At 69.6% G+C, this 115343-nt stretch carries 106 protein-coding genes and 1 pseudogene (1 of these 107 running past the window's edge); 42 read left to right on the plus strand and 65 right to left on the minus strand.

From position 1 onward, the window contains the following. The 3 genes from VE326_06330 to lexA all read right to left on the minus strand — a co-directional run. Nucleotides 1-1541: PHP domain-containing protein (locus VE326_06330; protein ID HYJ32821.1), on the minus strand; the 1541-nt coding region annotated here is incomplete at its 3' end. After that, a complete protein-coding gene (locus VE326_06335; protein ID HYJ32822.1) occupies nt 1510-2706 on the minus strand; it encodes a hypothetical protein in 1197 nt (398 codons plus the stop codon). The genes VE326_06330 and VE326_06335, both read right to left, overlap by 32 nt. 34 nt (nt 2707-2740) lie before the next feature. Further along, a complete protein-coding gene (lexA, locus tag VE326_06340; protein HYJ32823.1) occupies nt 2741-3409 on the minus strand; it encodes a transcriptional repressor LexA in 669 nt (222 codons plus the stop codon). A gap of 174 nt (nt 3410-3583) precedes the next feature. On the opposite strand from lexA, the gene VE326_06345 reads away from it, so the two are divergent. After that, on the plus strand, nt 3584-4435 hold the full coding sequence (locus VE326_06345) for an SRPBCC family protein (GenBank protein ID HYJ32824.1): 852 nt from the start codon (nt 3584-3586) through the stop codon (nt 4433-4435). A 1-nt stretch (nt 4436) separates the two neighbouring features. Here VE326_06345 and VE326_06350 read toward each other — a convergent pair whose 3' ends face one another. Both VE326_06350 and VE326_06355 read right to left on the minus strand, forming a co-directional pair. Beyond that, nucleotides 4437-5447, minus strand: a complete 1011-nt coding sequence (locus VE326_06350; GenBank protein ID HYJ32825.1) for a zinc-binding dehydrogenase — start codon at nt 5445-5447, stop codon at nt 4437-4439. 7 nt (nt 5448-5454) lie between these two features. Then, the gene (locus tag VE326_06355; GenBank protein ID HYJ32826.1) at nt 5455-6165 is read right to left on the minus strand and encodes a uracil-DNA glycosylase; all 711 of its coding nucleotides are present in this window, start codon (nt 6163-6165) and stop codon (nt 5455-5457) included. Nucleotides 6166-6251: 86 nt separating this feature from the next. On the opposite strand from VE326_06355, the gene ccsA reads away from it, so the two are divergent. The 9 genes from ccsA to hemH are packed head-to-tail and all read left to right on the plus strand — an operon-like array spanning nt 6252 to nt 15910. Next, nucleotides 6252-7088, plus strand: coding sequence for a cytochrome c biogenesis protein CcsA (ccsA, locus tag VE326_06360; protein ID HYJ32827.1), 837 nt, complete (start codon nt 6252-6254; stop codon nt 7086-7088). A gap of 3 nt (nt 7089-7091) precedes the next feature. After that, complete coding sequence (gene hemA / locus VE326_06365; protein HYJ32828.1) at nt 7092-8405, plus strand: glutamyl-tRNA reductase; 1314 nt, start codon at nt 7092-7094, stop codon at nt 8403-8405. After that, nucleotides 8383-9306: a hydroxymethylbilane synthase gene (gene hemC, locus VE326_06370; GenBank protein HYJ32829.1), complete on the plus strand. Its 924-nt coding sequence runs from the start codon at nt 8383-8385 to the stop codon at nt 9304-9306. The genes hemA and hemC overlap by 23 nt, the downstream gene beginning before the upstream one ends. Next, nucleotides 9303-10088 carry a uroporphyrinogen-III synthase gene (locus VE326_06375; GenBank protein ID HYJ32830.1) on the plus strand — a complete coding sequence of 262 codons (786 nt, stop codon included), beginning with the start codon at nt 9303-9305 and terminating at the stop codon, nt 10086-10088. The genes hemC and VE326_06375 overlap by 4 nt, the downstream gene beginning before the upstream one ends. Next, entirely contained in the window at nt 10085-11068 is a 984-nt protein-coding gene (hemB, locus tag VE326_06380; protein HYJ32831.1) for a porphobilinogen synthase, read from the plus strand. The genes VE326_06375 and hemB overlap by 4 nt, the downstream gene beginning before the upstream one ends. Then, entirely contained in the window at nt 11065-12405 is a 1341-nt protein-coding gene (gene hemL / locus VE326_06385; protein HYJ32832.1) for a glutamate-1-semialdehyde 2,1-aminomutase, read from the plus strand. Before hemB ends, hemL begins: the two co-directional genes overlap by 4 nt. Beyond that, complete coding sequence (gene hemE, locus VE326_06390; protein HYJ32833.1) at nt 12402-13451, plus strand: uroporphyrinogen decarboxylase; 1050 nt, start codon at nt 12402-12404, stop codon at nt 13449-13451. Before hemL ends, hemE begins: the two co-directional genes overlap by 4 nt. Continuing rightward, nucleotides 13448-14863: an oxygen-independent coproporphyrinogen III oxidase gene (gene hemN / locus VE326_06395; protein ID HYJ32834.1), complete on the plus strand. Its 1416-nt coding sequence runs from the start codon at nt 13448-13450 to the stop codon at nt 14861-14863. The genes hemE and hemN overlap by 4 nt, the downstream gene beginning before the upstream one ends. Nucleotides 14864-14920: 57 nt before the next feature. Beyond that, the gene (hemH, locus tag VE326_06400; GenBank protein HYJ32835.1) at nt 14921-15910 is read left to right on the plus strand and encodes a ferrochelatase; all 990 of its coding nucleotides are present in this window, start codon (nt 14921-14923) and stop codon (nt 15908-15910) included. A gap of 119 nt (nt 15911-16029) precedes the next feature. Here hemH and VE326_06405 read toward each other — a convergent pair whose 3' ends face one another. Next, nucleotides 16030-17619, minus strand: coding sequence for a hypothetical protein (locus VE326_06405; GenBank protein HYJ32836.1), 1590 nt, complete (start codon nt 17617-17619; stop codon nt 16030-16032). Nucleotides 17620-17666: 47 nt separating this feature from the next. On the opposite strand from VE326_06405, the gene hemG reads away from it, so the two are divergent. Beyond that, entirely contained in the window at nt 17667-19052 is a 1386-nt protein-coding gene (hemG, locus tag VE326_06410) for a protoporphyrinogen oxidase (GenBank protein HYJ32837.1), read from the plus strand. Here hemG and VE326_06415 read toward each other — a convergent pair. The 8 genes from VE326_06415 to VE326_06450 form a co-directional block, all read right to left on the minus strand. Beyond that, the gene (locus VE326_06415; GenBank protein HYJ32838.1) at nt 19033-19248 is read right to left on the minus strand and encodes a hypothetical protein; all 216 of its coding nucleotides are present in this window, start codon (nt 19246-19248) and stop codon (nt 19033-19035) included. The two genes, hemG and VE326_06415, sit on opposite strands and share 20 nt — an antisense overlap. Next, nucleotides 19239-19841: a cytochrome c oxidase subunit 3 gene (locus tag VE326_06420; GenBank protein ID HYJ32839.1), complete on the minus strand. Its 603-nt coding sequence runs from the start codon at nt 19839-19841 to the stop codon at nt 19239-19241. The genes VE326_06415 and VE326_06420 overlap by 10 nt, the downstream gene beginning before the upstream one ends. A gap of 7 nt (nt 19842-19848) precedes the next feature. Beyond that, the gene (locus VE326_06425; protein HYJ32840.1) at nt 19849-20145 is read right to left on the minus strand and encodes a cytochrome C oxidase subunit IV family protein; all 297 of its coding nucleotides are present in this window, start codon (nt 20143-20145) and stop codon (nt 19849-19851) included. A gap of 16 nt (nt 20146-20161) precedes the next feature. Continuing rightward, the gene (locus VE326_06430; GenBank protein HYJ32841.1) at nt 20162-20758 is read right to left on the minus strand and encodes a cytochrome c oxidase subunit 3; all 597 of its coding nucleotides are present in this window, start codon (nt 20756-20758) and stop codon (nt 20162-20164) included. Beyond that, complete coding sequence (locus VE326_06435; GenBank protein HYJ32842.1) at nt 20755-22500, minus strand: cbb3-type cytochrome c oxidase subunit I; 1746 nt, start codon at nt 22498-22500, stop codon at nt 20755-20757. Before VE326_06435 ends, VE326_06430 begins: the two co-directional genes overlap by 4 nt. Continuing rightward, nucleotides 22497-23189 carry a cytochrome c oxidase subunit II gene (locus VE326_06440; GenBank protein HYJ32843.1) on the minus strand — a complete coding sequence of 231 codons (693 nt, stop codon included), beginning with the start codon at nt 23187-23189 and terminating at the stop codon, nt 22497-22499. The genes VE326_06435 and VE326_06440 overlap by 4 nt, the downstream gene beginning before the upstream one ends. Nucleotides 23190-23349: 160 nt before the next feature. Continuing rightward, on the minus strand, nt 23350-23718 hold the full coding sequence (gene queD, locus VE326_06445) for a 6-carboxytetrahydropterin synthase QueD (protein HYJ32844.1): 369 nt from the start codon (nt 23716-23718) through the stop codon (nt 23350-23352). A gap of 19 nt (nt 23719-23737) precedes the next feature. Beyond that, the gene (locus tag VE326_06450; GenBank protein HYJ32845.1) at nt 23738-24430 is read right to left on the minus strand and encodes a 7-carboxy-7-deazaguanine synthase QueE; all 693 of its coding nucleotides are present in this window, start codon (nt 24428-24430) and stop codon (nt 23738-23740) included. Between the two features lie 123 nt (nt 24431-24553). On the opposite strand from VE326_06450, the gene VE326_06455 reads away from it, so the two are divergent. The 4 genes from VE326_06455 to VE326_06470 are packed head-to-tail and all read left to right on the plus strand — an operon-like array spanning nt 24554 to nt 27762. Further along, nucleotides 24554-25207 carry a sterol desaturase family protein gene (locus tag VE326_06455; protein ID HYJ32846.1) on the plus strand — a complete coding sequence of 218 codons (654 nt, stop codon included), beginning with the start codon at nt 24554-24556 and terminating at the stop codon, nt 25205-25207. Between the two features lie 28 nt (nt 25208-25235). Beyond that, nucleotides 25236-26015, plus strand: a complete 780-nt coding sequence (locus VE326_06460) for an ABC transporter permease (protein ID HYJ32847.1) — start codon at nt 25236-25238, stop codon at nt 26013-26015. A gap of 6 nt (nt 26016-26021) precedes the next feature. Further along, on the plus strand, nt 26022-26822 hold the full coding sequence (locus VE326_06465; protein ID HYJ32848.1) for an ATP-binding cassette domain-containing protein: 801 nt from the start codon (nt 26022-26024) through the stop codon (nt 26820-26822). Between the two features lie 13 nt (nt 26823-26835). Continuing rightward, nucleotides 26836-27762: an MlaD family protein gene (locus tag VE326_06470; GenBank protein ID HYJ32849.1), complete on the plus strand. Its 927-nt coding sequence runs from the start codon at nt 26836-26838 to the stop codon at nt 27760-27762. A gap of 3 nt (nt 27763-27765) precedes the next feature. Here the strand turns inward: VE326_06470 and VE326_06475 are convergent, their stop codons facing one another. The 4 genes from VE326_06475 to VE326_06490 all read right to left on the minus strand — a co-directional run bounded on the left by VE326_06475 (nt 27766) and on the right by VE326_06490 (nt 33772). Further along, nucleotides 27766-30327, minus strand: coding sequence for a choice-of-anchor B family protein (locus tag VE326_06475; GenBank protein HYJ32850.1), 2562 nt, complete (start codon nt 30325-30327; stop codon nt 27766-27768). A 126-nt stretch (nt 30328-30453) separates the two neighbouring features. Continuing rightward, nucleotides 30454-31440 carry an NAD-dependent epimerase/dehydratase family protein gene (locus VE326_06480; GenBank protein HYJ32851.1) on the minus strand — a complete coding sequence of 329 codons (987 nt, stop codon included), beginning with the start codon at nt 31438-31440 and terminating at the stop codon, nt 30454-30456. After that, the gene (locus tag VE326_06485; protein HYJ32852.1) at nt 31437-32546 is read right to left on the minus strand and encodes a GNAT family N-acetyltransferase; all 1110 of its coding nucleotides are present in this window, start codon (nt 32544-32546) and stop codon (nt 31437-31439) included. Before VE326_06485 ends, VE326_06480 begins: the two co-directional genes overlap by 4 nt. Nucleotides 32547-32563: 17 nt before the next feature. Next, complete coding sequence (locus VE326_06490) at nt 32564-33772, minus strand: pyridoxal phosphate-dependent aminotransferase family protein (GenBank protein ID HYJ32853.1); 1209 nt, start codon at nt 33770-33772, stop codon at nt 32564-32566. A 275-nt stretch (nt 33773-34047) separates the two neighbouring features. Between VE326_06490 and VE326_06495 the strand changes: the two genes are divergently transcribed. From VE326_06495 to VE326_06510, 4 genes are all read left to right on the plus strand, one after another. Then, nucleotides 34048-35046 (plus strand): DUF1028 domain-containing protein, encoded by a 999-nt coding sequence (locus tag VE326_06495; protein ID HYJ32854.1) that lies wholly within the window; start codon nt 34048-34050, stop codon nt 35044-35046. An 86-nt stretch (nt 35047-35132) separates the two neighbouring features. Next, a complete protein-coding gene (locus tag VE326_06500; GenBank protein ID HYJ32855.1) occupies nt 35133-36308 on the plus strand; it encodes a citrate synthase in 1176 nt (391 codons plus the stop codon). A 29-nt stretch (nt 36309-36337) separates the two neighbouring features. Further along, nucleotides 36338-37168, plus strand: a complete 831-nt coding sequence (locus tag VE326_06505; protein ID HYJ32856.1) for an NRDE family protein — start codon at nt 36338-36340, stop codon at nt 37166-37168. Nucleotides 37169-37214: 46 nt separating this feature from the next. Beyond that, nucleotides 37215-37598, plus strand: a complete 384-nt coding sequence (locus tag VE326_06510) for a cupredoxin domain-containing protein (GenBank protein HYJ32857.1) — start codon at nt 37215-37217, stop codon at nt 37596-37598. A gap of 30 nt (nt 37599-37628) precedes the next feature. Here the strand turns inward: VE326_06510 and VE326_06515 are convergent, their stop codons facing one another. After that, the gene (locus VE326_06515; GenBank protein HYJ32858.1) at nt 37629-38300 is read right to left on the minus strand and encodes a DUF1579 family protein; all 672 of its coding nucleotides are present in this window, start codon (nt 38298-38300) and stop codon (nt 37629-37631) included. Nucleotides 38301-38395: 95 nt separating this feature from the next. Here VE326_06515 and VE326_06520 point away from each other — a divergent pair, with 95 nt between their 5' ends. Both VE326_06520 and VE326_06525 read left to right on the plus strand, forming a co-directional pair. After that, nucleotides 38396-39355, plus strand: coding sequence for an ABC transporter ATP-binding protein (locus tag VE326_06520; GenBank protein ID HYJ32859.1), 960 nt, complete (start codon nt 38396-38398; stop codon nt 39353-39355). Nucleotides 39356-39357: 2 nt separating this feature from the next. Beyond that, a complete protein-coding gene (locus VE326_06525; GenBank protein HYJ32860.1) occupies nt 39358-40146 on the plus strand; it encodes an ABC transporter permease in 789 nt (262 codons plus the stop codon). Between the two features lie 3 nt (nt 40147-40149). Here VE326_06525 and VE326_06530 read toward each other — a convergent pair whose 3' ends face one another. The 12 genes from VE326_06530 to VE326_06585 all read right to left on the minus strand — a co-directional run bounded on the left by VE326_06530 (nt 40150) and on the right by VE326_06585 (nt 51617). Next, nucleotides 40150-41373 (minus strand): zf-HC2 domain-containing protein, encoded by a 1224-nt coding sequence (locus tag VE326_06530; GenBank protein HYJ32861.1) that lies wholly within the window; start codon nt 41371-41373, stop codon nt 40150-40152. Then, nucleotides 41370-41966 (minus strand): RNA polymerase sigma factor, encoded by a 597-nt coding sequence (locus VE326_06535; GenBank protein ID HYJ32862.1) that lies wholly within the window; start codon nt 41964-41966, stop codon nt 41370-41372. Before VE326_06535 ends, VE326_06530 begins: the two co-directional genes overlap by 4 nt. Before the next feature lie 681 nt (nt 41967-42647). Next, entirely contained in the window at nt 42648-43574 is a 927-nt protein-coding gene (locus VE326_06540) for a type II secretion system F family protein (GenBank protein HYJ32863.1), read from the minus strand. A gap of 4 nt (nt 43575-43578) precedes the next feature. Then, entirely contained in the window at nt 43579-44550 is a 972-nt protein-coding gene (locus VE326_06545) for a type II secretion system F family protein (GenBank protein ID HYJ32864.1), read from the minus strand. Further along, entirely contained in the window at nt 44547-45938 is a 1392-nt protein-coding gene (locus tag VE326_06550; protein HYJ32865.1) for a CpaF family protein, read from the minus strand. The genes VE326_06545 and VE326_06550 overlap by 4 nt, the downstream gene beginning before the upstream one ends. Then, nucleotides 45935-47257, minus strand: coding sequence for a P-loop NTPase (locus tag VE326_06555; GenBank protein HYJ32866.1), 1323 nt, complete (start codon nt 47255-47257; stop codon nt 45935-45937). The genes VE326_06550 and VE326_06555 overlap by 4 nt, the downstream gene beginning before the upstream one ends. A gap of 34 nt (nt 47258-47291) precedes the next feature. Next, complete coding sequence (locus tag VE326_06560) at nt 47292-48341, minus strand: pilus assembly protein TadG-related protein (protein ID HYJ32867.1); 1050 nt, start codon at nt 48339-48341, stop codon at nt 47292-47294. Nucleotides 48342-48346: 5 nt separating this feature from the next. Further along, nucleotides 48347-49513 carry a pilus assembly protein N-terminal domain-containing protein gene (locus tag VE326_06565; protein ID HYJ32868.1) on the minus strand — a complete coding sequence of 389 codons (1167 nt, stop codon included), beginning with the start codon at nt 49511-49513 and terminating at the stop codon, nt 48347-48349. 23 nt (nt 49514-49536) lie between these two features. After that, nucleotides 49537-50415, minus strand: a complete 879-nt coding sequence (gene cpaB / locus VE326_06570; protein HYJ32869.1) for a Flp pilus assembly protein CpaB — start codon at nt 50413-50415, stop codon at nt 49537-49539. A gap of 11 nt (nt 50416-50426) precedes the next feature. Beyond that, nucleotides 50427-50897 carry a TadE/TadG family type IV pilus assembly protein gene (locus tag VE326_06575; protein HYJ32870.1) on the minus strand — a complete coding sequence of 157 codons (471 nt, stop codon included), beginning with the start codon at nt 50895-50897 and terminating at the stop codon, nt 50427-50429. Then, entirely contained in the window at nt 50894-51424 is a 531-nt protein-coding gene (locus tag VE326_06580; GenBank protein HYJ32871.1) for an A24 family peptidase, read from the minus strand. Before VE326_06580 ends, VE326_06575 begins: the two co-directional genes overlap by 4 nt. Before the next feature lie 19 nt (nt 51425-51443). After that, nucleotides 51444-51617, minus strand: coding sequence for a Flp family type IVb pilin (locus VE326_06585; protein HYJ32872.1), 174 nt, complete (start codon nt 51615-51617; stop codon nt 51444-51446). Between the two features lie 380 nt (nt 51618-51997). Between VE326_06585 and VE326_06590 the strand changes: the two genes are divergently transcribed. After that, on the plus strand, nt 51998-53392 hold the full coding sequence (locus tag VE326_06590) for a M20/M25/M40 family metallo-hydrolase (GenBank protein ID HYJ32873.1): 1395 nt from the start codon (nt 51998-52000) through the stop codon (nt 53390-53392). Between the two features lie 309 nt (nt 53393-53701). Here the strand turns inward: VE326_06590 and VE326_06595 are convergent, their stop codons facing one another. Continuing rightward, complete coding sequence (locus VE326_06595; protein HYJ32874.1) at nt 53702-54352, minus strand: hypothetical protein; 651 nt, start codon at nt 54350-54352, stop codon at nt 53702-53704. Beyond that, entirely contained in the window at nt 54349-55872 is a 1524-nt protein-coding gene (locus VE326_06600) for a DUF2779 domain-containing protein (protein HYJ32875.1), read from the minus strand. Before VE326_06600 ends, VE326_06595 begins: the two co-directional genes overlap by 4 nt. 157 nt (nt 55873-56029) lie before the next feature. Here VE326_06600 and pdxH point away from each other — a divergent pair, with 157 nt between their 5' ends. Genes pdxH through VE326_06615 form a run of 3 tightly spaced genes read left to right on the plus strand, consistent with a single transcriptional unit; the run spans nt 56030 to nt 58892 of the window. Continuing rightward, nucleotides 56030-56626, plus strand: coding sequence for a pyridoxamine 5'-phosphate oxidase (gene pdxH, locus VE326_06605; GenBank protein ID HYJ32876.1), 597 nt, complete (start codon nt 56030-56032; stop codon nt 56624-56626). Next, nucleotides 56599-57345: a hypothetical protein gene (locus VE326_06610; protein HYJ32877.1), complete on the plus strand. Its 747-nt coding sequence runs from the start codon at nt 56599-56601 to the stop codon at nt 57343-57345. The genes pdxH and VE326_06610 overlap by 28 nt, the downstream gene beginning before the upstream one ends. Further along, complete coding sequence (locus tag VE326_06615) at nt 57342-58892, plus strand: alpha/beta fold hydrolase (GenBank protein HYJ32878.1); 1551 nt, start codon at nt 57342-57344, stop codon at nt 58890-58892. Before VE326_06610 ends, VE326_06615 begins: the two co-directional genes overlap by 4 nt. Nucleotides 58893-58963: 71 nt before the next feature. Here the strand turns inward: VE326_06615 and VE326_06620 are convergent, their stop codons facing one another. Beyond that, nucleotides 58964-59551, minus strand: a complete 588-nt coding sequence (locus tag VE326_06620) for a hypothetical protein (protein HYJ32879.1) — start codon at nt 59549-59551, stop codon at nt 58964-58966. 309 nt (nt 59552-59860) lie between these two features. Between VE326_06620 and VE326_06625 the strand changes: the two genes are divergently transcribed. Beyond that, nucleotides 59861-60565 carry a hypothetical protein gene (locus VE326_06625; GenBank protein ID HYJ32880.1) on the plus strand — a complete coding sequence of 235 codons (705 nt, stop codon included), beginning with the start codon at nt 59861-59863 and terminating at the stop codon, nt 60563-60565. 142 nt (nt 60566-60707) lie between these two features. Then, nucleotides 60708-61886 (plus strand): PQQ-dependent sugar dehydrogenase, encoded by a 1179-nt coding sequence (locus tag VE326_06630; protein ID HYJ32881.1) that lies wholly within the window; start codon nt 60708-60710, stop codon nt 61884-61886. 3 nt (nt 61887-61889) lie between these two features. Here the strand turns inward: VE326_06630 and VE326_06635 are convergent, their stop codons facing one another. From VE326_06635 to VE326_06670, 8 genes are all read right to left on the minus strand, one after another. Further along, nucleotides 61890-62363 carry a GNAT family N-acetyltransferase gene (locus tag VE326_06635; protein HYJ32882.1) on the minus strand — a complete coding sequence of 158 codons (474 nt, stop codon included), beginning with the start codon at nt 62361-62363 and terminating at the stop codon, nt 61890-61892. A 56-nt stretch (nt 62364-62419) separates the two neighbouring features. Beyond that, entirely contained in the window at nt 62420-64420 is a 2001-nt protein-coding gene (locus tag VE326_06640) for a PAS domain S-box protein (GenBank protein HYJ32883.1), read from the minus strand. Nucleotides 64421-64469: 49 nt separating this feature from the next. Then, the gene (locus tag VE326_06645) at nt 64470-65156 is read right to left on the minus strand and encodes a response regulator transcription factor (GenBank protein HYJ32884.1); all 687 of its coding nucleotides are present in this window, start codon (nt 65154-65156) and stop codon (nt 64470-64472) included. Beyond that, nucleotides 65156-66727 (minus strand): GAF domain-containing protein, encoded by a 1572-nt coding sequence (locus VE326_06650; protein ID HYJ32885.1) that lies wholly within the window; start codon nt 66725-66727, stop codon nt 65156-65158. Before VE326_06650 ends, VE326_06645 begins: the two co-directional genes overlap by 1 nt. A gap of 29 nt (nt 66728-66756) precedes the next feature. Next, nucleotides 66757-67287 (minus strand): SgcJ/EcaC family oxidoreductase, encoded by a 531-nt coding sequence (locus VE326_06655; protein HYJ32886.1) that lies wholly within the window; start codon nt 67285-67287, stop codon nt 66757-66759. 193 nt (nt 67288-67480) lie between these two features. Next, on the minus strand, nt 67481-68842 hold the full coding sequence (locus VE326_06660) for a Phenylacetic acid catabolic protein (GenBank protein ID HYJ32887.1): 1362 nt from the start codon (nt 68840-68842) through the stop codon (nt 67481-67483). After that, on the minus strand, nt 68839-69330 hold the full coding sequence (locus tag VE326_06665; GenBank protein HYJ32888.1) for a GNAT family N-acetyltransferase: 492 nt from the start codon (nt 69328-69330) through the stop codon (nt 68839-68841). Before VE326_06665 ends, VE326_06660 begins: the two co-directional genes overlap by 4 nt. A gap of 25 nt (nt 69331-69355) precedes the next feature. Beyond that, a complete protein-coding gene (locus VE326_06670) occupies nt 69356-70897 on the minus strand; it encodes a helicase HerA-like domain-containing protein (protein HYJ32889.1) in 1542 nt (513 codons plus the stop codon). 143 nt (nt 70898-71040) lie between these two features. Between VE326_06670 and VE326_06675 the strand changes: the two genes are divergently transcribed. Next, nucleotides 71041-72489: an OmpA family protein gene (locus VE326_06675; protein ID HYJ32890.1), complete on the plus strand. Its 1449-nt coding sequence runs from the start codon at nt 71041-71043 to the stop codon at nt 72487-72489. 226 nt (nt 72490-72715) lie between these two features. Here the strand turns inward: VE326_06675 and VE326_06680 are convergent, their stop codons facing one another. After that, nucleotides 72716-74977, minus strand: a complete 2262-nt coding sequence (locus VE326_06680) for a protein kinase (protein HYJ32891.1) — start codon at nt 74975-74977, stop codon at nt 72716-72718. 406 nt (nt 74978-75383) lie between these two features. Between VE326_06680 and VE326_06685 the strand changes: the two genes are divergently transcribed. Next, on the plus strand, nt 75384-77552 hold the full coding sequence (locus VE326_06685; protein ID HYJ32892.1) for a M43 family zinc metalloprotease: 2169 nt from the start codon (nt 75384-75386) through the stop codon (nt 77550-77552). 98 nt (nt 77553-77650) lie between these two features. After that, on the plus strand, nt 77651-78469 hold the full coding sequence (locus VE326_06690) for a polyphosphate kinase 2 family protein (protein ID HYJ32893.1): 819 nt from the start codon (nt 77651-77653) through the stop codon (nt 78467-78469). Between the two features lie 27 nt (nt 78470-78496). Here the strand turns inward: VE326_06690 and VE326_06695 are convergent, their stop codons facing one another. After that, the gene (locus VE326_06695; GenBank protein HYJ32894.1) at nt 78497-79069 is read right to left on the minus strand and encodes a tetratricopeptide repeat protein; all 573 of its coding nucleotides are present in this window, start codon (nt 79067-79069) and stop codon (nt 78497-78499) included. A 110-nt stretch (nt 79070-79179) separates the two neighbouring features. Here VE326_06695 and VE326_06700 point away from each other — a divergent pair, with 110 nt between their 5' ends. Together VE326_06700 and VE326_06705 are read left to right on the plus strand one after the other, a co-directional pair. Next, on the plus strand, nt 79180-80427 hold the full coding sequence (locus tag VE326_06700; GenBank protein ID HYJ32895.1) for a cation:proton antiporter: 1248 nt from the start codon (nt 79180-79182) through the stop codon (nt 80425-80427). Nucleotides 80428-80446: 19 nt separating this feature from the next. Then, nucleotides 80447-81559, plus strand: a pseudogene (locus tag VE326_06705) (saccharopine dehydrogenase C-terminal domain-containing protein). Between the two features lie 22 nt (nt 81560-81581). On the opposite strand, the gene VE326_06710 reads toward VE326_06705, so the two are convergent. Genes VE326_06710 through VE326_06730 form a run of 5 tightly spaced genes read right to left on the minus strand, consistent with a single transcriptional unit; the run spans nt 81582 to nt 86938 of the window. Further along, the gene (locus VE326_06710) at nt 81582-82481 is read right to left on the minus strand and encodes a hydroxymethylglutaryl-CoA lyase (protein HYJ32896.1); all 900 of its coding nucleotides are present in this window, start codon (nt 82479-82481) and stop codon (nt 81582-81584) included. Then, on the minus strand, nt 82478-83002 hold the full coding sequence (locus VE326_06715; protein HYJ32897.1) for a biotin/lipoyl-containing protein: 525 nt from the start codon (nt 83000-83002) through the stop codon (nt 82478-82480). The genes VE326_06710 and VE326_06715 overlap by 4 nt, the downstream gene beginning before the upstream one ends. Further along, nucleotides 82999-84468 (minus strand): biotin carboxylase N-terminal domain-containing protein, encoded by a 1470-nt coding sequence (locus tag VE326_06720; GenBank protein HYJ32898.1) that lies wholly within the window; start codon nt 84466-84468, stop codon nt 82999-83001. The genes VE326_06715 and VE326_06720 overlap by 4 nt, the downstream gene beginning before the upstream one ends. 48 nt (nt 84469-84516) lie before the next feature. After that, a complete protein-coding gene (locus VE326_06725; protein HYJ32899.1) occupies nt 84517-85329 on the minus strand; it encodes an enoyl-CoA hydratase-related protein in 813 nt (270 codons plus the stop codon). 1 nt (nt 85330) lies between these two features. Beyond that, nucleotides 85331-86938: a carboxyl transferase domain-containing protein gene (locus VE326_06730; GenBank protein HYJ32900.1), complete on the minus strand. Its 1608-nt coding sequence runs from the start codon at nt 86936-86938 to the stop codon at nt 85331-85333. A gap of 132 nt (nt 86939-87070) precedes the next feature. Here VE326_06730 and VE326_06735 point away from each other — a divergent pair, with 132 nt between their 5' ends. Then, nucleotides 87071-88675: an ATP-binding protein gene (locus tag VE326_06735; protein ID HYJ32901.1), complete on the plus strand. Its 1605-nt coding sequence runs from the start codon at nt 87071-87073 to the stop codon at nt 88673-88675. A gap of 7 nt (nt 88676-88682) precedes the next feature. Here VE326_06735 and VE326_06740 read toward each other — a convergent pair whose 3' ends face one another. The 6 genes from VE326_06740 to VE326_06765 all read right to left on the minus strand — a co-directional run bounded on the left by VE326_06740 (nt 88683) and on the right by VE326_06765 (nt 96235). Continuing rightward, entirely contained in the window at nt 88683-89879 is a 1197-nt protein-coding gene (locus tag VE326_06740) for a site-2 protease family protein (GenBank protein HYJ32902.1), read from the minus strand. A 22-nt stretch (nt 89880-89901) separates the two neighbouring features. Continuing rightward, nucleotides 89902-91992 carry a S9 family peptidase gene (locus VE326_06745; protein HYJ32903.1) on the minus strand — a complete coding sequence of 697 codons (2091 nt, stop codon included), beginning with the start codon at nt 91990-91992 and terminating at the stop codon, nt 89902-89904. Between the two features lie 272 nt (nt 91993-92264). Further along, nucleotides 92265-94088, minus strand: coding sequence for a serine/threonine-protein kinase (locus tag VE326_06750; protein ID HYJ32904.1), 1824 nt, complete (start codon nt 94086-94088; stop codon nt 92265-92267). Beyond that, nucleotides 94085-94678, minus strand: a complete 594-nt coding sequence (locus VE326_06755) for a sigma-70 family RNA polymerase sigma factor (GenBank protein ID HYJ32905.1) — start codon at nt 94676-94678, stop codon at nt 94085-94087. The genes VE326_06750 and VE326_06755 overlap by 4 nt, the downstream gene beginning before the upstream one ends. A gap of 135 nt (nt 94679-94813) precedes the next feature. Then, entirely contained in the window at nt 94814-95989 is a 1176-nt protein-coding gene (locus VE326_06760; protein HYJ32906.1) for a hypothetical protein, read from the minus strand. A 9-nt stretch (nt 95990-95998) separates the two neighbouring features. Further along, nucleotides 95999-96235, minus strand: coding sequence for a CDGSH iron-sulfur domain-containing protein (locus VE326_06765; GenBank protein HYJ32907.1), 237 nt, complete (start codon nt 96233-96235; stop codon nt 95999-96001). Nucleotides 96236-96325: 90 nt separating this feature from the next. On the opposite strand from VE326_06765, the gene ettA reads away from it, so the two are divergent. The 4 genes from ettA (at nt 96326) to VE326_06785 (ending at nt 100083) form a co-directional block, all read left to right on the plus strand. Further along, nucleotides 96326-98005, plus strand: a complete 1680-nt coding sequence (gene ettA, locus VE326_06770) for an energy-dependent translational throttle protein EttA (GenBank protein ID HYJ32908.1) — start codon at nt 96326-96328, stop codon at nt 98003-98005. Continuing rightward, a complete protein-coding gene (locus tag VE326_06775) occupies nt 98005-98745 on the plus strand; it encodes a hypothetical protein (GenBank protein ID HYJ32909.1) in 741 nt (246 codons plus the stop codon). Before ettA ends, VE326_06775 begins: the two co-directional genes overlap by 1 nt. Before the next feature lie 272 nt (nt 98746-99017). Next, nucleotides 99018-99890 (plus strand): SPFH domain-containing protein, encoded by an 873-nt coding sequence (locus VE326_06780; protein HYJ32910.1) that lies wholly within the window; start codon nt 99018-99020, stop codon nt 99888-99890. Nucleotides 99891-99897: 7 nt separating this feature from the next. Continuing rightward, nucleotides 99898-100083, plus strand: coding sequence for a hypothetical protein (locus VE326_06785; protein ID HYJ32911.1), 186 nt, complete (start codon nt 99898-99900; stop codon nt 100081-100083). Nucleotides 100084-100200: 117 nt separating this feature from the next. Here VE326_06785 and VE326_06790 read toward each other — a convergent pair whose 3' ends face one another. From VE326_06790 to VE326_06800, 3 genes are all read right to left on the minus strand, one after another. Continuing rightward, the gene (locus VE326_06790) at nt 100201-100926 is read right to left on the minus strand and encodes a hypothetical protein (protein HYJ32912.1); all 726 of its coding nucleotides are present in this window, start codon (nt 100924-100926) and stop codon (nt 100201-100203) included. A 99-nt stretch (nt 100927-101025) separates the two neighbouring features. Further along, the gene (locus tag VE326_06795; GenBank protein ID HYJ32913.1) at nt 101026-102501 is read right to left on the minus strand and encodes a pitrilysin family protein; all 1476 of its coding nucleotides are present in this window, start codon (nt 102499-102501) and stop codon (nt 101026-101028) included. After that, nucleotides 102498-103919: a pitrilysin family protein gene (locus VE326_06800; GenBank protein HYJ32914.1), complete on the minus strand. Its 1422-nt coding sequence runs from the start codon at nt 103917-103919 to the stop codon at nt 102498-102500. The genes VE326_06795 and VE326_06800 overlap by 4 nt, the downstream gene beginning before the upstream one ends. A 130-nt stretch (nt 103920-104049) precedes the next feature. On the opposite strand from VE326_06800, the gene VE326_06805 reads away from it, so the two are divergent. After that, complete coding sequence (locus VE326_06805; protein HYJ32915.1) at nt 104050-104850, plus strand: TIGR00266 family protein; 801 nt, start codon at nt 104050-104052, stop codon at nt 104848-104850. A gap of 72 nt (nt 104851-104922) precedes the next feature. Here the strand turns inward: VE326_06805 and VE326_06810 are convergent, their stop codons facing one another. After that, nucleotides 104923-105147: a DUF2905 domain-containing protein gene (locus VE326_06810; GenBank protein HYJ32916.1), complete on the minus strand. Its 225-nt coding sequence runs from the start codon at nt 105145-105147 to the stop codon at nt 104923-104925. Nucleotides 105148-105387: 240 nt separating this feature from the next. Here VE326_06810 and VE326_06815 point away from each other — a divergent pair, with 240 nt between their 5' ends. From VE326_06815 to VE326_06825, 3 genes are read left to right on the plus strand one after another with little or no spacing between them, the layout of a single operon-like run. After that, nucleotides 105388-105942, plus strand: coding sequence for an RNA polymerase sigma factor (locus VE326_06815; GenBank protein ID HYJ32917.1), 555 nt, complete (start codon nt 105388-105390; stop codon nt 105940-105942). A gap of 27 nt (nt 105943-105969) precedes the next feature. Next, complete coding sequence (locus VE326_06820) at nt 105970-106656, plus strand: zf-HC2 domain-containing protein (GenBank protein ID HYJ32918.1); 687 nt, start codon at nt 105970-105972, stop codon at nt 106654-106656. 11 nt (nt 106657-106667) lie between these two features. Beyond that, the gene (locus VE326_06825) at nt 106668-107660 is read left to right on the plus strand and encodes a hypothetical protein (protein HYJ32919.1); all 993 of its coding nucleotides are present in this window, start codon (nt 106668-106670) and stop codon (nt 107658-107660) included. Between the two features lies 1 nt (nt 107661). Here the strand turns inward: VE326_06825 and VE326_06830 are convergent, their stop codons facing one another. The 5 genes from VE326_06830 to VE326_06850 all read right to left on the minus strand — a co-directional run bounded on the left by VE326_06830 (nt 107662) and on the right by VE326_06850 (nt 113149). Next, nucleotides 107662-108435, minus strand: coding sequence for a glucose 1-dehydrogenase (locus VE326_06830; GenBank protein HYJ32920.1), 774 nt, complete (start codon nt 108433-108435; stop codon nt 107662-107664). Next, on the minus strand, nt 108432-109508 hold the full coding sequence (gene cydB / locus VE326_06835; GenBank protein ID HYJ32921.1) for a cytochrome d ubiquinol oxidase subunit II: 1077 nt from the start codon (nt 109506-109508) through the stop codon (nt 108432-108434). The genes VE326_06830 and cydB overlap by 4 nt, the downstream gene beginning before the upstream one ends. A 1-nt stretch (nt 109509) precedes the next feature. Continuing rightward, nucleotides 109510-110871, minus strand: coding sequence for a cytochrome ubiquinol oxidase subunit I (locus VE326_06840; GenBank protein HYJ32922.1), 1362 nt, complete (start codon nt 110869-110871; stop codon nt 109510-109512). A gap of 10 nt (nt 110872-110881) precedes the next feature. Further along, nucleotides 110882-112600 (minus strand): oxaloacetate-decarboxylating malate dehydrogenase, encoded by a 1719-nt coding sequence (maeA, locus tag VE326_06845; protein HYJ32923.1) that lies wholly within the window; start codon nt 112598-112600, stop codon nt 110882-110884. A gap of 81 nt (nt 112601-112681) precedes the next feature. Further along, nucleotides 112682-113149, minus strand: coding sequence for a DinB family protein (locus VE326_06850; protein ID HYJ32924.1), 468 nt, complete (start codon nt 113147-113149; stop codon nt 112682-112684). Between the two features lie 79 nt (nt 113150-113228). Between VE326_06850 and typA the strand changes: the two genes are divergently transcribed. Further along, nucleotides 113229-115052 carry a translational GTPase TypA gene (gene typA, locus VE326_06855; protein ID HYJ32925.1) on the plus strand — a complete coding sequence of 608 codons (1824 nt, stop codon included), beginning with the start codon at nt 113229-113231 and terminating at the stop codon, nt 115050-115052. A gap of 27 nt (nt 115053-115079) precedes the next feature. Here typA and VE326_06860 read toward each other — a convergent pair whose 3' ends face one another. After that, nucleotides 115080-115343, minus strand: the end of a protein-coding gene (locus tag VE326_06860; GenBank protein HYJ32926.1) for a DUF4126 domain-containing protein. It continues 318 nt past the right edge of the window; the window shows 264 of its 582 coding nt (coding positions 319-582); the start codon falls outside the window, past its right edge — the gene reads right to left on this strand; its stop codon occupies nt 115080-115082.

Here is a 115343-nt window from a genome sequence, read left to right on the forward strand (position 1 = left end):
CCCAGGAGGTCCATCTTCACCAGGCCGAAGTCCTCGGTCTGGTCCTTCTCCCACTGCACGATCGGGACGCCCTTGGGCGCGATCTCGACCGGCACGTGGTTCGAGAGCTCGTCCGGCACGAGCACGATCCCGCCGCTGTGCACGGCGAGGTGGCGCGGGTGCCCCTCCAGCGCCTGGGCCTGCGCCAGGATCTCGGGCCAAGGGGGCTCGAAGTCCACGCCGCGGAACCGGGGGCGGCGCTGCATCCCCTCGATCGGGTCCTCGACGCCCCAGTGCCCCTGCAGGCGGCGGGTCACGTTCATGATCTCGGCCTCGGGCAGGCCGTAGACCTTGGCGATCTCGTGGATCGCCCCGCGCTGCTGGAAGCCGACGTGGTTCGCCACCATCGCCGCGCGCACGGGCGCTCCGTTTTCGGCGAGCACGTCCAGCTGGATCTGGTCGCGCTCGTCCCAGGCGAAGTCCACGTCGATGTCGGGCGGGTCCTTGCGCTCGGGCGAGAGGAAGCGCTCGAAGAACAGGTTGTGCCGCACCGGATCGACATGGGTGATGCCGAGCAGGTAGGCCACGATGCTCGCCGCCCCCGAGCCACGGCCGCAGATCCGCGGCGTGCGCGACGTGATCGCCTCGACGATCAGGAAGTAATCGGAGAAGCCCTTGTCGCGGATGATCGCCAGCTCGCGATCCAGCCGCGCGCGCACCTCCGGCGCCGGCCGCTTGCCGTAGCGGTGCACGATCCCCGCCTCGCAGCGGGCGCGCAGGATCTCGAACGCCTCCCCCTTGTCGAGCGGGTAGGAGGGAAAGACGGTGCGCCCCATCTCCCAGTCCACGGCGCACTCCTCGCCGAGCCTGGCCGCGTTCTCCAGCGCTTCGGGCGCGTGCGAAAGCCGCGCCTCCATGGCGGCGGCCGACGCGAACACGCGTCCGATCTCGGCCGTGTCGTCGGGCGGCACGCGCTCGAGCGTCGTGTTGCGGTCGATGGCGCGCACGATCTGGTGCAGGCGGCGCGACTCCGGTCTCGTGAAGTGCACGTCGTTGGTGGCCGCGCAGGGGATGCCGCGCGCGCGCGCCCAGGCGCGGAGCGGGCGGTCGCCGCGCCCGGGGACGAGCTCGGCGTAGACCGATACCGAGTCGCGAAGCGACTCCAGCAGCCCCCGGTCCTCGGAGAGCAGGACGAGATCCGCCGCGTGCCGGCGGACGTCGCGCTCGATCGAGAACTCGGGATCCAGGTGTCGCGCCGTGATCACGTGGCAGAGCGACGCGTAGCCCGAGCGGCCGCGCGCCAGGAGCACCGCCCGCCCGCGTCCTCCGGGCGCGGCGTGGGGCGCGTCCTTCTCGAGAATCTCCGCGCCGGCGATCGGGATGAGCCCGGTCTCGGCGCACATCTGGCGATAGAACACGAACCCGTAGAGCGCGTTCGTGTCGGTGAGCGCGAAGCGGTCCATGCCGTGCGCGCGGGCCGCCGTGATCAGGGCCTCGATCGGCTCGGGCCCGCGCATCATCGAGTAGTGGCTATGGACGTGCAGATGGACGAAGCGCGACACCGAGGGCCATCCACGAAGCGGGCACGAGCGCGTCCGTGCCCAGGCGGGAGCGGAGCCGGTCGAGCGCGACGTCGAACTGGGATCGGCGGTCCTGGACGGCGGAGGGCCACAGCATGAGCTGCTCCGCGCGCGCGGCGTCCTCCCACGCCGCGAGCCGGATGCGCCGCACCCGCACGCGCCGCGTGAGCGCGCCGTCGAGCAGCGCGAGCGCGGCCGCGCCGAGCGCGCGCTCGCCCGAGATCCCCTCCCGAATCACCCGCCGGGCGCGGCCGTGCCGGCCGTCAGCGTAGATCGCCCCGACCTCCAGACGGTTCGCGGCCGTGCCGCGCCGGCGGATCCCAAAGCCCACTTCCAGTGCGAGCCGCTCCATGCGCGCGGCCAGCACGCGGCGGTCGTTTGTCTCGGCCGCGAGCGTCTCCTCGGCGACGGCCGTCGGCGGCCGCGCGGCCCGCTCGGGCGCGCCGTCCAGGCCGCGCGCCTCCCGCCAGAGCGAGAAGGCGGCGGCGCGCCCCACGGCCGCCTCGAGCTGTCCCACCGCCAGCGCCTGCACGTCCCGCACGTGCCGCACGGCGAGCAGGTCCAGCCGCTCCGACGCGAATGCCCCACGCGCGGAGGGGAGAACCCGCACCGCCAGCGGCCCGAGGAACGCAGCCTCGCTTCCCGTGGGAACGTCGAGCAGCTCGCCGTCCGGCGCCAGCACGCCCGCGGCCACCGCGCTCACGAGGCGGGTCGAGGCGACCCCGAGCGTGGGGTGGAGGCCGAACCATCGCTCGACTTCCCTGCCCGCGCGCGAGGCGCGGTCGCAGGCGTCGCGGTGCGTGCGCGCGAGACCGGTCAGGTCGAGGACGAAGCGTCCCGGCCTGGGCGCCCCGCCGAGCGGCGCCAACGGCAGGAGGCGGTCGCGGATCGAATCGGAGACGCCCGCGTAGAGGTCGGCGTCGGGCGGGATCGGCACCAGATCGCGACAGACGCGCCGCGCCGCCAGGAGCGGCATGCCCGGATAGACCCCCTGCGCCGCCGCCTCGCGCGACGCCAAGAGCACGCGCGGCCGCGACGAGTCGGGCGGGGCGAGCGCCACCGGGCGCCCCACGAGCTTGGGGCAGCGGCGCCGCTCGGCCTGGATGGCGAAGGAGTCGATGGCGAGATGGACGAGGATGTGTTCCATATTTATGTACCGGCGCGCCGCAGCGCGCCGGAACCTAGTGGTATTGGCGAACCAGCCCGACCAGCACGCCGCGGATCTCCAAGCGATCAGCGGCGACCCGCAGCGGCTTCATCGCCGCATTCGCGGGCCGAAGCTCCACCCAGCGTCCAGCCGAGCCCGGCCCATGAAACCGCTTGAGCGTGGCCTCGCCGTCCACGATCGCGACGATCGTCTGCCCGTTCTCGGCGCGCCGCGCGCTCCGCACGACGACCACGTCGCCGTCCTGGATGCCGTCGTCCACCATGGAGTCGCCGCGCACGCGGAGCGCGTAGCGCTCCCCCGCCCCAAGGAGCGAGGCCGGCACCTCGATCTCTTCCGGGATTTCGATCGCCTCGATCGGCCGTCCCGCCGCGATCGTCCCGAGAAGCGGCAGCGTGGCGGCTTCGGGGCGGGTCGAGCGCCGGATGCGCGTCTCGAGAGGCGGCGCCGTCCTGTCCGCCGCCCATTCCCGCCCCGGAGCCGCCGCCGCGAGCCAGCGCTTGGCGTTCGGCGGGGCCGCGACCAGGTAGCCGCGCCGCCGGAGCTGCGCGATCAGCTTGGACACGGCGTTCAGCGAGGCCAGGCCCAGGTGCCGCCGGATCTCGTCGTACGAGGGCGCGTAGCCGTTCCGCCGCGAGAAGCGGATCACGAAGTCGTAGGCGGCGCGCTGCCGTGGCGTGAGCATCTGTTCCCTTCTCCGCGCGAGCGGCGGTTTCCTGCGGGCCCCCGAGGCGGCCGCGTGGCGCCCTGTAAGCAGCCGTCCGGGACCCGCTCCCCCAGGCGGTAGGAAGACGCCCGAAGGGACATGAATGAAGATAGGTGAACAAAAGGTGAAAGTCAAGCGTGCTAGGATGCCCGCATGCCCCCGACCGACGTGGCCGTGTTCCGGTCCTTCCGGGACCCGGTGCTCGCCGTTTGGCCGTATTGGTCGCGCCCCGAATTGCTGGAGCGCTGGCTGGGCGCGGCCGAGGTCGACTTGGAAGCGGGTGGGTCCTTCCAGGCGACGCTGTGGAACGGGGACGTGGTGCGCGCGACGATCCTGGCCGCGGCCCCGCCCAGTCGACTGGATCTCGCCTGGCGCGGCGAGGGTCCCGATGCGGCGATGACGGTCCGCGTCCGGCTCGAGCACCAGGGCCCGGGATGCCGGATCGCGGTCGAGGAGGAGGATCCCGGAAGCGACGTGGAGCGCGCGCACGCCTGCGCGTGGTGGCATGCCGCCCTGGACGCGCTTCGATCGGCGATCGACGGGAATCCCGACGCCCATCACTGGGGCGATCGGCTGCCGATCGTGCTCCGGACTCCCCTGGCGCGCGGGGCATCCGACATCTGGCCGCTTCTCTCCACCGCATCGGGCCTGGCGAAGTGGCTCGCGACCGCCGAGCGCTTCGATCCGGTGCCGGGAGGGGCCTTCCGCTTCGTGTCGCAATTCAAGGGGAGCGAGATCGTCGAGGAGGGACGCGTGGAGGCGGTCGAGCCGGACCGGCTGGTCGCGCTCTCGTGGGAGTGGATGGGCCAGGGGTGGCAGGCGGCCACGCGCGTGGAGCTGCGGCTGGAGCCCGATCCCACGGGAACGGCGCTCGTGATCCATCACTCGGGATTCGACGCCCTCGAGCCGGAGCAGCGCCTGGTCGCGCGCGTGAACTACGCGGCGGCATGGCGGGACGTGATGCACGACCTGAAGCGGCTGGTGGCGCCCGGCCCGACCGGCTGACTTACATCCGCAGCACGATCTTCCCCACGTTGGCCCGCGACTGGAGGAGGCGGTGCGCCTCGCCCGCTTCGGCCAGCCCCATCACGCGTCCCGGCTGCGGCGTGATCTCGCCCAGGTCGGCCAGCGAGACCAGCTCTTCCAGCACCTTCCGCATCAGCGCGCGGTTTCGGATCAGCTCGCGCAGGTTGACGCCGTGGAGGCCCAGGCTGGGCCGGAGCAGGTCGATGAACGTGAACCGCGGCGCGCGCAGCAGGTAGCTCAAGGCGCCCAGCACGCCCTTTCCCGAAAGACCGCTCACCCCCAGCGACACCACCCGTCCGCCGGGCCGAAGCGACTTGAGCCCGTCGCGGATCGTCGGGCCGCCCACGGAGTCGAGCACGATGTCGTAGGCGCGTCCCCCGTAGATCCGCTGCCCCAGACGCGCGATGTGCAGATGGCGCGACTGCACCACGTGCTTCACCCCTTCCGACAGGAGCCGCGCGCGCTTGAAGTGCGTTCCCGCCGCACCCGTCATCTCGAGGCCGGCGCGGCGCGCGAGATCCACCGCCGCCATCCCCACGCCGCCCGCCGCCGCGTGGATGAAGATGCGCATCCCCGGCTCCACGGGCCCGGTGCGATAGAGCGCGACGTAGGCCGTGCCGTAGTTCAAGGGAAGGGTCGCCGCGCACTGGTAGGCGAGCGAGTCGGGAATCGCGATCACCTGCTCGGCGGGAACGGCGATCCGCTCGGCGTAGCCGCCCGTCAGGTGGTACGCGAGCACCCGCTGTCCCACGCGGAACCGGTCGACCCCCTCGCCGAGCGCGATCACGTCGCCGCTCGTCTCGTGCCCCAGGACGAAGGGGCGCGGCGGCGCCTCGGGGTTCAATCCCTGCCGCGACAGCACGTCGGTGAAGTTGACGCCGGCGGCCTGGACCTGGATCAGGACCTCGCCGGGGCCGGGATGCGGCTCGGGGGCCTCCTCGACGCGGAGCGTTGCGGGAGGGCCGGCTCTTCGAAGGGTGACGGCGCGCATCGCGGCACTATACCCGATCGCGCAGCCTCGCCGCCGTGTCGAACACCTCCTGCCACATCGCGCGCGTGAGCACGCCGGTGCTCGTGTTTTGCTGGCTGGGGTGATAGGAGCAGAGGAGCCATCCGCCTTCGGGCAGCGGATGGGCGACGCCGTGGCCGAACGCGGGCTTCTTCGGCCCCAGGTCGTCGCGACCCAGCGCGCGACGCGCGCGCAAGAACGCCTCGAACCCGATCCTTCCCAGGACCAGCCGGACGCGCACGCGCGCGAGCGCCCGCATCTCGCGGACGAGGTACTCGCGGCAGCGCTCGGCCTCGACCGGAAGCGGCCGGTTTCCGGGAGGCGCGCAGCGGAGGGCGGCCGTGACGTAGGCCCCGCTCAACCGCATCCCGTCGTCCCGGGAGACCGATTCCGCCTGACTGGCCAGCCCCTGCCGGAACAGCTCGCCGTAGAGCCACTCCCCCGACTTGTCCCCGGTGAAGACCCGGCCGGTGCGATTCCCGCCATGGGCCGCCGGCGCCAGGCCGATCACCAGGAGCCAGGCTTCGGAGTCGCCGAAGCCCGGAACCGGCCTTCCCCAATAGACCTGGTCCCGAAACGCCGCCCGCCGGGTCCGGGCCACCTCCTCGCAGTAGCGCCGGAGCCGGGGGCAGCGCTCGCAGCCGACCACGTCCGCGGCGATCCCTGCCAAGTTGTCTGGCGAGGCGTCCCTAGGGCTCATTCCCGCATCATACCAACGGCACCTTGATCCTCCCCTCCCCTACGGGAGACAATGCACGCAGGGGTCGAGGAGGCCCCTAACCAATCATGCAGCCGCTACTTCCGTTACTCACGACGTTGCTGCCGGTGCTGTACGGCCTGAGCGCGGCGGGCTATGCGCGCGTCTACATCGCCGAGCCGGGGGTGTTCGAGGGAACCCGCGGGCAGAGCGGCGGCCCGCTCCTCCTGCGCGCCGCCGTCTTCGTGCACATCCTCTATCTCGCCGCGCGCGGCCTGATGGAGGGGCACCTGCCGCTCGCGTCGGTCTATGACTTTCTGTCAGCCACCGGCTTCTCGCTCGCCGTGGTCTATCTGTACGTGGAGATGCGCGTGCGGATCCGCACGACCGGCATCTTCGTCGTCCCGCTCGTCTTCATGCTGCAGATCCTCGCCTCGGCCTACGGCGTCGCCTCGCCCGCGATCAAGCCGCCGATCAAGCCGATCTGGTTCGAGCTGCACACGCTGGCGGCGGTGCTCGGCTACAGCGCGTTCGTGGTCTCGGCGATCTACGGGATCCTCTTTCTCATCCTCTATCGCGACATCAAGGCGAACCGCGTCTCCCTCTTCTACAGCCGCATGCCTCCCCTGGAGACGCTGGGCCGCATGAACGCCAGCGCCGCGGGGGCGGGGCTCGTGCTCCTGGCGATGGCGATCGGTATGGGCATGGGCTGGGCGCGGCTGGCCGGCGTGGCCTTCCTCTCCGATCCCAAGACGTGGCTCACGATCGTGGCCTGGGTCATCCTGGCCTTCGCCGTGCTGGCCTACCACCGCCTGGGATGGCGGGGGCCGCGCGCGGTCTACGCCTCGCTGGCCGGGTTCACGACGCTTGTCCTCTCGCGCTTCGCGGTGGACCTCTTCTTCCACTCGTTCCACACGTTCCGGTAGGCGATGGCCGCCAACTCCCGCACGCTCGACCTCTTCTGCGTCGGATTGAACCACGAGACCTCACCGCTCGAGGTGCGCGACGCGCTCGTCATGAACGACGAGGAGGTGGAGCGCGCGATCCAGGCGCTGCGGGAGCGCGGCGGAGCGAGCGAAGCGCTGGTCCTCTCCACCTGCAACCGGACCGAGGTCTACGCGCGCGGCGCGACGATCGAGGATCCGTCCGCGTTCGTCACGGCCCTGCTCCACGAGATCAAGGGGATGGACCTCTCCGGCAAGGAGGGCCGCTTCCTCTACACCTATCGCGAGCCCGAATCGGTGCGGCATCTCTTCCGCGTCGCCTGCGGGCTCGACTCGCAGATCCTGGGCGAGCCGCAGATCACGGGCCAGGTGAAGGACGCTCTCTCGCTCGCGGCCCGCTCCGGCGGATCGGGCCCCGTCATCGACCGGCTGCTCGACGCCGCGCTCCGCGCCGCCAAGCGCGCCCGGACCGAGACCGGAATCGGCCGCGGACCGGTGTCCAGCGCCTACGCCGCGGTGAGCCTCGCGACCAAGGTGCTCGGCGGCCTGGGCGACAAGCGCGTCCTCCTGATCGGCGCCGGAGAGATGGCGGCGCTGGCGGCGGCCCATTTCCGCGACGCGGGGGTGGCGCAATTCATGGTCGCCAACCGTAGCCGCGAGCGCGCGGACGCCTTCGCCGTCGCCTACTGCGCGCGCGTCGTCTCGCTCGAGGCGCTCCCCGTCGTGCTCCCCGGCGCCGACATCGTCGTCAGCGCGACCTCGGCGCCCGACGCGGTCGTGCGCGAGGACATGGTGCGAAACGCCATGAAGATCCGGAAGAACCGCTCGATCCTCTTCTTCGACCTCGCCGTCCCGCGCGACGTCGAAGCCTCGGTCGCGCGGCTTCCGAACGTCTTCTTGAACGACCTCGACGCCCTGGGCGGGATCGTGGCGCAGAGCCTGGCGCATCGCCGGGGCGAGATCCCCAAGGTGGAAGCGATCGTCGAAGAGGAGCTGTCGCGCTTCCTGCGCTGGCACCGCTCGCTGGCCGTGGTTCCCACGGTCACCGCGTTCCGGAATCAGGTCGAGACGATCGCCCGGCAGGAGCTGGAGCGGCACAAGGGGAAGTTCCGAGCCGAGGACCACGCCGCGCTGGACGCCCTGGTCCACGGCATCGTGCAGAAGATGCTCCACCGTCCCACGACCAAGCTCACGAGGGCCGACGAAAAGGCCCCCGAGGGGATCGCCCGGATCGACGCCATCCGCGATCTGTTCGGAATCGAGGAGGAGGATTCCGATGCGGATCGGAACCCGCGGTAGCGCGCTCGCCCTGGCCCAGAGCGGCCACGTGCGCGAGCGCCTGGCGAACGGCGCTCCCGACGACATCCCGCTCGAGGTGATCGAGACCTCCGGCGACCGCAATCCGATGGCCTCCCTCCGCCGCTTCGGCGGCAAGGGGATCTTCACCAAGGAGATCGAGGAGGCGCTGCTGCTGGGCCGCGTGGACCTCGCGGTCCATTCGCTCAAGGACCTGCCGACCGAGATGACGGCCGGGCTCATGATCGGCGCGATGCTCCCCCGCGAGGACCCCCGCGACGCGGTGATCGCGCGCGGAGGAACGCCGCTCGAGAAGCTCCCTGCCGGCGCCACGGTGGGCACCTCTTCGCTCCGGCGAAAGGCGCAGCTCCTGGCGAAGCGGCCCGATCTGAACGTCGTGGACCTGCGGGGGAACGTGCCCACCCGGATCGCGAGGCTCGAAGAGGGGCGTTTCGACGCGATCGTCGTGGCGGCCGCGGGGCTCCGCCGGCTGAACCTGATCGACCGCGCCACCGAGCTCCTGGACGACGCCTTCATGCTCCCCGCGCCCGGGCAGGGCGTGGTGGCGATCCAGATCCGCGAGGGGGATCCGGAGACGGCGGCGGCGGTGGGCAAGCTGCACGATCCCGGCGCCGCCGCGGAGGCCGCGGCCGAGCGGTCGCTCCTCTCCGCGCTGGGCGGCGGCTGCCTGGTCCCGATCGGCGCACGCGCGAAGATCGAGGACGGCACCGTCACGCTCGCGGGCTTCGTCGGCGATCCCTCGGGACGGCCGGCGCTGCGGCGCACGGCGCGCGGTCCCGCCTCCGACCCGGAAGCGGTGGGGCGCGAGCTGGCGCGGATGCTCCTCCACGAGGGCGCGCGCGCGATCCTGGACCGGGCCCGTGGCGACGAGGTCTTTCCGTGAGCGAGCCGCGTCCCCTCCTGGTCGTGGCGCGGAGCGAGCCCTCCGACGACGAACTGATCCGCGCCGCCGAAAGCCAGGGATTCGACGTGGCGCGGCTCGAGCTGTTCGAGACGCGCCCCGGCGGGCAGGTGGACGCGCTGGCGGAACGCTTGCAGCGCGTCGAGCCGGGCACCGCCGTGGCATGGACCAGCCGCCGCGCGGCGGTGGTGCTGGCGCAGACGGCGCTCCCCAAGCGGCGCGAGGCGCTCCAGGCGATGCCGCTCTACGCGGTCGGGGAGGAGAGCGCTGCGCCGATCCGCGGCGAGGGGCTGGAGGTCTTGGTGCCCGGCAGCGGTCTGGGCGCGGGACATCTGGCCGCCTACCTGGTCGAGCACGCGCAGGGACTGGGCGTGAAACGCGTCCTCTTCCTGCATGGGGATCGCGCGCTGGCCGATTTTCCGGACGCGCTCACGCGCGCCGGGATTCACGTGGAGAAATACGAGCTCTATCGCACGGTCTACCTGCCGGCCGACCCCGCGCCGGTGGTGCGGGCCCTCGACGCGCGGCGTCCTTGCGTCATCGCCTACTACAGTCCCTCGGGCATCGCGGGGCTGGAGCGGCTGCTCGACCCCGCGACCGGCGAGGTGCTCCATTCGGAAGCGATCGCGATCGCGCGGGGGGAAACGACCTACCAGGCGCTCCTGCGCTGGGGGTACGCGCATGCCGTGCGCCCCACGGGCGCCCGGCGGCATGACGCCTTCGTTCTCGACGCGATACAATCGGTATCGAGGAGCCCTCATTGACCTTCCCGACCACACGACTCCGCCGCCTGCGCGCGACCCCCGCGCTCCGCGCCATGACGCGGGAGACCACGCTCGACGCCGCCGACCTGGTGGCGCCGCTCTTCGTCGCGCACGGCGACACGGCGCGCCGCGAGATCGGCTCGATGCCCGGACACGCCCAGCTCTCGGTGAAGGAAGCGGTGCGCGAGGCGAAGACGCTCGCGGAATTGGGCGTGGGCGGCGTGATCCTCTTCGGCATCCCGAGAGCCAAGGACGCCGAGGGGAGCGAGGCGTACGCCGAGGACGGCATCGTCCCGCGCGCGCTCCGCGCCATCAAGGAGGCGGTCCCGGAGCTGCTCCTCTGGGCCGACGTCTGTCTCTGCGAATACACCGACCACGGGCACTGCGGCCTGATCCGGGACGGGCGCGTGGACAACGACCGCACCCTCCCGCTCTTGGCGCGCGCCTCGGTCGCCTACGCGCGCGCGGGCGCCGACCTGATCGCCCCGAGCGACATGATGGACGGACGCGTGGGCTCCATCCGCCGCGCGCTGGACGAGGCGGGGCTGGACGACACGCCGATCGTGGCCTACTCCGCCAAGTACGCGAGCGCGTTCTACGGGCCCTTCCGCGAAGCCGCCGAGTCGGCGCCGCAATTCGGCGACCGGCGCGGCTACCAGATGGACCCGGCGAACGGGGATGAGGCGGTGCGCGAGGTGGCGCTGGACATCGAGGAAGGGGCCGACATGGTGATGGTGAAGCCGGCGCTCCCCTACCTCGACGTGATCCGCCGCGTGAAGGAGCGCTTCGGCATGCCGGTCGCCGCGTACAACGTGTCCGGGGAGTACTCGATGATCAAGGCCGCCGCCGAGCGCGGCTGGCTGGACGGAGAGCGCGCCGCCCTCGAGGTGCTCACCTCGATCCGCCGCGCGGGCGCCGACGTGATCCTGACCTACTTCGCGAAAGAGGTCGCTCCCCTCCTGGGAAGGAGCGCGCGATGAGCGGCCCCCGACCCGGAGAGCGGCCGGTGACCACCGCGGGAGTCCCGGCGCGCACCCGCGAAAGCGAGATCCTCGCGCGACGCGCCGAGGGACTGCTGCCCGGCGGCGTGGATTCTCCGGTGCGCGCCTTCAAGGGCGTGGGCGGGACGCCGCGCTTCATAGCCTCGGCGAAGGGCGCCGTCATGACCGACGCCGACGGCAACCGTCTCCTCGACTACGTGCTGGGCTGGGGACCGCTCCTCCTGGGGCACGCGCATCCCAAGGTCGTGGAAGCGGTGAAGCGCCAGGCCGACCAGGGCACCCTCTACGGGGCCAGCACGCGACTCGAGGTGGAGCTGGCCGAGCGGGTGCGCCGCTTCGTTCCGGCGGCGGAACGGATCCGATTCGTCTCCACCGGCACCGAGGCGACGATGAGCGCCCTGCGCGTGGCGCGGGCCGCCACCGGACGGAGCGCCTACGTGAAGCTGGACGGCTGCTACCACGGCCACGCCGATTCGTTCCTGATCCAGGCGGGCTCGGGCGTCGCGACGCTCGGGATCCCCGACTCGCCGGGCGTGCCGGAGAGCACCGCCCGGGAGGCGCGCATCGCCTCGTACAACGACCTCGACTCCGTGGCCGCGCTCTTCGAGCGCGAGCCCCAGGGAATCGGGGCCGTCATCGTGGAGCCGGTGATCGGCAACTACGGGGTGCTCACGCCCGAGCCGGGCTTCCTTCCGGGGCTTCGCTCGCTCTGCGACCGCCACGGCGCGGTCCTCATCTTCGACGAGGTGATGACCGGCTTTCGGGTGGCGCGCGGCGGCGCGGCCGAGCGCTACGGCGTCCGCCCCGACCTGGTCACGCTGGGCAAGGTGATCGGCGGGGGCCTTCCGCTCGCGGCCTTCGCCGGCCGCGCCGACCTGATGGAGCGCGTCGCGCCGCAGGGGCCCGTCTACCAGGCCGGCACCTATTCCGGAAACCCGCTCTCGATGGCCGCCGGCAACGCCGCCCTCGAGACGCTCGAGCAGGACCCCGATCTCTTCCGCCGGGTGGAGGCGCGCACCACGCTGCTCGCCGCGGGCTTCCGCGAGATCCTCACGCGCCGGCGGATCCCCGGGACGGTGAACGCGGTGGGCTCGATGTGGACGATCTTCTTCGGCCCCGCCCGCGTGACCTCGATGAAGGACGTGCGCTCGGCCGACAAGCCGCGGTTCGCCCGTTTCTTCCACGGCATGCTGGAGCGCGGCATCTACCTTCCGCCCTCCGCGTTCGAGAGCGCATTCCTTTCCGACGCGCACACCGATGAGGATATCGACAGGACCCTGGAAGCCGCCGACGAAGCGATGGAGGGGCTCACGTGACCCAGCTCGCGCCCGCTTACCCGTTCCTCCGCGCCTGCCGCGGCGAGCCCAGCGCGGAGACGCCGATCTGGATCATGCGCCAGGCCGGACGCTACCTGCCCGAGTACCGCGCGCTTCGCGAGAAGCACGGGTTCCTCGAGTTCTGCACCGTGCCCGAGTTGTGCGCCGAGGTCACGGCGCAGCCGATCGACCGCTTCGGCTTCGACGCGGCGATCCTTTTCTCGGACATCCTGATTCCGGTGATCGGGCTGGGCGTGCCGATCGCCTTCAATCCGGGCCCCGTGCTCGACTTCCACATCGAGCGCCGCGAGGACGTCGCCCGGCTCCACTGGAAGGGAGCCGCCGAATCGACGCCCCACGTGCGGCCGGTGATCCGCGCCGTGCGCGAGCGGCTCGCGGGACGCGTGCCGCTGATCGGCTTCGGCGGCGCCCCCTTCACGCTGGCGTCCTACCTGGTCGAGGACGGCCGCGCGAAGGACCTGACCAAGACGCGCTCGTTCCTCTCGCGCGATCCGGAATGGTTCGCGCGGCTCCTGGACATCATCGTCGAAGCCACGATCGACTACCTGAAAGCGCAGATCGCGGCGGGCGTGGACGCCATCATGCTGTTCGACACGCAGGCAGGAGCGCTTCCGCCGGCGGAGTTCGCGCGCACCGCGGCGGCTTCGGCCGCGCGCGTGCTCGCGGCCCTCCCCAAGAGCACGCCGACGATCTACTTCGCGCTGGCTCCGGCGGTGGGACACCTGGAGGCGCTCCGCTCCATCCGCGCCGACGTCTATGGCCTGGACTACCGCGTGTCGGTCAGCCAGGCGCGCGCCATCCTGGGGCAGAGCCACGGGGTGCAGGGCAATCTCGATCCCGCGGTGCTCCTCGGGCCGCCGGAGGAGATCGTGGTGCAGGCCGAGTCGATCCTGCGAGAAAACGCGGGGCGGCCGGGGTTCATCTTCAACCTGGGGCATGGCATCTGGCCGGAGACGCCGGTCGAGAGCGTGTCCCTGCTCGTCCAGACCGTCCGGCGCTTCCGCGCTCCCGCGGGGATCCCATGAGCGACGCTTCGAATTCCAAGCCCGCGCCCGCCTCGGTCACGGCCGACTTGCTCGCCAAGTACGACCGCCCGGGGCCGCGCTACACCTCGTATCCCACCGCGGTCGAGTTCCACGAAGGGTTCGACGCGAAGCGCTACATCGCCAAGCTGGAGGAGGCGGCGCGGAAGCCCGAAGAGCCGCTCTCGCTCTACGTCCACCTCCCCTTCTGCCGGGAGCGGTGCAGCTTCTGCGGGTGCAACGTGATCATCACGCAGAAGCCGGGCGTGGCGGACGCCTACCTGGACGACCTGGAGCGCGAGGTGAATCTCGTGGCCGACCGGCTCGGGAAGCGGACGCGCCTGGTGCAGTACCACTGGGGCGGCGGCACGCCGACCTATCTCTCGCTGGAGCAGATGCGGCGCGTCTGGAACATGATCGCCAAGCGATTCACCTTCGCGGACGACGCCGAGATCGCGATCGAGGTGGACCCGCGCGTCACGACGCGCCGCCAGGCGGAGCTGCTCCGCGAGCTGGGCTTCAACCGGATCTCGATGGGCGTCCAGGATTTCGATTCCGACGTCCAGGAGGCGGTGAACCGCTACCAGACCTTCAACCAGACGCGCGACCTGCACCTGTACATGCGGGAGCTGGGCTTCGAATCGATCAACTTCGACTTCATCTACGGGCTGCCCCACCAGACGCAGGCGACCTTCCGGAAGACGATCGAGCTGGCGCTGGAGCTGCGCCCCGACCGCGTGGCCGTCTACTCCTACGCGTTCGTGCCCTGGATCAAGGCGCACCAGAAAGCGATCCGCCCCGAGGACCTGCCCCCGCGCGACGTGAAGCTGCAGCTCTTCGGCATCGCGCACGAGCTGTTCCTGGGCGCGGGCTACCAGCAGATCGGCATGGACCACTTCGCGCTGCCGACCGACTCGCTGGCCGTGTCGGCGCGAAACCGGGCCCTCTTCCGGAATTTCATGGGCTACACGACGCACCCCGCGCGCGACTACATCGGCTTCGGGGTCTCCTCGATCGGAGACCTGGGCGGCGCGTTCGCGCAGAACACGAAGAAGCTGAACCGGTACAAGGACGCGCTGGACCAGGGCCTTCCCCCGATCGAGCGCGGCTTCGAGCGCAGCCGGGACGACGAGATCCGCCGGGACGTGATCCAGGAGCTGATGTGCAACTTCCACCTGGACATCCCGCTGATCGAGAAGCGCTACGGGATCCGCTTCGCCGAGTACTTCGCCGACGCCCTCCGCGAGCTGGACGAGAGCGGTCCGGTGCAGCACGGCTTCGTGCGCCGGAACGAGAAGGAGATCGAGGTGACCGAGGCGGGACGGCTCTTCGTGCGGAACGTCTGCATGGCGTTCGACGCCTATCAGAAGAAGAACGAGGCCGAGAAGAAGCCGATCTTCTCCCGGACAGTCTAGCGGGCCGGGCTTGCCCGGCCCGTCTGAGCCACTACCCTTCGCACGAGAAACAACTGCATGAAAACAGGGATCCTGCTCCTCAACCTCGGCGGCCCCGACACGCTGGACGCGGTGCGCCCCTTCCTGGTGCGGCTCTTCAGCGACCGCGAGATCATCCGGCTCCCCGGCGGCCCGGTGGGCCAGTGGTTCATCGGGCGGATGATCGCGGTCAAGCGCACCAAGGAAGTGCAGGAGAACTATCACAAGATCGGCGGGGGCTCTCCGATCGTCTGCTGGAGCACCCTCCAGGGCGAGGGGATGGTCCAGCGCCTGCGCGCGCGCGGACACGACGTGGAGTACGCGCTCGCCATGCGCTACTGGAATCCCGACACCGACGCCGCTTTGGATCGGCTGGAATCGCTGGGCTGCGACCGGCTGGTGGCGCTCACGATGTATCCGCACTACTCGGTGGCGACGACTGGTTCGTCCATGGCGGAATTGCTGCGCGTGATGAAGCGCCGGAAGACCCGGCTTCCCCTCACGCGAATCGAGACCTGGTACGACCATCCGGGATATCTCGACGCCCTGGCCGCGCGCGTGCGCGCCAGCCTCGACACCTTCCCGCCGGGCTCGCGCCCGATGCTCCTCTTCTCCGCGCACGGACTGCCCAAGCACTTCATCGACGACGGCGACCCCTACTGCGAGCACATCCGGGTCACGCTGGACGGCGTGCGCGCCAGGCTCCCCGAGCTGCCCTGGACGATCGGCTACCAGAGCCGCGTGGGTCCGGTGGAGTGGATCGGCCCGAGCACCGACCAGGTGATCGACCGGCTGGGACGCGAAGGGGTGAAGGACGTGCTCGCGGTGCCGATCTCGTTCGTCTCCGACCACATCGAGACGCTCTACGAAGTCGACATGCTCTACGGAGATCAGGCGAAGAAGGTGGGCATCGTCAACTTCCGCCGCCCCGAGGGGCTGAACGACTTCCCCCCATTCCTGGACGCGCTCGCGTCGGTGGTGGAGCCGGCACTCGCGCAAACCGGCGAGCCGGTGCTGGCTGCGGGGTAGATAGCTGGCCTGTCGGCCGCGAACGTCAATCATGCACAACATGCGTAAACGAGATTCACCGCCGCTAGCGGCGGTAAAAAGTTGTCCGGTATTCTGACGTTCCGAAGGGTGAGCTAGTCCTACGGCTTCACACCCGCCGTGGCCTGCGGCAGGGTTCTTCCTCGTAACGTCACCAACGAATCCAGCTCGACCCGCGTGAGCATCGCAGGATTTCCCCGCATCGGCCACGACTGCACGATGCGGTCGGCCGCGAGCCCCTCGTCATCCAGTGCCTTCAGGAAGCGCTCGGCGCGGCGGCTGGCGCGCGTCTTCCCGTCCACCGTGACCCAACCCTGCTCCGTCTCGAACAGCATCCGCTGCTTTGGAAACCAGAAGACCACGAACTCGTTCGTGTGGTCGGAGCGCGGCCCGATGTTCACGGCGACCAGCCGATTGGTGGAGTCGGCCAGGTCGAAGCGCTTGGCGAAGGTCTGCATGGAGAGGGGCCGTTTGGCGCGCGCCAGCCGGTCGGGGTGCAGCGTGAAAGCCAGGTCCGACATCTGCCGCACGAAGTGCTCGTTCCCCGGCGTCGTGACGACCGTCGCGCCCTCCGCCACGAACGCGCGGAGACCCCCCGCGTAGTGCGGGTGGTAGTGGCTGAACAGGAAATAGCGGATCGGCTTGTTCGGGAACTGCCGCTTCGCGGCGTCCGCGATCCGCTCGCCGTTCTCGCTTCCGACGGCCGCTTCGAGGACCGCGAGCTTGTCCGCGAACTCCACCACCAAGGTCCTCGTGTCGAGGTCGTCCAGGTCCGCCGACCAGAGCCCCGGTGCCAGGGGCGCGAGCTTCACTTCGGCCCGCATCGAGTCGGCGGGCTCGGGTGGGTCGTAGCCTGGGGGCGACGCCAAAGAGTCGGGAGCGTCCGTCCGGAACGAGACACGGCGCTCGGCCATCGACCACTGCATGTCGCGCTCGTGGACGATCTGGCGCATCTCGGTGGGAACGAGGCCCGGTTCCCCGTAGGCGTAGAGGACGCCGTCCCGCACATCGCCCAGTCGGGGATGCGGCCTCGTCGTCATGTACGAGATCACGGCGCCGTCGATGGGCCGCAGCGTGAGCGCTCCGGACCCGGGTCGGTTATCGCTCAGGAACCAGACGCCTCCCGGTCCGCCGCCGGTCACGCGCGCGCGCGCGGTCGCCGCGCTCGCTCCGGCCGCTCGCGCCACCTCCCAGGGGAACCCTGCCGTGACCTGGGCCAGGGCCTGCTCGCGCCGCTCCGCACCGATCTCGCGCCACGGGCTGCCCGGGGCGGAGCGGTAGAGGAGCGTCCCGCCGGCGCCGGCCGGCAAGAGCATCCAGCTTTCCGGCCCGCCGGCCGAATCCCCCTGGATCCACGTGGTCCAGTCCAGACGCACCGCCCCTTGGCCGTTCGACAGGAAGCGCTGCCGCGATCGATACGGCTGCTTCTCGCCCGGGGTGCGGAAGTGCCCTTCCAGCTCCAGGACTCCCTCGTACTGGATCTCGATGCACTTCCCCGGCGCGGGAGCCGGAGAACCGGAGATCGCGGCCTTGAGCTGGGCGGCGAGCAGGGCCGCCGGGGTCGACCTTCCGGGCGGCGGCGAAGGCTTCCCGGGCGGCGTGCTCCTTCCGGACGGCGGCGACGGCGCGAGAAACGCCGCACACAGGGCGAGTGCGGCGGCGCGGCGAAGGGACCAGCGGGTCAGAGGCATGCCTCAGAACACTAGGGCCTTCCGGCGCGGAACGCTAGTATCCGCGCATGCGCGTCGTCATCATCGGCGGAGGAATCGCGGGTCTCTCCGCGGCGTGGGCCATTCGCGCCGAAGCGGCGCGCCGCGCCGAGTCGCTCGAGCTGACCGTGCTGGAGGCGGGGCCGCGCGCGGGCGGGCGGATCCGCTCGACGCGCGAAGACGGCTACCTGGTCGAGTGGGCGGCCAACGCCGTCCAGGGAACGCACAACGCGGCGTGGCGGCTGGCCGAATCGGTGGGCCTCGCCGACCAGCGGGTGCTGGGCAGCACCGACGCGGCCCGCCGCTACATCTGGCGCGGCGGCCGCCTCCACCGCCTTCCGCTGAACCCGGCCGCCTTCTTCGGCTTCACCGGCCTCTCCCCCGCTTCGCGGCTGCGCGTCGCGATGGAGCCCTTCTTCGCCAATCGCGTGAAGAAGGAGGAGAGCGTCCACGACTACGCCGTGCGGCACATCGGCGAGGAGGCGGCGAGCGTCCTGATCGGCGCCGTGGTGCGCGGCGTCTTCGCCGGAAATTCGAAGCGGCTCTCGGTGGACGCCGCCTTCCCCGTGATGCGCGAGATGGAGCGGAGCCACCGTTCGCTGGTGGTGGCGATGATGGCGCGGTCCAAAAAGGGAGGCGCCGGGGGCGCCGGCCGCGCCGCGGGGCCGGGGGGACGCGCCCTCTGGAGCTTCACGCGCGGCCTCGAATCGCTGACCGACGCCCTGGCGGCACGGCTGGGCGATGCGGTTCGGCTCGCCACGCCGGCGCTGGCGCTGGAACGGAACGGGACGGGCTACGTCGTGCGGATGGCGAGCGGCGACCGGCTCGAGGCCGATTCGGTCGTGCTCGCGATCTCCGCGCGGGCGGCGGCGGCGCTCCTGCGCCCGCTCGACGCCGAGCTCGCCAAGCTCCTCGGGACGATCGAGCCCGCGGGGGTGGCCGTGGTCGGGCTCGCCTTCCGGAACGACCGCTTCCGCACGCCGCCGGACGGCTACGGCTACCTGGTCGTGCCCGGCGAGGATCTGCCGATCCTGGGCGCACTCTTCGAGTCGAACCTGTTTCCCGGACGCGCGCCCGAGGGGCAGACGATGGTGCGGGTCATCATGGGCGGCGCGGACCGGCCCGATCTCCTCACGCGGAGCGACGCCGATCTCGCGGGGCTTGCGATGGGGGCGCTGGACAAGACGCACGGGCTGGCGAGCGGCCCCGAGCGGACCTGGGTGATCCGGCAGGACGCCTCCATTCCCCAATACGCGGTCGGACACATGGCGCTCCTGGCCGACCTGGACCGCCGCCTGGCGGCGAACCGGGGACTGCTCCTCGCGGGAAACGGCTATCGGGGGGTGTCGGTCGCCTCGCTGACGGAGGACGCGGAGCGGATCGCGGCGCGCGTCGTCAGCGCGCCCGGCGGATGAGCCAGACGATCAGCGCAGAGAGCATTCCCACGGGGAGGCCCAGCAGAAGCAGCGTCGTCCCGATGTAGGCGGCCTTGTTGGTCGAGGACGACGAGGCACAGAAAGCGCAAGCCGCGGGAAGCAGCCGGAAGAACGACGCGTGCGCCACCGCGAGCGCCGCCTTCGCCAGCATCGCCAGCACTGCCGTCAACGCCACGGCTCGTACACCACGGCGTAGAGCACCGGCCAGACCCCCACCACGAAGAGCCAGAACATGCGGGAGAGCGTGAACGCGACCCGGGCATCGTCGGGACGTCCCTCGCGCGCGGCCCGCGCCATCTTCCGGGACGCGACGAGCAGCACGATCAGCGCCGCGAGCACGTGGATCGCGTGCGCCACGACCAGGGCGTAGAAGGTCGCCCCGTAAATCCCCGACGTCGTCGTCAGGCCGAAGGCGGTGAGGCGCGCCCACTCCAGTCCCTGCACGGCGAGGAAGACCACGCCCAGGGCCGCGCCGGCGCCGATCGCGCGCGTCGCCGCACCCATCCGGTCGGGGAACGAGGCGCTCGCGCGGATCACCGAAGCACCGCTCAAGAGAAGGACCACCGTGTTCGCCAGCGTGAGGCCCATCGGCAGCCGCGGCTGTCCCGCCGGGGGCCAGGAGGGCTGCCCGGCGCGGAGCACCACGTGGGCGCTGACCAGCGCGGCGAAGAACATCGCCTCCGTGAAGAGGAACAGGGTCATGCCGATGACCCCGGTCTCGACCGCGCGGTCGACGGGGGTCAGCGTGCGCGTGGCGCCGCGAGCCATGGAAGCGCTAGCCGCCGTAGACACGGACGATGTCCGGGAAGAGGCCGAAGAAGAGGATGGCGAGCGCGAGCACCCCCGCGACCAGGATCGCCACGACGTGCGCGGGCTCGAACTTGAGGTGCATGTAGAAGGCGATCACGAGCGAGGCCTTCACGATCGCGACGAGCCAGATGAGGAGCGCCGCGAGCTGGGCGTGGCGGAGGTAGGCGAGGAGCAGCGACAGGATCAAAGCACCCATCAGCACGCCCCAGATCGCCACGTAGTTGGGGTGGCGCCGCTCCGGCGCCGGAATCGTATGGGTCATCGCGCGGGCGCTCTCCTCAGTTGGCCAGGTACAACAGCGGGAACAGGAAGATCCAGACCACGTCCACGAAGTGCCAGTAGATGCCGACCAATTCCACGCGGTGCGTGTCGCTCCGGCGTGCCACCATCTGCCGTATCGCCAGGATCGCGAAGAGCCCGCCCGTGACATGCAGGGCGTGGAGCCCCGTGAGCGCGTAGTAGAAGGACCAGAAGAGGCCGCTCACCGGGGTGAAGCCCATAGACATCTCGTGGCCGTATTCGAAGGCTTTCACGCCCAGGAACACCCCGCCGAGAGCGATCGTCCCGAGCATGTGCCGCGAGGCCCGCTTGAGATCGCCGTGCTCCACCGCCGCGTGCGCGAGGACCATGAACAGGCTGGAGGTGAGGAGCACCAGCGTGTTGAACGCGCCGGCGGGCCTGACCGTGTGGCGCGCCAGGGCGCCCCACTCCGGGTGGCGCAGGCGGAAGAGCACGTAGCAGACGATCAGCCCGCCGAAGATCACGACCTCCGATCCGAGGAACCACCAGATCGCCAGCCGTCCCGTCGAGATTCCGGTCGACCGGATGAGGTCGTGGCGCCGCGGCGCGGCGGCGTGCGCGGCGGCCCGGCTCACAGCGGTCTCCCCGGCGCGACGTCTTGCGGGAACCAGTCGGCGTCGCGCCCCGGGGCGCTGTACTCGTAGGGGCCGCGGTAGACGACCGGCGTCCCCTCGAAATTGCCGTGCCCCGGCGGCGACGGCACGGTCCACTCGAGCGTGTTCGCGCGCCAGGGGTTTTTCCCCGCGACCGCGCCGAAGCGCAGGCTCCCGAAAAAGTTGAGCACGAACGGGATCTGGAAGAGGAGGAGCCCGATCGTGCCGAGGGTCGCGGCCAGCTGGAGCGGGTGCAGGTCTCCGAGGTGCGCGAAGACGCGCGGATCGAACGTGCGGCGCGGATAGCCGCGCAGCCCCAGGCCGAACATCGGCATGAAGGTGACGTTCACGAAGAGGAAGGTCCCCCAGAAGTGGATCTTCCCCAGCGTCTCGTTCAGCATCCGGCCGAACATCTTCGGGTACCAGTAGTAGATCCCGGCAAACAGGGAGAAGAAGACCGGCGGGATCAGGGCGTAGTGGAAATGGGCCACCACGAAGTAGGTGTCGTGCACGTAGATGTCGGCGGCCGCCGAGCCGTTGATGATCCCGGTCACCCCGCCCCAGAAGAAGACGCCGACCATCCCGATCGCGAAGAGCATCGCCGCCTTGAGCTCGATCGCTCCTCTCCAGAGGGTCGCGACGAAGGCGAACATCGTGATCGCCACGGGGACCGAGATCAGGATCGTCGTGATGCTGAACGCGCTCGCCAGGCGCGGGTCGATCCCGCTCACGAACTGATGGTGCGCCCACACGATGAACGAGAGAACGCCCGTGGCGAGCGTGGCGTACACCACCATCCGGTAGCCGAAGAGCGGCTTCCGCGCAAAGACGGGGAGGATCTCCGCGACGATGCCGAGTCCCGGGAGGAGGATGACGTAGACCTCGGGATGGCCGAAGAACCAGAAGAGGTGCTGGTAGAGCAGCGGATCGCCGCCGGCGCCGGGGTTGTAGAAGCCGGTGCCCGCAACGCGGTCCAGCAGGAGCAGCACCGCGCCCGCCACGAGCGGCCCCACCGAGAAGAGGAAGATCACGCTCGCGACCAGCTGCATCCAGACCATCATCGGCAGGTCGAACATCTTCATCCCCGGAGCGCGCAGGTTGATCGCGGTGGTGATGAAGTTGATCCCGCCCATGAGAAAGGCGACGAACTCGAGCGCGACCGCGGCGATCCAGAGCGGCACGCCCCACGCGGCGCCGGAATAGGCCACGTTGGCCGAGAGCGGCGGATAGGCGGTCCATCCCGCCGGCGAGGCGCCTCCCGGGACGAAGAAGGAGCCGAGCAGGATCAGGCAGCTCACGAGGAAGGTCCAGTAGGACATCATGTTCAGCCGCGGAAACGCCATGTCGCGCGCGCCGATCATCAGCGGGATCAGGAAATTGCCGAAGCCGCCCAGCAGCACCGGCATCGCCACGAAGAAGATCATGATCGTGCCGTGCATCGTGATCAGCGCGTTGTAGGTGCCGGCGGGCACCTCGCCGAATCCGGGCACCGCGCGATCCGGAAACGCGAGGTGCATCCGCATCACGTGCGCGAGCAGCCCTCCGATCACCGCCATGCAGAGGCCGGTGAGCAGGTACTGCTTGGCGATGTGCTTGTGATCGGTCGAGAAGAAGTAGGTGCTCCAGAACCCGTGCGGCGCGTCGTCGTGCGCCCCGGCATGCGCCGCCGGAGGCGCGGCCCGGGGCGGATCGAGAGGCGGCTCGAGGATCGTGGCCTCGCTCACGACTTCCCTCCCGTCTTCGGCGCCGGCTGGGGAGCCGGCGTGGGAGCTGCCTGGAATGCCGCCGCCTGGGAGGCCGGCTGGGCGGCTATCCGGGAGTCGAGCCACCGCTCGTAGTCCGCTTCGGTGTCGACGTAGAGCGTGCCGCGCATGAGCCCGTGCGCCACGCCGCACAGCTCCGCGCAGAGGACGCCGTAGCTGCCGGGACGCGTCGCGCGGAACCAGCCCTGGATATGGCGCCCCGGCACCGCGTCCTGCTTCAGGCGGAGCTCGGGAACCCAGAAGGAGTGGAGGCAGTCGGCCGCGCCGAGGGTGAACGCGACGTTCTCGCCCACCGGCACGTGGATCTCGTTGGGGATGACGATGTCGTCGGGCGAGCCGAGGATGCCGTCCTTCCCGGGATGCGTGAACGTCCACGCCCACTGGCGCCCCTCGACGCCGATCTGCAGCTGCGCCGGCGGAACCTTCTCCTTGATCGTCTTCCAGACGCGCTCGCCGAAGGCATCGATGGCCAGATCGCACACGAGAATGGCGACGCAGGGGATCAGGATCCACCCGGTCTGGCGGAAGCTCTTGCCCGGCACGTAGGCCGCGCGCACGCCGTCCTTCTTGCGGTACCGGAACGTGAACCAGAGGAGGATCCCCTCGGCCGCGACGAACCAGACCCCCACGATGAGGGTGATGACCCACATCACGCGGTCGATATCGCCCGCGTAACTTGATGCAGCAACAGGCATTAGGTGCATGCGCGGCGAGCCCTCGGGTGCGAATGTTAATGGGGATTAACTCGAGGGAGGATGGGGGATGCCGACCGGAGTCGCTATGGAGCCGAGGGATACCTGCGAATGGTACTCAGGTATACCTGCCCTCGTACTCGCAGCGCGCTTCGCAGGTCTCGTGAACCGTGATGCGCGCGAGCGACGGAAGCGAGTGCTTGAGTCGTTCCCAGAGCCAGCCCGCGAGATGTTCCGACGTGGGATTGTCGAGGCCCGGGATCTCGTTCAGGTAGTAATGGTCGAGCTGCTTCCGCAGAGGCTCCACGGCATCCCGGATCACCGCATAGTCGAGGAACCAGCCGGTGCGCGGATCCACCTCTCCCTCTACGGTGACCTCGATGCGAAACGAATGGCCGTGGAGGCGGCGGCACTTGTGCCCGTCGGGCGCGTTCGGCAGCAGGTGCGCGGCTTCGAACGTGAAGTCCCGGGTCAGCCGGACTCTCATCGCGTCCTCTCCCTCATGCTCATCGCAGCCCCACCGCCTTGTGCGTCTGCGGAATGATTCGCGCTTCGGGGTAGCGGTCCCAGGGCCACCACTCGAACACGGCGCGGCCGTCGCCACTTCCGTGCTCGGGCTGCAGCACGACGGCGCCGCGGTACTCCAGGGCGTCCAGGAAGCGCACCGCGTCGTTCACGTCCCCCTCCGACTGGATCACGAACTTGAGCTGCCGGCGCTCCTCGGGGAGCGCCATCAACTCGCGCAGCGTGGGAAGCTGCGCCTCCACGGGATCCCCCTCGAACGTCCGCGCGCTCTCCCCCTTGGGCGAGATCGTCCAGAAGTCGATCAGGGCCATCAGCGGCTCCACGACGCGCGAGCCGCTGGTCTCGACCGAAATCCACCAGCCCCGCTCCCGCAGCGAGCCCAGGAGCCACCCGAGCGATTCGGCGGGGGCGATCAACGGTTCCCCTCCCGTGAGGCACAGCCGCCGAACGGACGGATGATGCAGGATGCGATCGAGCACCGCATCGGGCGACATCGTCTCGAAACGCCCGATCCCGCTGGTCGCCAGCGCCTCCGGCTGATCGCACCAGACGCATCGGAGCGGGCAGCCGTAGAGTCTAAGAAAAACGGTCCGCTCGCCGACGTGGACCCCCTCCCCCTGGACGGAGAGGAAGATCTCGTTCACGCGAAGGGGTTTCAGATCGGGTGCGGGCATCGGACGATTCTACCGGTTTCCCCGGGGATTGACCTGCTCCGTGGCCGTTCGTACAATCCCCGGCAATCGACACCGGGCCGTCGGAAATGCCCGGCCGCCAACAGGAACGGAGGTTGGACGACCATGGCCAAGGCGAACTACGGGGATCTGCCGATCAACCACAGCGACGAGCCGATCCGGTTGTTCAAGTCCGACTTCCTCGAGTTCTTCACCCACATCCACCCGGTCGTGGTGCTCGTGCTGTACGTGCCGGTGGTTCTCTTCTTCCTGGCGCGGGCGTTCCGGGAGCAGGGGGGCGGGGCCATCGGGCCGGTGTTCGGCATGTACGCGGTGGGCCTTCTGGTCTGGACCTTCTCCGAGTACATCCTGCATCGCTACCTGTTCCACTGGGACCCGCAGCATCCGTTCCTGAAGCGGGCGTGGTACCTGGTGCATGGCGTCCATCACGAGCAGCCGCAGTGCAAGACGCGCCTGGTCATGCCGCCGATCCTGAGCATTCCGCTGGCGGTCCTCTTCTTCCTCTTCTTCAAGACCCTGATCGGCACGATCCTCGGGCTCCCGCTCTGGGTGGCGCCGCTCTTCGCCGGCTTCGTGACCGGCTACATCGCCTACGACATGATGCACTATGCGGAGCACCACCTCTCGATGACGTGGGGCTTCCTCAAGTTCGTGAAGCGCTACCACCTGCTGCACCACTACAAGACCCCCGAGCATCGGTTCGGGGTCAGCTCCCCTCTCTGGGACTACATCTTCGGCACCAAACCGAAGGGCCGCTGACGCCTCCGCGGCGAGCCGGCAGGACGCCGTGAATCTGATCGCGGCGATTGTCGAGCGGCTGCGCCGCATGGTGGAGGTCGTCCAGGACTTCGTGCTGTTTGCCTGGGAGGCGATCCGGGCGACCTTCACGCCTCCGTACTACGGGCGCGAGTTCTTGAGCCAGCTCCACTTCGCCCTGGTCGGCTCGCTCCTGATCGTGGTCGTGTCCGCCGCGGTGGCGGGCCAGGCGCTGGCGATCCAGCTGGTGCGCGAGCTGGCGAACACGGGAGCCAAGTCGCAGCTCGGGCACTTCATGGTGATCTCGGTGGTGCGCGCGCTGGGACCGGTGCTCACGGGGATGGTGGTAGCCTCGCGCATGTCGGCCGGGATCACCGCGGAGCTCGGGGCGATGCGATCCAGCGACCAGCTCGATGCGCTGATCGCGTTCGGCTCGAATCCGATGAAGCGGCTGGTCGTGCCTCGTGTGGCGGCGCTCCTGATCGCGCTCCCCGTGCTCGTGATCATCGGGGACGCGCTGGCGGTGGTGGGCGGCGGGTTCGTGGGACTCCAGTACCACCTGCCCGTCGAGTCGTATTATTCGGGGGTGCTCAAGTACCTGACGCCCAAGAACGTGATGGTCGGCATGATCAAGCCGTTCGTCTTCGCCGTGATGATCGCGACGGTGGCCTGCTGGCGCGGGTTCCGGTCGGCGGGGGGCGCCAAGGGCGTGGGCGTCTCGACCACCGAGTCGGTCGTGATCTCCTCGGTGGGGATTCTGGTCGCCGACGGCGTCTGCACGCGGCTCGTGTTTCGAATCCTGGGTTGGTGAGTTCTGATGATCTCGTTCCAGCATGTCGACTACTCGATCGATGGACGGCCGATTCTCCGGGACATCACCTTCGATGTGCCCCAGGGGGCGACGACCGTCATCCTGGGCCCGTCCGGCTCGGGGAAGAGCACGACGCTCCGGCTGCTGCTGGGGCTGGCGCGGCCCGACGCGGGAGAAATTCGGATCGACAACGAGGACATCACGCGGATGAGCGAGAAGCGGCTCCGCCAGGTCCGCCAGCGCGTGGGAATGGTGTTTCAGCAGGGGGCGCTTTTCGACTCGATGACCGTGGGTGAGAACGTGGCGTTTTCCCTGATCGAGCACGACAAAGTCCCGGATGAGGAGCTGGAAGGGACGGTTCGGTCGCACCTCCAGCTGGTGGGGCTCGATCCGGACCTGATCGACCGGATGCCCGATCAGCTCTCGGGCGGAATGCAGCGGCGTGTGGCGATCGCGCGGGCGCTCGCGGCCCGCGATCCGAATATCCTCCTCTACGACGAGCCGACAACCGGGCTCGATCCGCAGAGCGCGGAGCGGATCACCGACCTGATCGTGGAGCTGCGCGACCGCATGAAGAAGACGTCGATCATGGTGACCCACGACATCGCCGATGCCTTCAAGGTGGCGAACACCATGGCGGTGTTGAACGAGGGGCGGCTCGTGTTCGAGGGCACCCCGTCCGACCTGGCCCACACCAACGAGCCGTTCATCAACGAATTCCTGGCTCCGTTCCGCAAGGCGGTCCTGGCCGCGACGCAGCGTGTCGTCGCGGTTCCAGGGACCCCGCGGCCCACGGCGCTCCAGTGACGGGAGGAATGGCGTGAAGCGAACCGGGCAGGTGCCCTTCATGAAGCTCCAGGTCGGGATCCTGTCGCTGATCGCGCTCGCCCTGATCCTCTGGGCCACCTTCCAGTCGGGAAGCTTCAAGTTCGGGAAGGAGGAGGAGATCACGGTCCACTTCGCCAACGTCGGCGGGCTGGAGACCGGCTCCCCCGTCCGGCTGAACGGCGTGCCGGTCGGCACCGTGCGCCGGATCGAGCTGGGCGACAGCACCAACATCGTGAAGGTCGTGATGGGCGTGAAGGACGGCACCCGCTCGCGCCTCCACCAGGGCGCGACCGCGCGCATCACGACGGTGGGATTCCTCTCCGAGCTCTACATTGCGCTCGACGCGGGAAACGAGACGCTCCCGGTGATCGCGAGCGACGAGGAGATCCGCCCCGCCATCATCACCGACCCCCAGGTGCTGCTCAGCCAGGCGAAGGGGATGGCGGACAGCGTGGAGGTGATCCTGGCCAACCTGAACGCCGCCACGCGGGGCTTCTCGAACGGACAGGGAACGCTGGGACGCCTGGCGCGCGACGAGAAGCTCTACGACAATCTGGTCGCGATGAGCCGGAACGCGAGCGAGCTGGCCTCGCGCATGAACCAGACCCAGTCGCGCGTGGCCGACCGCCTGATGGCGCTGGCCGCCTCCTTCGACAGCCTCTCCTGGCGGATGCAGCACGGCGAGGGCACGCTGGCGCAGCTCATGAACAACGGCGAGCTGCACCGGAATCTCGCCTCGAGCACGGCGCGGATGGATTCCGTGATGGCGCTGATGGAGTCGGGCAAAGGGTCGATGGGCAAGCTGATGGCCGACTCGACGCTGTACGAGGATACGAAAGCGCTGATGGGCTCGATGAAGCGGCTGATGGCGGAGATCGAAAAGGACCCCAAGAAGTACTTCAAGTTCAGCCTGTTCTAGACCTCACCGCACCCACACCAGCCTCGTCGTTCGCTTCTCTCCTGCGGCTTCCGCGCGGATCCAGTAGATGCCGCTTCCGGTCTCGTGGCCGCGCTGGTCGCGACCATTCCACCGTAACGCCAGGGGACCGGCCGGCGCGTTCCCATCGAACAGCGTGGCCACCCTCCGGCCCGCGGCATTGAATACGCCGACCCGCACCGGGCCCGCCGACCGCAGCCGCAGCGTCACCGACGCCTCCCGCGACGCGGGATTGGGCCGCGGCGATTCCAGCGCCACGGGCGGCGCGTTCGACGTGGTCCCGGTCGTGTCGTCCACGCTGGCCGGTTGGAGCGCGGCGTCGTAGGCCATGAAGTCGTCCACGGCCGCCTCCACGACGCCGTCGGCGGGGGGCTGGTCCTGCGCGATGAAGCGGACGCGCACCGCGGCGCTGGGCGCGATGTAGTCTTTCACGCGGATCACGTCCCGCTGCCACGCAGGGTGGCTCTCGATCAGCGAACGGACGGTGACCCAGGTCTGGCCGTCGCGCGTGATCTGGATCACGAGCGAGTCGGGCTCGCCGGGGGTGTTCATGTGGAACCACCGCGACCAGGAGAGCGTCGGCTCGGTCATGGCGCTCAGGTCGATCGGCGGCGTGGTCAGTGTGGTCTTGCCGCCGTCCACGTCCGTGGCCGCGGGGTCGCCGCCGGCCGGGCCGTTCCCGGTGACGAAGCAGTAGCCCGTCCCCGTTCCCGTCGTGGCGTCCACGCCCGGGGCGACCGGGCCCACCGTGAGGATGCCCTCGGCCGGCTCGTCGTGCTGCGCGTCCTGAAGCGGGGTGCCGCGACCCGGCGCGGCGCCCGAGGCCAGGCGGTCTCCGCCCGGAGTGGCGCCCGGCGCCAGCGGAAGCCTCGGCGCGTTCTGTCCGGTCGTGCCGTTCGGAATCGCGCGCTCCCACCGGCCGGCCGACGCGTTGTCGTCGGCGTCGGCAAGGCTCCACCCCCGGTCGGTGTCACAGGAGTCGTACCAGGCGGCCGGGAGCAGCTTGAAATCCACGGTCCGCGTCACGCCGGGCTCGGCCGAGGTCAGCCGGGAGGCGGGGGCGAATCCGGGACGGTAGGCGCTCACGACGTAGTTTCCCCGCGGCACGCCGGCGAGGTTGTAGATCCCCGTCGAGACCGTGGCCGCCGAGAGCGGCGTGCCCTCGAGCGTGATCGCCGCGTCCTGAATCGCCGCCGCGTCCCCTTCCCGCCGCACCACGCCCGTGAGCGCGGTGGCCGCCACCCGCTTCATCGCGACCACGAAGCTGTCCCGGCTCCCGACCGTCACGTTGTCGCTGACGAACGCCGTCTCGTAGCCGAATTTCGACAGCCGCAGGGTGCTCGCGCCCGGCGCCAGCGCGATCCGCGCGCCGCCGGTCATGCCGGTTTGCGTGGAGTCCTCGGGCGTTTCCACGTGGACGACGTCGACGCCGGTCAGCGGCGATCCCCCGGTGTCCCGCGCGCGCACCTTGACGATGCCGTAGTTCCGGACCGCGCGGAAGACCCAGAGCCCGCTCTCGATGTCGCTCGCGATGAAGGTCCCCGACGGAAACCCGCACGCGACTTCCCATACGCCGTGGAAGCCTCCGGAGTACGAGGGGTAGGTGTCGTACCACCCGAACTGCGCCGGCAGCGTCGGATCGGCGATGTCGAACAGGCGCACTCCCTCGGTGTACCAGGCGACGAACGCGGTGTCCTGCTTCACGTGCACGTTGTGCACGATCGAGAGCGGGTTCACGGTGGTCTCGTACAGGAGTGGGTGGGCCTGGAGGTCCTGGAGGTCGAAGACCTTCATCGTCGAGTAGTTCACCTCGTCGCAGACGTAGAGATAGCGCCCGTCCTTGGAGGTCTCGCCGCTGTGCGACTTGGCGTTCAGGTAGCTCCAGGAGGACTGCTCGACCGGCGCCGACGGATTGCTCAGATCGAAGATCCGGACCGTGTTGCTCGAGATGCAGAAGGCGTGAAGCCGCGTGCCGCGCACCCACGAGTCGTGCACGTAATCCTTGGTGTAGGAGGCGAGGTCGACGGGGTTTTCAGGATCGGCGAGCGACATGACGTGCATGCCGGTCATCGTGTTGGTCGCGCGCGTGCCGTTCAGGATGAGGAGCGCGCGCGTGGTGTCGACGGTGACCGTGTGCTCCCGGTTGAACGCCGTCGTGTAGGTGTTCGCGAGCACGGGGTGCTCGGGGTCGGTCATCCGGATGATCTGGATGCCGCCGCCGACGGCCTCGGTCGAGACGTAGAGCCAGGTCCGGTACTGCTTCATCTCGCGCCACCAGGAGGTGAGCCCCGGGATGAACCCCACCTCGTAGGGCGCCGACGGATTCGTCACGTTCACGATCGACGTTCCGGTTTCGGTGCCGAGCACGGCGTACTCGCGCCCATCCGGCGCGACATAGGCGGTACAGGCGGAGTAGCGCGTGTAGCTGTTCAGGTGGGCGAGGAGCTGGACGTTCCGGGACACGGCGGAAGCCATGGCCGGGGACGGCCGTAGCGGCGCGATCAGGGGCGCGGCGAGGAACACCGCGAGGAGGGCTCGACGGACCATGGGCATGAACCGATTTCGGATGCGGGAGACGGGATGGGGATTCACGAAAACAGGGGCTCCGAGCGGGTGCCGGCCAGGATGCGCCCGCCCCGTGATTCTACCGTCGGCCGGCGCCCGGCGCCAGCCCTAGAGCCAGCCGGCCTCGCGATACCAGTCCGCCGTCGCCCGGATCCCTTCCCGTAGCCCGATCCGGGGCGTCCAGCCGAGCCGCTCCCGGATCTTCCGCGACGAGGCGATCCAGTCCCCCGCGGCGATCTCCGCCAGCTTCTCCCGGGAGAGAAGCGGCGCCCTGCCCGCGGCGCGCGCCCAGCCCTCGGCGACCGACGCGATCCCCGTCAGGGCCCACTGCGGAATGGCGATACGAACCGTCCAGGTCCGGAGCGCCTCCCGGACGGCGATGCCCAGCTCGGCGTAGTCGGTCACGTCCGGCTCGCAGGCGAAGAACGCCTGCCCCAGGGCGGCCTCCTCGGTGAGTGCCGCATAGACGGCGGTGACGAGGTCGCTCACGTGGACGATGGAGAACCGCCCCCGCGCGCGGAGGACCGGCTCCAGGTGCCACTTCCCCGCGACGAACGCCTTGAGGATGGCGGTGTCCCGGGGGCCGTAGACGGCCGGGGGGCGGATCACCGCGATCGGCAGCCGGTCGGCCGCCATCAGCACGAGCTGCTCCGCGCGGAGCTTGCTCTCGCCGTAGGCGGAGACCGGGTGGGGGCGCTGATCCTCGGTGACCGGGAGGCCGGTCAGGCTGGGTCCGGCGGCCGCCTGGCTCGAGATGAAGAGAAAGCGCCGAAGCGTGCCCTGATCCGCGGCGCGCAGGAGCCGCTCGGTGCCCACCACGTTGGCCTCGTGGAACTCCGCCGCGTTCCGGGCGCGGATGAGCCCGGCGGCGTGGACGATCCAGTCGGCGCCCTCCACCGCGCGGGCCAGCGCCATGGGATCGTCGAGCGCGGCATCGGCCAGCTCGACCGGCTTCCCCTCCAGCCACCGCCGCGACGAGGTGCCGCGCACGACGGCGCGCACGCGCGCGCCGCGCAGGAGGAGCTCGTCCACGACGTGGCTTCCGACGAATCCGGATGCTCCCGTGACGACGGCGAGGGGCGCCGCGTCGCTCACGCGAGCCGCTTTTCGTAGATCCGGTAGACCGCGCTCCGCGTGCCGCCCGAGCCGAGGATCAGCTGGTGCACGGAGTCGTTGTCCTCGAGCGTCCAGCCCACCTCGCACAACGGGTAGCCGCGGCGCCGCGTGGCGCGCATGAGCGCCTCGACGAGCAGCGCCCCGACGCCGCGCTTCTGGTATTCGCCCAGCACGCCGAGCGCGAGAAGGCGGCCCTCCTTGATCCGCGGGAGGGTCCAGAGCAGCTTGACGAGGCCGAAGGGGAAGAGCTTCCCCTTCACCTTGGCCAGCGCGACGTTGACGTCGGGAAGGATCAGCCCGAACCCGACCGGCGCGCCGTCCACCTCGGCGAACTGCACCAGGTCGGGGACGACCGCGGGCTTCAGCTGGCTCGCCATGTGATCGATCTCGGCGTCGGTCATCGGAACGAAGCCCCAGTTCCGCTCCCAGGCGGCGTTGTAGACGGTCTTCACGCGGCCCAGCTCCTCGTTGAACTTCTTCATGTCGAGCGGACGGACCGTGATCCGGTCGCGCTTCTTCGCCATCGACGCGATCCGCTGGAACACGGGCTGGGGCGTCTCGGGCACGGGGACGCGCCACTGGTAGAGATCCTTGGCCTTGGTCAGGCCGGCCGCCTCGATCCACGCGGCGTACTCGCGGACGTTGTACGGCATGAGGAGCATCGGCCGATGGTCGAAGCCGTCGATCAGGAGGCCGCACTCGTCGTTCGTCGTGAAGCTGAGGGGGCCGCGGAGCACCTGAGCGCCCTTCGCGCGCCCCCACCGCTCGGCGGCGGCCAGGAGCGACGCCGTCGCGGCCGGCGACTCCGCCTCGAAGAATCCGAACGCGGCCTGCCGCTCTCCCTGGAAGGCGTCGTGATTGCGATCCACGGTCGCGGCGATCCGGCCGACGATGCGCCCGCCCTCGAGCGCCAGGAAATAGGCGGCCTCGGCGTGCTCGAAGTAGGGATTCTTCCCGGGGGTGAGGCGCGCCTTCTCGTCCGAGGGAAGCGGCGGGACCCAGTGCGGCTCGTTCCGGTAGCGGTCGTAGACGTAGCGGATGAAGCGATCCAGGTCCTTCGCGGTTTGGACCGGAACGACCTCCACGGCGGGCTCGGCGGGGGCTATTCGGCCTGGGGGGCCAGCTCGGCGCCGAGCTGCTGGCGGACCTCGGAGACGACGCGAAGAATGGTGTCGAGCTGGGAGTCCTGGTGCGTCGCCATGTACGAGGTGCGGAGGAGATCGCGTCCGGGCGCCACGGCGGGGACCAGGATCGCGTTCACGAACACGCCCCGGTCGTAGATCTTCCGCCACCAGTGCATGCACTTCATGCGATCGCCGATGAAGATGGGGATGATCGGCGTGCCCTTGCCCGAGCCGACTTCGAGGCCCTGGGACTGGAAGCCGGTCCGCATCTTGTCCGCGATGACGCGGAGGCGCTCGCGAAGGACCGGACCCTCGTCGCTCTCGATCACGTCGAGGGCGGCCAGCGCGGCCGCCACGCTCGAGGGCGTCATGCTGGCGCTGAAGATCATGGCGCGCGCGTGGTGGCGCAGGTAGTCCATGACCTCCTTGGGGCCGGCGATGAAGCCGCCAAGGGACGCGAACGACTTGCTGAAGGTGCCCATCACGAGGTCGACCTGGTCCTCGACGTTCTGCGCCTCGCAGGCTCCGGCGCCGCGGGTGCCGAGGACGCCGATGCCGTGCGCGTCGTCCACCAGGAGCCGCGCGTTGTACTCGCGCACCAGGCGCACGATGTCGGGCAGGGGCGCGATGTCCCCCTCCATGCTGTAGACCCCGTCCACGACGACGAGCTTTCCCGCCTTGGCCGGCACCTTCTCGAGCACGCGCTCCAGGTCGCGCAGGTCGTTGTGCCGGAAGCGGAGCACCTGCCCGTGCGAGAGGCGCGCCCCGTCCACGATGCAGGCGTGCGCGTCCTTGTCCAGAATGACCACGTCGCCCTTCTCGACGAGCGCGGAGATCGATCCCAGGTTCGTCAGGTAGCCGGTCGAATAGACGAGCGCCGCTTCCTTCTTCATGAACCGGGCGAGCCGCTCTTCGAGGATCGCGTGCAGCTCGAGCGTGCCGTTCAGGAAGCGGGAGCCGTTGTTCGAGGTCCCAAAGCGCATCAGCGCGTCCTCGGCGGCCGCCATGACCTTGGGGTGCTTCGTGAGCCCGAGGTAGTTGTTCGACCCGGCCATGATCATGCGCTTGCCGTGGATCGTGACCTCGGTGCCGTGGTTTTCGGAGATCGGGAGGAAGTACGGGTAGAAGCCGGCCCGCTGGGCCATCCGGTGTTCGTTGAACTCGTTACACTTGGCGAAGATGTCCACGCGCGCCTTTTGTGTTGGGGTTACCGGGCTTTCCGTGATGGTCTCGAGCCGCCGGAGGGCCGCTTGGCGAATCGCGGGAACCTTAGCGGTTCCGGCTCCGGGAGTCAATCGGTCGACGGCCCCGGCGCCGTTAGCGGGCCCGGGGGCCCGGGTATCTCCTTGCGGCATGGGAAGTAATCGCGGATGATCCGTCCGGCGGAGCTCCTGCCGGGGGAGGACCCCGGCGGCGTGGCCGCCCGCAAGCCGCCGACCCATCCGATGTGAAAGGAGACGCCGTGAACCGGTCCCGCTCCCTCCGCGCGATCCTCCTCGCCGCGACGCTGCTCGCCGGCGTCGCATCCCCCGCCCGGGCCACCTTTTCGATCGTCGCCCGCGATCCGGAAACCGGGGACCTGGGCGTTGCCGTCCAGTCGCACTACTTCTCCGTGGGACCGATCGTGCCCTGGGCGGAGCCGGGCGTGGGCGCCGTGGCCACGCAGTCGCTGGTCGAGGTGGCGTACGGCCCCCGCGGGCTGGCCCTGATGAAGGACGGCGCCGCGGCCAAGGACGCGCTGAAGAAGCTCCTCGACGAGGACAAGTACCGCGAGGTGCGCCAGGTGGCGATGGTGGACGCCCACGGCGACGTCGCCGTGCACACGGGCAAGAAGTGCATCCCCTTCGCCGGCGACGAGGCCGGCGACCACTTCACCTGCGAGGCCAACCTCATGGCCAGCGACAGGGTCTGGCCGGCCATGGCCGCGGCCTACCGGAGCGCCAAGGGGGATTTCCCTGAGCGGCTGATCCAGGCGCTCGAGGCAGGGCAGCGGGCCGGCGGCGACATCCGAGGTCAGCAGTCGGCCGCCATCGTCATCGTGAAGGGGACCCGTTCGGACAAGCCGTGGGCGGACCGCGTCATGGATCTGCGCGTGGAGGACAGCCCCAAGCCGATCGCCGAGCTGCGCCGGCTGGTGGGCCTCTGGCGCGCCTACAAGAAGAGCGACGAAGGGGACGCGTTCATCACCGAGGGCAAGGTGGAGGACGCGCTCCGCGCCTATTCCGAGGCGGCCCGGCTCGCGCCGGGAAACGACGAGCTCCTCTTCTGGCAGGCGGCCACCCTCTGGAAGCTGGGGCGCGAGAAGGAAGCGGCGCCGCTCTTCCGTAAAGTCTTCGCCAAGGACCGCCGATGGGTGACGCTGGCGCCGCGGCTGGTGCCCGCCGACCTGCTCCCGGACGATCCCGCGTCCATTCGGCGCATCCAAGCTCTTGCGCCCCCGGCGCGGGCCCGGGCGCGATAGAATGGCTCGATCGAGCCCGTAGCCCGCCGTACGGAACCACCCTCACCGGACCACGCCCCGGCTCGCCGAGGCATCGGAGGAACGTCATGTCGGAACGCACCACCTCGACGCCGGCGGCGGCCGCTTCGCCGGTCCCCTACATCCCCGGCCTCGACGGAGTCCCCGCCGCGCGCTCCAGCATCTGCTGGATCGACGGCGACCAGGGCGTGCTCGAATACCGCGGCTACCCGATCGAGACGCTCGCGGAGAAGAGCACGTTCGAGGAGACCTCCTACCTGCTCCTCTGGGGGAAGCTCCCGAACCGCGCCGAGCTGGAGAAGTTCTCGCGCGACCTGCGCTCGAACCGGGACGTGCGCTTCCGGCTGATCGACCTCCTGAAGTGCCTGCCCGACACCGGCCATCCGATGGAGGCGCTCCAGGCCTCGATCGCCGCGCTCGGGATGTTCTATCCCGACCGCGACCCGATGAAGCCGGAGGATCGCTACAACTCCGCCGTGCGGCTGATCGCCAAGGCGCCCACGCTGGTGGCGGCGTTCCACCGCCTGAGCCTCGGCAAGGACTACATTCCGCCCCGCGAGGAGCTGTCGCACGCGGCAAACTTCCTCTACATGCTGACCGGCGAGGTCCCCGAGGAGGACGAGGCGCGGGTCATGGACATCTGCTTCATCCTCCATGCCGAGCACTCGATGAACGCCTCGACCTTCGGGGGCCGCGTGACCGCCTCGACGCTGGCCGATCCCTACACGGTGATCTCCTCGGCGATCGGCGCCCTCACGGGGCCGCTGCACGGCGGCGCGAACGAGCAGGTGATCCACATGCTCCAGCAGATCGGGGACGCCGAGAAGGCGCGCCCCTACATCGAGGACCTGATCCACCGGAAGCAGAAGATCATGGGCATCGGCCACCGGATCTACCGCGTGAAGGATCCGCGGGCGCTCGTGCTGCAGCGGCTGGCCGGGCAGATGATCTCGAAGGGGGGCGGCGATCCGCTGCTCGCGGTGGCGCAGGAGGTCGAGAAGGTGACCGCCGAGCATCTCGGCGCCAAGCGGATCTATCCGAACGTGGACTTCTATTCCGGCGTGCTCTACACGGCGATGGGTCTCCCCGCCGCGCTCTTCACGCCGATGTTCGCCATCGCGCGCGTCTCGGGCTGGCTCGCCCACTGGCTGGAGCAGATCCAGGACAACCGGATCTACCGCCCGGACCAGATCTACACCGGCACCCACGCCGAGCCGTACATTCCGATGGAGGAGCGCGTCTAGGACGAGGGGGACGGCGGTTCGAGCGCGGCATGTGCACGCTGATCGCGGGGGTCGAGATTCTCGGCCCCCGCACGCTTGTTCTGGGCGCCAACCGCGACGAGTCGCCGGAGCGCGCCGCAGCGCCTCCGGGCATCCTGCGCGAGCGGCCGCGCGTGGTGGGCGGCCGGGACCTGGTCGCGGGCGGCACGTGGCTCGCGGTGGGCGAGGCGCGCGCGGTGACCGCGCTGATGAACCGGCGGCCGACTCCGGCGGCGATCATGCTCGCGGGCGCGCTGACGCCGGCGGCGGCGCCTCCCGAGGGCGCGCCGGCGCCCCGCTCGCGCGGACTCCTCTGTCTCGAGGCCGCTGCCCTCGGCGGCGCGCCGGACCGGCCCGATCGCATCGACCCGGGCACCGGCGAGCGCCATCCCGCCCGGCTCCACGCCGCGCTCGCGCTGATCGCCCGGGACGCGTACGCCGCCTGCACGCTCGTGGGGCTGAACCTGGACGAGCCCTCGTGGGCCATTCTCGCCGAGGCGGGCCGGGAAACCCGGATCCGGACCCTCGAGCCGGGCTGGAACGTGGTGACGCACGCCGATGTGAACGAGCGGGACGAGCCGCGCACGGCCTGGCTCCTGAGCCGGCTGGAGAGCCTGAGGCCGCGCACCGCGGACGAGGCGCTCCGGGAGCTTGCGGCGCTGCTCGTCACGCACGAAGAGATCGGGCGCGCGGTCCCCGGCGTCTGCCTCCACCGGGACCGCTTCCCCACCGTCTCCAGCTCGCTGATCGCGCTCGGGGACCTGGGCCCGCAGCGCTATCTCCACGCGCCCGGGCCGCCCTGCTCCACGCCCTACGCCGACCTCTCGTCGCTCCTCGCCTGACCGGGCCGGCTTGTCCCCGGCGGGATCGCCGTGTCACGATCCAGGCATGCCCAAGCGTATCGGGATGGGAATCGCGGCGGCGGTGGCGGCCGCCGCGATCCTCGCCATCGCCGCCTCCTGGCGGGAACGGGTTCCGCCGGGCCCGGTCGAGACCGTCGCCCTCAGCATGAAGGACTACACGTTCAACGGCCGGAACCCCACGCTGCGCTTTGCGCCGGGGCAGCGCGTCCGCTTCGTCGTGAGCAACGACGAGGACACGCGCGTGCTCCACAACTTCCGGATCGCCGGCCTGGGCGTGCCCTGCGGCCCGCCCCTCCTGCCGGGCGAGCGCCGCGAGGTCACCGTGACGCTGCCCCGCTCCGGCACCTTCGCCTACACCTGCTGCACGCACCCCGGGATGGGGGGCAAGCTCGTGATCGCGGCGCGCTGACCGTTCCGGCGCCGTCTCCTCGGCAAGCGGTCAGCCGTTGCTCTTGTCCGAGACTTCCTTCTTCTCCGAGGCCTTCTCCACCGGCCCGCCGCTCTTCACGGCCGCCTCCTGCATGATCGGCTTGGGGTCGCCCGAGGCGTCGCTCGTCATGACGAGGCTGTACTTCCCGGGCTCGTCGAACTTGAAGGTCATGATCTCGGTGATCGCCTTCCCGTCCACGACCGAGGTCGAGGAGAGGAAGAGCGTCTTGTCGTCCGTGAAGGAGCCGAGGAACACCGACGCGGCCGAGGAGATCTCGTCGGTCCAGACGCACTGATACTGATTCCGGTCGGGGTCGTAGCCCCAGACGCTCCGCCCGTAGAAGGGCTTTCCGTTCATCGTGTACTGGTGGTCGCCTTCGAGGTGCATGCCGTTGAAGGTCCACTTGTACGTGGACTTGCTGGGACTCTTGGCGTCGGCTCCGGCGAACGCGTGCGTCTCGCCGTTCCACGACCCGAGCAGCACCGCCAGCTTCTGCAGCTCGGCCGGCGGCTTCCCCATCTGCTGACTTTTCTTCGAGACCACCGCGGCGCGCGCGGGCTGCGCCTTGGCGGCGGTCTTGGCCTTTTCCGGCGACGACTGGGCCGGCGGGTCGGCGGCGTATGCGCGGGCGGAAGCGCCCAGCACGAGGGCTGCAGCGAGGATGGCAAAGATGCGGTTCATGGTGGCTCCTCCTGGAGCGGGAGTGGGGTTGTGGTGCGAAGGAAAAAGGCTACCGTGGCCCCCCGGGCCACGCAAGATGGTAGAGTAGCCGCCCCATGAACGACGCACCCTCCCGATCCGCCTCGCCGGCGGCCGCCCTGTCCGGTGAGCCCGCCATCGTCGCGAGCGATCTCGTGAAGCAGTACGACGAAGTCCAGGCCGTGCGCGGCGTCTCCTTCGAGGTCGCTCCCGGCGAGGTCGTGGGATTTCTTGGTCCCAACGGGGCGGGCAAGACGACGACGGTGCGGATGATCTCCTGCTTCCTTCCACCGACCTCGGGAACCGCAAGCGTCTTCGGCGTGGACGTTCGGGAGCGGCCGCGCGACGTGAAGCGGATGCTCGGAATCTGCCCGCAGGAGGACAACCTCGACCCCGATTTCGACGTTCTCAAGAACCTGCTCGTCTACGGGCGCTACTTCGGAATTCCCGGCGCCGAGGTCAAGCGGCGCGCGCTGCCGCTGCTCGAGATGATGGCGCTGCAGGACAAGGCCAAGTCGCCCGTCGCCTCCCTCTCCGGGGGGATGAAGCGGAGGCTGATCCTGGCGCGCGCGCTCCTGAACGAGCCGCGCGTGCTGGTGCTGGACGAGCCCACCACCGGACTCGACCCGCAGGCGCGGCACGCCATCTGGACCCGGGTGCGCGCGCTCCGCGCGACCGGCGTCACCGTGCTCCTGACGACGCACTACATGGAAGAGGCGGCGCAGCTCTGCGACCGGGTCATCATCATCGACGAGGGGAAGATCCTGCTGGAAGGCACCCCCGAAGCGCTGGTCCAGCGCGAGGTCGGGCGGAGCGTGATCGAGATCTGGAACCACGGCCCCGACGTGATCGAGGCGATGCGGCGGGTTCCCGGCCGCCTCGAAGAGGTCGGCGACCGGCTCTATCTCTATCCCGAGGACGAGGACCAGGCGGTGCGCCTGCTGGATGCGCGCTTCCCCGGCCAGGACCGGCTCCTCCGGCGCGCAACGCTCGAGGACGTGTTCCTGAGGCGCACCGGGCGGGCGCTCCGCGACTGACCATGCGCGAGATCTTGCGAAACCTGTCGCTCCGTTCGCTGCGGGTGCTGCAGCGCGACGCCGACGTCTACTTCACGGTCTGGAAGACCGAGTTTCTGCCGCCCCTGCTGGAGCCGATCATCTACGTGTTCGGATTCGGTCTCGGACTGGGCCAGCTGGTGCACGACGTGAGCTACCAGGGGCGCACCCTCTCCTACCTGGCCTTCATGGCCCCGGGCGTGCTGGCCGTGGCGATCATGTTCTGGGCCTTCTTCGAGACCACCTTCTCGTCGTACGTCCGGATGTACTACCAGAAGACGTTCGACGCCATCCTCGCGACACCTCTCCTGGTCGAGGACGTGATCCTGGGCGAGCTCCTCTGGGGCACGGTGAAGTCGATGATCGCGAGCACCATCATGCTCGGCGTGCTCTCGGCGCTGGGTCTGGTGCACTGGCCCACGGGGCTGTGGGTCGTCCCCATCGCGGCCGCGGGCGGGCTGCTCTTTTCGGGCTTCGGGCTGATCATGACGTCCGCCGTGAAGACGATCTCCCAGTTCAACGTGCCGATGTTCGCCTTCGTCCTTCCGATGTTCACCTTCGCGGGGACCTTCTTCCCGCTCGACATCCTTCCGAAGTGGGCGCTCGCCGTCGCGTGGTGCCTGCCGCTGACGCACATCACGATCCTGGTGCGCTCGGCCGTGCTGGGGACCGGCCATCCGATGCTTCCGGTGAGCGCGGCGTACGTCGTGGTCGTGGCGCTGGCGCTGGGAGCGTGGTCCTTGGTGCGGATGAAGAAGCGGCTGATCCAGTAGACGCTAGGGCTGCGTTCCGCGGGCCCGCGTCATCTCCTGCTCGAACTCCGCCAGCCTCCGGCGCGCCGTCGCGGCGAGCGTCGCGTCGCCTCCCGCGAGCGAGATGGCGCGGCGGTAATGATGCGAGATGCTCTCCACCGCGCCGGTGTTGGACGGGTCGGTGAGCCGCGCCCGCTCGGCCTCGGCCAGGTAGAGCCGGATCCGCGCGGAGTCGGCGCCCGCGCGTCCCATTTGATAGAGGAAGCGCAGATCGGTTTCCGCCCGCGCCACGGCCTCGCCGGGGACGCCGGGGTTCCATACCGGCGGCAGCCGGTAGGCGCGCAGCACGTTCGCGTACGCGTCGCCGGGAGGCGGGGCGCCCGCTGCGGCGCCCGGTGCCGCGTTCTGCATGGCGAGCTTCCGGTTCGCAACGGCCTCGGGGGCCATCGCCGCCGATGGCGCCGGTTGCGCGTCGCGGAAGCGAGCGGCCTGATCCTTCTCCGCTTCGACCTTCCCGAGCGTGGCGTCCGCCGCGCGGCGCGACGGCTGCGTCTCGACCGGAGAAGGCGCGACCGCGGACTTCTTGGCGGACTTCGCTTCCCGAGACGCGGACGCGCGGTCTCGCGCCGGAGGAGGGGCGGCCTCGTTCTGGGCGAGACCGCCAGAGGCCACGCCATTCTTCGCCTGCGCTGAGTCCGCGCGCGTCTCGCTTCGCGGCGCGCCCACCGTCTCGGGACGCGGCGCCCGCACCCATTCGTTCTGCCGCTGGAAGAGCGCGACGGCCACGACCACCACCGCGACCGCCGCGACCGCGCCGCCGCCGATTCCGATCCACGGCAGGTGCAGGCGGCGCCGGGGCTCCAGGTCCTCGCTCGAGGAATCGGGCCGCCGCCGATCCACCCTGGGAACGTCGACGTAGTCCCCGCGCCGGGCGCGCGGTTCGGGCGCGCCGGGCGCCGAGGCCGCGCTCTCGCGGGTGGTCGCGACCACGTCCACGCCCCGGCCGGATCCGATTTTCCCCATCACGGACTCCGTCATCCGCTCGAAGTACGCCTCGTCCGCTCGGTCGGGTCGGAGACGCAGCTCGGCTTCGGCGGCGGACATCTCCTCGAGCCGCTCGCTGCACTGGGCGCAGGCCAGCACATGGGCTTCGATCAGCGTGCGGCGGTCGGCCGTCAGCTCCCCGTCGCGATACGCGAACAGCTCCTCCGACGTGGGGTGGTGCGGGTCGGGCAGGGTTGGGCTCATCGGGGCTCCGCTTCCCTCAATTCGTGCAGCGCTTCGATCAGGGCCTCCCGCGCGCGCGCCAGGCGCGACATGACGGTACCGACGGGCACGGCCAGCGCCTCCGCGATCGCCGCGTACGAGAGGTCGGCATCCACGCGCAGCGCCAGGATGGTGCGGTGGTCCTCGGACAGCTTCGCGTAGGCCCGTTCCACCTGCACCCGGCGCTCCAGCGCCGGGGCGTCCTGCGTGGGATCCGCCACGCGATCGGCGAGCGGGGCCGATCCGTCCGCGCCGGGCTCGTCCAGCGGCTCCGCCGCGCGCCGCTTGGCATCCCGGATCCAGGTGAGCGCGGTGCGTGCCACGATGGTGAGGAACCAGGGGCCGAAGGGGCGGTCGTCCGCGAAGCGGTCGAGGGCGCGGTAGGCTTTGACGTAGCTCTCCTGGAGCACGTCGTCGGCGTCTTCATGATTGCGGGTGATCCGTCGCGCCAGGCGATAGCCGCCCCGCCGCGTACGGCGGACCAGCTCGGCATAGGCATCCGCCTCGCCGTCGCGAATCCGGCGAACGAGCTCGCCGTCGCTCAGCGAGGAGCGGTCGGGTCGGGCCGGTACCATCGGCCGCCGAATGTACTACGCCCGGATACGGAAGGATATTCCCGTTTCTTGTAATTGGGGATTTTGCAAGGTCCTACCCGAAGGGCGTCGCCAAAGGGCAGCCGGGCGCTACGCGTTTTTGGCGCGAGGGGAAGCAACCCTCTGGGAAGTGGTCGCCTCGCGGCGGCTTCGCCTTGCTCGGCTCTACACTTCCCTCCGGGTTCTTCCCCTCGCGTCCACAAATGCGTTGAGGTCCGCCGGACGCATTGGCGAGGGCGGGGCGCCCTCACCACCTTCTTTTGGTGTGAAGGTCATCAACGTCGAGGCGTGGAGAGGCTCCGGCCCTGATTACTTCACGCATCCAATGAGTGGGGGCGTGGAATCGGATCGGCTGGCGGCGGCACGACGCCGTCTTTGTGGACGAGCGGGAAGGAACCCGAAGCGGAGTGTAGGAGCCGAGCAAGGCGAAGCCGCGGCGAGGCGACCACTCCGCGGAGGGTTGCCTTCCCGCTCGCCCAAAACGCGTAGCGCCCGGCTGCCTTCTGGCACCGGACGCTCGCACACGTCTACGAAATTACCGCCCCGCCCGCCGACTCTTGTTCTGACCCCGGCGCGTGAGCCACAGAAGGCCCAACCCCACGACCGCGGCCCACACGATGATCTTGACCAGCACGAGCGATCACCTCCTCGCTATGGGAGACTTCAGTGCGATGCGTTTTGAGCGGCGATGGCCTGCGCAAGCTGTATCGCGGCCGGGCCGAGAATCACGATCAAGAGCGCCGGAAAGATCAGGAACACGAGCGGGAACGCGAGCTTGATGCCCGCCTTGCGCGCGGTCTGCTCGGCACGCTGGCGGCGCTTGGTCCGCATCGACTCGGCGTGCGCGCGCAGCGACTGGGCGATACTCGTTCCGAGCTTGTCCGCCTGGATCAGCATGGCGGTGAGGGCATAGAGATCGTCCACGCCGGTGCGGCGCGCGAGGCGCCGCAGCGCGTCGGAGCGCGTGAGACCGGTCCGAATCTCCTGCCCCACCACGAGCAGCTCGTCGCTCAGCGCCGGACTCGCCAGCGTGATCTCGCGGCCCACGCGCTCGATCGCGGCGTTCAGGCCCAGCCCCGCCTCCACGCAGACGACCAGGAGGTCGAGGGCGTCGGGCAGCGCGGTCTGGATCGCGGTCTGCCGGGCAGACCCCTTCATGTAGAGCCAGATCGTCGGCAGGTAGAAGCCGACCGCCGCCGCGATGCCGCCGGAGAGCACGATCGAGCCGACCGGGCGCGCCATCGCGAAGTTGACGGCGATCCAGCCCAGACCGAAGACCGCGGCGCCGACGACCTTGGCGCCCAGGAAGACGAGACTGGCCTTGGGATCGCGGATGCCGGCGCGCACCAGGCCCGACTGGAGCGCCTCGTTGCTGTCGCCCGACGGGAGGAAGCCGCCCAGCGTCGCCAGGAGGCCGGCGATGGGCGAGGGCGCATCGGGATCGAGATTGGGACGCGACGCCAGCGCGCGAGCGCGGAGGTCGCGCAGGCGGACGGCGACCGGGTCGCGGTCGCGGACGAATACCTGGTAGATCGCAAGCGTGCCGACGGCCAGGGCGAAAGCGAGCAGGATCGTCGAGATCAGGAACATGGCATCACACCTTGATGTTGACGATTTGACGGATCGCGAGTGATCCAAGGAGCTGCATGAGCGCGCCGAATCCGAGCACCGCCCGACCGCTCGGAAGGTCCCACATCTTGTGGAAGTACTCGGGCGCCACGATCACCATGAAGATGGCGAGCCCGAGCGGCAGGCAGGTGAGGATGGCGCCGGTCAGACGCCCCTGCGCCGTGAACGTCTGGATGTCGCCCAGAATCCGGAAGCGGTCGCGGATCAGGCGGCTCGTGTTGTCCAGAACCTCGGTCAGGTTGCCGCCCGTGTCCCGCTGGAGCACCACCGCCGTCACGAAGAACTTGAGATCGAGGGAGTCCACGCGGTTCGCCATGTTCGTCAGGGCCTCGCGCATTTCGAGACCCAATGCCTGCTCCTCCACGACGATGGCAAACTCGGACCGGATCGGTTCCGGCGACTCGTCGGCCACGATCTGCATGGCCGAGGAGAACGAGATGCCCGCGCGCAGGGCGCTTACCAGGAGGTCGAGCGCGTCCGGAAACTCTTCGGAGAACGCTTTCATGCGAACGCTCTTCTTGTGATGAAGGATCAGAAGAGGAGCGACGCCGCCCACCACCATGAAGACCAGCGCGTGGAGGAGCCGGGCGAACACGACGTACCCGACGAGGTACGCGATCATGGCGCCGGCCGCCATGATCAGGAGGAACATGCCGACCCGCATCGACGAGCCCGCCTGGTAGAGCAGCAGCTCCAGGCCGCGGGCCACGGTCATCTTGCGGAGGAACCGGTCCAGGAACGGCATCGAGCTCATGCGGGTGTCCCGCTCGATCGCGAGCGCCGCGCCGCCCGACGCGCGCAACCGCGCTCGGGGATCCTGGGCGCCGATGCGGTCCCGCAGGCTGCGCGTGCCCTGCTCCTGCTTGCGCAGGTTCATGGCGACGACCACGGCCGCGGTGGCCCCGAAGAGGAGAACCGCTACGAACAGATAGATCATTTCACCACCCCCCGGTCGAAGAGCCCGCCGAGGTCCGTCCCGGCCAGCTCGACCCGCTCCGCGAAGTGCGGCACGACGCCGGTGGCCTCGAAACGTCCCTCAATCCTCCCGTCCGCCTTGGTCCCGGTGCGGACGAACCGGAAGATCTCCTGCATCGTCACCACGGGTCCTTCCATGCCGACGATCTCCTGCACGCTGAGGATCTTGCGCGTCCCGTCCGGGAGGCGCGACACGTGGATCACGCAATCGAGCGCCGACGCGATCTGCTCCCGGATGGCCTTGTCGGGCAGCGAGTGCCCGGCCATGAGGACCAGGTTCTCCATGCGGTGCAGGGCGTCCCGCGGGCCGTTGGAGTGCAGCGTCGTCAGCGACCCGTCGTGGCCGGTGTTCATGGCCTGGAGCATGTCGAGCACTTCGTCGCCGCGCACCTCGCCGACGACGATCCGGTCGGGGCGCATGCGCAGCGCGTTCCGGACCAGGTCACGCTGGGTAATCGTTCCCTTCCCTTCCAGGTTCGGCGGCCGGGTTTCCAGGCGCACGACGTGCGGCTGCTGGAGCTGGAGCTCCGCCGAGTCCTCGATGGTCACGATGCGCTCGCCGTCGGGGATCGACCGCGAGAGGATGTTCAGGAGCGTCGTCTTGCCCGAGCCGGTGCCCCCCGTGATCAGCGCGTTGATGCGCGCGCGGATCACGCCCTGGAGCAGGACGGCCATGGTCTCGGTCATCGAGCCCAGCTCGAGCAGGTTGTCGATGGAGAGCGCCCGGCGGCGGAAGCGGCGGATCGAGAGGATCGGCCCGTCCAGCGCCGAGGGGGGGATGATCGCGTTCACGCGCGAGCCGTCCGGCAGGCGCGCGTCCACGAGCGGGCTCGATTCGTCGATGCGGCGGCCCACTCGCGAGATGATGCGGTCGATGATCTGGCGAAGATGCGCGTCGTCCCGGAACTGCACGTCGGTCAGCTCCAGCTTGCCGAGCCGCTCGACGTAGACCTGGCGGTGCGTGTTGACCAGGATGTCGGAAATCTCCTCGTCCAGGATGAAGGGCGTGATCGGCCCGAGATCGAAGGTGTCGTGCAGGAGCTCCTGGACCAGGCGCTCCTCGTCGGAGCGGCCCAGCCGGAGGTCCGACTCGCCCAGGAGGCGGCGCGCCACCGATTCCACCTGCTCGCGGCGGCGGTTCTCGTCCATCCCCTCGAGATTGGCCATGTTCAGCTTGCCGATCAGCTCGCGATGGAGGCGGCGCTTCAGCTCCTGGTACTCGTCCAGCTGCTGATGGCCGTTCTGGCCGTTGCGCGCCTGCGCCCCGGGCTCCGACGGTTCGAGGATCGGCGCGGACGACGACGTCGCGGTGGCGGCCGGCGCGCGCCGGAAGCGTTCTCGTAAGCTCATCGAAGCACCTTCTTTCCGAAGAGACCGCGCCGAATGCTTTCCTCCGCCTGCGGGGCCGGCGCCTGCTTCCCCGAGAGTTTGGCGGCGAGGGCGATGATGTCCTTGGCGGCCGGCGATTCCGGGTCCTCCTGGCAGAGGGCCCGCCCCGCGTTCACCGAGGCGAACACGCGCCGGTAGTCGTTCGTGATCGTGTGGTAGGGCTGCATCTGCATCGCCTCGGCCAGCTGGTCCAGCGTGATCAAGCCCCGGGTGCCGGTGGAGCGGTTGACGATCAGGCGCACCCGGTCGGGAACGTTCGTGAAGTGAAGTCGGTCGAGCAGCTCCATCGCGCGGCGCGCGGCGCGGATCGCCGGGATCGAAAGCTCCCCGACCACCAGGATCGTCGTGCTCCTGTCGAGGATCTCGAGCGAGACCTCGTCGAAGGTGTGCGGCGCGTCCACGACGACAACGTCATGCGTAGCGGCCAGCGCGTCCAGGACGGCGCCGGCCTGCGCCGGCGTGATCGGCTCGAGGTTGGTGAGATCCTCGGGCTGCGCCAGGACGTTCACGCCGCTCGAATGCGGCAGGAGATTCATCCGGAGCGTCGCGGAATCGATGCGCGGCGCCCGGAGCAGATCGGACATCGACCGCTCGGCCCGCAGGCCCAGCAGGTGGGCCGAGCTTCCCGTCTGCGCGTCGAAGTCCGCGAGCGCGGTCTCGACGCCCATGTTGGCTTTGAGCGCCACGGCCAGGTTGGCCGCGACCGTGGAGCTCCCGACGCCGCCTTTGATGGTGAAGAGAGTTACGATCGAGCGCGCTCGGGTACCCGATGCGGAGCGGGCGGCGCCGCTTCGCGAGACACGCTCGACCGCTTCCTGAAGGAGCGCCCGGTCGAGGGGTTTCTTCAAGACTTCCTGCGCCCCCGCGCGGATGGCCCTCAGGAGGAGCTGGGGATCCAGGGAATTGGAGAGAAGGAAGAGCGCGGTGTCGGGCGCATCCATCTTGAAGTGCCCCGCCGCGGTCAGCGCTTCCTCATAGTCGTCCGGAAGATCGAGCAGCACCACCCGCGGCGCCTTCTGGCGCGCGAGCAGGAGCCCGCTGCGAAGCTCCGTCCGCTCGCCGACGATCTCGACGCCCGGGAGTCCGTGCAGCGCGGCCCGGGTCGTGCGCTGCTGGCCGTCGTCCTCGAGGATGAGGAGCACGGTCACGACGCCCGGGTTGTAGTCGGCCGGGACCAGGCGCTCGGACGCGTGCCCGCCGCCGTTCCCATTGGCGTGCCCGTTCGTCTCGTCCGGACGACGGTCGGGGTCGCCGCTGTTGTTGGAATCTTCGAAACGCATGCCGCTCACCTCCGAGCTAGTTCGCGGACCAGGACTATTCGATCAGATGGACGCCGTACACGGCCGTGCTGTCCGGCGGGATTTCGGAGTCCACCGTGCCGACGGCGATGTAGTCGATGAACTGCCCCTTGAAGCCGTTCTTGTTCAGGTCGTTGGGCGGCCGGTACTGCATGAAGAAAGCCGCGAACTTGAGCACCTTCACCATCTTCTTGCCGTTCACACTGAACGTCGCCACGATCGGCGTGAGGAACACGCGGCTCTGGTTGCCGGTGTACTGCTGGTAGCAGATCCCCTCGCGCTTGTCCGTGTCGCGGTCGAATCGCTCCTGCAGCGCGTCGCGGATCGGGCCCAGGTTCAAGCCGGGCTTGGTGGCGCTCTCGGTCATGTCGCCGATGTGGAAGCAGCAGTCGTAGCCGTTCAGGATGTAGTAGGCCAGCTCCGCCGCGCCCCCCTTGTTGGTTGCCGTGCTGTCGTTCTCCACGCAGTTGTCGAAGTCCAGGAACTGGAAATTGCCCTGCTGCGACGCGCCGACCGGCATCGTCAGCGTGTAGGTGCTGTCGCAGCTCTTGGAGAAGTCGCCGTACGAAGGCTTCTCCGGCGCGAAGGGCGCAAGCCCCTCGCAGACGTCGGTCAGCGGTCCGACCTCAGCGGTCGCGTTGGCCCGGACGTTCATGAAACGCAACCCGAGCGTCTGCGCGAAGTGGAGCATCACCGAGTTGCCGTGGTCGGCGTCGCGATAGACGCTGACCTTGACCTTGCGAACCCCCGGGAACTCCACGTCGGTGTCCGGGTTGATGACGACCGACGTTTTCACGTTCTGGTAGGCGTGATTGGCTGCAGCCGTGGCGGCCGCGCGGGCCTTGGAGTTCGCGACATTGAGCTGGGCGGTCAGGGGGTCGATCGCTGAGGCGCCGGCAAGCGCCGCGGCATCCGCGGCGGCCTGCAGCTCGGTCTTGGCCGCCATGAGCTTCCCCACGTCGATCGCCAGGGAGACGAACCATAGCGACACGAGGAGGAAGACGGCGACGTACAGGAGGGCCATGCCCTCCTCGCCGCGGCGGCGGTTGCGCGTCGACAGGCTCATGACGGTTACTTGGTCTCCGGAGTCGGGTGGTTGGCCGGCGCGTCATGGTCCGGCTCGTCGGTCGGGAGCTTCGGGAATTCGTGAGCGAGATCGGTGACCAGGGACGGCGTCACGGCGATCATCAGGTCGCGCTCGATCAGCTCGGTCTTCTTGTACTTGAAGAGCAGGTTCAGGACCGGGATATCGCCCAGGATCGGGAACTTCTTCACGGTCTTGTGCTGTTCGCTGTGCTTCACGCCGCCGATGACCAGCACGTCGCCGCTGTTCATCTCGACCGTGGTTCCGACGCGTCGCGTGGACACGCCCGGCACCACGTACCCGTTCAGCAGCACCGAGTGGGAGTAGTCCGGAGCGCTGACCTCGGGCGCCACGTAGAGCCGGATCCGGCCGCCGTCCAGGACGGTGGGAATGCACGCGAGCTTGATCCCATATTCCTTCCACTCGATCGTCACCGTCGTCCCGTTCACGGAGGAGCTGTTCGCGATCGGAACGGGGAATTCGCCGCCGGCCAGGAACGAGGCGCTGTCGCCGCTGGTCGCGACCAGGTTCGGGCTGGCCAGGGTCTTGACCGCGCCGTTCTCTTCCAGCATCCGGAAGGTCGTCAGGAAATTGGCGTTGCCGTCGCCACGCCGCCAGGTCGCGAACCCATCCGTCTCCGGACCGATCAGGGGCGGGTTATAGGGAGTCTCGACCTTGGTGACGAAGAGACCGCCGGTGATGGTTCCGTTGAGTCGCTTGGCATCGTGCAGCATGGCGGTCCAGTCGAAGCCCATCTCCTTCATCTTCTGCAGATTTACCTCGGAGATCCGCGTCTCCAGGAGGACCTGCGGCTTCGAGGACTGGTCGCTCACCGTCACGTCGTAGAGCGTGAAGTGACCGTTCTCTTCCCACACGACCAGCGAGGTATGCCCGGGAGCCTTGCCGTTCAGCACGACCGACCGCTCGGAGCCGACGGCCGCGTCGGCCACCTTGGAGTCGGCGATCGAGACCGTGCTCACTTCGTTCGGCATCTCGATGACGAGGGACTTGCCCGCTCCCACCTCGAGCGGCTCGGCCTTCCCGGCCAGCGCCGGCGCAGCCGGCATTGCGATCCATGCGAGGCCCAGGATCCCCAGGGCCAGCGCCGCGCGGCGGACGCCGCGTTCCACGTTACCGAGCATCGTGCGAACCATCGTTCGGCTCCTTGGGTTGGGGCTCATCGGACGCTATCGCGCAGCGCGGGAAGCTCCGTCACCTTGGCTTCACGGATGATGCGAACCGTAGGCTTCACCGGCCGGGTGGCAGGCATATGAGGCACGGTCGCCGCAGCCACGGCCGTTCCCGTCTTGTTGAGCGAATGCTTGACCGCTTTCGCCAGCTTGGGCCCCGGCCTGCCATCGAGCATCTCGCCTGTGGATAGACCGGCAACGCGCATCGTGTCGGCGTCCTCCGGGTTCCGGAGCACCAGGTGGATCTTGCCCTCGTGGAGTCCGAGGGCGAGTCTCTCGGCGCCGGCCGGGTCGACCAGGATCGTCACGGCCTGGACGGTGATCGGCTTGTTGTCCTGCTGGGTCGTCTTCTGGCCCGAAGCGAGCACCTCGGCGTTCTGGAGGATGGTCTTGGTCTGCGCTTCCTGATCGGCGCCGCGGCCGTCCACGGTGCAGAGGACGTCGACGCGATCGCCGGGGAGCACGAAGCCGCTGACGCCCGAGACCTGGTTCACCTCGAGGCTCGTGGCGCGCAGGCCGGGGCGGACCAGCATCGAGAGGCCGCCGCCCCGTGAGGAGAGCTTGGTCACCGTGATCGGCTCACGCGCGGCCAGGAAGATCTTGGTGGTCTGCCCCACGACCGAATCGGGGTCGGAGAACGCGCCCGCCGGAACGCTTTCCTTGGGATAGCGCACGACGCGGAGCTGCGCCCGGTCCAGCTTCGCCCCGAACGTCAGGTCGGTCGCGGTGATCACGACCGGGACGAAGTGTTTGGACGTGTTCTGCGCGACCTTCTGCGCCGTCGCCTTGAGACCGGCATAGCCGGCCAACGCGGCGAGAGCGCCGAGCACGAGGGCCAACGCGAGTACGGATCTGGATCGGGACATCGTTCTCCTCCCTAAGGGGCCGACGGGTCTCCGCCGGTTTCGTGACGCATCACGCACTGACTCGACATGGAAATGGTGTTGCCGTAATCGCCGCCCACGAGGGCGTAGATCCCTGGGGTCATGAACGTGAACGTGGCGGTCACGGTGACGTGATCCAGCTTGGTGCCGGCGTCGGGACCGGTCACCGTGACCGCCGTCGCGGCAATGCCCGCCGGAGCCAGGATCTCGTTCACGCGGCCGCTGACGCTCGCCAGGTCCGGGTCCGTGATCACGGCGATGCGCGCGCCCTCGCGAGCGGCCTGGTCGAGTACGCTCTTCGTCTGGAACGCGCGGCCGAAGTCGAGCATTCCCATCGCGAGCACGAGGAGGATCGGGAGGACGAACGCGGCCTCGATCAGCGCCACGCCGCTCTCCCGCCGCCCGGCTTCCCGAGGAGCGCGACCCGCGGATGCGCGCGCCACGTCGTCGTGCTGCACACTCATTGCGCGCCTCCGAGTCGGGGTACGAGGGCCAGCGTCACGGTCGCGAGCGCGATCGCGACGCCGAACGGGATGTAGATCCTGGAAGTCTCCGGAGCGGCCACCGGCACCCCGGCCGCCCGGGTTGCCGCCCAGCGGGCCAGGCCCGCCGTTCGTCCGAGCATTTCGCGCAGCCGTCCGAGACGGAGCGCCGTCACGACGCCGAGCAGCCCGCCGAAGATCAGCGCGGCCAGCCCGGCGAGGAGCGCCATCGGAAACGAGAGAATGGCGCCGACCGCCATCAGGAGCTTCACGTCTCCCGCGCCCGTGAAGCGGAACAGGTAGCCCGGGAGAAGAAGGGCTCCGGCCGCCAGTGCGCCGCATGCGGAGAGGAGAAGGCCCTGCCCGGCCCCGAGGGCGCTGTGCACGCACAGCGCCGCTACGAGGGCCGGGATGGTCAGAGCGTTCGGGATCCTGCGCGAGCGCAGGTCCGTCCAACTCGCCACACCGCACAGGATCACCGCGCCGCCGGTCATCCAAGGTGTAGTCATGTTGGTTGTGTTCGTCGAATTACATCGCGTTCAGAGCGTCCACCGCAGCCTGGTACGCACCCTCGACCGCCGTACGGAGGCCGAGCGGGTCCGCGATGATGACGGCCGTCGCGATCGCGGCCACGAACGCCGCGAGAAGGCCATACTCGATGAGATCTTCGCCACGCTCGTCCCGAATGAAGTTCTTCAGCATTGAAGCACCCTCCCACTACAAGACTGTGGTACTGCGTTTGCCCGACCCGGCCCGTTTCAAGTTCGGTCTCTTCCGGGCGAGCGGCCCACTACCGGCGCGTGGCGGATGACCTCCGCCGCGAGGCGTTTGGACCACGCGCGCATCCATGCAAGGGCAACTTCGATGCCGCATTTCATCGCAGAGCGCTGCGCGTCCCTACCTATCGGCTGGGGCAGGAATTAGCAGGAGCGAAAAGCGCATCGCGCGCGCGGGACGCACGCCGGGGAGCCGAAAACTGGGGGAGATCACCCAAGTGAAGGCTGGAATTGTCCCCAAGTCCTTGTGCGGCTAGGATGGTCGTATCCAACCGCTTCCGCGATTCCACCGACCCAGGAGCGCGCATGAAACTCGACTCGGTCTTCCGCTACCTCGACGACAACAAGGACCGCCTCACGAACGAGCTGGTCCAATTCCTCCGCATTCCGAGCATCAGCGCACACCCCGACCGCGACGCCGACGTCGCCGCCGCCCTGGACTACGACAAGCGGAAGCTCGAATCGCTGGGCTTCAAGACCGAGGTGTGGCCGACGCGCGCGCACGCGGGACTCTTCGCCGAGCGGATCGAAAACCCCGATCTCCCGACGGTGCTGATCTACGGGCACGTGGACGTTCAGCCGGTCGATCCGGTGGAGCTCTGGAAATCGCCGCCGTTCGAGCCGCGGATCGCGGACGGGAAGATCTGGGCCCGCGGCGCCGACGACAACAAAGGGCAGCACTACGCCCAGATCGCGGGCGTCGAGGCGGCGCTCCAGGCCGGCGGCGGTCTCCCGGTGAACGTGAAGTTCATCCTCGAGAGCGATGAGGAGCACGACGGCGAGGCGATGGCCGCCGAGTTCCCCAAGCACGGGAAGAAGCTCGCGTGCGACGTGATCGTGGTCTCCGACTCCCAGATGCCCGATCTGGACCACCCGGCGCTCACCACCTACCTGCGCGGGATCCAGGCGTTCGAGATCACGATCACGGGGCCCAACGGCGACAAGCACTCCGGCGAATGGGGCGGGATGCTCTACGAGCCGGTGGACGTGCTCCGCTACGTGCTGCAGGAGCTGAAGGACTTCAAGACGGGGCGGGTGCTGATTCCGGGCTTCTACGACGACGTGGTCGTGCCGGGCGCCGAGGAGCGGAGCGCGATGAGCAACGGTCCCTGGGACGACGCGGAGAAAGCGCGCGAGATCGGCGTCACGCGTCTCTTCCACGAGGAGGGATTCACCGCGCGCGAGTCGGGCGTGATCCGCCCCACCCTGCAGGCCAACGGGATCTGGGGGGGCTACACGGGGCCGGGGTTCAAGACGGTGATCGGCAACACGGCCAAGGCCAAGATCAGCATGCGCCTCGTGCACAACCAGAATCCCGAGAAGATCGCGAACCTGTTCGAGAAGCGGGTGCGCGAGTTGGTCGGCGACATGGGCACGGTCACGTTCCAGCGCTTCGGCGCGGGACTGCCCTTCCAGGCCGATCTGGGGAACCCGTTCGTGAAGGCCGGGCTGAAGGCGCTCGAATCGGGGTTCGGAAAACCCGCGGTCGTGATGGGCATGGGCGGGTCGATCCCGATCGTGGCGCCCCTGGTCAAGGCCACGGGGGCCCCTTGCGTGCTGATGGGCTTCGGGTTGCCCGGAGACAACCTTCACGCCCCCAACGAGCACTTCGCCCTGTCCTGCTTCTTCGGCGGGGCCAAGTCGGCGGCGGCCTACCTCTACGAGGTCGCCGCCCGGGCGGGAATATCGTCAAGCCGTTAGAAATACACTTGTTGTGCTTTTGAAATTAAGTATCCTGCGTCTTGGGGGTCGGCATCTAAACGGTAGGAGACCTAGGGAAACAGATTAGGGAAAGCCTATTGAGGTGCGCCCCTCCGGCCAGGGACGGCCGGGGAGGATGTGCCCCAGTCACGGAAGACGGGGCGCGAACGGCGGCAGGGTCCCGAGCTCGTGGTTCTCACCGGCACCCGACTCCACCCTCCCGTAACGGCGCGCCCCTAATTTGCGCCTGGGGTCGCCACCGTGGAGTGAGCGCCGGCGGTCCCCGCCGCCCGGCAGGCTCGCCACCCGCTAGAGCGTCGTCACCGCCAGTCCCGAAAAGTCCGCCACCGTGTCGTCTTCGGTCCAGAGTCCCACGTTCCCCGCCGAGAAGCGCTCGTCCCGCAGCTTCATCTTCACCACGCCATCGTAGATCACCTCCAGCCGCTCGCCCACGCGGCGAACGCCCAGGGTGTGCCACTCGTCGGGGCGTGGGGGCTCGACCGGAACCATCTTGATGTCGCGCCGCTTGCCGTTCAGCAGATAGTGCGCGATCAGCTCCTGGCTCCGGCCGCTGACGCGGACGAGATAGCCGTTCTTCCCCTTGGCGTCGAGCTGGAACGCGATCCCCACCGAGGGATCGATCCCCCCCGATCGAATCCGGTAGCGCACCGACGTCTGCTGGTCGGCGACGCGCGGCTTCAGGAACTGGAGCGCATGCGACCCCAGCCCTTCCTCGAAGTCCATCTGCCGCAGGAGGCGCGTGCCGGCCTGCGTCGAGTCTTCCAGCACCGCCCAGCGGCCGCTGGCCACGCGCGTGGAGGCCGGCGCCTGGCCCAGCGTGTCGGCCTCGAACGTCCAGGTATAGGTCCTCCCCGGGAGCGGCGCGCGGGTCCCGGCAGAGACGGGACCGGCAACCACCGCCGTCAAGCACAGCACCACCCACATCCTCCGCACGCTCACGCACCCTCCTTCAGAGCCAGGAACAGCCGCATCGTCGCCTCCGTGTCGCGGCCGCAGTAGGCGAGCAGGCGCTCGCGCAAGAGCTCGCGCGCTTCCGCCGGCTGGCCGGGATCGGTCATGTCCGAGAACGCCAGCGACGCCTGGCTCCCGTCCTTGATCACCAGGTCGCCGTACCCCAGCCCGTCCACGACGGCCGGAAGGACGTCCTTGATCGAGAACGAGCCGCGCAGGTCGGGATGGTAGTAGTGGAGGTGGAGGAGCCGGTGCAGGTCCACCATCCGATGCTCGACGTGATCCAGGAGCGGGGCCGCGAGATCGGGCAGCGTCTCGGCCAGCTCCCGCATCGTCCGCGCCTCGAATCCGGAATAGACCACGATGGAGCCCGCGCCGTCGAGCGCCTCGAGGAGGGCCATGGCGAGGGACCGGCGCGGATCGGTGCGCGCGTCGTGCAGATACTCGCGATGCTCCACGGCGCCGTTCTCGTGGAGCACGTGATCGCTCCACTGGAACGGCGTCGGCTCGAAGGGGCGCGTTCCGGGAATCACCGGAAGCGGCGCGCTGCACGATTCGAAGTCGAGGAAGTGAATCGGATAGGCGGCCTTCGAGAGCTCCTCCCGGAGTCTCGGGTCCTGGAACGGCGCGCCGTCGATCAGGCAATCGCGCACGCGGCGCTGCAGCGTGCTCAGCCCGTCGAAATCGTCCGGGATCTCGCGAATGTCGGCGATGCCGAGCCCGGCCAGCCGGCGCCGCAGCCGCTGGTCCATGCGCGGCAGGGTGTGGATCGGGTGCTCGGCGCCGTTCTGGTGGCAGGCCCCGTGGAAGGGGCAGCGGTGGGGCCGCTCGCAGTGCTTTCCGATCGCGATGTCCGGGGGCTCGAGCGCCCAGAGAACCTGGCGCATCGACTCCACCCGTCGCAGCAGATCGGGAAGCCGGCGGCGGGCGTCCTCGGTCAGCTCGCGCCTCGTGAAGAGGAGCGCGGGATCGTAGGGCCCCCCCGGCCACACGTAGTCCCCGTTCACGTGGAGCACGGAAATGCCGCGTACCGGAACGCCCGAGCCCTCGACCACGTGGAGCTGGATCGCCACGTCGGTCACGTACTCGTCCTTCACCTGCTTGCTCGACTTGACCTCCACCACCTCCCAGCTCCGCTCGTCCGCCCTGGCGATCACGTCCACGCGGACCCGGATCTGGTCGAACGTGAAGGCCGCCTCGAACACGGCCGGCACGCCGGGATCCGCCATCGCCTCGCTCGTGGCCCGGGCGGCGTCGTCGTGGTGGTAGGCGTCGTGGCCGATGAGGACCCCGCCCGGGAACACGGCGCGCGCCGCCACGCCCACCTGCCGCCCGACCTCGATCAGCCCCTGGCGGGCGGCGTCGAGCGGGTCCTTCTGATCATGGGCGTAGCATTCGAGATAGAGGCGCTTGGCGCACTGGAGGCCCGCATGGACGCGGGACTTGGAGAGCGGCTTGATCGAGGCGCGGGTGGACAATGCACCTTCCCGAAGCAGGGCCTGGCTCATGGCTGGAACGGGTACATGACCCGAAAACGATAGCACAGGGGAAGTGGCCGGACGCGGGCGGACCCGGGCGAACTGCAGCAGGATGTCAGAGAGCCCGCCGCGCCGGCCGACCCGAGTATATCGCGTCCGCGCGGGCTGGTGTACGATCGGTCCGCCCGTGAGCGATCCCACCGATCCCATCGCGCTGTTCCAGGACTGGTTCGAATCGGCCCACCACGTGGGACTGCCGGAGCCGTCCGCCGCGGCGCTCGCGACCGTGGACGCCGACGGGCAGCCCTCCGTCCGCATGGTGCTCCTCCGTGGCCACGACGAGCGAGGATTCGTCTTCTTCACCAATCTGAACTCGCGGAAGGGACGCGAGCTGCTCCAGCCCGGCCGCACGCCGCTCGCGTCGCTCTGCTTCTACTGGCCGCCGCTCGCGCGGCAGGTCCGCGTCGAGGGACGCGCCGAGCGCGTGGACGACGCCGAGGCCGACGCCTACTGGGCGACGCGCCCGCGCGGGCACCAGGTCGCCGCGTACGCCTCGCCGCAGAGCGAGCCTCTTCCCGGCGGGCGGCGCGAGCTGGAGGCCCGGTTCGCCGAGTGGGATCGGAAGCTTCCGCCAAAGAACGTGGCGCGCCCCGACTACTGGTCGGGATTCCGCGTGATCCCCGCCACGGTCGAGTTCTGGGAGGGACGCGAGAACCGGCTGCATCGCCGCGTCCTCTACACGCGAACGGACGCCGGATGGACCGAGACGACGCTCGCTCCCTAGCGCTCCCGGCCGCCCTGTTCCTCCTGGGCGCGGCGTCGGCCGCCTTCGACGTCGGCTGCGTGCTGATCAAGACTCCCTTCCTGCGCCCCGGCGTCACCCTGGGCGACGCGATCGAGACGGCCGGAGTGTTCGTGGTGATCGCGCTCTTCGCGCGCGTGGGGAGGCTGGCCGGGCGCGGCCCCGCGGGCGGCGCCGCACTCCTCGCCGGATTCGCCGCGGCGGCCTTCGCCTTCGGGCATGGCGCGCATGTCGCGGCCAACTCGATCCACGATCTCGCCGAGCGGAGCGGGGCGGGCGATCCCACCGGGCTGCTCGACTTCTGGGACGAACACGTCGGGCACTACGCCGTGGACAGCGGGCGGATCCTCTTTGCGATCGGTCTCCTGGGGCTGCCGGCGGAGCGCGCGAAGGGCGCGGCACGCGGATCCGTTCCCGCGTTGCTCGTGATCCTGGGCGGCGCGGCGTACGGCTTCACCACGTTCGCCTCGGCCGTCGAGGGGCAGACCGTGCCGCTCGTGCTTCCCTTCTACGCACTCGCCGCGATCGCGATCCTCGCCCTGGCGCGCGCCGGGCGCGGCGTCCCCTGGATCCGCTCCTTCTTTGGCGCGGCCGCCGGCACGGCGCTCCTCTTCTTCCTGATCTGGGGGGTCTGGCAGCACGGCTTCCCCGAGTTCACGCGCGCGGGGATTCTTCGCGGCGCGGGGGCGCGGTCCGGATGAACGCGCGCTTCCTCGCGGCGATCGCCCTCTGCGGCTCCCTGGCCCCGGCCGCCGCGGCCCGGGGCGCTCCTCCTGCGAAAGGCGCGCACCCGCGGGCGACGGCATCGGCGCCCGCCGACACCTCGCGGCTCTCCTTCGAACCCTATGCCGTGAAGGGCCTGGACGGCGTGGAGCGCCCCGCCGAGCTGGGCCGGCTGGTCGTTCCGGAGCAGCACGCGCATCCGGCGGGCAAGCAGATCGCGATCGTCTTCCTCCGCTTTCGATCCCCGAGCACCTCGCCCGGGCCTCCGATCGTCTTCCTGCCGGGAGGCCCCGGGTACCCGGGGACGCTGCTCGCGCGGACCCCGCCCTATCTGGAGCTGTTCGAGAAGCTCCGCTCGGGCTCCGACGTGATCGTCCTCGATCAGCGAGGGTCGGGCCTCTCCAACCCCACGCTCCAGTGCGCGGTCCGCGGTTCGCTCCCTCCGGACGCCTTCGAGACCGAGGCCAAGACGGCGTCGGCGCTCGGGAGCATGCTCCGCCCCTGCGTCCGTCTCATGCGCAACGACGGCATCGCCATCGAGGCCTACAACACCGGCGAGAGCGCCGAGGACCTCGAAGACCTGCGCCGCGCCCTGGGCGCCGAGCGGCTCCGCCTGATCGGGGTCTCCTATGGAACCGAGCTCGCCCTCGAGATGATCCGCCGCCACGGCGACCGCGTGGACGCGGCCGTGCTGGCGGGGACGCGCGGCCCCGACATGACCTGGCGCCTCCCCTCCGTGAACGATATCCAGCTGAAGCGCGTCTCGAGCCTGGTGGCGAAGGATCCGGGCTGGGGGCACGATCTCCCGGATCTCGAGGGCTCGGTGCGCCGGCTGATTGAGCGGCTGTCGTGGCGGCCGGCCACGCTCCCGATCACCGACCGGAAGACGGGGAAGGTCGTGCCGATGCGGATCGGGCCCGCCGGCATCCAGGCGATCCTCGGCTCGGATCTGAACGATTGGACGCGCGCCCCGTTCCTCCCCGCCCTGTTCGGCTCGCTCGCCAACGGCGACTCGACGCTGCTCGTCCGCCGGGTCGAAGACCTGGTGAACACGACCGCCTCGGGCATCTCGGTGATGCAGGTGACGACCGACTGCGCGTCGGGCGCCTCGCCGGAGCGGCGCGGCATCGTCGCCCGGGAGTCGCGTTCGGCGCTCCTCGGCAACGTGAAGAACATGCTCGTGAATCCCGCGTTCTGCGATCTGGTGGGAGGCGCCGACCTGGGGCCGGCGTTTCGCGAGCGGATTTACAGCCCGGTGCGGACGCTGTTCCTGACCGGGGCGATGGACGGGGTCACGCCGCCCTTCCAGGCCGAGGAGGTGCGCTGGGGATTTCCCAACGGGATTCACCTCGTGGTCGAGAACGGATGGCACGAGGTGCTTCCCTTCAACGAGGTGCAGCAGGCGGTGGAGGATTTCTTCGCGGGTCAGGATCTCCGCGGCCGCCGGATCGAGCTCCCCAAAACCCGCTTCCTTTCGCTGGCCGAAGCCAAGACCCTCACCGCTCCGGGCCCCCCGCGGCGATGAACGGAAACGGCCCCGGCGACGTCCGCCGGAGCCGCTCCTTCGTTCCTTCCCGCGCCGCAGCGCGGGTCGTTTCAGCCGCGCGAGGCGAGACGCGGTCCCCGCCGCTCCTCGGCATGCGACGTGATCTGACGCCAGAGGGCGCCGGCGTTGGTCTGCCGAATGCGCGCCGTCTCGGTGATCGAATGGAAGCAGAAGACCAGCCCCAGCCCGGTCGCGATCCCCGCCATCAGATCGCCGCGCTGCCCCGCGCCGCCGGAATAGATCCACGAGAAGGCCATCGCCGTCACCACCGTCACGTTCGCGAGCGCCGCGACGGCCCAATCTCCCGAAGGATTGAAGCCGGGCACGACCTCGAGCTGCGCGAGCCGCGTGAACCACTGCGGGCCCGAATTGCCGTTCGGCTCCATGAACTCCTTCACGTACCCCGCGATCAGGCGGACCTGATGCCGTCCGTGGACGGCGGCATAGAAGCCGAACGCGGTCGCGAAGATGACCGGAAGCATGAGGCTCGCGCTCTTCGCGGCGATGCCCCAGGAGAGGAGCACGGCGGCCGCGATTCCCGCAGCCGTCCAGCAGACGAGCGAGGTGCGCTCGGCGTCGCGGCCGCGAGCCATCAGGGCCTGGTACTCCAGCGAATCCCAGTCGGAGAATGCAGCCATGGTCGGTCCCCCTTTGCGTTAGGTCTCGTCGAAGGCCCGCTCCCCGCGGGGCCGGATGGACCTATCGGCAGGTACCCCTCCTTTTGTGAGCGTCTCGTGATCGAAAGGTGGCGCACATGTGACGTCTGGTCCGCCCTGGCGCCCGCCGGTCACGGCGCGAGGCCCGCCCACCGCCGGGCAAGAACCCTCATGTGCTTGTCCCCGCATGACTTGAGGGCCGGCGCCGCAACGGCATGTGGGTTGCAGAGGACGGCGGCGCACTCGTGCCGGTGAGACCACGTGTTCGAGGACCCAGGAAAGGAGCCGCAGATGATTCGGACCGTTACGATGGGAGCGGCGGTAGCCGCGCTGGTGGCAGCGTCGCTTCTCGCGACCCCGGGTGAGGCGAAGGCCGACCCCGGCGGAAAGTGGTGGACCCCGAAGCAGGGGCGCGAGCGACGCGTCGAGGGAGTGTACCGCCGCGATTCCGCACCCCGCGGCTTCAGCCGGCAGTGGCGGAGCTGGGGCGATCACCGGGTCTATCGGGACCGGATCGTGATCCGCGCGAGCCGGGGACCGCGCTATCAGGCATGGCGCACCTACTGCCCGCCCGAGTACATCTACTCGCGGCACGTCATCCGCGTCCGGCCGATCCGCTTCGTCGTGGCCGCCATGTTCGGCGGCGTGCGGTTCCAGGGCAGCTACCACGACGACGACTGCCTCTACGGCTGCAACTTCTGCGACGCGCGCTTCAGCAGCTACGGGGCGTACTACGCCCACGTCCAGTCGTGTGCCCATCGCCCGCAGGGATATCGGGTGCAGTGCAGCGATTGGGGGAGCGCCGGCGATTGGGGAGACGACGGCTGGCGGAATCTGGGCGACCGCGATCCCGGCTACGATCGCAGTTACGATCGCGGCTACGACCGGGGCGATGACGGGCGCTGCGACAAGGACGACGACGGTCGCTACGACCGTGGCGGCCGCTGGGATGACGACCACCGCGACATGGACGACGACGACGATTACGACCGCTGATCCGCGGGACGGATCGGCGTCGGACCGAGGGGAGGCGATCACCCGCCTCCCCTTGCGTTTTCGACGGACCTGAGTAGCCTTGATTCAGCCAGCGCGATACGGTGATCGCGCTGGCTGCTCTCTTCTGGAGGAACTCCTGACGATGCGATTCCGGCCCGCCGCGCTCATCCTGCTGCTCCTCGCGGCCGGCTCCTGCGGCCGCTCATCGCGCGAGGTCCAACCGCCGCCGCCCGCCTCTTCCACCGACTACCGCGCCGTGCTCGTCGCGAGCGGCCTGTCGCAGCCGGTCGGGGTGGTCGCCGCTCCCGGCGACACGACGCGCCTGTTCCTCGTCGAGAAGACCGGCGCGATCCGAATCCTTCAGGGAGGATCGCTCCGTCCCCGCCCCTTCCTCGATCTGAGCGCCCGCGTGAGCGGCGGGAGCGAGCAGGGACTCCTGGGGCTCGCCTTCCACCCGGGGTACGCCGCGAACGGTCGGTTCTTCGTGGATTACACCGACCTGAGCGGAGACACGCGCGTCGTCGAGTTCCAGGTCTCGGCCAATCCCGACAGTGCCGGCGCGACGGAGAAGGAGATCCTCTTCGTGGACCAGCCGTTCGCGAACCACAACGGCGGCCAGCTCGCCTTCGGTCCCGACGGCAAGCTCTACGTCGGTCTGGGCGACGGCGGGAGCGGCGGCGACCCGCAGGGGAACGGGCAGAACCTGGGCACCCTCCTCGGGAAGATCCTGCGTCTCGACGTGGACGCGGCCTCGCCCTACGCGGTGCCCGCCGACAACCCCTTCGTGGGCCGGGCGGGCGCGCGAGGCGAGATCTGGTCGTACGGACTCCGGAACCCGTGGCGCTTCTCCTTCGATGCGGAGACCGGAGCGATGTGGATCGGGGACGTGGGACAGGACTCGTGGGAGGAGATCGACGTGGAGCCCGCGGCTCAGGGAGGGCGGAACTACGGCTGGAACCGGATGGAAGGGACGCACTGCTACCCGCCCGGAACCACCTGCAACCCGCTGGGGATCACGCTGCCCATCGCCGAATACGATCATGGCGCGGGGTGTTCCGTGACCGGAGGCTTCGTCTACCGCGGCATGGAGCTGCCCGAGCTGCGCGGGACCTACTTCTATGGAGACTACTGCACGGGGATCGTGCGCAGCCTGCGCCTGGTGAACGGAGAGGCCGCCGTGCCGCGCGACTGGACGCCCGTGCTTCGCACGGCGGCCGGCGGTCCCATGCAGGGGCTCTCTTCCTTCGGGGTGGACTCGAACGGAGAGCTCTATTGGACGCTGCTCTCGGGAGAGGTCTACCGGCTGGCGCGCCGGCCCTAGCGCTCAGGCGCCGGCGATCGCGCTCCGCCGCTCCAGGAACAGGACGTCGCGCCAGGCTCCGTCCAGGCGTCCGATCCGCTCCCGCCTTCCGACCTCGCGAAATCCCAGCGCACGATGGAGCCGCAGGCTCGCCTCGTTCTCGGGGAAAATGCCGGCCTGGAGCGTCCAGATCCCCTGCTGCTCCGAGGCCTGGATGAGCGCGGCCAGAAGGGTCCGTCCCACGCCGCGCCCGCGCGCATCCGCCGACACGTAGACGCTCACCTCGGCGACGCCCGCATAGACGCAGCGGCCGGAAACCGGGGAGAGCGCCGCCCAGCCGAGGAGACGGCCGGACTCGCGCGCGACGAAGCGGCAGTCCTTCCGGTGCCCCCGGTCCCAGGCCTCCCACGCGGGAGGCTCGGTCTCGAAGGTCGCCTGCCTCGTCGCGATCCCCTCGGCGTAGACGCGGCGCACCTCGGCCCAGTCGTCGTCCCGCATCCGCTCGGCGACAGGCGCCGCGGCGCCCGCGGGGTGCGCGCTGGGACGGCCGTCGGTCACGCGATGCGCGATCCCGCCGAGTCCAGCACCTCGCGCACCTTGCGCACCAAGGCGTCCCGCGAGAAGGGCTTCTGCAAGAAAGCCAGCCCCGGCTCCAGGATGCCGTGGCGCGCCACCGCTTCGTCGCTGTATCCCGACATGAAGAGGACGCGGATGTCGGGCTTCAGCTCGGCCACCTTGTCCACCAGCTCGCGGCCGCTCATGCCGGGAAGGATGAGGTCGGTGAGCAGCAGGTGGATCTCCTGCTCCTCGCCGATCAGCTTCATGCCCGACTCCGGATCGTCCGCCACCAGCACGCGATAGCCCGTCGATTCCAGGATGTCGCGAATGAGCGAGCGGATCATCTCGTCGTCCTCGACGACCAGGATCGTCTCCGTGCCGCCGGGCGCGGGACCGGCTTCGATCGCCGGACGCCCCGGCTCGGCCACGTCGCCGAAACGCGGAAAGTAGACCTTGAAGGTGGTCCCCCACCCGGGCTCGCTGTAGACCCAGACGTGGCCCCCGCTCTGCTTCACGATGCCGTAGACCGTCGCGAGGCCCAGCCCCGTGCCGCGCCCCGCTTCCTTCGTCGTGAAGAAGGGCTCGAAGAGGTGCTCGCGCGTCTCGCGATCCATGCCCACGCCCGTGTCCGAGACGCAGAGCCGCACGTAGTGCCCCGGCTTCACGTCCACGTAGCCGCGCACGGCATCCTCGTCCAGCGCGACGTTCGTCGTCTCGATGGTCAGCTTGCCGCCGCGCGGCATGGCGTCGCGGGCGTTCACCGCGAGATTGATGATCACCTGCTCCACCTGGCCCGGATCGGCCTGGATGCGGCCGAGGTCGGGAGCGAGCTTCATCGCGATGTCGATGTCCTCGCCGATCAGGCGCCGGAGCATCCGCTCGGCGTCCTGCGCGGTCGCGTTCAGGTCGAGCACGCGCGGCTCGATCACCTGCTTCCGCCCGAACGCCAGGAGCTGCCGCGTGAGGCCGGTCGCACGCTCGGTGGCGCGCAGGATCTCGAGGACGCGGCTCCGCGCCGCCCCGGGCTCCTTGAGATCGGCCAGCACCAGCTCGCCGTAGCCCGCGATGACGCTGAGCAGGTTGTTGAAGTCGTGGGCGATCCCGCCGGCCAGCCGCCCGACCGCCTCCAGCTTCTGGGCGTGGAGGAGCTGCTCCTCCAGCCGCCGCCGCTCGGTCGCGTCGCGGAACAGGATCACGGCGCCAACCGTCTCGCCGGTGGCGGAGCGGAGCGGCGACGAGGAGAGGCTCACCGCGAGCATCGATCCGTCCTTCTTGATGAAGACGTCGTCGCGCTCGATCGTGGTGCGGTTCTCCATCGCGGTCAGGATCGGGCATTCGTGGCGAGGAAGGGAGGTCCCGTCGGGACGCCGGTAGTGGGTCATCTGGTGGAGATCGCGCAGGAAGAGCTCATCGCGCGTCCAGCCCATCAGCTCCCCGGCCGCGGGATTCATGAACGTGACGCGGCCTGCGCGGTCGATGGCGTAGAGTCCTTCGCCCGTGGACTCGGCGACGGCGCGGATGAACTCGGCCTGGCGCCGGAGCGTCTCCTCCGATTCCTTCCGCGACGTGATGTCGCGGATCATGATCTGGGTCGAGGGCTTCCCCTGGTAGGTGAACAGGGCCGCCGCCACCTCCACGTCGATCACCGCGCCGTCGAGGCGCACCATCTTCTCCTCGAACGGCGCCGCGGGCCCCTTGGTCCCCGCCTCCGCGAGGCGCGCGCTGGCATCGCCGCGATGATCGGGGTGGAACAGCTCCAGCATCGGCGTGCCGAAGAGCCGCTGGGGCCGGTCGGCGCCGATCAGCTTGGCGCCGGCCAGATTGGCGAACACGATCGCCCCCTCGCTCTGCACGAACACGCCGTCGGGAGAGAGCTCGACCAGCCTCCGGTACCGCTCCTCGCTATCGCGAAGCTCGCGAATCGTCTTCTCGAGCTCGCCCGTCTCCGCGCCGCCCTTCTGCTCCGTCTCCGTGTCCGTCCGCTTGCGTTCGGTCATGGTGAAACCTCCGTAGATCCCCGCCGATTCGAGCCTGCAAGGGCCGGACCTAGGGCCGCGGCGCGCGCAATTCCTCGGGCGCGCTGGACGGGATCAATCCCTTCTCCACCGCGTAGAGGACCAGGTTGGTCTGTCCGTGCAGCTTGAGCTTCTTCAGGGCGTTCGCCCGGTGCGTCTCCGCCGTCCGGGGGCTGATCTGGAGGCGTTCGGCGATCTGGGCGCTGGACCGGCCCTCGGCCGCCAGGTGGAACACCTCGCGCTCCCGCCCCGTCAGGGTCTCGTAGGGATCCGGAGCCGCGCCCTGGGACCGCGCCGCGTACTCCTCGACGGCCGCGCTCGAGAAGGGCGAGCTCACGTAGCGCTGGCCCGCGATGGCCTTACGGACGGCGGCAGCCAGCTCGGAGGCGCTCGCATCCTTGGTCACGTAGCCGGACGCGCCGTGCTTCAGGGCGGCGACGACATAGCCCTCGGTCGCATGCATGGAGAGGACCACCACGCGCGTGCGCGGGGACCGGCGGACCACGCGGCGAAGGACGTCCAGGCCGTTCAAACCCGGCATCTGGAGGTCGAGGATCAGGACGTCGGGCTTCTGCTTCTCGGTCAGCTCGGCCGCCGCGAGACCGTCGGAGGCTTCGGCGACCACCTGGAAGTCGGGCTCCGACTGGAGCAGGGAACGAAGGGCTTCACGGACGACGCGATGGTCGTCCGCCAGAATGATCGTGATCGGCTGAGTCATCAGGACACCTCGTCGGAGGGGGACACATCTCCCTTGGGAATTGGAATACGGAGCGATACCCGGGTTCCACCACCGGGGTTCGAGGAAATGAGAAGGCGGCCCCCGACGGAACTCGCGCGCTCGCGCATCCCGATGAGACCGCTGGACTGCTGCTCGAGAAAGGATCCGCTGGGAAAGCCGATCCCCTGATCCATCACGAGGACGTTGATGGTGTCGGGGGCGCCCCGCACCGCGACGCGCGCGTCGGCCACCTTCGCGTGGCGCGCGACGTTGGTCAGCGCCTCCTGCACGACGCGAAACACGGCCAGCTCCACCTTGGCCGCGTAGCGCCGCTCCAACCCGGTCGTCATGAGATGGACCCGCACGCCGGTCTGCAGCGCAAAGCGCTCGCAGTGCCAGCTGAGCGCGGGGCCGAGGCCCAGGTCCTCCAGCATCGGAGGGCGGAGCCGGGTCGAGATGTCGCGCACGCGCGCGAACAGCTCGTCCATGATCTCGTCCACCGACACCCGCGACGGGGCGCTGGACCGCAGCGTCAGGCGCAGCGAGGTGAGGAGCTGGCCGATCTCGTCGTGCAGCTCGCGCGAGACGCGCCGGCGCTCTTCTTCCAGAGACGAGACCATGGTGCGCGAGAGCGACGCCAGCCGGTCGCGGTCCGCCCGCCCGCTCTCGAGGAGCCGGGCCCGGTCGAAGGCCGGGCCGATCCGGTCGGCGGCGAGCTCCAGCAGCCGCCGGTCGTTCTCGTTGAACGCGAGACGCGCGCGGGCCACGACGCAGAGCACGCCCACGACGCGCGCCTCCAGAACGATGGGCGCCCCGGCGAAGGAGCGGCAGATGCGGGTCCACCCCGGCGGCGTGCCCCCTTCGCCCTGCGGATCGTCCGTGAGGATCGGCTCCGCCGAATAGGCCACGCGCGCGACGATGCCGTGTCGCGACGGAACGGCGAAGCGCGCGGACGCTCCCGGCAGAATTCCGGCCGATGCCCGGCAGTCGAGGGACACGCCGTCCTCCGTGTGGAGCAGCGCGAGGGCCGCGTCCCCGCGCAGCGCGGAACGGACACGGTCCAGGACCTCGGTCACGAGAACGTCGAGCGGAAGGCAGGCGAGGGCGGGATCGGTGACGCGGTCGAACGCGAGAATGGAATCGTGCGGCCGGTCGGACGGAGCGTCCGTCTGGGGCGGATCCCCTTCCGGCTCGGCGGCGACCGGCGACGGCGCTCTCTCGGGCGGGATGAGGGGCGGCGTCACCTCGCGGGCGAGCCCGACGATCCGCGTCGGCTGCTCGGGGTCGTCGCCGAGGACGAAGGCGCGATCGAGGAGCAGCGCATAGCTGCCGTCCTTGCGCCGGAAGCGATAGAGCATCACCAGCTCGCGCCGCTCGCCGACCAGGGCGGCGTCGATGGCCGCGAGCACCGACGCCCGGTCCTCGGGGTGGATGCGCTCCTTCCACCACGCGGGATCGGAGCCGGTCTCCCCCGGGCCGTAGCCGGTGATCGCCAGCATGGCGCCGCCCCGCTGGATCCGGCCGCTCTCGAGGTCCCACTCCCAGGCGGTTTCCCCCGCGGCATGGCTCACCAGGCCGCGGGTCTCGGCGAAGCGCGGCGCTATGGAGCGGCCGGCGTCCCTCCGGGCGCGGGCGAGGTCGCGGGGGTGTTGCTGTTCCAGATATCGCGATAGATCTTCCATCCAGCCTCGCCGTGCTTCCAGACCACGATGTATTTGCCCGTTTCCGCGGTCTTGCCGTCGTTCCCCGTCATCGTATACCGCCCGGTCTCCCAGGCGGAGTCTTCGCCAACGCCGACGTCGCCCGTCTGCAGCGTGACGCCCGCGAAGGGAAGCGCGAGAACGCTCTGCCACATCGTCACGATCGCCTCGCGCCCATCGAGCGGCGGAGCCCCCGGCGGGAGCACCTGGCCGTCTTCGGCGTACAGGAGCCCGATCGCGGCGGCATCCCGGCGCGCGAACGCATCCATGAACTGCTTGTTCGAGGCCTCGATCTCCGAGCGGACCTCGGTGGCGCTCTCCTGCTTGGCTGCAGGCGCGCATCCCGCGAACGAAGCCAGAACGACCGCCAGGACGCACAGGACGCGGCGCCGGGCGGACAAAACCCTCCCGCGAACGTTCAGCGGAACCATGAAGACCCCCCGGTTCGTGTCCGTGAAACGCTCCGCCCCGGACTCAGTTCCGGGTCCCAAAACCCTACCACAAAACGGGGTACGAACGCTCAGGGAGAGAGAAGGAGGAGGACGGCCATGATCCCGCCGAGCAGGGCGAGACCGACCAGGAACTGCAGGCTGCGTCCCGGAAACGGGTGCGCCGCGGTGCGTCTCAGGCGGCTCCCGAGACTTCCCGCGGCGGTGTCGGCGTGCCGGCCGCGGGCGCGGCCTCCGGCTCTTCGACGATCCACCGCACCGATTTCGAGCACGGACAGACCCCGCCGACCCGCTTCAAGGAGGGCATCCGCCTGCTCGCCTGCTCGGGCGCGACCGTGCCGGCCGCCACGTCGCGCAGGGTCGCGACGTACACGCTCATGTCGCGGCTGGCCAGGTACGGCTCCGGCAGATGCTCCTTCAAATGGGCGAGATAGGCGTCCACGGTGTCGAACGCTTCGCCTCGCGTCCCGATCATCGTCCATGCGGGTTCCCCCTTCCTGCGAAAGAATCGTGGATCGGGAAGATCGAGGAGGTCGTGGCTCGCGATACCCTTCTCGCGACCGCCGCCCTTGTGGAGGCGGGCGACCAGGGTCTCGGCCTGCTCGGGGGAGAGCTCGGGAGACCGGGCGCGCGCGTAGCGCTGGTTCAAGTCCGCGATCATTTTCCGGCACTCGTCGTAGTACTGCGACTGCGCCTCGGCGTTCTTCATGTTCTTGAACCCGAAACGGACGTTGGAGTCGCCGCCTTTTTCGTGCCCGAACATCTCGAGGCCCCGGGGAAGCCATTTGTTGAAGGCCTTCTGGATGGAGGCCATCGTCACCAGCTCGTTGCCCTGCGCGGCCCGCTGCACCCAGCGGCGCAGCGGGATGACGCCCGCCGCGAGGTGGAAGGCCTCCTCGCGGAGCATCGGCGGCATCGACTGGGCGAACGGCTTGTACGAGCAAACCCGCTGCATCGAGAGCTGGTACTTGCCGACGCGGTCGATCACCGCGGCGAACACGACGTTGTCCACGAAGGAGTCGTAGTCGAGGTTGAAGGCGTCCAGAACGTGCGATCCGGTGCGCATGGAGAGGATCTCCTCGATCATCTCCTCCGCCCTCTGGGACGACACCGAAGACCAGTCCTGCGACGTCAGCATGTGGAACATCTGGTAGCCGTGGCGCAGCTCTTCGGCCATGACGCGGAGCACCCAGAAGCGGTCCTCGTCGTCCTGGGCGCGCGCCAGGGTCGCCTCGTGCTGCTGGATCGAGCCGAACTCGGTGGAGGCCTGCGCGCGGATGATGGCCAGGAGGTGGCCCGCGGCGTCCTCCCCCATCTCGGACGGCGCCAGCATGCGCCGCTCCCCCTTCCGGTCGCCGACCTCGATCGTGTCGGTCATCCCCAGCTCCATCTTGGCGCAGAGGCAGAACTCCGGCTCGTTCGGGAAGTATTTCTCCCAGTACTTCGGCAGGAGGTCGTAGTCGGGGAAGTTGTGACGCTGCCAGTGAAGGACGGCGTCGTGGAACTTCTTGGGAAGCGTGGTCTGCTCGACGTTCATGCGCGTTCGGCCCGCCGTCCTCCGGCCATGTCCGCTCCCTTCATCGGGAGCTCGAGCGCGGTGAGCGGGGCGTTCACGAACCCCACCGCGCGGAGGAAGGAGGCCAGTTCCTCGTCCTTCTGGTCCACGATCGTGCGGAGCACCGTCGCCCCGCGGGCTTTCATGTTCTCGACCACGGCGTCGAAGAGCCGCCGGCCGATGGAGCGCCCCTGGTAGTCGGGGTCGACGCCGAAGCGCTCGATCCACCCGCTGGTCTCTTCGAGGCCGAATTCGCCGCCGCGCACGTCGGAGAACATGAATCCGACGACCCTCCCGTCCACCTCGGCCACGGGGCAGGCGTCGGCGTCGCGCCGGATGTAGTAGCCGACGCGCCGCTCCCAGACGTCGGGGCGGTAGATCCCGGTCAGGCGCTCGTCGATGGCGACGATCCGGGAGATATCCAGCTCGGAGAGGGAACGGATGCGGACCTGCCCCGGCGCGGCGTTCACCGCATCAGGATACACCGGCGCTCCGCTAGAAGCTACGGCGCCGCCGGGTTCCGGTCGAGACGCCGAGCACGCCGAAGAGGCCGCGCACCAGCTCGCGCCCGACCGCCCGGCCCAGCGGCGAGTTGATCGCCTTGCCGACCGCTTCCGCCATGTTCGGTGCCGGCGCGGCCGCGCGGCCGCGCCCGGCCGGAGCGGCGCTTCCGGCGGACGGTGCGGCGCCGGGCGCCTGCGCGCGCGCCTCGAGCAGCTCCCGGGCGCTCTCGCGGTCGACCGGCTTCCCGTACTCGGCCATGAGCGGCGACTGCTGGATCCGCTTCTCGCGCTCGGCCGGCGGGATCGGGGCCATCAGGCTCGAGGGCGGGATCATGCGCGTGGCGGCCACCGGCGTAGGCGTCCCGCGCTCGGAGAGCACGGTGACGAGGGCTTCGCCGATCCCGAGGGAGAGGATCGTCTTCGCGATGTCGTAGAACTCGGAACGCGGAAAGGTGTTCGCCGCGGCCTTGAGCGCCTTCTCGTCGTCGGGGGTGAAGGCGCGAAGCGCGTGCTGGACGCGGTTGCCCAGCTGGGCCAGCACGTCGTCCGGCACGTCCTTGGGGTTCTGCGTCACGAAGAAGACGCCCACGCCCTTCGAGCGGATCATCCGCACGGTCTGCTCCACCTCGCTCAGGAACGCCTTGCTCGCGTCCTCGAAGAGGAAGTGCGCCTCGTCGAAGAAGAAGACCAGCTTGGGCTTTGCGACGTCGCCCACCTCGGGCAGCTCGCGGTAGAGCGAGGCGAGGAGCCACATGAGAAAGGTGCTGAAGAGCGCCGGGTGGTCCTGGATGTCGTCCAGCTCGAGGAGGGTGACGATCCCCTTGCCCGAGGGATCGACGCGGAGCAGGTCCTGGACCTCGAACTCGGGCTCCCCGAAGAAACGGTCGGCGCCCTGCTGCTCCATCTCCACGATCTTCCGGAGCAGCACGCCGACCGTCGCCTTGGATAGTCCGCCGTACGACGCGAGCTCTCCCGCGCCTTCCCCGGCGAGGTACTGGAGCACCGCCTTCAAGTCGGCGAGGTCGAGGAGGAGCAGCTTCTGGTCGTCGCACAGCTTGAAGACCATGGCCAGGACGCTCTGCTGCGTCTCGTTCAACTGGAACGCGCGCGCGAGCAGGAGCGGACCGAACGACGACACGGTGGCGCGCAGCGGAACGCCGTTCTTCCCCGACAGCCCGACGAACTCGGCCGGAAACGCCGCGGGTTGGAACGTGACGCCAACCGCCTTCGCGCGCTCGAGCACCTTGGGGCTCGATTCGCCGGGAGCGGCGATCCCGCTCAGATCGCCCTTCAAGTCGGCGAGGAACACGGGCACGCCCTGGGCGGAGAGCTGCTCGGCCATGAGCTGGAGGGTTTTCGTCTTTCCCGTGCCGGTGGCGCCCGCGACCAGTCCGTGGCGGTTCATCATCGCGAGCGGCACGCGGACCGTGGCGCCGTCCACCACCGCGCCGTCCTTCATCGCCGCTCCGAGCTCGATCGACTCGCCCGAGAACGCGTAGCCCTTCGCGATCGTGTCCTTGAAATCGGCCGCCATGCCGCGATGCTGCCAGCGAACAGGGCGCGCGTCAATCGCGGGACACATCGCGCTTGCGCCCGGCGCGGCGCGTTCGTTAGAGTGCGCGAGCCGCGCGGCATTCTCCCGCGCCGCGCGACCACCCACTTGGAGGACTCCCGCCCGTGAACGCACGGATGCGCCGCCTGCTCGGCGCCGCCGCGATCGTGGCCGCCGCCGTGGCGAACGCCATCGCGCCAGGCTCCGCGAGCGCCGACGATCCCACCGGATGGATCGCGCCCGGAGGAGGCGAGCTCTGGATTCCCAACGAGCTCGGCGTCGAGCCGCATCATCCCATGTTCGGCGCGATCGCGGGGGTTGCCCTCTCGCGGTCCCTGGCCCTCGAGGCGCGCGGCATCTACGCGAAGTCGGAATCGGACTCCGGCGCGACCCTGAAGCTGCTCCACCTGAGCGGCGACTTCACCCTGTTCCTCCTCCAGGACCGCATCCAGCCCTATCTCATGGTGGGCGCCGGCGCCATGCACCTGGCTGGCGACAGCACGAGCGCGACCAAGCTCGCCTTGAACGGCGGGCTCGGCTTCCACATCCGCCTCAACGACCGGCTCGCGCTGCGCCTGGACGGCCGCGAGGTGGCCTACAAGGTGTTCGTGCCCAGTGAAAACGCAGAGAAGTACAAGCACGGCCCCGAGGCCTTCGCGTCGCTCTCCTTCGGATTCGGCGGCGCGGCCAAGGACAGCGATCGCGACGGCGTGCGCGATAAGGTCGACCGCTGCCCCGGCACGCCGCTCGGCGCCCGCGTGGACGCGTCCGGATGCCCGGTGGACAGCGACCAGGACGGCGTCCCCGACGGCATCGACCGCTGCGAGGGCACCCCGAAGGGCGCCGCCGTCGACGCGACCGGCTGCACGATGGACGCGGACCAGGACGGGGTTCCCGACGGCGTCGACCAGTGCAGCAACACGCCGGCCGGAGCGCGGGTCAACGCCACCGGCTGCCCGGTGGACACCGACAACGACACGGTTCCGGACGGCCTCGACCAGTGCGACGGAACGCCGGCGGGATGCATCGTGAATCCGAACGGCTGCCCCACCGACGCCGATCAGGACGGCGTCTGCGACGGCCTCGACAAGTGTCCCGACACGCCGGAGAACGCGCGCGTGGACGCGACCGGCTGCCCGATCACGGTCAGCTCCAAGGAGACGGAGCTGCTCGAGACCGGCATGATCCGACTCCAGAACGTGAACTTCGACACCGGCAAGGCGAAGATCCTGCCGGAATCGTTCGCCACGCTCGACGAGGTGGCCGACATCCTGGGCCGGTGGCCGGATCTGCGCATCGAGATTGCCGGACACACCGATTCGCGCGGCACCGACGCGCGGAACCTGGCCCTCAGCCAGGCGCGCGCCAGCGCGGTGCGCGACTATCTCGTGAACAAGTTCCCGGAGCTCAAGCCGGAGCAGTTCACCGCGAAGGGCTACGGCGAGACGCAGCCGATCGCGACGAACACGACCGCGCTGGGACGCGCCCGCAACCGGCGCGTGGAGTTCCGCGTACTGAACAAGGAGACGCTCCGAAAGGAATCGGAGAAGCGAGGGCTCGCCCCGAAGGAGTGATCCCCGCGGGCTGTGGTGCGGGGTGATGGGAGGGGGGTTCTCCGGGCCGGTGAAGGAACGCGAATCGCGCGGCGACGCGCGAGGATCGGTCCCGATCGGGAAGGGGCAAGGCGGGGCCGTGGCACTCTTGCACGGCCCCGCTGCCTTTTTCTCTGCTTTCGGGTTGGATGTCGACGGGGCTGGGCGAGGGGACTCTTCGGAAGGGGGTCGCTCCCGGCGTCTCGGCTCAGATCGGGGGCCAGCGGAATTCTTGCTTCCACTGACTCACCCGCGTGCGGACTCCGTCCAGGAAGGGCCCCCAGCGTTTGTCTTCGAAGAGCGGTGCGAAGAAGATCGGGTTCTCGTACAGGGACAGCGTGTCGTTGCCGAGAGCCACCGCGCGGTCGAGATGGCGGAACGCCGCATCCGGATCTCCCAGGTGGGCGCTAAGGGCGGCCATGTCCGCCGCCATATCCATGTCCACGGCCGCGTAGCGCTCGATGCGGGGAACGTAGGAGGCAGCGTCGGAGTTGCGGCCCACCTTGGCGAGGGCGAGGGCCACGTTCGCCATCATCGATCCGGTCCGGGGCGTCAGCGCTTCGGATTCGACTCGCTTCACCAGCTCCTCAGGCTGGTCCCCGAAGAGGAGCATGAAGAATTCGGGATTCCCCCGCGTCGAGGGGAACCTCGCCTGGGTCGCTTCATGTTCCTCGCGCGCCTCGCGGAGCCGGCCCGACATCGCCAGCAAACGAATGCGCATCCAGTACGGCCATGGCGTACTCGGATCGATCTCGGTTCCCCGCAGCGAGGCGGTCAGGGCCACGTCGATCATGTCGCACAAGCGGAACAGGTAGGAGAAGTAATGGGGCACGAACGGGTTGTTCGGAGCGCGCCCGTAGATCGCCGTGAAGCCGGCGTAGGCGTCGCGCTTGGCTCCGCGGGTCAGCCGCAGAGCAGCTCTCGCGAAGAGGGCTTGGAGATTCTCGGGATCGAGCGAGAGGGCCTGGGCCAGGGCGTGATCGGCCTTGGCGAACCAGATCGGGTCGGGATCGAAGCCGGCGTCGGTCAGGCCATGGTAGTAACTTCCCAGGAACCCCCAGGCGTCGGCGAACGCCGGATCGACCCGCACCGCCTCTTCGGCCAGCGCAATCCCCCTCCGAAACCCCTCCTCGCTCGACGAGCGCCACGCCTCCTGGCCCTTCAGGAGGAGGGCATACGCCTGCGGGGACGGTGCGTGGCTGTGGGCCCCTTTTGCCGGGGCCTGCTGCAGCCGCGCGGTCATCGCCTCCGCGATCCCGTGGGCCACCTGGTCCTGGACCTCGAAGATGTCGTCGAACTTGAGGTCCACCTTCCCCGCCCAGAGGGAGCGGCCCGTGGCCGTCTCCACCAGCCGAGCGGTCGCCCGGAACCGCTCGCCGAAGCGCTGGAACGAGGCGTCGAGCACGGCGCTCGTGTCCAGCTCGGTCCCGACGCGGCGCGGATCGACGGGCTGGTTGTGGTAGGAGGCGATGCTGCTCGTGGCGCGCACGATCAGGTCGGGCGATGAGGAGAGCCGCGTGATGACCGCGTCCGCGAGGCCGACGCCCAGGTAGCTCAGCTCCGGATCGCCCCCGATATTCTTGAACGGGAGCACGGCCAGCGTGCGCGGACCGGCGCCTTCTTCATCCAGCGGCGCCGCCGTGCCGCAGCCGCACTCCAGCGTCTCGAGATCGATGTCCATATCGTGGGCGGAGGCGTGCCGCCGGGTGGGATCCTTGGAGAGCGCCTTCGCCAGCACGAAGTCGAAATCCGCGGTGAGCGCGCGATTCACGCGCGAAGGCGCCTCCGGCGCTTCGTGCAGGATGCGATGCATCGTTTCGACCGCGGTGTTCGCCGCGAACGGATGACGACCCGTGAGCAGCTCGTAGAGGATCGAGCCGAGCGAGAAGAGATCGCTTGCCGGTCCGGCGGGCTGGCCGAGGACTTGCTCGGGCGACATGTACGGCGCGGTGCCGAGGATCGTTCCCGGCAACGTCGCTGTGCGCGCCGCGACGCCGGGCGTGACGCTCCGGGCCAATCCGAAATCCAGGATCTTCAAGAGACCGTCGGTGCGAACCATGATGTTCTCGGGCTTTAGGTCGCGGTGCACCAGCCCCGCCTGATGCGCGACGCCGAGCGCCGCGAGAGCCTGGCGCAGAAGATGGAGTACCTCCGAAGGAGAGCGTGAGCGACCGTGGGCCCACTCGCGCAGCGTGCATCCTTCAACCCGCTCCATGGCGACATACAAGGCGCCGTCCGCTTCGCCGAGATCGTGGATGGTGAGAATGTTCGGGTGATTGAGCGCGGAGGCCGCCCGCGCTTCGTGCAGAAGGCGCTCGCGCCGGTCCTTGTCCTGCGAAAACTCCGGCGGCAACACTTTCACGGCGACTCTCCGCCCGAGCGCGGGATCTTCGGCGAGGAAGACGCGTCCCATCCCGCCCTCGCCGAGCGGCTCGAGGACGCGGTAGCGGCCGAGCAGGGTGCCGATCATGGCGGGAGGATAGCACGGCGCCCCGCCGCTTTCGGGGCGGGGAAAATCACCCAATTCATCCGCGAAACGTGAAACGCAGGCTTGTGCAACTGACGTGATTTGGGTACGGTAGCGCTCTGGAAGGGAGCCCGGCGGTTCGGGGGGCGATAAGCCGAGCTCATCCTCCTTCCATCCACCCAGGCAAACACAGGAGCACGAGACTCGTTGGCTCACGACCGAACGAGGGCTCTCCGTTTTGCCATGATTCCGGCCATCCCCACCCGCGGCCGGGACATCGTCCACCCGTGCGCCCTTTCGGGCTGCTTCCGGCTCTACCGCGGACGATCGCCTCCGACATCACGCGCGGTCGAACTCGTTCGTGCCGGTGACGTCCCAACCCGAACGAAGCATCCCAGGAGGTCTCAGCATGAAGCGTCTTCTGTCCCTCGCTGCACTCGCATCCCTCGCCCTTCTCCTCACGGCTCCCCTCGCGCTTGCGGCAGGTGAGCCGGACGTCGGCCAGGGCCGATGGGCAACCGCCGAGAACGGCCGCATGGCCGACAACGGCGAGATCGTCTACCGCTGCGGCACCGACAACCGCATTTCGCACAATGCCCCCGACATGGCGCAGATCAACCGGTGGATCCAGGAAAACCGGGTGATGGCGGGCGGCGTGATTCCGGTGAATTTCCACGTCATCTACGACGGCTCGACCGGCAATGTCTCCGACGCTCAGATCGCGGCGCAGATCCAGGTCTTGAACCGCAACTACGCGGGACTGGACTACAACGGGAATCCGGTGGCCGGGGCGCAGAACACGGGTTACACGTTTGTTCTGGCGAGCGTCACCCGAACCAACAGTCGGCAATGGTTCAAGATGACCCCGGGCTCGCGCGTCGAGTCGCAGGCGAAGAACGCGCTCGCGGTCAACTGGACCAGCTCCCTCAACCTGTACACGGCGAAGCCGGGGCAGAATCTCCTCGGCTGGTCGACGTTCCCCTGGGATCTCTCCAGCAACGGCAAGATGGACGGCGTGGTGATCCACTACGCGTCGCTCCCGGGCGGCTCGCTCGCGCCCTACAACCTGGGCGGTACGGCGTCGCACGAGGTGGGGCACTGGGTCGGCCTCTATCACACGTTCCAGGGCGGCTGCGACGGCGGCAACTGCTCCGGTGGCGGCGACCAGGTCTGCGACACGCCGGGTGAGGCTTCGGCCACGTCGGGCTGCCCGAGCGGCAAGGACACCTGCCCCGAGGCGGGTCTCGATCCGATCCACAACTACATGGATTACTCGACGGACGCCTGCTACAACCAGTTCACGCCCGGCCAGGACGTCCGCGCGGACGCCATGATGGCCAACTACCGGCCGCTCATCGGCTCGGCGCGCATCGCCAACGCCGAAGAACTCCCGGTCACCGACTTCCGCGCCACCGAAGCGCACGGCCCCCGCGGCACCGACGCGGGTGACGTGGTCTATCGCTGCGCCACCGACGCCAAGGGCGCGAGCATGAAGGCGCCGAAGAAGTCCGACGTCGACCTCTACATCCAGCAAGGGCGCGTTGCGGCGGGCGGCGTGATTCCGGTCTACGTCCACGTGATCACGAGCGGCTCGAGCGGCAACGTCACCGACGCCCAGATCGCGGCCCAGATCCAGGTGCTCAACCGCAACTATGCCGGGCTCGACTACAACGGCAACCCGGTCGCGGGCGCGGTGAACACGGGCTACACGTTCGTGCTCGCAGGCACCGATCGCACCAGCAACCGCAAGTGGTTCACCATGACCCCGGGCTCGCGCAACGAGAAGCAGGCGAAGGCGACCCTCGCCAGGAACTGGACGAGCGCGCTCAACCTGTACACGGCCTCTCCGGGCCAGAACCTGCTCGGCTGGTCGACCTTCCCCTGGGATCTCTCCGCGAACGGGAACCAGGACGGCGTCGTGGTCCACTACGCGTCCCTTCCGGGCGGCTCGCTCTCCCCGTACAACCTGGGCGGCACCGCCTCGCATGAGGTCGGGCACTGGGTCGGCCTCTACCACACGTTCCAGGGCGGATGCGACGGCGGCAACTGCTCCGGCGCCGGCGATCTCGTCTGCGACACGCCGGGCGAGAACACGGCCACGTCGGGCTGCCCCAGCGGCAAGGACACCTGCCCCGAGGCCGGTCTCGACCCGATCCACAACTACATGGATTACTCGACCGACGCCTGCTACAACCAGTTCACGGCCGGCCAGGACTCCCGCGCCGACTTCATGATGTCGACGTACCGGCCGCTCATCGGCTCGGCGCGACTCGCCAACGGAGCGGGCGCGATCCAGAACGCCCGCGACGTCAACGGCGGCCTCGTCCGCTTCGCCGCGCGGCCCAACCCGTTCAATCCCCGCACCAAGATCGAGTTCGGTCTCGCGCGTGAGGGACGGGCCACGGTGCGCGTGTTCGACATCCGGGGCCGACTGGTCTCGACGGTCGTGGACCGGGTGCTCCCGGCCGGAAACCACAGCTTCGACTTCGACGCAGCGAAGCTCTCCAGCGGGGTCTACTTCATGAGGCTCTCGGCCGACGGCCAGAAGCAGGTTCGCCGCCTGTCGCTGCTCAAGTAGCGAACCATCGGGAATCGTCGGATCCAAGGGGATCCGCGGAGCGGGGCCGGCGCGATCGCCGGCCCCGTTTCCGTTCGGCGCCGTGGTACCCTTGGCGGATGAACGGCTCCCGCTCCCGCGGAGCGATCCGCGTTCGCCCCGGACGCCCCGTCCGGCTCCCCGCGATCGATCCCGATTCCACCGGTGGCTTCTCGGGGAAGGACGCCGCGCGCGCCTCGCTCGAAGAGGATCTCGAGCGCCTGCGCGAGCGGCAGCGGCTCCTCTACGCCGACGGGCGCCATGCCCTTCTCGTCGTGCTCCAGGCGATGGACACGGGCGGGAAGGACGGCACGATCCGCCACGTGCTGAGCGGGCTCAATCCCGTCGCCTGCGTCGTCACCTCCTTCAAGGTTCCGAGCGCCGAGGAGCTGGCCCACGATTTCCTCTGGCGCATCCACCGGGCGGTCCCGCCGAACGGGGTCATCGGAGTCTTCAACCGCTCCCACTACGAGGACGTGCTGGTCGTCCGGGTCCACGAGCTGGTGCCTCCGTCCGTCTGGAAGGGGCGCTACGAGCAGATCAATCAGTTCGAGCGGATGCTGAGCGAGAACGGCGTGCGGATCGTGAAGATCTACCTCCATATCTCCAAGGCGGAGCAGAAGCGAAGGCTGCAGCAGCGATTGGACAACCCGGAGAAGAACTGGAAGTTCTCCGAGGCCGACCTCGCGGAGCGGAAGCTCTGGGGGGACTACATGGCTGCCTACGAGGATGCGATCAACCGCTGCTCGACCGACGTCGCTCCCTGGCACGTGGTGCCGGCGAACGTGAAGTGGGCGCGCGACGCCATGGTCGCCCGCCTGCTCCGCGACACCATGGACTCGATGAGTCTTCGCCGGCCCAAGGTATCGCGCAAGATCGCGAGGCAGAAGATCCGCTGACTCGGCCGCAATTTAGAGCGGCCGTCGCTACCAGCCGCCGTGCTCCGCGGTCTTCCCCTTTTCCGCCGCTTCGATCGCCTCCTCCAGCTCGGTCGCCTCGGCGCTCTGCTTCTCCTTCAGCCAGGCCAGCTGCTCCTTCGCTTTCGCGATGTCGCCCGACATCAGATACGCCTCGCCCAGGTACTCGTGCGCCTCGTCGTAGTCGGGCTTCAGCTGGAGCGCCTTGTCGTACGCGGCGAAGGATCGCTTGAGGTCGCCCGTCTTGCGCGAGCAGAACCCGACCATGTTCCACGCTTCGAAGTAGGTGGGATCGAGCTTGGTCGCCTGGTCGTAGCGCTTCAGCGCCTTCCCGAACTTCTTGTTCGCGTCCTTCGGCTTGTTGTTCTTGAGGTCCGCCTTGCCCGCCTCCGAATCTTCCCACGCTTTCTTGTAGAGGGCTTCGGCCGAGGCCCGTGTCTGAGCCGCCAGGGCCGCCGAATCCGCAGGCGACGAGGGGGTCGAGACCTTGGCCGGTTTGGACGAGGGCGCCGAGCCGAAGGCGAGGGCGCGAGGGGCCGCGAGCGGACCAGCGATCAGAAATGCCGCCGCGATGGGCGCCAAGCTCAAAAAGGACAAAGACTTCCGAGCAATCATGAGATCCTCCGAGACCGGTGGAAAAGGGTTGGACCCCGATCCTACCAAATACCCCGGTGAGCCGGTATTCTGCCCTTGTGCCCCATGAATCGTTCGGCCCGCTCCTTCTCGCGGTCGCGGTCATCCTGGCCGCCGCGACGGCGGGAGGCTGGCTGGCCGAGCGCATCCGGCAGCCGTCCGTTCTGGGGGAGCTCGTCGCCGGCATCGTGCTCGGAAACCTGGGACTCGCGGGCTTCCACGCGCTCGAGCCGTTCCAGACGAACACGTCGCTCGCGGCCCTCGCCGAGCTGGGAGTGATCGTGCTCCTCTTCGACGTGGGGCTGGAATCCACGATCGGCGACATGATGAAGGTGGGGCGTTCCGCGCTCCTGGTCGCGGCGCTCGGCGTGATCGCGCCCTTCTTCCTGGGCTGGGGCGCGGGGGCGTGGCTCCTCCCCGGCCGTTCGACCTACGTCCACGTGTTCCTGGGCGCGGTGCTGACCGCGACCAGCGTCGGCATCACGGCGCGCGTCCTGCGGGACCTGCACCAGACGAAGAGCGAGGAGGCGAAGATCATCCTGGGAGCGGCCGTGATCGACGACGTGCTGGGGCTCGTGATCCTGGCCGTGGTGACCGGGATCATCGCCGCGGCGGCCTCGGGAGCGGGATCGGTCTCCGTGATCGGCATGAGCTGGATCGCGGCCAAGGCGCTCCTGTTCCTCGTGCTCGCCATCGTGCTCGGGTCGCTCATCGCGCGCCACGCGCTCCGCTTCTTCGCGCGGTCGCGCCTTCCCGGGACGCTCCTCACGGGAGGACTCGTGGTCTGCTTCGTCCTCTCCTACCTGGCGGCCGCCGCCGGCCTCGCGCCGATCGTCGGCGCGTTCGCGGCGGGGCTCATCCTCGAGCCCGCGTTCTTCGCCGCGTTCGAGGAGACCCGGCGCGGGCAGACGCTCCGTTCCCTCATCCACCCGATCTCCACGATCCTCGTGCCGGTGTTCTTCGTCCGGACGGGGATGCTCGTGGACCTGCGCTCCTTCGCGAACCCCGCCATCCTCGGCCTCGCGGCCGCGCTCACGGTGGCGGCCTGGGTCGGCAAGCAGGCCTGCATGCTGGGCGTGCCGCGGCGCGGATTGAACCGGCTGGCGGTCGGGATCGGAATGGTCCCCCGCGGCGAGGTCGGCCTCATCTTCGCGAACATCGGAACCGGCCTCGTGCTGGCCGGAGAGCGCATCGTCACGCCGCCGCTCTACGCGGCGGTCGTCATCATGGTCATCGTCACGACGCTCGTCACCCCGCCGGCGCTCCAGTGGAGCTTCCGGCGCGGGGGCGCGGCGCCGGCTCATTGAGGAAGGAGAACCGAAGCGTATGAGATTCCTCGTGCTCGGAGCGGGATATCAGGGATTCGCGGCGGCATTGGATCTGGCGCGCGCGCCGGACGTGGAGGAAGTCGTGATCGCGGACGTGGAGGGAGCCCGCGCGCGCAAGGCGGCGGAGCGGCTCTCGGGCTCCCGCGCGGCCGTGCGGGCCGAGGTGCTCGACGTGGCGAACGAGCCGCGCCTGACCGACAGGCTGCGCGGCTACGACGTGGTGATCTCGGCCGTCCCCTACTTCCTGAACCTCACGCTCACGCGCGCGGCGATCGACGCGGGGGTTTCCTTCTGCGATCTGGGCGGGAACACCGACCTGGTGCGGGAGCAGGAGGCGCTGGACGAGCGGGCGCGCGACGCCGACGTCACGATCGTCCCCGACTGCGGCCTCGCTCCCGGCATGGCGAACGTGCTCGCCACGGCCGGCATCGGGCGGCTGGACCGCGCCGACGAGGTCCACATCCGGGTCGGCGGCCTGCCGCTTCGCCCCCGTCCTCCGCTCGACTACATGATGGTCTTCTCGATGTACGGGCTCCTGAACGAATACCTGGGCTTCGCCACCGCCCTCCGCGGGGGAAAGCGGGTCGAGGTCGAGACGCTGACCGAAGAGGAGACACTCACCTTCCCGAAGCCGGTGGGCACGTGCGAGGCCTTCGTGACGCTGGGCGGCACCTCCACCATGCCCTGGACGTTCGAGGGGAAGGTGAAGACCCTGGACTACAAGACGGTGCGCTACCCCGGCCATGCGGCGCGGATCCGGCTGCTCCGCGACCTCGGGCTCCTCGAGACGACGCCGGTCCCCGTGGAAGGGGTCCCGGTCTCGCCTCGGTCGCTCTTCGCGGCCGTCGTGGAGCCGCTCCTCACCTTCCCGAACGAGCCGGACGTGGTCGTGATGCGCGTGACGGTGAACGGCGTGAAGGACGGCAAGCGGCGGGAGATCTCCTTCGAGATGCTGGACGCGATGGACATGAAGCGCGGCGTGAGCGCGATGATGCGGACCACGGCCTATCCGACGACGGCGGCCGCGCTCATGATGGCGCGCGGCGAGGTCCCCTTCCGCGGCGTGGCCGCCATGGAGCGGGCGATCCCGGCCGAGGCGTTCCTCAAGGAGATCGGCAAGCACGAGCTCAAGATCACCGTCCGGGAGAAGACCCTCGCGTCGCCTCGCGGACGCGCGAACGGAGCGGGCGCCCGAGCGCGGAAGCCAGCACGTCCGACGCGGCCGAAAGCTTCGCGGGGTCGAGCGAAACCGAAGCGCCGGAGCGCGTGAGCGCCCAGAGGAGGTCCTCGGTCGCCACGTTCCCCGCAGCCCCGGGGGCGAAGGGGCATCCGCCCACCCCGCCGGCCGAGGCGTCGAAGATCGTGATGCCGCGGTCGTAGGCCGCGAGCGCGTTCGCCACGGCGGTGCCGTAGGTGTCGTGGAAGTGCATCGCGAGCGCGTCCTGGGGTGCTGTGTCGAGGAGCGCGTCGAGCAGGGCGTGCACCTCGGCGGGCACCGCTTTTCCGATCGTGTCGCCGATCGAGATCTCCTCCACGCCCAGGTCGAGGAGCTGCCTCACGACCGGCACCACGGCCTTGGGCTCGATCCTTCCTTCGTAGGGACACCAGAACGCCGTGGAGACGTAGCCGCGCACCGGGAGCTTCGCCTCCTTGGCGCGCAGGACGACCGGCCGGAAGCGCTCGATCGACTCGGCGATGGTGGCGTTGATGTTCTTCCGGTTGAAGGTCTCCGAGGCGGCGGTGAACACCGCGATCTTCCCCACTCCCGCCGCGAGCGCGCGGTCCAGCCCGCGCTCGTTGGGCACGAGCGCTGCGTAGAGGATCCCCTCGCGGCGCCGGATACCCCGCAGCACCGCCTCCGCATCCTGCAGCTGAGGGACCCGGTCGGGAGCGACGAACGCCGTGGCCTCGATCTCATCGTAGCCCGCCTCCGAGAGCGCGTCGATGAAGGCGATCTTCGACTCGGTCGGAATGGGGCGGCTCTCGTTCTGCAGTCCGTCGCGCGGTCCGACCTCCACGATCCGGACGTTCACGGCCCCTCCCTGTCCCCGCCGGCGACCGGCGCTGCGGGAGCGATCCGCGCGAGCAGCTGCCCCAGCTCGACCCGGTCGCCCGGGGCGCACGCCACGTCGCGCACGACGCCCGACGCGGGCGCCGACACCTTGAACTCCATCTTCATCGCCTCGATGGTGAGCAGGAGGTCTCCCTCCCGCACTGTCGCCCCGGCGCGCGCCTCCACGGCGGCCACGCGGCCGGTCATCGGCGCGAGCACCTCACCCGAGTCGTCCGCGTCCACGCGCTCGCCGGCGTGGCGATGCAACGTCTCGAAACGGTAGAGCCTCCCCTCCAGAGCGACCCAGATCCCGCGCGCGTCGCGCGCCGTGGCGGCGCGAAGGGTGCGACCGCCGATGGCGAGGTCGATCCACGCTCCCTCGCGCGCGATCACGGCCTCCACGCGGCGCTCCCCGGTCTCGAGCACCGCGTGGTCCCCCTTCCGCGAGATGCGGGCCTCCACGGGGAGCCCGTTCCAGCGGAGCGCCACGGCGCGGCTCACGCGCGCCCCCAGGAGCCGAGGAGGCGCCACGGCGACCAGCGGTCGGCGTCGTCCCGCTCGCCGGGGCCCGCCGACCGCGGGGGCGCGGACAGCGCGATCGAGGCGGCGAGGACCGCCTCGTCGGGCGGCGCTTCGGGGCCGGGCCAGCGGCGCGACTCGATCGTGCGGGTGAAGGTCCGGCCCGTGCGGAACGCCTCGTCCTCGAGCAGATCGAGCAGGAACCCCTGGTTGGTCACGAGGCCGAGGAGGGCCGTGTGGCGCAGCGCCGCGATCAGGCGCGTCCGGGCCTCCTCGCGCGTCGCCCCGTGGGCGATCACCTTGGCGAGGAGCGAATCGTAGTGCGCATGAATCGTCTGCCCCTCGGCGATTCCGGCATCCACGCGGACCCCCGGCCCCGTGCCCCACGACAGGAGGAGAATCCTTCCGGTCTGCGGCACGAAGCCGTGGTAGGGATCCTCCGCGTTCAGCCGCGCCTCGATGGCGAATCCCTCCGGCCGGCCCGGATGCGGAAGCCCGCCGCCCGCGGCGATCTCGACCTGCGCGCGGACCAGGTCCAGCCCGAAGCGCATCTCGGTGACCGGATGCTCCACCTGGAGTCGCGTGTTCACCTCGAGGAAGTAGAACGCGCCGTCGGGACCGAGCAGGAACTCCACCGTGCCGGCGCCGGCGTACGCGGCGTCCTGGGCCAGGTGGACCGCGGCCTCCTCCATCGCGGCGCGCCGCTTCGCGTCCACCGCGGGAGAGGGGGATTCCTCGATCACCTTCTGGTAGCGGCGCTGGAGACTGCATTCGCGCTCGCCCAGCGCGATCGCGTCCTTGCCGTCGCCCAGGATCTGGATCTCGACGTGGCGCGCGGGCTCGACCAGCTTCTCCACGAAGAGCCGGTCGTCCCCGAACGCGGCCGCCGCCTCGCGCCGCGCGCTCTCGAACGCCGCGTCCAGGTCTCCGGCCGAATCCACGCGGCGCATGCCGCGCCCGCCGCCTCCGCCGGCCGCCTTGAGCAGCACCGGGTAGCCGATGCGGTCCGCTTCCGCGCGCGCGCCCGCCGCGTTCTCGATCCCCTCCACCCCGGGCACCACCGGCACGCCGCATCGCGCGGCGGAGCGGCGCGACGATACCTTGTCGCCGAGGCGCTCCATGCTCTCCGGGGAGGGCCCGATGAAGACGACGCCGGCGTCGCGGCAGGCGCGGGCGAACGGCGCGCTCTGCGAGAGAAATCCGTAGCCGGGGTGGATGGCGTCGGCGCCGGTCGAGCGCGCGGCCTCGAGGAGGGCTGTGGCGTTCAGATAGGAATCGGCCGGAGACGCCGGCCCGAGGCGCACCGACTCGTCCCCCGCCTCGGCGTGGGGCGCCGCGCGGTCGGCGTCGGAGTAGACCGTGACGGAGGGGATCTCCATCGCGCGGAGGGTGCGGCAGACGCGGAGCGCGATCTCGCCGCGGTTGGCGATCAGGACCTTACGGAACACGGCGCACCGGAGTTCGGAGCGGGTGCGCGGCCGCGCGGGAGGAGCGCGTCACTTCTTCCAGGCGGGACGGCGCTTCTCGAGGAAGGCCGAAAGCCCCTCCTGCCCCTCCGGCGAGGCGCGGAGCTCGGCGATCGCGCGCACCGAGTTCTCGATGGCGAGATCGCGCGAGAGCGCCGTGTTCTCGCGAATGAGCCGCTTGGCCTCGGCGACCGCGCGCGGTCCGTTTCCCGCGATCGCCAGAACCAGCCGCTCGACCGCGGCGTCGAGTCCGGCGGCCGGAGCGATCTCGTGCACCAGCCCCATCGCTCGCGCGGTCTCGGCCTTGAAGATCTCCCCCGTGAGGAACCACCGGCGCGCGGCGGCCACGCCGATCTTGGGGAGCACGAACGCGGAGATGACGGCCGGGGCGATGCCGAGCCGAACCTCGGTGAATCCGAAGTCGGCCGCGTCGGACGCCACCACGACGTCGCAGCAGGCGATGAGCCCCATGCCGCCCCCGAGGCAGGCGCCGTTCACGCGGGCGATCGTCGGGATCGGAAGCTCGTCCAAGGCGAGCATCATCTTGGCGAAGCGGAACGCGTCTTCTTCGTTCTCGTCGCGCGTATAGCGGATGCTCCGGCGCATCCAGTTCATGTCGGCGCCGGCGCAGAACGCGGTCCCCTCGCCGGTCAGCACCAGCAGGCGTGGCGCCGTGCCGCCGTCGCTCCGGAATTCCTCGCGTAGGACCCCGAGCGCGGCGGTGATCTCGCCGATCAGCCCCTCGTCGAACGCGTTCCGCACCTCGGGGCGCGTGAGCGTGAGGCGCGCGATCCCGGCCTCGACGTCCAGCCGAACCTTGGGCGAGTCGGGCGTGGCGCTCACGCTACATCCGGTAGACGGGGGCGAGCCCGCGGGTGACCGGCGCGTTCAAGGCCGCCGAGAGCGCCAGTCCCACCGCCGCGCGCGTCTCGGCCGGATCGATCACGCCGTCGTCCCAGAGCTGGGCGGTCGCGTAGTAGGGGCTCCCCTCGCGCTCGTACTTCTCGAGCACGGGGTCGGCGATGGCGGCCGCGTCGGCGTCGCTGAGCGTCTTCCCCTCGCGCGCCAGCTGGTCGCGCTTCACCTGGACCAGGACGGAGGCCGCCTGCTCCGCCCCCATCACCGAGATCCGCGAATTGGGCCACGTGAAGAGGAAGCGGGGCCGGTAGCCGCGGCCGCACATCGCGTAGTTGCCGGCGCCGTGCGAGGCGCCGATCAGCACCGTGATGCGCGGCACCTCGGCCGTCGCCACCGCCTGCACCATCTTGGCCCCGTCCTTGGCGATCCCGCCCGCCTCGTAGCGCTTCCCCACCATGAACCCGGTGATGTTCTGCAGGAAGAGGAGCGGGATCCGCCGCTGCGCGCACAATTCGACGAAGTGAGCCCCCTTGAGCGCGCTCTCGGAGAAGAGCACGCCGTTGTTCGCGACGATGCCGACCGGATATCCCAGCCACCGGCCGAAGCCGCAGACCAGGGTGGCGCCGTACTCGCGCTTGAACTCGTGGAGGCGGCTCCCGTCGAGGAGCCGGGCCAAGAGCTCGCGGACGTCGTAGGGCCGCCGCGTGTCGGGCGGGAGCACGCCGTAGATCTCCTCCGCCGGATAGAGGGGATCTTCCGGCTCGGCGAGGTCGAGGTCCACGCGCTTCACGGTGCCGAGCCGCTCGACGGCGTCGCGGAGGATGTGGAGCGCCTCCTCCTCGTTCGCGGCCATGTGGTCGGTCACCCCGCTCTGGCGGGTGTGCACCTCGGCGCCCCCCAGCTCCTCGGGCGTCACCTCTTCACCGGTCGCCGCCTTCACCAGCGGCGGCCCGCCCAGGTAGATCGTCCCCGTGCCCCGCACGATGACGTTCTCGTCCGACATCGCGGGCACATAGGCGCCGCCCGCGGTGCACATGCCGAGGACGGCCGCGAGCTGCGGAATCCCCGCCGCGGACATGATCGCCTGGTTGTAGAAGATCCGGCCGAAGTGCTCCTTGTCGGGGAAGACCTCGGCCTGGAGGGGCAGGAACACGCCCCCCGAGTCGACGAGATAGATCGCCGGGAGCCGGTTCTCCAGCGCGATCTCCTGGGCCCGGATGTGCTTCCGGATCGTGATCGGATAGTACGTGCCGCCCTTCACCGTCGCGTCGTTGGCAACGATCATGCACTCGCGTCCCGAAACGACGCCGACCCCGGTCACGATCCCTCCCGAGGGCACCTCGTCGCCGTACATCCCGCCCCCCGCCAGCGCCGACAGCTCGAGGAAGGGGGTGTCGGGATCGAGCAGCCGCTCGATCCGCTCGCGCGCCAGGAGCTTGCCGCGGCTCTTGTGGAGGGAGACCGCCTGCTCCGAGCCGCCCCTTTTTGCCGCCGCATGGCGCGCGCGGAGGTCGGCGGCCAGGGCCTCGTGATGCTTCCGGTTCTGCTGGAATTCCTCGCCCGACGTCTTGAGGTGACTCCGGAGGACGCTCATGGAGCCGTGACTGTAACCGCCAAACCCGCTTCGGGAAAGGGGGAACGGCCGCCCCGAATTGGGGTCGAGAAGGGGGCCGGGAGTGCCGATGGTTTGCGAGGTCGGAACACGCCCGGGGGGAGGCAGGAAACGGTGGCACTACGAGCCGAATCGGAAGCGTCGCAGCGCCAGTTCGACCGGAGGACCTGGGGCATCCTGGGCCTTGCGATCCTCGTCATCCTGGCGTTCACCGCGACCATTCCCTCGCTCTACATGGGTCTCGTTCGCTCCGGGTTCCTCGGCGACAGGCTGCCGCCCGGGGGCGGGTGGGTGCTCCTCGTCGGACTCATCGGGCTGACCGCGCTCTTCTGCCTCTACATGGTGCACCAGCAGCTCTCGATCAACCGGCTCCGGGAGCGGATGGTGCGCGACCAGATGGAGCTGGAGCAGTCGCGGGGCCGCCTGGCCGAGCTGACGTCGCTCTTCCAGCTGGGCAACAGCCTCCACATGGAGCTGCCGCTCGAAACCATCCTCGAGATCACCGTGCGACGCGTCGCCTCCACGCTCCACTCCCACGACGTGACGCTCTTCCTCTACGAGCCCGATACGAAAGCGCTCTCGGCCAAGGCCGCGTTCGGCCTGACCCCGCACGAGCCGGAGCCGGACGTGGCGCTGGGAGAGGGCGCCGTCGGGTGGGCGGCGCGCCACCGCGAGCCGATCTTGATGTCGGCCCGCGAGCGGGACGCGCGCTTCGCCGAGTTCTTCGCCGCGCACCCCGACGTGGGCTCGGCGCTCTTCCTGCCGATCGCGCTGGAGTCGAAGACGTTCGCGGTGCTCCAGGTCTGTCGCGCCGTCCGGGCGGAGGCCTTCCGCCTGGAGCACCGGGACATCGGCCAGCTCTTCGCGGAGAACGTGGCGTCGGTGCTCGACCGCGCGATCGTGATGGACCGGCTTCGCCGCGCGACCTCCGCGGTGGCGGCGGCCGCCCTGCCGGGTCCGGACGGTCATGGCGGAGCGTTCCACGACAGCTTCCTCGGCGCCGCGGCGGCCGAGCTCAAGTCCCCGCTCACGGCGATCGTGGCCTACTCCGAAGTGCTGGACCAGAACGACCGGAAGATGACCCCCTCGATGCGGGCGGAGTTCACCGGCCGCCTCCGGAGCGAGGCGCAGCGGATGATGGCGCTGGTGGACGACGTGCTCGACCTGGTGCGGCTGGATCTGGGCCGCTACGTCCTGGAGCTGCGCGTGACCAACGTGAACGACGTGGCGCGTGGAGCGATCGAGGCGGTCCGGGCTCAGGCCGACGCGAAGCAGATCGAGCTGGAGCTCTCCGTGGACCGGAGGGTCCCGAATCAGCATCTCGACCCCGCCAAGGTGCGGCAGTCGATCGCGAACGTGCTCCGGAACGGCATCCGATTCTCCCCGATGAAGAGCCGGATCCGCGTCGCGACCTGGCTGCGCGACGACGGCGTCGTCGTCGAGATCAAGGACTCCGGGCCCCCGGTCGCGCCGGAATCGGCCACGTCGGTCTTCGAGCTGGAGAGCGCGGTGAACGAGGAGTGCAAGCGCTGCAAGGACGGCCTCGGCTTCGGGCTCCACCTGGCCAAGCGGTTCGTGGAGCTGCATGGCGGAAGCGTGAGCGCGGGAACGGACGCCGCGAGTGGGGGCGCGGCGTTCTGGCTGACCCTGCCGGCCGGCGAGGACCTCTCCAACGTCGTGGGCGGCGACCCCTTCGCCGGAGAGCTGGCGAAGAGCTAGGCAAACGCTAGGCGGGGCCCGTTCCCATCCCGCCGGCCCGGCCGCGATCGCCGGCGCTTCGCGCCCGCGCGTTCCTCCCGAGCGCGGCGTGCACCATCGCAAGCTCCCCCACGTTCTCCAGGGTCACCATCCCCACGACGCGCCCTCCCTCCATCACGAGCAGCGCGGGGCAGCCGCTCCGATCGATCCGCTGGAAGACGTCCTCGAGGTACTCGCGCGGATGCGCGGTGCCGCAGTCCCGCCGCGCCACGTCCCCCACGGCGCGGTCGCGCGGACCGTGGGCCAGAGCCGCCATCAGGTCGCGGCGGGTCAGGATGCCGACGGGGGGCGACCCGTCGAAGGCTCCGAGCACCGGGAAATCCTGCTGGTCGCCCGACAGGAGCAGCTCCACGGCGCGCGTGAGCGGCTCGTCGGCGCGGAGGGTGCGGAAGTCGCGGATCATCGCGCGCGAGACCGGGACGCCGGCGAACGCCGTACGCATCTGGGCCATCGACGACTCCTGCCCGGCCGCCAGGAAGACGAACAGCGCCACCAGAGGCAGGAGCAGGTTGTGCTGGTTGATGCCGATCACCGCGAGCAGGACGGCGAGGATCTGCCCCACGGATGCCGCGATCTGGGTGGCGCGCACGTAGTCGAGCCGCGTGGCGAGCACGGCCCGGAGCACGCGGCCGCCGTCCATCGGGAACGCCGGAATCAGGTTGAAGAACAGGATCATGACATTGACGAGGAACAGCTCGGCCACGAAGCCGCCCGGGCCCTCGAGGGGAGGATTTCCGGAGAGCACGTTCCAGACCGGGTTGAGGAACGCCGCGATGCGGCGCGCTTCCGCGGGCCAGGCCGCGGCCAGCACGCCGAAGAGAAGACCCGCCAGGCCCAGCGTCACCGCCGGCCCCGCGATCGCCACGAGGAATTCGTGGAGGGGTCGCTCGGGAATCCGCTCGAGCCGCGCGACGCCTCCGATCGGAAGCAGCGTGATGTCGCGGGTGCGGATCCCGTAGCGGCGGGCGGTCAGCGCGTGCCCGAATTCGTGCAGCACGATGCAGGCGAAGACGGCCAGGAGGAGCAGCGCGGCCTCGATCGCCGGCGCGACCCCCTGTCCTTCGGCCAGGACGCCGAAAACGATCCACCCGATCAGCAGGAGGAACGTCGCGTGGATCCGGATGGGGATCCCCGCGATCCTCGCGATCTGCCAGGACCAGCGCACGCCGCGTGTTCGCCCGAGCGCGCTAGGCTCCGGCGGCGCTCCCCGCGGATCCCGGCAGGCCGGCCGCCGGGCCGGAGGGCGCCGGACCCAGCCAGCGCGCCAGCCAGTCGCGCACCTCGCGATTCCAGAGCAGGGAGTTCCGGGGCTTCAGGATCCAGTGGTTCTCGTCGGGGAAGAAGACGAGGCGCGCGTCCACGCCCTTCGCCTTGTAGATGTTGTAGACCGCCATCGCCTGATTGTGCGGCACGCGGAAGTCGCGCTCGCCGTGGATCACGAGCATCGGCGTCATGAACCCGCTCGCGAAGCGGGCGGGATTCCACCGGTCGATGGCCTCGAGGCGGTCCCAGGGCTCCCCGCCGTACGACTGATGCCGGCCCTGCGTCACGTCGCTCCCGTACTCGGCCAAAAGGTCGAAGACGCCCGCGTGGTTCACGAGACAGCGGAACCGGTCGGTCTGCCCCGCGATCCAGCAGACGAGGTACCCGCCGTAACTCCCGCCCGTCGCCGCCATGCGCTGCGCGTCCACGAACCCCGCCTCGATCAGCGTGTCGGTCGCTTTCATGATGTCGGTATAGGGCCTGTCGCCGTGGCCCCCCTGGATGCAGGCGGCGAACTCCTGCCCCCAGGAGGTCGAGCCGTGGAAGTTCACCGACGCGACGACGTACCCCGGCGCCGCGAAGGCGTGCAGGTTCCACCGGAAGTGGAAGTTGTCGCCCGCGATCCCGTGCGGTCCGCCGTGGATCACGTGCACGAGCGGCCACTTCTTCGAGGCGTCGAATTGGGGCGGAAGCACGACGTACATCTGCACCGGCTCCCCGCCGGCCCCCTCGAACTCCATCGTCCGCACTTCGCCCCAGGCGATCTCCGACAGGAGCGGCGCGTTGAACGCGGTGTGGCGCCGGAAGTCGCTGCCGTCGGGCAGGCAGGAGCACGCCTCGGCGGGCTCGGTGATCGTCTGGAGCGTGAACGTGACGCGACCGCTGGGTCCGGTGGCGAGTCCCGCCGCCGACCCACCCTGCAGAATGACGCGCGGCGTTCCACCGCCCGGCGCCATCGCAAAGAGCGACACGCGGCCCTCGTCCTCGCACTCGAGGATGAGCGTCCCGTCCGGCGCGAACTCCCACGCCGACGGGGAGCGGTCCCACCCTTCGGCCAGCGGCGCGTGCGTCCCCGCCTCACGGTCGTAGCGCATGAGCCGCACGCGGTCCGCGTAGAAGTACGGGTCTTTCTGGGCGCCGTAGACGATGGAGCGCCGGTCCGGAGCGTAGCGGGGCCGGTGCATGTCGGCCGGGTAGCCCTGGGGCACCCCTTCGGGCGTGAGGCATCGTAGGGCGCCGCCTCCGACGGGCACCGTGAAGAGCGCCCAGCGCAGGAGATGGTGCGGCGGCCGGCTGGAATTGGCGACGAAAGCGATCTCCGAGCCGTCCGGAGCGACGTCGTACTGCCCCGAGGGCTCCATGAAGTCGAACCAGCCCGTTCCCGCGGGCGTCAGGTCGGTGAGGGCGCGCGTGGCCAGATCGAGAACGAAGAGGTGCGGGACTTCCCCGCCGGTCAGCCAGCGGTCCCAGTAGCGGTAGAGGCGGTTCTCGGTCACGTGCGCCTTGACCGGATCCTTCGCGCGCTTCTCGAGAAGGTCCTTCGTTCCCTCGGGCGTCGGCGCCTCTTCGAGGAGCATGGCCCCGAACACGATCCGTCTTCCGTCCGGGAGCCAGCGGGGGTCGAAAACGCCGAGCGGCATGTCGGTCAGCCGCTCCGGCTCGCCGCCGTCCAGCGGCATGACGTGGACCTGGGCGCGCTCCTCCCCGACCGAGCGGGGGAAGAGGAGCCGCGTTCCGTCCGGGGAGTAGACGGCCTCGCCCGCGTTCGCCTCTTCCGAGGTGAGCGGGCGTGGCGCGCCTGCGGAGGGAATCAGCCACAGCCGCGTGCGGCCGCGGTTCTTGTCGAGATCGAACGACGTGACCGGAACGACGATCGCGCTGCCGTTCGGCGCCGAGGCAGGCGTGCCGACCCGCTGGATGCGCCAGAGGTCTTCGGCGCTGAAGCGGCGCCCGTCGGGGTTCTTCGCGGGGTAGAGAACGGTTGCTGTACGGGACTGACGCTCGGCGAGATGCAAGGCGCTCCTCCCAAGAACGAGCAGATGAGCCCGAAATCGGCTGGGGAGATACGAACTTCCATTCTACGGCCGCCGTGCGCCGGGGGGAAGGGTGGGCTGAAAACGAAAGAAAGCGGGGTCGGCCGCTCCCCACGGCCGGACCCCGCTCCTCGGCGACGCCCGTCAAGCGGGCGCCGTTTCGATCGGCTTCGATGTCAGCGCTGCTTCGTACAGATAAACGGCCGGCATGCCCAAAGCGCACGCGGAATCTTCGGGAACCAGCAGGCCGCGGGCTACGGGCGGGGCGGCGCCTCGAGCCGGATCCTCCATAGACCCGCGCGACCCGACCGGAACGCCTCGCTCGAGCGAAGCCGGTCCAGGATGGCGGCCATCTTCCCGGTGACCGGTACTGCCTTCGTGCCGCCGATGCCGCGCGTGGCGAGTCCGGGGGGCGAAAGCGCTTGCGGTGTATCGCTGTCGGCGCCGGAGCGGGGCACGTCGCGAAGCATCGACTCGAGCCAGGGAAGCCTCGTGAGCGACGTGATCAGCGCCACGGTCTCGCGCCCGTTCTCCGAGTCGACCGCCCACGCGCGAGCCCGGGCCCCGCTCCCGTCCGGCAGGACCTGGCTCGTCGCCGGAGCGATCGGGTTCCGCGCCCGATAGCCCGGAAGCGGAAAGAGCACGCAGTCGTTCCCGGCTTCGTCCTCGTCGAGGACGTAGCAGGTCACGGGATCGGGGCCGGTCTCGATGGAGAGGGAGAGCGCATCACCGGAGCCGATCGTCGTGCCGTCGGCGAGCGGCTCCCTTCCAACCTCGGAGATTCGGTAGAGGACGGGCATGGCTTCGAGTCCGGCCGGCGCCCGGCTCGCCGGCGGAACCGGCGATTCGACCACTCCGGAGGGCGCGGCCCCGGGCGCGCCGGACATGACGGCGGTCGCGGCGATGGCGGGCGCCGTCTCGTTCCTCTGGTATCGGTGCGCCAGCCACGGAATGCCCCACTGCGAAATTCCCGTCGCGACGACCGCGGAGATCACGGCGCACGCCGCGAGCGCGAGGGCCATGGAGTCGCGCCCCGGCGGGCGATAGCTCTCCGCGGGCGCGCGCTTCACCGGCAGCGTGGGATCGAGCGCGGCCCGGAGCTCCTGGGCCATGGCGTTCGGTCCGGCTTGGCGGCGGGCGGGTTCGGGCTCGAGCGCGCGGTCGATCGCGGCGGCCAACGCGCGCGGCACGCCGGGCCGTATTTCCAGAAGCGGCGACGGTCCGCGCCCGAGCGCGAGCAGGAGGTCGCGGGGCGAATCGGCGAGGAACGGATAGCGGCCGGTGAGGAGACGATAGAGCAGGACGCCGAGCGAGTAGACGTCGGAGGCCGGCGTCGGCCGCGAGCCGCGCAGGACTTCGGGCGCCACCGAGAGGAGCGAGCCGCACCCCGAGCCCGCGCCCTTCTCGTCGAAGCGATCGTCCATCGCGCCGAAATCGGCGAGGACGACGCGCCCCCCCTCCTCGCGGAGGACGTTCTCCGTCTTCACGTCCGTATGGATCAGCCCTGCGGCGTGGATCGCGGAGAGCGCGCTGCAGAGCTCGACCCCGATCCGCGCGGTCTCTTCGGGAGCGAACGGCCCGTCCGACTCGAGGAGCTCCTCCAGGGTGCGGCCGCGCACCAGCTCGGTCCAGATGCCCGCGCGCCCCTCCCGCACGGCCACGCCGTACACGGTGAGCACGCCCGGGTGCCGCACGCGCGCCAGTCGGCGGGCCTCCTCGAGGAACTCCGGCACGCCGGCCACCGCGCGCGGAGGGTCGCGCAGCACCTTGAGCGCCACGTCGCGCTGCAGCGAGCGATCGAAGGCGCGGAAGACCTGCCCATACGAGCCCGCGCCGATCTGCTCCAGGATCCGGAGCGGTCCCCACTTGGAATCGGTCGCCAGCAAGGGCGCGTGCAGGGTGGCCCGAATCTCCTCGGCCCCCTTGCCGTAGTCGCGAAACACCGAGTCGATCAGCTCGAACGATCGGATGCGGGCCGCGTCGGGATCCGACGATTCCATCCGCTTCCAGTCGATCTCGGCGCCGTCGGCGACGGCGGCCGCAAGGTGCAGCGTATCCGGGGGGTTCGCTTCGCTCATGGGAGCATCCGGATTGCCGCCGCCAGCCGTTCAATCGCCCGCGTCACGGCCATCCGCGCGGCATTGGGCGTCGAGAACCCCAGCTCGACTGCGATCTCGGCGTTGGTAAGACCCATCTCGCGCATCACGATCAGCTCCTGCTCGCGCGGCGTGAGGCTCGCCAGCGCCCGCTCGTACCGTTCCCTGCGTTCCTTGCCTTCGTACTCCTCGTCGGGCCGCAGCGCGGAATCGGGATAATCCCCATCCAGCTCCGCGCTCGGCTTGCGGCCCATCCACCGGCGGTTCATCGAGACGACTTCGTTCTTGAGGATCTCGTGCAGATATCCCAGGAACGAGCCCTGGTGCCTGTAGACGAACCTGTCCAGGGAGTGAAACGCCTTGGAGAAGCAAATGTGCACAACGTCCCGCGTTTCATTTTGACCGCGTGCGGAGGCGCAGAGTCTTCCGTGGGCCCATCGCATGAGTGGCATGTGGTAGCGCTGGAACAGCAGATCGAAGGCGCGCTGATCGCCGGCCCGCGCGCGCTCGAGGAGGGTGCGCGTGGGGTTCAGGGCCTGGCCGTCGCCGTCCTGGCTCGAGGGGAGCACCATGACGACTTTTCCTCAACGAGGAGATCCGAGCGTAGGGGGCTTACAAGGGGCTGATTATACAGAAGTTACGGCGGATTTCAAGCCGGAAAGAGCCCTGCCGCACCGCGATTTTGCGGCGCGGCAGGGCGGACAGGGCTAGAAGCGAAGGACCGCGGCGATCGGCCGGTCCGTCGGAAGCTCGGTTTGGGGCAGCACGTAGATTTCGGCGCCGCGCTTCCAGGCCTCTTCGCAGACGTCGTCCAGCAGGTCGGCATTGGCATGGCCGTTCGGACCCTGGAGCAGCGTGACCTCCCCGGTTTCCCGGTCGAGGCGGCCCCAGGTGTCCCCGTTCTCCGCGGCGAGGACCGAGCGCACGCGCCCCTGGACGACGGCGGCCGCCACCGGCTCGACGCCGTCCAGCGCCAGTCCCTTCGGCGCGAGCGAACGGTACCGGTCCACCCACTCGGCCACGCGGCGCTCCCGCTCGCGGGTCACGATCGGCCACGCCGCGGCGTGGATCGTCTCGCCGTTCGTGCGATCGAAGTTCCCCTCCAGACCCTCCTCGAGCAGGTGCGGATAGGTGTTCGCCTCCTTGTAGATCGGCCGGTAGTACTTCACCGCCGCCAGGATCAGGGGCGTCCGCTCCTGACGCAGGTACTCGTGGAGGCCCTTGTCCACGGCACGGAAGAACTTGAGCAGGGTCTCCTTCTGGTCCTCCTTGCCGGGACCGCGGCCGTGGTAGGCGCGTCCCCCGAACCCGCCGCCGTGCACGACGACGCCGCGCTGGTGCTCGTCCAGCTCGCTCGCCCCGAGCGCGGCGCTCAGGTCGGCGGGGAGCGCCTGCAGCTCGACCGGCTCGGCGCCGAAGGAGCTGCCGTGGTAGAGGGTGACCGCGTTCTGGCTGATGGCGAGCACGTAGTAGCGCGAATTCGATCGCAGAAACCGGAAGAGCGGCTTGGTGTGGAACGTGTCGGCGACGACGACCGTTTCGGGGAGCGGCATCGGGACGCGGAACGCGGCCACATAGGAGGGCGCCGCGTAGACGGCGAGGCCGTCGAGCGCGTGCTCCCAGACTTCGGAATCGTCGAGGAGGCGTCGCATGGGATCGAGGAGCGTGGCGTGTTCCTTCGCGGATCCGGCCGCGAGCTCGGTTTCCGCCTTGGCCAGCAGGGTCTTGAATTGGATCGGGTCCTGCGTCCACTCGGGATAGCGGCGATGCGTCGCGAGATGGATCGAGACGCAGGGCCGGTCCTGAACGGACAGGAGCTGCTGCAGATCCTCGGCCCGGAACGTCCGGACCGACAGGGAACGGTTGTTGGCTCGAGTCGCCATTCGATTTTCCTATGAAGCGGGTTTCGGCGCTGGAGGCGGCAATGCGCGGGCCTCCACCGCCGATTCGAACCCGCACCGGTTGTGGGTTCCGTCGCAAAAGGGCTTGTTCGACGATTGGCCGCAACGGCAGAGGGTGATCACGGTCCGGCCGGCCAGATCGAACGGGCGCCCATCCTGGTCGACGACCGTGAACTCTCCCTCGATGCGAACCGGGCCGTTGTTGCGAATCGTCACCTTGGCGGGCATGCGCTCCTCCCTGAGGTCGTCGTGATGGCGGCGGGCTTGGCATCGGGGCGCCCGTTGGCCGCCAACCTGGGACCAGTATATACTTCCCGCATGGCTCCCCAGTTCATCTTCACCATGCACAAGGTCGGAAAGGTGCACCCGCCGAACCGCGAGGTGCTCAAGGACATATCGCTGTCGTTCTACCCGGGGGCGAAGATCGGCGTGCTGGGGCAGAACGGCGCCGGAAAGAGCTCGCTCCTCCGCATCATGGCGGGGGTGGATCCCGACTACCTCGGAGAGGCGCGCGCGGCGAAGGGGATCCGTATCGGGTTCCTTCCCCAGGAGCCGGACCTCGATCCTTCCAAGGACGTGCTCGGAAACGTTCTCGAGGGCGTGGCCGAGACGAAGGGACTCCTGGACCGCTTCAACGAGCTGAATCTGAAGCTGGGCGAGGAGCTGTCGCCCGACGCGATGGAAGCGGTCATGGAAGAGCACGGCCGCGTGATGGCGGCCATCGAGGCGCGCAACGCCTGGGAGCTGGACCGCACGGTCGAGATCGCGATGGACGCGCTCCGCGTGCCCGCCGGCGACACCCCGGTCGCGACCCTCTCGGGTGGCGAGCGGCGCCGCGTGGCGCTCTGCCGCCTGCTGTTGTCGGAACCCGACATGCTGCTCCTGGACGAGCCCACGAACCACCTCGACGCCGAGTCGGTGGCCTGGCTGGAGCGCTATCTCAAGGAGTTCCCGGGCACCGTCGTGGCGGTCACCCACGACCGCTACTTCCTGGACAACGTCGCCGGCTGGATCCTCGAGCTGGACCGGGGGCGCGGGATTCCCTGGGAGGGCAACTATTCCTCCTGGCTCGGCCAGAAGAAGGAACGGCTCGCGCTGGAGGAGAAGATCGAGAGCGCTCGGCAGCGCACGCTGGAGCGCGAGCTGGAGTGGATCCGGATGTCGCCCCGCGCGCGCCAGGCGAAGAGCAAGGCGCGCGTCACCGCTTATGAAGAGCTGCTCGCCCAGGAGACCGAGAAGCGGAGCGAGATCACCGAGATCACGATCCCGCCCGGACCCAGGCTGGGGGGCCTGGTCGTGGAGGCGCGCGATCTCGTGAAGGGCTACGGCGACCGCGCGCTGATCGACGGCCTCTCCTTCACGCTTCCTCCCGGCGGCATCATCGGCGTGATCGGCCCCAACGGGGCCGGCAAGACGACCCTCTTCCGGATGATCGCGGGAAGCGAGAAGCCGGATGGCGGCGCGCTCCGCCTGGGCGATACCGTCAAGATCGCTTACGTCGACCAGTCGCGCGAGGCGCTGGAAGGATCGCGGAACGTCTGGGAGGAGATCTCGGGCGGCGAGGATCTCCTGGACGTCGGCCCCCGCACGATGCCCTCGCGCGCCTACGTCGCCGCGTTCGGCTTCAAGGGCGCCGACCAGCAGAAGCCGGTGAAGAACCTTTCCGGCGGCGAGCGGAACCGGGTGCACCTGGCGAAGCTCCTGCGCTCGGGCGGAAACCTGCTCCTGCTGGACGAGCCGACCAACGACCTCGACGTGGACACCCTGCGCGCCCTGGAGAACGCCATCCTCGATTTCGCCGGATGCGTCGTCGTGATCAGCCACGATCGCTGGTTCCTCGACCGCATCGCGACCCACATGATCGCGTTCGAAGACGACGGCGACGTCGTCTGGTTCGAGGGAAATTTCCAGGACTACGAGGCCAACCGCCACATGCGCCTCGGCGCCGCCGCCGACCAGCCGCACCGGCTCAAGTACAAGAAGCTGGTGCGGGAGTGATGCGCGCGCGCCCGGCGCAAGCCGGACGCGCGGTCGCACGGCTGGCGCAAGCCGGACGGACGGTCGCGCGGCTGACGACTGCTGCGCTCCTCCTCGTCACGGGAGCCGCGTGGGCGGGCGGCCTGCCGGCGCCAACCCGCCGGGCCACGAAGCTGCCCCCAAGTGTGGTCCGTGCGGCTCAGAACCCCGGACTGCGCGCGATCACTTCGCCTCGCTCCTTCGACTTCGTTCGTGACATCGGCCTGGTCGAAGGCGAACGCAAGGACAGTCTCTGGCTGATGATCGCCGATTCGACGCTCGCGGCTGGCGATTCCCTGACGCTGATCTCCGACGAACCCAATCCCGACCCGGACACCTACGTCGCCATCATCGGTGCCGCGGTGAAGGAGCCGCTGTCCAACATTCCGCGAGAGTTGTATGGCAAAGCCGTCCCGGAACCCGGGGATCGCTTCTATCGGCTGGCCACGCCCGCGGGCGCCCTGGACTGCTGCATCTTCGGCTACGCGGTGCGAGCGCCACGCAGCTCGTTCCGCCGGGCTTCGGGCCGGGCGGAGGCCGATCTCGACCACGACGGCACGATGGAGATCTTCCAGAGCTGCGGCAGCGGCGACTTCCTGAATCCCACGGTGTGGTCCGGGAGCGCGCTCACCGGCACCCGGCGCTGGACCCGCGCCTATCACGCGGACTACGCCGTCGAGACCAACTGTCCCGGAAGCCTCGACAGTCTGAGGACGAAGTAGAACAAGGCAAGTCCGCACCGCCCCCGCACGAAGCAGACGAGATCGCTCAACGATTTCCCATGCCTCAGTTCAACGACAGCGTCAAGGATTTCACATGCTTTGAAGCATGTGATTCTGACGACAGCCATCAACGGACCGTGGGTAACTCACCGCGAGACAAGCGGATCCCCAGCCGTTGACAGCGCGGTATCATAGTGATATCATATTTATATCACCTGCCGCGCGCGGTTGCGCGGCTTGCTTTGGTTGCAGCGAAAGGAGGCCGTAGAACCATGACCACCGAACGTCCCACCTCGGCGCTCAGCGGCGCCGTGGGCCTGATCGTCTCCCTCTTCCTGCTCGCGGTGGGGATCATGACGATCGTGCACGGGATCGGCGAGCAGCGCCCGCTCTTCATCGTCGGCGTGGGGCTGCCGCTCCTCGTCCTGGCGGCGCTCTCCGCCGCCGGGCTCTTCACCGTGCAGCCGAACCAGGCGGTGGTGCTGATCCTCTTCGGCACGTACGTCGGCACGGTGCGGCAGAGCGGGTGGTGGTGGACCAACCCGTTCAACACGAAGAAGCGGATCTCGCTTCGCGTGCGCAGCCTGAACGGGCAGACGATCAAGGTGAACGACGCCATGGGAAACCCGGTCGAGATCGCGGCGGTCGTGGTCTGGCGCGTGCGGGACTCGGCCATGGCGACGTTCGACGTCGAGGACTTCGAAGCGTTCGTGGCGGTGCAGAGCGAGACCGCGGTGCGGCATCTCGCGACGGAGTATCCCTACGACGCGGAGGCGCCGGACTCCATTTCGCTGCGCGGGAGCATCGACAAGGTCTCCGAATTCCTGCGCTCCGAGCTCCAGCAGCGCCTGCAGACCGCGGGCGTCGAGGTGATCGAGGCGCGTCTCAGCCACCTCGCGTACGCGCCGGAGATCGCCGGCGCGATGCTCCAGCGTCAGCAGGCGGCCGCGATTATCGCCGCGCGCCAGCGTATCGTGGACGGCGCCGTCGGCATGGTCGAGATGGCGCTCGCGCGGCTGGCCGCGAACAACGTCATCGACCTCGACGAGGAGCGGAAGGCCGCGATGGTTTCGAATCTCCTCGTGGTGCTGTGCGGCGAGCGGGCGGCCACGCCCGTGCTGAACGCCGGCACGCTGCACCAATAGGAGCGGGATGGCGGAGCGGAAGGCCTTTCTGCTGCGGATCGACCCCGCGCTGTGGGAGGCGCTCGAGAAATGGGCGGCCGACGAGCTGCGCAGCGTGAACGGCCAGATCGAGTACCTGCTCGCGCGCGCGGTGGACTCGGAGGGCCGGGGCCGGCGCCCCGCGACGAAACGCACTCCGAAGCGGGAGGGCTGAGGAAAGGACGGAAACGAACGACGCCGGGCGGCGCGGCTGGCCTCCCGGCGTCTTTGTCATCTCCCGGTTGCGGCCCCGCTCGAGGCGCGCTCCCGATCGAGGGAACACGCTCCCGGTCTAGTGAGTGCGCTCCCAGTCGTAGCCCCGATCATCGCCCCGGTCGTCCCGGTCCTGGCGCCGGTCGCCGCGGTCCTCGCGCCGCTCGCCGCGATCCTCCATCAGCTCCCAGCGATTCGCGCGGGCGTCCTGGCGGGCCAGCCGCAGGAAGTCGCCGAAAATGCGATCCTCCTCCCGAAGCGCGCCTCGATCACCGCGCCGCACCCCCGGCTGAATCTGGCGAAGACGGTCCATCATCGCGGTCAGGCGCGCGAGACGGCGGCGGCTCTCGGCCGTGTCGCGACGGTCATCCCTCAGGTCGCGTCGATCGTCCCGCAGATCGCGCACGTCGTCGCGCACGTCGCGGCGCGCTTCGTTCTCGCTGCGCCGCTCTTCCATCCGGTCGCGGGCCAGGTCGCGGCGCGCTTCGGCGGTCTCCTGACGAAGCAGTGCGTGAATGCGGTTCCGGAGCCGGCGCTCCTCCCTCCAGTCGCGGTCCGACTGCGCGCGATCGAGCTGAGCGATCAGCCGCGCCAGGCGCCGCACGTCCATCTGATCGGCGCGCAGGTCGCGCAGGTCCTGACGCATCTCGCGATCGTCCTGCCGGACCTCGCGCCGATCCTGCCGGTCTTCGCGGCGGTCGGTTCTCGTGTCGTACCCCTGCGCCGCGGCGGTTCCGGCCGCGACGAGCAGGAGCGCGGCGCCGGCCACGGTGATTCCGCGGCGCCACAGTGTGGTGGTCCTCATCGTGGTTCTCCTCTCTCGATCAGTGACTTCGCGATTGCCGCACAACGGGTTCGGCGGGGCCTTGCCTCGAGCCCGCCGGTCGATCCGGGTGCAGGGCAACTAGCGTGCCTTGGAATGGTCCGCCCGGCGCACGCCAGTGAGAAGAGGCTCGTCCATGGTGGTCTCGACGATGGGGCCGTACTTCTTCAGCATGGGGCGGAGTACGTCCGCCTTCCCCACCACGACGAACGTCAGATCGGACGCGGGAGGATAGACCCGCTGGATGACCGGCATCAAGGCCGCGGGATCGCGCACGGATTCCACGCGCGAGGGATACTCCGTGACCTCGGTGAGCGGCAGGTCGTGGTACGCCAGGTCGGCGAGCGTCCCCGCGATCTGACCGTTGGTCTCGAACGCCGTCGGATACTGCCCTTCGATGTACCGTGTGGCCGAGCGGAGCGCCCGCTCGTCGAGTCCCGAGGTTCTCAGTCCGGCGAGGGTCGCAAGCGCGAGATCGATCGCCTTCTGCGTCGTCTCGGTCTTGGTGTAGCTGACCAGGGCCACCGCGCCCGGCTGCGTCGGCCGCGGGATGCGCGCGACCGCGCCGTAGGTGAGCCCCGACTTGATCCGAAGGGCCGTGTTCAGCATGGAGGTGAAGCGGCCTCCGAAGGCGGTGTTCACGACGTCGATCGTGACGCGGTCGGGATCGGTGCGCGAGACGCCGAGGTTCCCGATCCAGAAATAGCTCTGCGTGGCATCCGGACGGTTTACGAGGAGGATTCGCCTTCCGGTGCGTCGCGACGTCGGCGGCACGGCCGGCGCGGGCGAGGCCGCGGCCGGCCAGTCGCCGAGCGCGTTCCGCAGCTTCGCCTCCATGGCTCGTGCGTCGAAGTCGCCCACCATCGCCAGGATCAGGCGGTCACCGCCGTAGTTATGGCGGTAGCAGGCGAGCACGTCGTCGCGCGTGATGGTCGCGACCGTCCCCTCATCCCCGGTGACCGGGCGGCCATAGGGATGGGCGCCGTAGAAGTAGGCCGCGGCGTACAGCCCGAGCATGGAGTAGAGGTCGTCCTTCTGCGCCTTGAGCCCTTCGATCGTCTGCTCCTTCAGCTTCGTGAACTCGGAATCGGGAAACGCCGGCTCGCGGAGGAGCGAGCGGATCAGCTCGATCATCAGCGCCTGGTCGCGCGCCATGAACTTCCCGGAGATCGTCGCCGTCTCCACGCCCGCGTCGGTCGAGAGATCGGCGCCCGCGCCGTCCACGACCGCCGCGATCTCCCGCGCCGATCGCTTCCCCGCCCCCTTCCGCAGCAGGTCCGCGGTGAGCGACGCGAGCCCCTCCTTCCCCGGGGGATCGGTGATGTCACCCGCGCCGCGAATGGTTCCCCCGAAGGAGATCAGCGGCACGTCGTGCCGCTCGGCCAGGATGAGCCGCGCGCCGTTGGGAAGGGTCACCGTGCGCGCGGGAGGCAGCGAGACCTTCGAGGCGGTCGACACCTGCGGTGGCGGCACGGTTCTGGCCCGGGCAACACCGTTCGCGAGCGCGCCCGAAAGGAAGACTCCCGCGCACACGACGACAAGCGCCCGCGCGGTCATCGCGCCGCTCCCGCGCGCGCCGGCGCGCCATCGCCCGCGCTGCGCGCTTCCTCGGGGACGAGCACGCCGACCGTGCGATTGGTTTCGACGAAGGTCCGCTTGGCCATTGCCTGGACGTCGCGCGCCCTCACGGCGGCGTAGCGCGAGGGGCTGGAGAAGAGCTTCCTCCAGTCGCCGTGGAAGACCTGATTGTCGCCGAGCGCGCTCGCTTTCCCGTTGATCGTCTCGAGGGTTTCCCAGTAGGCGGCGAGCTGGATGTTCTTGGCCTTGGTCAGCTCGACCTCCGTGGGACCCTCGCGCGCCAGCCGATCCAGCTCTTCGTAGAGGATCCGCTCCGCGTCACCCGCGCTCCTCCCCGGAGACACGGTCACCTGGAACGTGATGAGCCCCGGATCGAAACCCTCCATCACGCTCGAGGAGACGCCGACCGCGATGCGCTCCTGGTCCACGAGACGGCGGTAGAGGCGCGAGGATTCGCCGCTGGTGAGGATCATGTGGAGGAGATCGAGCGCCTCGGCGCCCGGATCGCGCGGCGTGCCGACGTGGTAGGACACCTCGAGGATCGGCACCTGCCCCGTCTTCCGCACTTCGACCCGCCGCTCGCCGAGCTGCACCGGCTCGGCCGGCCCCACGCGCGCGGGCTGCGGCTGCGGGGGGATCGGTCCCAGGTAGCGCTCGGCCAGAGCGAACACCTCGGCGGGGGTGACGTCCCCCGCGATCACCATTGTCTCGTTGTTGGGAGCGTAGTAGGTGCGGAAGTAGGTCTTGAGGTCGTTCAGGGTCCAGTGCTCGATGTCGCTGGGCCATCCGATGACGGGGATCTGATAGGGATGGGCGACGAACGCCGTCGCCATCACCTGCTCGTCGAGGAGGGAGGCGTTGTCGTCCTCCACCGACGTGCGCCGCTCGGAATAGACCACCTGGCGCTCGCTCTCCACCGCGGTCGAGTCGAACGAGAGGCAGCAGATCCGGTCCGCCTCGAGCTGGAAGATCAGCTCCAGCGCCGAGTGCGGGAACCAGTCCTGGTAGACCGTCGCGTCGTTTGTGGTGTAGGCGTTGTTCGATCCGCCGTTCTCCTCCATGACCCGGTCGAAGTCGCCGGGAGGATGGTGCGCGGAGCCGTTGAACATCATGTGCTCGAAGAAGTGGGAGAGGCCGGTGATCCCGGGGCGCTCGTTCCGGCTCCCGACGTGGACGAAGTTGTAGAGCGCCACGTTCGAGATGTCGTGGTCGGGCCAGACGATGATCTGGAGGCCGTTGGCGAGCACCTTGGTCGCGATCTCGGGAGGCACGCCATGGGGCGCCGAGCCCGACCGGGCCGGCTCGCGGTCGCGCGGCTGAGCGAATGCGGGCGCCGCGGCGAGGAGAAGCGTCAGGCCCAGCGCTGCCGCGAGGCGGGTGCTGCAACTGGCTCTCATCACGTCACCTCCCGAGTCCTCGAAACCCCGCCCGCGCGCCGGACGTACCGTTTCCGAGTCTAGCAACCTGGCGTATCCTTGTGAGGCGGATTCGCCAGAGAGGGTTTCCATCGTTCCGGGGGGCGCGCCGATGCCGACCATGCACGAAGTGGATTACGAGATCAAAGGCGACGACATGCAGTTCGTCCGCATCCAGCTCGATCCCGGCGAAGCCGTCGTCGCCGAGGCGGGCGCCATGATGTACCTGGAAGACGGAATCCAGATGGACACCGTCTTCGGGGACGGCTCGCAGCAGAACCAGGGATTCATGGGCGCCTTGATGGGCGCCGGCAAGCGGCTCCTCACCGGCGAGTCGCTCTTCATGACGGTCTTCCACAACGAGTCGCGCGAGAAGCGCTGGTGCGCGTTCGCCGCGCCCTATCCCGGGAAGATCCAGGCCATGAACCTGGCCCAGCTCGGCGGCGAGATCATCGCCCAGAAGGACTCCTTCCTCGCGGCCGCGAAGGGCGTGAGTATCGGCATCGCGTTCCAGCGCCGCTTCGGCGTCGGCCTCTTCGGCGGCGAGGGCTTCATCATGGAGCGGCTACAGGGCGACGGCTGGGTGTTCATCAATGCGGGTGGGACGATGGAAGAGCACGACCTGGCGGCCGGCCAGACGCTGCGGGTGGACACCGGCTGCCTCGTCGCCGTCCAGCCCACCGTGCAATACGACATCCAGTTCGTGGGCAAGCTGAAGAGCGCGCTCTTCGGCGGCGAGGGGCTCTTCTTCGCCACGCTGACCGGCCCGGGGCGTGTCTGGCTCCAGTCGCTCCCGTTCAGCCGGCTGGCCAGCCGGATCTACGCGGCCGCGCCGCAGACGGGCGGCCGGAGAAAGGAAGAGGGCTCGATCCTGGGCGGTCTGGGGAACCTGCTGGACGGGGACGGGCGGTAACGGTTTCGGCGTTCGAGCCCCGGGGCGTTGCGCCCCGGGGCTTTTCCTTTCGGGTACCTGTGCTCCGGCCGGTCATTTCCTGCCGATGAGCCACAGGACCAGGGTGAGCAGAACGCTGATCAAGATGGACGTGCCCAGAGGGACGTAGACCCTCCAGTTCGCCCCCCCGAACGAGAAATCCCCGGGCAGGCGGCCCAGCCAGGGGATCCTGGGCCCCAGCGAAAGCCCCAAGCCCACCAGCACCAGCACCACTCCGAGAACGATGAGGACGCGGCCCATCCCGCCCAAGTCGGCCATGCACAGAGGGTAACAGGAGCGGGTCGGAACCGGTGGCCGTCCGGGCTCCGCTTGCCCCGGCGCGAATTAACTTTAATGTTAATTCCCATCGCTCCACTGCCAAAACGGCAGGCGGACGGTGATTCCGCTAGGGCCCCCAGGAAGGGCCCCTCTACACTTTCCCCAATGCCTCCCGACATTCCAACCAATGCCCCCCCGTTCCCGTCCAAGTCATTGCACGAAGCGCTTGTGGAGACCGGGGTGACGGCGCCGACAACGTTGTTCCAGACATTGCCGACGGCAGGCGAGGGGGTCGATGTCGCTCGAGCACAGAGCGGGGACACCCGCGCGTTCGAGCGGCTCTATCGTACGCACGTCTCGCGCATCCTGGGTCTGGTGCGGCGCATGATGGGCGGCGAGCACGCCCACGAGGTGACGCAGGACGTCTTCGTGCGGGCGTGGGAGAAGATCGGCACCTTCCGCGGCGAGGCGCAGTTCGGGACCTGGCTCCATCGCGTGGCGGTGAGCGTGATCCTGCACCGCCGGAACGCGCTCCGCATCGAGCGCGGCCGCATCAAGGATGACGAGGACGCGATCGAGGCCGCCCCGGCGCGCCCGCACACCGCGGACCTCGGGATGGATTTCGAGCGCGCCGTGGAGAAGCTTCCCGCGGGAGCGCGGATGGTCTTCGTCCTGCACGACGTCGAAGGATTCAAGCACGAGGAGATCGCTGAGCTGATGGGCGTGACCTCGGGAACCACCAAGGCGCAGCTTCACCGCGCCCGGATGATCTTGCGGCAATATCTGGACCGCTGAGCCTACGGAGAGGAACGGAGCACCACGATGAGCGATCGCTACACCGACCGGCTTTCCGACTACGTCGACCAGGACCTCGAGGGAGCCGAGCGCGCCGAGCTGGAACGGCACCTTCGGGAGTGCGAGGAGTGCGCCTCCACACTCTCGGATCTGAAACGGGTCGTCGCCCGGGCGGGCGCCCTCGCCGACGAGGCCACAGCACCGGCGCCCGATCTGTGGCCCGGGATCGTTGCGCGGATCCGCGAGCCGCGACCCCGCGCCGTCCCGATCGGCGGCGGCGGCGCTGCCTCCGATCACCGCCGCTTCTTCTCCGTGCCGCAGCTCTTGGCCGCGTGCCTCGTCGCCGCCGTGCTCTCGGGAACCGCCGTATGGTTCTCCCAGCGAAGCGCCCCGCATGAGACGGGCGAGCTGATTCCGGGCTCGGCCTCGCGGAACGCCGCCGCCGAGCCGGCTTCCAGCCATCCCGGCGCGAGCGCGACCGCGGTCGAGGAGCTGCGCGCGGCGCTCGCGAGCGGGCGGGACGATCTCGATCCCGCCACCGTGCGCACCATGGAAGAGAGTCTGATGGTCATCGAGATCGCGATCCGCGAGGCGCGACGCGCCCTGGATGCCGATCCGCATAACACCTACGTCCGCGCGCACCTGGACGAGACGATGCGCCGCAAGGTGGAGCTGCTCCACCGCGCGACCATGCTCGCCAGCGCGACACGCTGAAGGAACCCCCCATGCTCCCTGCGCTCGCCGTCGCCGCCGGTCTCGCCTCCTTCTCGCTCGCTCCGGGCGCGGACACCGTGCTCGCCGTGCCGCCCGGCTTCTCGCTGAACGTGGCCAACTACGCGGGCGAGGTCTTCGTCGAGGGGTGGGATCGGAACGCCGTCCGGATCCGCTCCGAGCACTCGGACGAGGACCGCGTGACGGTCCTCTCCGGCCGAGGGGTCATGATGGTGAAGGCCGCCTCCAAGCACGAGGAGGATCGCGAGGCCAACCTCCGGCTCCAGGTCCCGCTCTGGATGAACGTGTCGATCTCCGGCATCCACACCGACGTGATCGTGAACGGCACGCGGGGGCAGGTGAAGGTCGAGACGGTGCACGGGGACGTCATCGTGCGTGGCGGCCGGCGCCGCATCGACCTGAACACGGTGAACGACGACATCTGCGTCAGCGATGCGGCCGGCACGATCCGGGCCGAGACGGTGAACGGCGACGCCTACGTCTGGCGCGCGCAGTCGGACAGCGTGGACGTCTCCACCGTGAACGGCGACGTCGTCTACGAGGGCTCGATGGGCGACGCCGGCGTCTACCGGTTCGCCAGTCACAACGGCGACGTCGCGGTCACGGTGCCGCGCGCGGCCAACGCCGCCATCGCGGTCTCCACGTTCGCCGGCGACTTCGAGTCGAACTTCCCGGTCACCCTGAGCGGCACCCACAACCCGAAACGGTTCCAGTTCTGCGTGGGCAACTGCTCCGCGCGCGTGGATCTCGAATCCTTCCAGGGAACGATCCAGCTCTACCGCGCCGCCGAGGCGGCTTCGGCGCGGGTGCAGCGGATGGATGCGATCGTGGGGCGCATCGTCGAGCAGCGGGAGCGGACCGAGGATCTCCAGTCCAGGATCGAGCAGGCGCGGCGCGGGGTGAAGAAGGTGTTCGAGCGCTCGAAGAAGCGGCACGAGATCCACGAAACGCGCGAGGAAGAGCTGGGCGGCGGGGACGGCGAATAGATCAGGCGGCGGTCCAGCCCCCGTCCACGTAGACTTCCGAGCCCGTCATGTAGGACGCCGCCGGGCTCGCGAGAAAGACGATCACCTCGGCCACCTCCTCCGGGGTTCCCACCCTCCCCATCGGCGTCATCGTCTCGATCCACTGCGCCATGCCGCTCTTCTGCCCGGCCGCGTCCTTCATGAAGGGCGCGATCATCGGCGTGTCGATGAACCCGGGGTGGAGCGAGTTCACGCGGATCCCCTCCCTGGCATAGCGGATCGCCGCGTTCTTGGTCATGATGCGGAGCGCGCCCTTGGTGGCGTGATAGGCGGCCGCGGCGCCGTTGCCGCCGATCGCCCCATAGATCGAGGAGACGTTGACGATCGCGCCGCCGCCGGCCCGGCGGAGGAGCGGAATCGCCGCCTTCATTCCGAGCCAGGATCCGGTGAGGTTCACGGCCAGCACCCGGTTCCATCCCTCGAGCGTCTCCTGCTCCAGGTCCCCATCCCGCGCGATCGCCGCATTGTTCACCAGGGCGTGCAGGCCGCCCAGCTCGCGCGCGGCGCGCTCCATCGCCTCGACCCAGGCCTCCTCGCGCGAGACGTCGAGCCGCGCGTAGAGCGCGCGGCCTCCCCGCGAGCGGATTCCGGCCGCGAGGGCCTCCCCTTCGGCGTCCAGGATATCGGCGACCACCACGGCCGCCCCCTCGCGCGCCGCGAGCGTGCAGGCGGCGCCGCCGATGCCGCGCGCGCCGCCCGTGACCAGGATGACGCGCCCCTCCAGCCTACCGCTCACGGGGTCTCTCCCCCGGCGGATCCGTAGTCGCCGTGACCGTCGGGCGCACCGACCGCGACCCGCCCGGCGAAATGGCGGTAGATGAAGACATGGTAGACGAGGGCCAGGATCATGCCGATCGTCCACCAGACGACCCCGATGCGAAGGCCGGTCTCGCCCGCCGAAGCATTGTGGATCGTGAGCGCCCGCTCCATCCCGGTGCTCGCGGGGAGGACGTAGGGGTAGAGCCCGAAGACCACGCTCGTGAGCATGCCGGCGAGATAGGCGACCGAGGCCAGGAACGCGCCGCCGTCGCTCCGGCGCGCCAGGAACCAGGGCACGCCGATCAATCCGAACAGCGCGAGCAGCGGGAAGAGCATCCCGGCCGGCCATCGCGCGAGATTCCCGGGCACCTGGGGCTGGAGGCGCATGGTGAACAGGGTGATCAGCCCGGTCAGGAGCAGCACGCCCCACCAGACGCGCGACGCGACGCGGCGCGCCCGCGCGGCGATCGGGTCGTGGGTCTTGAGCGCGACCCACAGGGCGCCGTGCATCGTGAGCGCCGCGAGGGAGGCGACTCCGACCGCCACCGTGTACCAGTCCAGGATGCCCGCGACCGGCCCGGGGCGGAAATCGGTCCAGAGCGGCTCGAAGAACCGGCCGGAACCGTCGATCGGCACCCCGCGGACGACGTTCCCGAGCGCGGCGCCGAAGACCACCGCGAGGAGGATGCTCGACAAGGCGAACAGCGCGTCCCAGAGCGGCGTCCAGGCCGGGCTCTCGATGTGGTTTCGGAACTCGATCGACAGGCCGCGCAGGATCAGCAGCCAGAGGACGATCATGAGCGGCAGGTAGAAGCCGGAGAATGCCGTGGCGTAGAGCAGCGGGAAGGCGAAGTAGAGGGTTCCCCCGGCGGCCAGGAGCCAGACCTCGTTCCCGTCCCAGACCGGCCCGATCGTGCTCAGCACGGCGCGGCGCTCGGCCGGCGTCTTCGCCACCAGGAAGTGGACCGCGCCGGCGCCCAGATCGAATCCGTCCAGGACCACGTAGCCCACGATCATCGCCGCCACGAGCCAGAACCAGAAGGTCGTCATGTCAGGCGATCCGGGGCGCCGGCGGCACCTGGGTCCGCAGGGGCCCCGCCGAAGGGCCGTGATCGACCTCCCGGCGCACGAGGAAGAGGAAGAGGATGGCGAGCACCGTGTACATCCCCATGAATCCGATCAGCGTGAAGAGGCCGTTCCCCGACGAGACGTTCCGCGAGTAGCCCTCGGCGGTGCGGTAGAGGCCGTAGGCCAGCCAGGGCTGGCGCCCCACCTCGGCGGTGATCCAGCCGGCGGTGTTCGCGATGTACGGGAACGGGACCGCGAGCATGAGGATCCAGAGCATCCAGCGGCTCCGGTAGAGCGCGCCGCGCGCCCAGAGGAACGCGGCTCCGCAGAAGATGGCGATGAAGAAGGTGCCGAGCCCGACCATGATCCGGTACGAGAAGTAGAGGAGCGGGATGTTGTCGGGCCAGTCCTCGCGCGGGAAGTCGTTCAGTCCGCGGATCTCGTGCATCCAGCGCTTGTAGGTGAGGAAGCTCAGAAGGCGCGGGATGAGGATCGGATTGTCCAGCGTCTGCCGCTCCAGGTCGGGCTGGCCGATGATGGCGAGCGGCGCCCCCTTCTCGGTGTTGAAGAGCCCTTCCATGGCCGCGAGGGTCACCGGCTGGTGCCGCGCGACCATCTGACCCTGCATGTCCCCCGTCGGGAAGAGCTGGATGATCGAGGCGATCGCGCCGACCAGCACCGCCACGCGGAGGAAGAGCCGCCCCTGCTCCTCGTGGCGGCTCGTCAGCACGTAGTAGGCGCCCACCCCCGCCATGACGAAGCAAGCCGTCAGCACCGCCCCGTTCATGTTGTGCCAGTACTGCCAGAGTCCCCAGGGATTGAGCAGGAAGGCCCAGAAGCTCTTCAGGGCCACCGCGCCGCCGGGGAGCACCTCGTGCCCGACCGGGTGCTGCATCCAGGCGTCGGTCGCGATGATGAAGAAGCCGGAGAGCCAGGAGCCGAGGAAGACGAGGAACGCCGCGAGCCAGTGACCCATCCGCCCCAGGCGCTTTTCGCCGAACAGGAAGAGGCCGAGGAACGAGGACTCGAGGAAGAAGGAGAACACCCCTTCCATCGCGAGCGACTGGCCGATGACGCCGCCGGCGTTCTTCGAGAACTCCGCCCAGTTCGTGCCGAACTGGAATTCCATCGGGATTCCCGTCACGACGCCGACGGCGAAGTTGATGGCGAAGATGCGGGCCCAGAACCGCGCGGCGTCGTTGTAGCGGGCGTCGCCGCCGCGGACGTACAGCGTCTTCAGGATCACGATGAGAAGGGCCAGGCCCATCGTGAGCTGCGGGAACAGGTAGTGGAACGTGATCGTGAAGGCGAAGTGGAGCCGGTGGACGGCGAGCGCTTCGTCCATCAGCCTTTCCTCAAGCGGCGGGCACCGGACGGGCCGCGCGGTAGGGCACGTAGCGCGGCTCCCAGACGAGACTCCGGATGCGACGCTCGATCTCCGCGTCGCAGAGCGGGGGCGCGGCCTCCTCGCGCACCAGCGCGCGCGCCACCGCCACGGCCACGCCGTGGGACACGGCGCGGAGATGGACCAGCTTCGGGTAGATCGGCCCCGGCGACGCCGGGGCCGCGGCCGCCAGCGCCTCGCTCGCGGCCGCGAACGCCGCGTCGGGCAGCCAGCGCGCCTCGACCGCCACCGCGCCCAGGCCCACGCCCGGGAAGATGAAGGCGTTGTTCCCCTGGCCGACCTGATAGGCGGCGCCCTTCCAGGACACCGCGGGGAAGGGGCTTCCCGTTCCCACGATCGCCGCGCCGTTCGTCCAGGAGATGATGTCGGCGGGAGCCGCTTCCGACTTGCTGGTCGGGTTGGAGATCGGAAGGATGATCGGCCGCGGACAGGCGGAGACCATCGCGTGCACGATCGGCTCGGTGAAGGCGCCGGGCTGTCCGGAGGCTCCGACGAGGGTGCCCGGACGGAAGCGCCGGACCACCTCGTCGAGGCCGATCTTACCCTCGAAGGCCGGCCATTCGACCGCGACGGCGGGGTCGGCGGCAATGGCGCGCTTCTCCCCTTCCAGCCCCGGCCGGTCGGCCAGGATCAGCCCGCGCGAGTCGAGGCAGAGGACGCGGCGTCCGAGCTCGGACTCGGGCACGCCGTCCGCGGCCATCGCCGCGCGCACCGCGAGGGCGCACCCCGCGCCCGAGGCGCCGGCCCCGTAGAAGACCACCCGCTCGTCGGCCAGGCAGCGCCCCGCGCGCTTCAATCCCGACCGGATGCCCGCGACGATGACCGCTCCCGTTCCCTGCACGTCGTCGTCGAACGACGGGAGCTTCCTCTGATAGCGGTGCAGCACCTGGAACGCGTTCCGGTTCGCGAAGTCCTCCCACTGGACCAGGGCGCGCGGAAACTCGGCGCGCACCGCGTCGACGAACTCGTCGAGGAGCGACACGTACGCCTCGCCGCGGAGCCGCTCGTGGCGGACGCCCAGGTAGAGGGGGTCTTCGAGCAGCGATTCGTTGCTGGTGCCGACGTCCAGGCTGACCGGCAGGACGTGCCGCGGATGGAACCCCGCGGCCGCGCAGTAGAGCACCGACTTCCCGACCGCGATCGGCATCCCTCCCGCGCCCAGGTCGCCCAGGCCCAGGATCGCCTCGTTGTCGGTGGCCACGATCACGCGCACGTCGCCGGCGGCCGCGGCGCGGAGCACCTCGCGCACCCGGCCGCGGTCGCGCGTGCTCACGTAGATGCCGCGCGGCCTCCGGTAGAGGTGGCTGTAGAGCTCGCAGACCTTTCCGACCGTGGGCGTGTAGACGATCGGCATCATCTCCTCGATGTGGTCGAGGAGGAGCCGGTAGAAGAGGGTCTCGTTCCGGTCCTGGAGCCCGGCGAGGAAGAGGTAGCGCTGCACCTCGTCGGGACTTCTGCGGAAGTTCTCGTAGACGCGGGCGCGCTGCTCCTCTTCGGTGGCGATCCCCGGGGGAAGAAGCCCGTCCAGGCCCAGCTCGCGCCGCTCCTCGGCGGTGAAGGAGGTGCCCTTGTTCAGAAAGGGATCTTCGAGCAGCTCCTCCCCGCGCTTCTCCACTTCCCAGTACACCGATCCCGTGTCGGCATCGGTGCGTTCGCGGTATCCGGGCACGGACGCAGTATACGGCCCCTGCCTTCCCCGGGCTACGGCGCTGCCCCGGTACTCTGGTACCGGGTGCACGCCCGCCTGCGGCTACCGGATCGCGCCCTCCTTGCCGGCCAGGCGGCGGAGCAGCCCGGTCTGGCCGATGTGATACGCCTCGTGGAAATGGAGGAACGTGAGCCACTCCCCCACCGTCATGTCGCGGAGGGCGGGTTCGTGAAGTTTCGCCTCGGCCATCTCCCCAAGCTCGGCCAGGAGCCGCTCCTGGGTGGCGTCGAAGTCCCGGACCAGGTCCTCGAAGGGCCTCGCGTCGGCCGCCGCGGCCACCGGCGCGCTCCCGCGCGCATAGCGCGTCTGGAGCTCCTCCGGCCAGTAGGGCGCGCTCCCCATCACCTTGAAGAGCCCGTTACGGGACGAGACGATGTGCGCCAGCACCCAGTTCAGGCAGTTGCCGGCCTCCGGCTGCACCAGGGAGTCCTCGTGGGTGAGCCCCTCGAGATTTTGGTGCAGGGCGCCGTGGTTGATGGAATACATGCGGATGAGATCGGCGGGCGTCATCGTCGGTTCTCCTGGTCGCGTGGCTCCGGCGCATTCCTGCGGCCCGAGGATACCCGAATCTGGTATTCTCTTCCGCCCAATGCTCGCCATCGAACGCCGCGCGGACCGCCGCGCCATTGCCATCGTGGCCCACGTGGACCACGGGAAGACCACCCTGGTGGACGCCCTCTTGAAGCAGTCGGGGACGTTCCGCGTGGGGCAGCACGTCGAGGAGTGCGTCATGGACTCCGGCGACCTCGAGCGCGAGCGCGGGATCACGATCCTGGCCAAGAACACGGCGATCCGGTACCACGACACGGTCATCAACATCGTGGACACCCCCGGGCATCGCGATTTCGGCTCGGAGGTGGAGCGGATCCTCACGATGGTGGAGGGGGTGCTCCTCCTGGTCGACGCTTCGGAAGGGCCCCTTCCCCAGACCCGGTTCGTCCTGAAGAAGGCGCTGGAGTCCGGGAAGCGCCCGATCGTGCTCATCAACAAGATCGACCGAGCGGACGCGCGCACGCTGGAGGTGGAGGAGGAGATCCACGACCTCTTCCTCTCGCTCGCGACCCGGGACGAGCACCTGGACTTCCCGGTGCTCTACGGCTCCGGCCGGATGGGCTTCGCCTCCGCCGCTCCCGACGCCTCGGCGGGGGATCTCCGGCCGCTGCTGGACGCCATCATGCAGCACGTCCCGGCGCCCATCATCGCCGAGTCCCCCTTCAAGATGATCGTCGCCAACATCGACTATTCCGACTACTTCGGCCGCCTCGCCATCGGGCGGATCCATTCCGGCGCCATCACGCGCGCCATGGAGCTGGCCGAGGTTCGCCCGGACGGATCGGTGGCGCAGCGCGGCAGGGTGGGAAAGATCTACCTCTTCCAGGGGATCGAGCGGGTGGAGGTGGCCGAGGCGCACGCGGGCGACATCGTCGTCCTCTCCGGCTTCCCCACGATCGAGATCGGGCAGACGATCGTCGACCCCGAGGACCTGGCGCCGCTCGCGGCAATCCGCGTGGACGAGCCGACGCTCTCCATGGAGTTCTGCGTCAACGACTCCCCCTTCTCCGGCCGTTCGGGGAAGTACCTGACCAGCCGCCACCTCCTGGAGCGGCTGGAGCGCGAGCTGGAGCGGAACGTCGGCCTCCGCATGGAGCGCTCCGGCGATCCCGATTCCTTCCTGGTGCTCGGGCGCGGCGAGCTCTCGCTCGCGATCCTGGCCGAGACGATGCGGCGCGAGGGCTACGAGTTCGCCCTGGGCCGCCCCCAGGTGATCTTCCGGACCGGCGAGAAGGGCGAGACGCTGGAGCCCTACGAGGAGCTGATCATCGACTGCGCCGAGGAGTTCACCGGCGCCGTGATCTCGGCGCTGGGCGAGCGCCGCGGCGAGATGCAGCACCTGGGGCGGCACGGCGACCGCACCCGCATGGAGTTCACCATTCCCTCGCGGGGACTCCTGGGGTTCCGCACCGAGTTCCTCACGCTGACCAAGGGAACGGGACTGCTCAACCACCTCTTCGACAAGTACGGCCCGCATCGCGGCCCGCTCCCCAATCGCAAGCGCGGCGCGATGGTCGCCAAGGAAGCCGGCGACGTGACCGCGTACGCGCTCGATCAGCTGGGCGACCGCGGCATCTTCTTCGTCAAGCCGACCGACCCGGTCTACGCCGGGCAGGTCGTGGGCGAGCAGGTGAAGGACGGCGACCTGGTCGTGCAGGCGTGCAAGCGGAAGCACCTGACGAACATGAGGGCCTCGACGTCCGAGCAGGGAATCAAGCTGACGCCGCCGCGCGACCTGAACATCGAGCAGGCGATCGAGTGGATCAACGACGACGAGCTGGTGGAGGTGACGCCGGCCTCGATCCGGGTGCGGAAGCGCTACCTGGACCACCACAAGCGGAAGGCTGCCGCCTCGGAGTAGCCTTCCCGGGAGCGGGGCCCGCCGGGATCAGGCCGTGCGGAACCTCGCCGCCATGCGCTTCGCCAGCCGGTAGAGGATCCACACCACCCACAACGCCGCCGCCGTGAGCAGGATCGCCAGCGCGATCGCGAGCACGGGATGCGTCGCCGCAAGCCACGTGAGCGCGACCGCGAGCGCGTCCTCCCCCAGGCTCACCCCCCACGTGCTGAACGGCTCGGGGCTCGTGTTCACCGCGAGCCGGGCCGAAGCCTTCCCGCCGTGCGAGGCGAGCGCGACCGTGCCCGCGAGAAG

The organism is Candidatus Binatia bacterium (assembly GCA_035631035.1).
Lineage (GTDB): Bacteria > Eisenbacteria > RBG-16-71-46 > SZUA-252 > SZUA-252 > DASQJL01.

Bases quoted from the DNA above. Each gene is read 5' to 3' on its own strand.
- hemH (HYJ32835.1), top strand. From the start codon at position 14,921: ATGAAAACAGGGATCCTGCTCCTCAACCTCGGCGGCCCCGACACGCTG.
- VE326_06660 (HYJ32887.1), bottom strand. From the start codon at position 68,842: ATGAACGTCGAGCAGACCACGCTTCCCAAGAAGTTCCACGACGCCGTC.
- VE326_06775 (HYJ32909.1), top strand. From the start codon at position 98,005: ATGCGCGCGCGCCCGGCGCAAGCCGGACGCGCGGTCGCACGGCTGGCG.
- VE326_06645 (HYJ32884.1), bottom strand. From the start codon at position 65,156: ATGACTCAGCCGATCACGATCATTCTGGCGGACGACCATCGCGTCGTC.
- VE326_06405 (HYJ32836.1), bottom strand. From the start codon at position 17,619: ATGCCTCTGACCCGCTGGTCCCTTCGCCGCGCCGCCGCACTCGCCCTG.
- typA (HYJ32925.1), top strand. From the start codon at position 113,229: ATGCTCGCCATCGAACGCCGCGCGGACCGCCGCGCCATTGCCATCGTG.
- hemG (HYJ32837.1), top strand. From the start codon at position 17,667: ATGCGCGTCGTCATCATCGGCGGAGGAATCGCGGGTCTCTCCGCGGCG.
- cpaB (HYJ32869.1), bottom strand. From the start codon at position 50,415: ATGTCCCGATCCAGATCCGTACTCGCGTTGGCCCTCGTGCTCGGCGCT.
- ccsA (HYJ32827.1), top strand. From the start codon at position 6,252: ATGCAGCCGCTACTTCCGTTACTCACGACGTTGCTGCCGGTGCTGTAC.
- VE326_06420 (HYJ32839.1), bottom strand. From the start codon at position 19,841: ATGGCTCGCGGCGCCACGCGCACGCTGACCCCCGTCGACCGCGCGGTC.
- VE326_06500 (HYJ32855.1), top strand. From the start codon at position 35,133: ATGTCGGAACGCACCACCTCGACGCCGGCGGCGGCCGCTTCGCCGGTC.
- VE326_06850 (HYJ32924.1), bottom strand. From the start codon at position 113,149: ATGACGCCCGCCGATCTCATCCGCATGTATTCCATCAACCACGGCGCC.
- VE326_06355 (HYJ32826.1), bottom strand. From the start codon at position 6,165: ATGAGCCCTAGGGACGCCTCGCCAGACAACTTGGCAGGGATCGCCGCG.
- VE326_06530 (HYJ32861.1), bottom strand. From the start codon at position 41,373: ATGAGCCCAACCCTGCCCGACCCGCACCACCCCACGTCGGAGGAGCTG.
- VE326_06335 (HYJ32822.1), bottom strand. From the start codon at position 2,706: ATGGAACACATCCTCGTCCATCTCGCCATCGACTCCTTCGCCATCCAG.
- VE326_06440 (HYJ32843.1), bottom strand. From the start codon at position 23,189: ATGTGGGTCATCACCCTCATCGTGGGGGTCTGGTTCGTCGCGGCCGAG.
- VE326_06810 (HYJ32916.1), bottom strand. From the start codon at position 105,147: ATGGCCGACTTGGGCGGGATGGGCCGCGTCCTCATCGTTCTCGGAGTG.
- VE326_06805 (HYJ32915.1), top strand. From the start codon at position 104,050: ATGCCGACCATGCACGAAGTGGATTACGAGATCAAAGGCGACGACATG.
- VE326_06680 (HYJ32891.1), bottom strand. From the start codon at position 74,977: ATGATCGGCACCCTGCTCGGCCGCTACCGCGTCCTCGAGCCGCTCGGC.
- VE326_06760 (HYJ32906.1), bottom strand. From the start codon at position 95,989: ATGGCGACTCGAGCCAACAACCGTTCCCTGTCGGTCCGGACGTTCCGG.
- VE326_06730 (HYJ32900.1), bottom strand. From the start codon at position 86,938: ATGAGCGTCCTCCGGAGTCACCTCAAGACGTCGGGCGAGGAATTCCAG.
- hemL (HYJ32832.1), top strand. From the start codon at position 11,065: ATGAGCGGCCCCCGACCCGGAGAGCGGCCGGTGACCACCGCGGGAGTC.
- VE326_06560 (HYJ32867.1), bottom strand. From the start codon at position 48,341: ATGAGCCTGTCGACGCGCAACCGCCGCCGCGGCGAGGAGGGCATGGCC.
- cydB (HYJ32921.1), bottom strand. From the start codon at position 109,508: ATGACGACCTTCTGGTTCTGGCTCGTGGCGGCGATGATCGTGGGCTAC.
- hemC (HYJ32829.1), top strand. From the start codon at position 8,383: ATGCGGATCGGAACCCGCGGTAGCGCGCTCGCCCTGGCCCAGAGCGGC.
- VE326_06475 (HYJ32850.1), bottom strand. From the start codon at position 30,327: ATGGTCCGTCGAGCCCTCCTCGCGGTGTTCCTCGCCGCGCCCCTGATC.
- VE326_06790 (HYJ32912.1), bottom strand. From the start codon at position 100,926: ATGAGGACCACCACACTGTGGCGCCGCGGAATCACCGTGGCCGGCGCC.
- VE326_06765 (HYJ32907.1), bottom strand. From the start codon at position 96,235: ATGCCCGCCAAGGTGACGATTCGCAACAACGGCCCGGTTCGCATCGAG.
- VE326_06795 (HYJ32913.1), bottom strand. From the start codon at position 102,501: ATGACCGCGCGGGCGCTTGTCGTCGTGTGCGCGGGAGTCTTCCTTTCG.
- VE326_06350 (HYJ32825.1), bottom strand. From the start codon at position 5,447: ATGCGCGCCGTCACCCTTCGAAGAGCCGGCCCTCCCGCAACGCTCCGC.
- VE326_06455 (HYJ32846.1), top strand. From the start codon at position 24,554: ATGGCCAAGGCGAACTACGGGGATCTGCCGATCAACCACAGCGACGAG.
- VE326_06590 (HYJ32873.1), top strand. From the start codon at position 51,998: ATGAAACTCGACTCGGTCTTCCGCTACCTCGACGACAACAAGGACCGC.
- VE326_06600 (HYJ32875.1), bottom strand. From the start codon at position 55,872: ATGAGCCAGGCCCTGCTTCGGGAAGGTGCATTGTCCACCCGCGCCTCG.
- VE326_06655 (HYJ32886.1), bottom strand. From the start codon at position 67,287: ATGGTTCCGCTGAACGTTCGCGGGAGGGTTTTGTCCGCCCGGCGCCGC.
- VE326_06540 (HYJ32863.1), bottom strand. From the start codon at position 43,574: ATGTTCCTGATCTCGACGATCCTGCTCGCTTTCGCCCTGGCCGTCGGC.
- VE326_06800 (HYJ32914.1), bottom strand. From the start codon at position 103,919: ATGAGAGCCAGTTGCAGCACCCGCCTCGCGGCAGCGCTGGGCCTGACG.
- VE326_06690 (HYJ32893.1), top strand. From the start codon at position 77,651: ATGAACGGCTCCCGCTCCCGCGGAGCGATCCGCGTTCGCCCCGGACGC.
- VE326_06465 (HYJ32848.1), top strand. From the start codon at position 26,022: ATGATCTCGTTCCAGCATGTCGACTACTCGATCGATGGACGGCCGATT.
- VE326_06780 (HYJ32910.1), top strand. From the start codon at position 99,018: ATGACCACCGAACGTCCCACCTCGGCGCTCAGCGGCGCCGTGGGCCTG.
- VE326_06545 (HYJ32864.1), bottom strand. From the start codon at position 44,550: ATGATCTATCTGTTCGTAGCGGTTCTCCTCTTCGGGGCCACCGCGGCC.
- VE326_06555 (HYJ32866.1), bottom strand. From the start codon at position 47,257: ATGCGTTTCGAAGATTCCAACAACAGCGGCGACCCCGACCGTCGTCCG.
- VE326_06510 (HYJ32857.1), top strand. From the start codon at position 37,215: ATGCCCAAGCGTATCGGGATGGGAATCGCGGCGGCGGTGGCGGCCGCC.
- VE326_06630 (HYJ32881.1), top strand. From the start codon at position 60,708: ATGCGATTCCGGCCCGCCGCGCTCATCCTGCTGCTCCTCGCGGCCGGC.
- VE326_06585 (HYJ32872.1), bottom strand. From the start codon at position 51,617: ATGCTGAAGAACTTCATTCGGGACGAGCGTGGCGAAGATCTCATCGAG.
- VE326_06575 (HYJ32870.1), bottom strand. From the start codon at position 50,897: ATGAGTGTGCAGCACGACGACGTGGCGCGCGCATCCGCGGGTCGCGCT.
- hemA (HYJ32828.1), top strand. From the start codon at position 7,092: ATGGCCGCCAACTCCCGCACGCTCGACCTCTTCTGCGTCGGATTGAAC.
- VE326_06755 (HYJ32905.1), bottom strand. From the start codon at position 94,678: ATGGTGCTCCCCTCGAGCCAGGACGGCGACGGCCAGGCCCTGAACCCC.
- VE326_06515 (HYJ32858.1), bottom strand. From the start codon at position 38,300: ATGAACCGCATCTTTGCCATCCTCGCTGCAGCCCTCGTGCTGGGCGCT.
- VE326_06820 (HYJ32918.1), top strand. From the start codon at position 105,970: ATGAGCGATCGCTACACCGACCGGCTTTCCGACTACGTCGACCAGGAC.
- VE326_06640 (HYJ32883.1), bottom strand. From the start codon at position 64,420: ATGACCGAACGCAAGCGGACGGACACGGAGACGGAGCAGAAGGGCGGC.
- VE326_06345 (HYJ32824.1), top strand. From the start codon at position 3,584: ATGCCCCCGACCGACGTGGCCGTGTTCCGGTCCTTCCGGGACCCGGTG.
- VE326_06550 (HYJ32865.1), bottom strand. From the start codon at position 45,938: ATGAGCTTACGAGAACGCTTCCGGCGCGCGCCGGCCGCCACCGCGACG.
- VE326_06535 (HYJ32862.1), bottom strand. From the start codon at position 41,966: ATGGTACCGGCCCGACCCGACCGCTCCTCGCTGAGCGACGGCGAGCTC.
- lexA (HYJ32823.1), bottom strand. From the start codon at position 3,409: ATGCTCACGCCACGGCAGCGCGCCGCCTACGACTTCGTGATCCGCTTC.
- VE326_06580 (HYJ32871.1), bottom strand. From the start codon at position 51,424: ATGACTACACCTTGGATGACCGGCGGCGCGGTGATCCTGTGCGGTGTG.
- VE326_06785 (HYJ32911.1), top strand. From the start codon at position 99,898: ATGGCGGAGCGGAAGGCCTTTCTGCTGCGGATCGACCCCGCGCTGTGG.
- VE326_06635 (HYJ32882.1), bottom strand. From the start codon at position 62,363: ATGCGGGACGACGACTGGGCCGAGGTGCGCCGCGTCTACGCCGAGGGG.
- VE326_06505 (HYJ32856.1), top strand. From the start codon at position 36,338: ATGTGCACGCTGATCGCGGGGGTCGAGATTCTCGGCCCCCGCACGCTT.
- VE326_06620 (HYJ32879.1), bottom strand. From the start codon at position 59,551: ATGGCTGCATTCTCCGACTGGGATTCGCTGGAGTACCAGGCCCTGATG.
- VE326_06670 (HYJ32889.1), bottom strand. From the start codon at position 70,897: ATGGCGGCCGATTTCAAGGACACGATCGCGAAGGGCTACGCGTTCTCG.
- queD (HYJ32844.1), bottom strand. From the start codon at position 23,718: ATGAGAGTCCGGCTGACCCGGGACTTCACGTTCGAAGCCGCGCACCTG.
- VE326_06610 (HYJ32877.1), top strand. From the start codon at position 56,599: ATGGACCGAGACGACGCTCGCTCCCTAGCGCTCCCGGCCGCCCTGTTC.
- VE326_06840 (HYJ32922.1), bottom strand. From the start codon at position 110,871: ATGGACGAAGCGCTCGCCGTCCACCGGCTCCACTTCGCCTTCACGATC.
- VE326_06520 (HYJ32859.1), top strand. From the start codon at position 38,396: ATGAACGACGCACCCTCCCGATCCGCCTCGCCGGCGGCCGCCCTGTCC.
- VE326_06525 (HYJ32860.1), top strand. From the start codon at position 39,358: ATGCGCGAGATCTTGCGAAACCTGTCGCTCCGTTCGCTGCGGGTGCTG.
- VE326_06825 (HYJ32919.1), top strand. From the start codon at position 106,668: ATGCTCCCTGCGCTCGCCGTCGCCGCCGGTCTCGCCTCCTTCTCGCTC.
- VE326_06565 (HYJ32868.1), bottom strand. From the start codon at position 49,513: ATGGTTCGCACGATGCTCGGTAACGTGGAACGCGGCGTCCGCCGCGCG.
- VE326_06450 (HYJ32845.1), bottom strand. From the start codon at position 24,430: ATGCCCGCACCCGATCTGAAACCCCTTCGCGTGAACGAGATCTTCCTC.
- VE326_06625 (HYJ32880.1), top strand. From the start codon at position 59,861: ATGATTCGGACCGTTACGATGGGAGCGGCGGTAGCCGCGCTGGTGGCA.
- VE326_06615 (HYJ32878.1), top strand. From the start codon at position 57,342: ATGAACGCGCGCTTCCTCGCGGCGATCGCCCTCTGCGGCTCCCTGGCC.
- hemN (HYJ32834.1), top strand. From the start codon at position 13,448: ATGAGCGACGCTTCGAATTCCAAGCCCGCGCCCGCCTCGGTCACGGCC.
- VE326_06685 (HYJ32892.1), top strand. From the start codon at position 75,384: ATGAAGCGTCTTCTGTCCCTCGCTGCACTCGCATCCCTCGCCCTTCTC.
- ettA (HYJ32908.1), top strand. From the start codon at position 96,326: ATGGCTCCCCAGTTCATCTTCACCATGCACAAGGTCGGAAAGGTGCAC.
- VE326_06425 (HYJ32840.1), bottom strand. From the start codon at position 20,145: ATGACCCATACGATTCCGGCGCCGGAGCGGCGCCACCCCAACTACGTG.
- VE326_06750 (HYJ32904.1), bottom strand. From the start codon at position 94,088: ATGAGCGAAGCGAACCCCCCGGATACGCTGCACCTTGCGGCCGCCGTC.